General features: G+C 59.8%; 90 protein-coding genes and 2 tRNA genes. 59 read left to right on the forward strand and 33 right to left on the reverse strand.

Going from position 1 to position 96,842, the window contains the following annotated elements; genetic code table 11:
* Both GSF27_RS16275 and GSF27_RS17925 read left to right on the forward strand, forming a co-directional pair.
* A partial coding sequence (locus GSF27_RS16275; protein WP_202410513.1) for a VCBS domain-containing protein occupies nt 1–2,929 on the forward strand: 2,929 nt, incomplete at its 5' end.
* Nucleotides 2,930–3,037: 108 nt separating this feature from the next.
* A complete protein-coding gene (locus GSF27_RS17925; protein WP_160971116.1) occupies nt 3,038–5,794 on the forward strand; it encodes an HD domain-containing phosphohydrolase in 2,757 nt (918 codons plus the stop codon).
* Nucleotides 5,795–5,810: 16 nt separating this feature from the next.
* Here the strand turns inward: GSF27_RS17925 and GSF27_RS16285 are convergent, their stop codons facing one another.
* Nucleotides 5,811–6,764 carry a D-hexose-6-phosphate mutarotase gene (locus GSF27_RS16285; protein WP_160971118.1) on the reverse strand — a complete coding sequence of 318 codons (954 nt, stop codon included), beginning with the start codon at nt 6,762–6,764 and terminating at the stop codon, nt 5,811–5,813.
* Nucleotides 6,765–6,997: 233 nt separating this feature from the next.
* Between GSF27_RS16285 and GSF27_RS16290 the strand changes: the two genes are divergently transcribed.
* The 4 genes from GSF27_RS16290 to GSF27_RS16305 are packed head-to-tail and all read left to right on the forward strand — an operon-like array spanning nt 6,998 to nt 9,999.
* Entirely contained in the window at nt 6,998–7,552 is a 555-nt protein-coding gene (locus GSF27_RS16290) for a dimethylamine monooxygenase subunit DmmA family protein (protein ID WP_160971120.1), read from the forward strand.
* Nucleotides 7,552–8,508, forward strand: a complete 957-nt coding sequence (locus tag GSF27_RS16295; RefSeq protein ID WP_160971122.1) for a PDR/VanB family oxidoreductase — start codon at nt 7,552–7,554, stop codon at nt 8,506–8,508. The genes GSF27_RS16290 and GSF27_RS16295 overlap by 1 nt, the downstream gene beginning before the upstream one ends.
* Nucleotides 8,509–8,511: 3 nt before the next feature.
* The gene (locus GSF27_RS16300) at nt 8,512–9,531 is read left to right on the forward strand and encodes a DUF3445 domain-containing protein (protein WP_160971124.1); all 1,020 of its coding nucleotides are present in this window, start codon (nt 8,512–8,514) and stop codon (nt 9,529–9,531) included.
* A gap of 48 nt (nt 9,532–9,579) precedes the next feature.
* Complete coding sequence (locus GSF27_RS16305; RefSeq protein ID WP_304627214.1) at nt 9,580–9,999, forward strand: multidrug efflux SMR transporter; 420 nt, start codon at nt 9,580–9,582, stop codon at nt 9,997–9,999.
* Between the two features lie 235 nt (nt 10,000–10,234).
* Here the strand turns inward: GSF27_RS16305 and GSF27_RS16310 are convergent, their stop codons facing one another.
* From GSF27_RS16310 to GSF27_RS18125, 5 genes are all read right to left on the reverse strand, one after another.
* The gene (locus GSF27_RS16310; protein ID WP_202410514.1) at nt 10,235–10,585 is read right to left on the reverse strand and encodes a cupin domain-containing protein; all 351 of its coding nucleotides are present in this window, start codon (nt 10,583–10,585) and stop codon (nt 10,235–10,237) included.
* Between the two features lie 74 nt (nt 10,586–10,659).
* Complete coding sequence (locus tag GSF27_RS16315) at nt 10,660–12,024, reverse strand: NAD(P)/FAD-dependent oxidoreductase (RefSeq protein ID WP_160971126.1); 1,365 nt, start codon at nt 12,022–12,024, stop codon at nt 10,660–10,662.
* 280 nt (nt 12,025–12,304) lie between these two features.
* Entirely contained in the window at nt 12,305–13,081 is a 777-nt protein-coding gene (locus tag GSF27_RS16320; protein ID WP_160971128.1) for a PAS domain-containing protein, read from the reverse strand.
* An 11-nt stretch (nt 13,082–13,092) separates the two neighbouring features.
* Nucleotides 13,093–13,764 carry a response regulator gene (locus tag GSF27_RS16325; protein WP_160971130.1) on the reverse strand — a complete coding sequence of 224 codons (672 nt, stop codon included), beginning with the start codon at nt 13,762–13,764 and terminating at the stop codon, nt 13,093–13,095.
* Between the two features lie 28 nt (nt 13,765–13,792).
* Nucleotides 13,793–14,953, reverse strand: a complete 1,161-nt coding sequence (locus tag GSF27_RS18125) for an ATP-binding protein (RefSeq protein ID WP_160971132.1) — start codon at nt 14,951–14,953, stop codon at nt 13,793–13,795.
* Between the two features lie 392 nt (nt 14,954–15,345).
* Between GSF27_RS18125 and GSF27_RS16335 the strand changes: the two genes are divergently transcribed.
* From GSF27_RS16335 to GSF27_RS16350, 5 genes are all read left to right on the forward strand, one after another.
* Nucleotides 15,346–17,670 carry a DUF1989 domain-containing protein gene (locus tag GSF27_RS16335; protein WP_160971134.1) on the forward strand — a complete coding sequence of 775 codons (2,325 nt, stop codon included), beginning with the start codon at nt 15,346–15,348 and terminating at the stop codon, nt 17,668–17,670.
* Nucleotides 17,671–17,738: 68 nt separating this feature from the next.
* Entirely contained in the window at nt 17,739–18,098 is a 360-nt protein-coding gene (locus GSF27_RS16340) for a cupin domain-containing protein (protein WP_160971136.1), read from the forward strand.
* A gap of 251 nt (nt 18,099–18,349) precedes the next feature.
* Nucleotides 18,350–19,690: an ammonium transporter gene (locus GSF27_RS16345; protein ID WP_160971138.1), complete on the forward strand. Its 1,341-nt coding sequence runs from the start codon at nt 18,350–18,352 to the stop codon at nt 19,688–19,690.
* Between the two features lie 12 nt (nt 19,691–19,702).
* The gene (locus GSF27_RS17755) at nt 19,703–19,870 is read left to right on the forward strand and encodes a hypothetical protein (protein ID WP_202410515.1); all 168 of its coding nucleotides are present in this window, start codon (nt 19,703–19,705) and stop codon (nt 19,868–19,870) included.
* 300 nt (nt 19,871–20,170) lie between these two features.
* On the forward strand, nt 20,171–22,369 hold the full coding sequence (locus GSF27_RS16350) for a patatin-like phospholipase family protein (protein WP_160971139.1): 2,199 nt from the start codon (nt 20,171–20,173) through the stop codon (nt 22,367–22,369).
* A 30-nt stretch (nt 22,370–22,399) separates the two neighbouring features.
* Here the strand turns inward: GSF27_RS16350 and GSF27_RS16355 are convergent, their stop codons facing one another.
* Nucleotides 22,400–24,718, reverse strand: a complete 2,319-nt coding sequence (locus GSF27_RS16355) for an FdhF/YdeP family oxidoreductase (protein ID WP_160971140.1) — start codon at nt 24,716–24,718, stop codon at nt 22,400–22,402.
* Complete coding sequence (locus GSF27_RS16360; RefSeq protein ID WP_160971141.1) at nt 24,715–25,581, reverse strand: formate dehydrogenase accessory sulfurtransferase FdhD; 867 nt, start codon at nt 25,579–25,581, stop codon at nt 24,715–24,717. The genes GSF27_RS16355 and GSF27_RS16360 overlap by 4 nt, the downstream gene beginning before the upstream one ends.
* Before the next feature lie 294 nt (nt 25,582–25,875).
* On the opposite strand from GSF27_RS16360, the gene prfC reads away from it, so the two are divergent.
* From prfC to GSF27_RS16390, 6 genes are all read left to right on the forward strand, one after another.
* Nucleotides 25,876–27,459, forward strand: coding sequence for a peptide chain release factor 3 (prfC, locus tag GSF27_RS16365; RefSeq protein ID WP_160971142.1), 1,584 nt, complete (start codon nt 25,876–25,878; stop codon nt 27,457–27,459).
* A 3-nt stretch (nt 27,460–27,462) separates the two neighbouring features.
* Nucleotides 27,463–28,053 (forward strand): 1-acyl-sn-glycerol-3-phosphate acyltransferase, encoded by a 591-nt coding sequence (locus tag GSF27_RS16370; protein ID WP_370462622.1) that lies wholly within the window; start codon nt 27,463–27,465, stop codon nt 28,051–28,053.
* Between the two features lie 893 nt (nt 28,054–28,946).
* A complete protein-coding gene (locus tag GSF27_RS16375; protein WP_160971143.1) occupies nt 28,947–29,366 on the forward strand; it encodes a VOC family protein in 420 nt (139 codons plus the stop codon).
* Nucleotides 29,367–29,389: 23 nt separating this feature from the next.
* Complete coding sequence (locus GSF27_RS16380; RefSeq protein WP_370462623.1) at nt 29,390–30,151, forward strand: TSUP family transporter; 762 nt, start codon at nt 29,390–29,392, stop codon at nt 30,149–30,151.
* A gap of 13 nt (nt 30,152–30,164) precedes the next feature.
* A complete protein-coding gene (locus tag GSF27_RS16385; RefSeq protein WP_160971144.1) occupies nt 30,165–30,512 on the forward strand; it encodes a hypothetical protein in 348 nt (115 codons plus the stop codon).
* Nucleotides 30,513–30,622: 110 nt separating this feature from the next.
* Complete coding sequence (locus tag GSF27_RS16390; RefSeq protein ID WP_160971145.1) at nt 30,623–31,663, forward strand: AI-2E family transporter; 1,041 nt, start codon at nt 30,623–30,625, stop codon at nt 31,661–31,663.
* Between the two features lie 58 nt (nt 31,664–31,721).
* On the opposite strand, the gene GSF27_RS16395 is transcribed toward GSF27_RS16390, so the two are convergent.
* Entirely contained in the window at nt 31,722–32,039 is a 318-nt protein-coding gene (locus GSF27_RS16395; protein WP_160971146.1) for a hypothetical protein, read from the reverse strand.
* Between the two features lie 303 nt (nt 32,040–32,342).
* On the opposite strand from GSF27_RS16395, the gene GSF27_RS16400 reads away from it, so the two are divergent.
* Nucleotides 32,343–33,002, forward strand: coding sequence for a methyltransferase (locus GSF27_RS16400; protein ID WP_237457613.1), 660 nt, complete (start codon nt 32,343–32,345; stop codon nt 33,000–33,002).
* A 261-nt stretch (nt 33,003–33,263) separates the two neighbouring features.
* Here the strand turns inward: GSF27_RS16400 and nth are convergent, their stop codons facing one another.
* The 4 genes from nth to map all read right to left on the reverse strand — a co-directional run bounded on the left by nth (nt 33,264) and on the right by map (nt 38,790).
* The gene (nth, locus tag GSF27_RS16405) at nt 33,264–33,917 is read right to left on the reverse strand and encodes an endonuclease III (protein ID WP_160971209.1); all 654 of its coding nucleotides are present in this window, start codon (nt 33,915–33,917) and stop codon (nt 33,264–33,266) included.
* 37 nt (nt 33,918–33,954) lie between these two features.
* A complete protein-coding gene (gene dapC, locus GSF27_RS16410; protein WP_160971148.1) occupies nt 33,955–35,151 on the reverse strand; it encodes a succinyldiaminopimelate transaminase in 1,197 nt (398 codons plus the stop codon).
* Between the two features lie 80 nt (nt 35,152–35,231).
* On the reverse strand, nt 35,232–37,925 hold the full coding sequence (locus GSF27_RS16415; protein ID WP_160971149.1) for a [protein-PII] uridylyltransferase: 2,694 nt from the start codon (nt 37,923–37,925) through the stop codon (nt 35,232–35,234).
* 94 nt (nt 37,926–38,019) lie between these two features.
* Nucleotides 38,020–38,790 carry a type I methionyl aminopeptidase gene (gene map / locus GSF27_RS16420; RefSeq protein ID WP_160971150.1) on the reverse strand — a complete coding sequence of 257 codons (771 nt, stop codon included), beginning with the start codon at nt 38,788–38,790 and terminating at the stop codon, nt 38,020–38,022.
* A gap of 364 nt (nt 38,791–39,154) precedes the next feature.
* Between map and rpsB the strand changes: the two genes are divergently transcribed.
* The 16 genes from rpsB (at nt 39,155) to GSF27_RS16500 (ending at nt 55,466) form a co-directional block, all read left to right on the forward strand.
* Nucleotides 39,155–39,904: a 30S ribosomal protein S2 gene (rpsB, locus tag GSF27_RS16425; protein ID WP_160971151.1), complete on the forward strand. Its 750-nt coding sequence runs from the start codon at nt 39,155–39,157 to the stop codon at nt 39,902–39,904.
* 124 nt (nt 39,905–40,028) lie between these two features.
* Nucleotides 40,029–40,898 (forward strand): translation elongation factor Ts, encoded by an 870-nt coding sequence (gene tsf, locus GSF27_RS16430; protein WP_160971152.1) that lies wholly within the window; start codon nt 40,029–40,031, stop codon nt 40,896–40,898.
* A 138-nt stretch (nt 40,899–41,036) separates the two neighbouring features.
* On the forward strand, nt 41,037–41,777 hold the full coding sequence (gene pyrH / locus GSF27_RS16435) for a UMP kinase (RefSeq protein WP_160971153.1): 741 nt from the start codon (nt 41,037–41,039) through the stop codon (nt 41,775–41,777).
* 84 nt (nt 41,778–41,861) lie between these two features.
* Entirely contained in the window at nt 41,862–42,419 is a 558-nt protein-coding gene (frr, locus tag GSF27_RS16440) for a ribosome recycling factor (protein WP_160971154.1), read from the forward strand.
* Between the two features lie 138 nt (nt 42,420–42,557).
* Complete coding sequence (uppS, locus tag GSF27_RS16445; protein WP_160971155.1) at nt 42,558–43,283, forward strand: polyprenyl diphosphate synthase; 726 nt, start codon at nt 42,558–42,560, stop codon at nt 43,281–43,283.
* Nucleotides 43,280–44,140, forward strand: coding sequence for a phosphatidate cytidylyltransferase (locus tag GSF27_RS16450; protein WP_160971156.1), 861 nt, complete (start codon nt 43,280–43,282; stop codon nt 44,138–44,140). The genes uppS and GSF27_RS16450 overlap by 4 nt, the downstream gene beginning before the upstream one ends.
* 37 nt (nt 44,141–44,177) lie before the next feature.
* Nucleotides 44,178–45,350 (forward strand): 1-deoxy-D-xylulose-5-phosphate reductoisomerase, encoded by a 1,173-nt coding sequence (gene ispC, locus GSF27_RS16455; RefSeq protein WP_160971157.1) that lies wholly within the window; start codon nt 44,178–44,180, stop codon nt 45,348–45,350.
* Between the two features lie 82 nt (nt 45,351–45,432).
* Nucleotides 45,433–46,788 (forward strand): RIP metalloprotease RseP, encoded by a 1,356-nt coding sequence (gene rseP / locus GSF27_RS16460; protein WP_160971158.1) that lies wholly within the window; start codon nt 45,433–45,435, stop codon nt 46,786–46,788.
* A gap of 208 nt (nt 46,789–46,996) precedes the next feature.
* Nucleotides 46,997–49,588 (forward strand): outer membrane protein assembly factor BamA, encoded by a 2,592-nt coding sequence (bamA, locus tag GSF27_RS16465; RefSeq protein ID WP_160971159.1) that lies wholly within the window; start codon nt 46,997–46,999, stop codon nt 49,586–49,588.
* A 43-nt stretch (nt 49,589–49,631) separates the two neighbouring features.
* The gene (locus GSF27_RS16470) at nt 49,632–50,144 is read left to right on the forward strand and encodes an OmpH family outer membrane protein (RefSeq protein ID WP_160971160.1); all 513 of its coding nucleotides are present in this window, start codon (nt 49,632–49,634) and stop codon (nt 50,142–50,144) included.
* Nucleotides 50,145–50,233: 89 nt separating this feature from the next.
* Nucleotides 50,234–51,262 carry a UDP-3-O-(3-hydroxymyristoyl)glucosamine N-acyltransferase gene (gene lpxD, locus GSF27_RS16475; RefSeq protein WP_160971161.1) on the forward strand — a complete coding sequence of 343 codons (1,029 nt, stop codon included), beginning with the start codon at nt 50,234–50,236 and terminating at the stop codon, nt 51,260–51,262.
* Nucleotides 51,263–51,300: 38 nt separating this feature from the next.
* The gene (fabZ, locus tag GSF27_RS16480; protein WP_160971162.1) at nt 51,301–51,738 is read left to right on the forward strand and encodes a 3-hydroxyacyl-ACP dehydratase FabZ; all 438 of its coding nucleotides are present in this window, start codon (nt 51,301–51,303) and stop codon (nt 51,736–51,738) included.
* A gap of 11 nt (nt 51,739–51,749) precedes the next feature.
* Nucleotides 51,750–52,529, forward strand: a complete 780-nt coding sequence (lpxA, locus tag GSF27_RS16485; RefSeq protein ID WP_304627215.1) for an acyl-ACP--UDP-N-acetylglucosamine O-acyltransferase — start codon at nt 51,750–51,752, stop codon at nt 52,527–52,529.
* Between the two features lie 9 nt (nt 52,530–52,538).
* Nucleotides 52,539–53,738, forward strand: a complete 1,200-nt coding sequence (gene lpxB, locus GSF27_RS16490) for a lipid-A-disaccharide synthase (protein WP_160971163.1) — start codon at nt 52,539–52,541, stop codon at nt 53,736–53,738.
* A gap of 1 nt (nt 53,739) precedes the next feature.
* A complete protein-coding gene (rnhB, locus tag GSF27_RS16495) occupies nt 53,740–54,345 on the forward strand; it encodes a ribonuclease HII (RefSeq protein WP_160971164.1) in 606 nt (201 codons plus the stop codon).
* 110 nt (nt 54,346–54,455) lie between these two features.
* The gene (locus tag GSF27_RS16500; RefSeq protein ID WP_160971165.1) at nt 54,456–55,466 is read left to right on the forward strand and encodes an aspartate carbamoyltransferase; all 1,011 of its coding nucleotides are present in this window, start codon (nt 54,456–54,458) and stop codon (nt 55,464–55,466) included.
* Here GSF27_RS16500 and GSF27_RS16505 read toward each other — a convergent pair whose 3' ends face one another.
* The 3 genes from GSF27_RS16505 to GSF27_RS16515 all read right to left on the reverse strand — a co-directional run bounded on the left by GSF27_RS16505 (nt 55,467) and on the right by GSF27_RS16515 (nt 57,772).
* A complete protein-coding gene (locus GSF27_RS16505) occupies nt 55,467–55,913 on the reverse strand; it encodes an EF-hand domain-containing protein (RefSeq protein WP_160971166.1) in 447 nt (148 codons plus the stop codon).
* Between the two features lie 215 nt (nt 55,914–56,128).
* Nucleotides 56,129–57,154, reverse strand: coding sequence for a DUF3549 family protein (locus GSF27_RS16510; RefSeq protein ID WP_160971167.1), 1,026 nt, complete (start codon nt 57,152–57,154; stop codon nt 56,129–56,131).
* Nucleotides 57,155–57,280: 126 nt separating this feature from the next.
* Nucleotides 57,281–57,772 carry a YchJ family protein gene (locus GSF27_RS16515; protein WP_160971168.1) on the reverse strand — a complete coding sequence of 164 codons (492 nt, stop codon included), beginning with the start codon at nt 57,770–57,772 and terminating at the stop codon, nt 57,281–57,283.
* A 124-nt stretch (nt 57,773–57,896) separates the two neighbouring features.
* Here GSF27_RS16515 and GSF27_RS16520 point away from each other — a divergent pair, with 124 nt between their 5' ends.
* Nucleotides 57,897–59,090 (forward strand): 1-acyl-sn-glycerol-3-phosphate acyltransferase, encoded by a 1,194-nt coding sequence (locus GSF27_RS16520; RefSeq protein WP_370462624.1) that lies wholly within the window; start codon nt 57,897–57,899, stop codon nt 59,088–59,090.
* Between the two features lie 6 nt (nt 59,091–59,096).
* Here the strand turns inward: GSF27_RS16520 and GSF27_RS16525 are convergent, their stop codons facing one another.
* The 6 genes from GSF27_RS16525 to GSF27_RS16550 all read right to left on the reverse strand — a co-directional run bounded on the left by GSF27_RS16525 (nt 59,097) and on the right by GSF27_RS16550 (nt 66,041).
* A complete protein-coding gene (locus GSF27_RS16525) occupies nt 59,097–59,996 on the reverse strand; it encodes a diguanylate cyclase (protein ID WP_160971169.1) in 900 nt (299 codons plus the stop codon).
* A 119-nt stretch (nt 59,997–60,115) separates the two neighbouring features.
* Entirely contained in the window at nt 60,116–60,595 is a 480-nt protein-coding gene (locus tag GSF27_RS16530) for a DUF6231 family protein (protein WP_160971170.1), read from the reverse strand.
* A gap of 91 nt (nt 60,596–60,686) precedes the next feature.
* Nucleotides 60,687–61,169, reverse strand: coding sequence for a hypothetical protein (locus tag GSF27_RS16535; RefSeq protein ID WP_160971171.1), 483 nt, complete (start codon nt 61,167–61,169; stop codon nt 60,687–60,689).
* A gap of 41 nt (nt 61,170–61,210) precedes the next feature.
* Nucleotides 61,211–61,417 carry a hypothetical protein gene (locus GSF27_RS16540; protein WP_160971172.1) on the reverse strand — a complete coding sequence of 69 codons (207 nt, stop codon included), beginning with the start codon at nt 61,415–61,417 and terminating at the stop codon, nt 61,211–61,213.
* Nucleotides 61,418–61,681: 264 nt separating this feature from the next.
* Entirely contained in the window at nt 61,682–62,941 is a 1,260-nt protein-coding gene (locus GSF27_RS16545; RefSeq protein WP_160971173.1) for a ribonucleotide-diphosphate reductase subunit beta, read from the reverse strand.
* Nucleotides 62,942–63,143: 202 nt separating this feature from the next.
* Entirely contained in the window at nt 63,144–66,041 is a 2,898-nt protein-coding gene (locus GSF27_RS16550) for a ribonucleoside-diphosphate reductase subunit alpha (RefSeq protein ID WP_160971174.1), read from the reverse strand.
* Between the two features lie 751 nt (nt 66,042–66,792).
* Here GSF27_RS16550 and GSF27_RS16555 point away from each other — a divergent pair.
* On the forward strand, nt 66,793–66,978 hold the full coding sequence (locus GSF27_RS16555; protein WP_160971175.1) for a hypothetical protein: 186 nt from the start codon (nt 66,793–66,795) through the stop codon (nt 66,976–66,978).
* Between the two features lie 64 nt (nt 66,979–67,042).
* On the opposite strand, the gene GSF27_RS16560 is transcribed toward GSF27_RS16555, so the two are convergent.
* The 4 genes from GSF27_RS16560 to purM all read right to left on the reverse strand — a co-directional run bounded on the left by GSF27_RS16560 (nt 67,043) and on the right by purM (nt 70,150).
* The gene (locus GSF27_RS16560) at nt 67,043–67,531 is read right to left on the reverse strand and encodes a peptidylprolyl isomerase (protein WP_160971176.1); all 489 of its coding nucleotides are present in this window, start codon (nt 67,529–67,531) and stop codon (nt 67,043–67,045) included.
* A gap of 41 nt (nt 67,532–67,572) precedes the next feature.
* Nucleotides 67,573–68,325: a DUF3108 domain-containing protein gene (locus tag GSF27_RS16565; RefSeq protein ID WP_160971177.1), complete on the reverse strand. Its 753-nt coding sequence runs from the start codon at nt 68,323–68,325 to the stop codon at nt 67,573–67,575.
* Nucleotides 68,326–68,369: 44 nt separating this feature from the next.
* Nucleotides 68,370–69,014, reverse strand: a complete 645-nt coding sequence (gene purN, locus GSF27_RS16570; protein ID WP_160971178.1) for a phosphoribosylglycinamide formyltransferase — start codon at nt 69,012–69,014, stop codon at nt 68,370–68,372.
* 86 nt (nt 69,015–69,100) lie between these two features.
* Nucleotides 69,101–70,150 (reverse strand): phosphoribosylformylglycinamidine cyclo-ligase, encoded by a 1,050-nt coding sequence (gene purM / locus GSF27_RS16575; RefSeq protein WP_160971179.1) that lies wholly within the window; start codon nt 70,148–70,150, stop codon nt 69,101–69,103.
* 289 nt (nt 70,151–70,439) lie between these two features.
* Here purM and GSF27_RS16580 point away from each other — a divergent pair, with 289 nt between their 5' ends.
* Together GSF27_RS16580 and hda are read left to right on the forward strand one after the other, a co-directional pair.
* Nucleotides 70,440–71,567: a DUF2066 domain-containing protein gene (locus GSF27_RS16580; RefSeq protein ID WP_160971180.1), complete on the forward strand. Its 1,128-nt coding sequence runs from the start codon at nt 70,440–70,442 to the stop codon at nt 71,565–71,567.
* Nucleotides 71,568–71,657: 90 nt separating this feature from the next.
* Nucleotides 71,658–72,374 carry a DnaA regulatory inactivator Hda gene (gene hda / locus GSF27_RS16585; protein WP_160971181.1) on the forward strand — a complete coding sequence of 239 codons (717 nt, stop codon included), beginning with the start codon at nt 71,658–71,660 and terminating at the stop codon, nt 72,372–72,374.
* 36 nt (nt 72,375–72,410) lie between these two features.
* Here hda and sppA read toward each other — a convergent pair whose 3' ends face one another.
* The 4 genes from sppA to arsC are packed head-to-tail and all read right to left on the reverse strand — an operon-like array spanning nt 72,411 to nt 75,676.
* Entirely contained in the window at nt 72,411–74,264 is a 1,854-nt protein-coding gene (sppA, locus tag GSF27_RS16590) for a signal peptide peptidase SppA (RefSeq protein ID WP_160971182.1), read from the reverse strand.
* 43 nt (nt 74,265–74,307) lie between these two features.
* Nucleotides 74,308–74,673, reverse strand: coding sequence for a DUF2069 domain-containing protein (locus GSF27_RS16595; RefSeq protein WP_160971183.1), 366 nt, complete (start codon nt 74,671–74,673; stop codon nt 74,308–74,310).
* A gap of 54 nt (nt 74,674–74,727) precedes the next feature.
* Entirely contained in the window at nt 74,728–75,330 is a 603-nt protein-coding gene (gene wrbA, locus GSF27_RS16600; protein ID WP_160971184.1) for an NAD(P)H:quinone oxidoreductase, read from the reverse strand.
* 1 nt (nt 75,331) lies between these two features.
* Nucleotides 75,332–75,676, reverse strand: coding sequence for an arsenate reductase (glutaredoxin) (gene arsC / locus GSF27_RS16605; protein ID WP_160971185.1), 345 nt, complete (start codon nt 75,674–75,676; stop codon nt 75,332–75,334).
* A gap of 113 nt (nt 75,677–75,789) precedes the next feature.
* Between arsC and GSF27_RS16610 the strand changes: the two genes are divergently transcribed.
* The 3 genes from GSF27_RS16610 (at nt 75,790) to GSF27_RS16620 (ending at nt 80,145) form a co-directional block, all read left to right on the forward strand.
* On the forward strand, nt 75,790–77,202 hold the full coding sequence (locus tag GSF27_RS16610; protein ID WP_160971186.1) for a YihY family inner membrane protein: 1,413 nt from the start codon (nt 75,790–75,792) through the stop codon (nt 77,200–77,202).
* 105 nt (nt 77,203–77,307) lie between these two features.
* Complete coding sequence (locus GSF27_RS16615) at nt 77,308–77,907, forward strand: hypothetical protein (RefSeq protein ID WP_160971187.1); 600 nt, start codon at nt 77,308–77,310, stop codon at nt 77,905–77,907.
* 189 nt (nt 77,908–78,096) lie between these two features.
* Nucleotides 78,097–80,145 (forward strand): TonB-dependent receptor, encoded by a 2,049-nt coding sequence (locus GSF27_RS16620; protein ID WP_160971188.1) that lies wholly within the window; start codon nt 78,097–78,099, stop codon nt 80,143–80,145.
* A 51-nt stretch (nt 80,146–80,196) separates the two neighbouring features.
* Here GSF27_RS16620 and GSF27_RS16625 read toward each other — a convergent pair whose 3' ends face one another.
* Together GSF27_RS16625 and GSF27_RS16630 are read right to left on the reverse strand one after the other, a co-directional pair.
* Nucleotides 80,197–80,790 carry a lytic transglycosylase domain-containing protein gene (locus GSF27_RS16625; RefSeq protein ID WP_160971212.1) on the reverse strand — a complete coding sequence of 198 codons (594 nt, stop codon included), beginning with the start codon at nt 80,788–80,790 and terminating at the stop codon, nt 80,197–80,199.
* 25 nt (nt 80,791–80,815) lie between these two features.
* Nucleotides 80,816–82,549 (reverse strand): proline--tRNA ligase, encoded by a 1,734-nt coding sequence (locus GSF27_RS16630; protein ID WP_160971189.1) that lies wholly within the window; start codon nt 82,547–82,549, stop codon nt 80,816–80,818.
* An 84-nt stretch (nt 82,550–82,633) separates the two neighbouring features.
* Between GSF27_RS16630 and GSF27_RS16635 the strand changes: the two genes are divergently transcribed.
* Both GSF27_RS16635 and glsA read left to right on the forward strand, forming a co-directional pair.
* Nucleotides 82,634–83,083 carry an HIT domain-containing protein gene (locus GSF27_RS16635; protein WP_160971190.1) on the forward strand — a complete coding sequence of 150 codons (450 nt, stop codon included), beginning with the start codon at nt 82,634–82,636 and terminating at the stop codon, nt 83,081–83,083.
* A gap of 74 nt (nt 83,084–83,157) precedes the next feature.
* Nucleotides 83,158–84,189, forward strand: coding sequence for a glutaminase A (gene glsA, locus GSF27_RS16640; RefSeq protein WP_237457615.1), 1,032 nt, complete (start codon nt 83,158–83,160; stop codon nt 84,187–84,189).
* Nucleotides 84,190–84,298: 109 nt separating this feature from the next.
* On the opposite strand, the gene GSF27_RS16645 is transcribed toward glsA, so the two are convergent.
* On the reverse strand, nt 84,299–84,712 hold the full coding sequence (locus GSF27_RS16645) for an HU family DNA-binding protein (RefSeq protein ID WP_160971191.1): 414 nt from the start codon (nt 84,710–84,712) through the stop codon (nt 84,299–84,301).
* A 416-nt stretch (nt 84,713–85,128) separates the two neighbouring features.
* Between GSF27_RS16645 and GSF27_RS16650 the strand changes: the two genes are divergently transcribed.
* The 16 genes from GSF27_RS16650 (at nt 85,129) to GSF27_RS16725 (ending at nt 96,759) form a co-directional block, all read left to right on the forward strand.
* A complete protein-coding gene (locus GSF27_RS16650) occupies nt 85,129–85,389 on the forward strand; it encodes an FmdB family zinc ribbon protein (protein ID WP_160971192.1) in 261 nt (86 codons plus the stop codon).
* A gap of 66 nt (nt 85,390–85,455) precedes the next feature.
* Complete coding sequence (aspS, locus tag GSF27_RS16655; RefSeq protein WP_160971193.1) at nt 85,456–87,225, forward strand: aspartate--tRNA ligase; 1,770 nt, start codon at nt 85,456–85,458, stop codon at nt 87,223–87,225.
* 279 nt (nt 87,226–87,504) lie between these two features.
* On the forward strand, nt 87,505–88,023 hold the full coding sequence (ruvC, locus tag GSF27_RS16660) for a crossover junction endodeoxyribonuclease RuvC (RefSeq protein ID WP_160971194.1): 519 nt from the start codon (nt 87,505–87,507) through the stop codon (nt 88,021–88,023).
* A gap of 41 nt (nt 88,024–88,064) precedes the next feature.
* Nucleotides 88,065–88,694: a Holliday junction branch migration protein RuvA gene (gene ruvA / locus GSF27_RS16665; protein WP_160971195.1), complete on the forward strand. Its 630-nt coding sequence runs from the start codon at nt 88,065–88,067 to the stop codon at nt 88,692–88,694.
* A gap of 74 nt (nt 88,695–88,768) precedes the next feature.
* Nucleotides 88,769–89,746 (forward strand): Holliday junction branch migration DNA helicase RuvB, encoded by a 978-nt coding sequence (ruvB, locus tag GSF27_RS16670; protein ID WP_370462625.1) that lies wholly within the window; start codon nt 88,769–88,771, stop codon nt 89,744–89,746.
* A 129-nt stretch (nt 89,747–89,875) separates the two neighbouring features.
* Nucleotides 89,876–90,286: a tol-pal system-associated acyl-CoA thioesterase gene (gene ybgC, locus GSF27_RS16675; protein WP_202410516.1), complete on the forward strand. Its 411-nt coding sequence runs from the start codon at nt 89,876–89,878 to the stop codon at nt 90,284–90,286.
* Nucleotides 90,287–90,403: 117 nt separating this feature from the next.
* Nucleotides 90,404–91,096 (forward strand): protein TolQ, encoded by a 693-nt coding sequence (tolQ, locus tag GSF27_RS16680; protein WP_160971197.1) that lies wholly within the window; start codon nt 90,404–90,406, stop codon nt 91,094–91,096.
* A 12-nt stretch (nt 91,097–91,108) separates the two neighbouring features.
* Complete coding sequence (gene tolR / locus GSF27_RS16685) at nt 91,109–91,534, forward strand: protein TolR (RefSeq protein WP_160971198.1); 426 nt, start codon at nt 91,109–91,111, stop codon at nt 91,532–91,534.
* 4 nt (nt 91,535–91,538) lie between these two features.
* Nucleotides 91,539–92,339, forward strand: coding sequence for a cell envelope integrity protein TolA (gene tolA / locus GSF27_RS16690; RefSeq protein ID WP_160971199.1), 801 nt, complete (start codon nt 91,539–91,541; stop codon nt 92,337–92,339).
* 20 nt (nt 92,340–92,359) lie between these two features.
* Nucleotides 92,360–93,655, forward strand: coding sequence for a Tol-Pal system beta propeller repeat protein TolB (tolB, locus tag GSF27_RS16695; RefSeq protein ID WP_160971200.1), 1,296 nt, complete (start codon nt 92,360–92,362; stop codon nt 93,653–93,655).
* Nucleotides 93,656–93,715: 60 nt separating this feature from the next.
* Nucleotides 93,716–94,213 carry a peptidoglycan-associated lipoprotein Pal gene (gene pal / locus GSF27_RS16700; RefSeq protein ID WP_160971201.1) on the forward strand — a complete coding sequence of 166 codons (498 nt, stop codon included), beginning with the start codon at nt 93,716–93,718 and terminating at the stop codon, nt 94,211–94,213.
* Between the two features lie 38 nt (nt 94,214–94,251).
* On the forward strand, nt 94,252–95,007 hold the full coding sequence (gene ybgF, locus GSF27_RS16705) for a tol-pal system protein YbgF (RefSeq protein ID WP_160971202.1): 756 nt from the start codon (nt 94,252–94,254) through the stop codon (nt 95,005–95,007).
* Nucleotides 95,008–95,110: 103 nt separating this feature from the next.
* Complete coding sequence (gene queE, locus GSF27_RS16710; protein WP_160971203.1) at nt 95,111–95,761, forward strand: 7-carboxy-7-deazaguanine synthase QueE; 651 nt, start codon at nt 95,111–95,113, stop codon at nt 95,759–95,761.
* 36 nt (nt 95,762–95,797) lie between these two features.
* Nucleotides 95,798–96,472: a 7-cyano-7-deazaguanine synthase QueC gene (gene queC, locus GSF27_RS16715; RefSeq protein WP_160971204.1), complete on the forward strand. Its 675-nt coding sequence runs from the start codon at nt 95,798–95,800 to the stop codon at nt 96,470–96,472.
* Between the two features lie 92 nt (nt 96,473–96,564).
* Nucleotides 96,565–96,640, forward strand: a tRNA-Lys gene (locus GSF27_RS16720).
* A gap of 43 nt (nt 96,641–96,683) precedes the next feature.
* A tRNA-Lys gene (locus GSF27_RS16725) sits at nt 96,684–96,759 on the forward strand.
* The last annotated feature ends 83 nt before the right edge of the window (nt 96,760–96,842 follow it).

The following is a 96,842-nucleotide window of genomic DNA, read 5'->3' on the forward strand; positions in this document are numbered from 1 at the left end:
GGCCTGGCTGCATTTTGATGCGGCGACTGCGACCTTCAGTGGTACACCTGCCAATGGTGATGTGGGCACCACGCAAGTGACGGTAATTGCCACCGACAGGCATGGTGCCCAGGTCAGTACCACCTTCGATCTGACGGTTCATAACGTCAATGACGCGCCGACTTTAACCCGTGCGGTAACCGATCAGGTCATCGACGAGCACAGCGCCTTCAGCTGCACAGTGCCACCGGACACCTTCACCGATATCGATAGCGGCGACACACTGACACTATCGACCGGCACCTTGCCAGCCTGGCTGAGCTTTGATGCCTCTACCGGCACCTTTACCGGCACACCCGGTAATGGCGATCTCGGCACCACGCAAGTCACTGTGACGGCGACCGACAGTGCGGGTGCGCAAGTCAGTACCACCTTTGACCTGACGGTCAACAACGTCAACGATCCGCCGGTGCTGGCGCCGGTCAGTCACACCGCGGACGAAGGCAGTACCACCTTCTTTGGTAGCCTGACGGCAACCGATCCCGACGCCGGTGAGACGTTTACTTATAGCACGAATACTGGCGCGCCGGGGTTCAATCTAAATCGCGACGGAACCTATAGTTTTGATCCGTCCAACGGTACCTATAATCACCTGGCGGCGGGTCAGCAGCAGGATATCCTGATTCCGATCACGGTCATGGACAGCCATGGTGGTGTGGGTGTTGGTCAGGTGCAGATAAAGTTAATTGGAACGGACGATGCGCCGAAGGTTGCCGGACATACGCAGGTTTCATTGGCGGAAGATGCCCGGGCGTACACCAGTCAGTTGAGCTTTTTTGATCCGGATTCGCAAAACAGCGTTGAGTATACGACGACCGCGCATGTACCGGGATTTACCCTCAATGCGGATGGCAGCTGGGTTTTCGATCCTTCCGATGCGGCTTATCAATCGCTGGCGGAAGGTGAGCCTAAAACCTTGGTTATTCCGGTTACGGTAACCGATAGCACGGGGGTGGGTTCTACCAGCAGTAATGCGATTACCATCGAGCTGACGGGTACCAACGACGCACCCGTGGTAAGCCACGTCATTACGGCGCCGGCAGCGCATGAAGGCGCAGCCTTCAGCTTTGGCATGCCGGCGGATACGTTTGCCGATGTCGACAGCGGCGATACGCTGACCCTGTCCACCGGCACCTTGCCGGCCTGGCTGAGTTTTGATGCGGCGACCGGGACTTTCAGTGGTACACCGGACAATGGCGATGTGGGCACCACACAAGTAACTGTGACGGCCACCGACAGCCACGGGGCGCAAACGACTACCACCTTTGATCTGACAGTTAATAACGTCAATGACGCACCGACGCTGAACCCCATCAGCAGTGTTTCAGTACAAGAAGATGGTATTCGCGCCCTGGGAACCATTACCGCGCAGGATGCGGATGCCGGCGACCACCTGACCTACTCGATTGCCAATCCGGTGGATGGACTGGTTTTCAACGCCGACGGAAATTGGCAGTTTGATCCCTCTCACGCCACATACCAGTCGCTAACAGATGGTCAGGTACAGACACTTACGATTCCTGTCACCGTAACGGATGCTGCTGGTGCTACCGACACCCAAAATCTGGTGATTAGCATTACCGGGACCGATGACCGCCCCGTATTCAGTGGGGCGGTGGGCGGTTCGGTGACCGAAGACACCGCCATCAGCACCGGCGGCCATCTGGTGGTCAGTGACACCGATAGTGGTGAATCAGCGATTGTTCCGCAAACCAATGTCGCCACCCAGTACGGGACGTTCAGCATTGATGCGGATGGCAATTGGCAATACCAGGCTAACAATAATGACCCGGTGGTTCAGAACCTGAATGCCGGCGACTCGTTGAAAGATACCATTCGTGTTGTGACAGCGGGTGGTGATCACGTGGATATCTCAATCGTAATTGATGGCGCTGATGAGGCGGCTTCCAATCCGGTGGTGACCGCTCAGCACGTGGTGGGCAACAGCTTTGTTATTCAGTCGACAGATAGCTCCGGGGGCTTTGCGCTGGATCAGTTCAGTGGCGCTACCATGACCTACTCCGGTGGTACAGCGGCTATTGATCCTGCCACAGGTATGGTGCAGATCTCACCCACCATGACCGGCAACCCTCATGATGCCCACTATGGTGAATTTGAAATTTATCAGCACGGCGTACATGTGGCTGATGTGCATGTCACCAGCTGGAATCACGCGCACACGCCGTCGCAGATTGAAATTATTCCAATTGTGAGTCCGGCACCACCACCTCCACCGCCGCCCACAGCGCGAATGGTGGATGTCAGTTCGACAGATGCCTTTGTGTCGGCGGATCAGCCTGATATTGATGATGCAGGCGATTTCGTGGTCTTGCACGGTGTAGCGACAGACGATGATTCTGCGTCACAGTTGCACGCTCAACTCCAGGGGGACCTTGCTGCCAACGGGGAAGAGGCCACACCGGCGACTGATCACGATACAGCGACCGTAGACCTCACTGCCGGGGGAGATGACTCGCTGGTTGCAGATCAGGATACATCCATTAGCGGAAGTGCGCCGGATCATGATGCCCTGGCGGCGGCGCCCCCGGAGAACGTGGAGGGCTCGGGCAATGATTACCTCGATCTGTTCAAGGGTGCCGGGGCAGAAATGCACGACTCTGTGGCGGCTTCTACGGGTCCCGATGAAACCTTCGGTGACAGTCTGGTGGATGTGTTCACCAGCCACGGTGCTGTGATGGATGATCACTCGGCGGTGATTGGCGGGATGGACCCTGCGGCGCTGGCGGACTTTCTCGACCAACAGGACCAGGCCGCCAATCCGCAGGACGACTCCCACACCGCGGTCATATCACCGGACGATGTTGCTGCGGGGCTCGACCCCTTGCTGGATGACCCGACATTGACACCAGACCATACTCATCATCAGTAGAGAATAGCAGCGGAAGGGCATTACCACAGTCGCAGTGACGCTGCTGCTGTGGTTGGTGTCCCGTAAATACCAAAGGCTAATACAAAGGAAATCCATGGCATGAGGCCAGTGTCGTTACGCGTTCATCTTGTGGTGGCATTCACCGCGTTGGTGGTGGTGGTTGGGGGATTAATTGGTTGGGAGTCACAACTGCGCACACGGGCGATTCTGAAAGAGTCGACCCATACGCTGATTGATGCCATCAGTGTGCAGGTGCAAAGCAGGATGACGGCACGCCAGCAGCGCTCCGAGATCTCACTGGCGCTGCTGACACAGACGCCGGAAATGGGATCGCTGGACAGCGCCATGAAGTTGCAGTCACTGAAACTGCTGCGGGCTGTTCTGCAGCAGTTGCCATCGGCGGTATCCGTCTACAACGGGTACGAGAACGGTGATTACCTGTTGTTGCGGCGTCTTCATCGGGATCACGACAAATTTGCAGCGCCCGCTGCCGCGGTTTACACGCTGCAGGTCATAGAGCGGGACAAGGGCGAGGCCTGGTTCCTGCACATGGATGCCGACTTGCAACCGGTGCTGTGGGTGGATCGACCCCAGGCGCTGGATTTCGACCCCAGACTGCGTCCCTGGTATCGGGATGCCCTGCGCCAGCAGGGCGCCATCAGTACAGCACCCTATACGTTCTTCACCAGCGGTGAAACCGGCTTCTCCGTCGCGCAACAGTTTGCCGACCGCGGCGCAGTAGTGGGTGTGGATTTGCGCCTGAGTGACCTCAGTGCCATGTTGGGGAATTTGCGTCCACAGCCCGAAGCGCGGCTGGCATTGGTGGACAGGACAGGCCGTGTGCTGGTGTCGGATCAGCCGGATAGCCATCAGGCTGCCGCGCCCTTTGCGGTGTTGCTCAGTGGCGCCGTGCAGCCAGTGCGTGGTGCGGAAGTGATGGTGAACGATGAATCCTGGCAGGCCAGCATTACACCTCTGGCCAACAGCAGCGAAATTTACCTGGTTACGATGTTGCCGGAGGCCAGTGTCTTGCAGGATGCCTGGAAGATGCTGCAGGACCAGCTGCTGCTGACTGCCGCCTTGCTGGTGTTGGGCTTATTGCTGGGTATCTGGTTCTCTAGCAGGCTTTCCAACGCGCTGGTGCAACTGACTAATCATTTCAACGCTGTGCGACAATTTGATTTCTCGGAGAAATCTCCGGTTCCAAGCCGTATCACCGAGGTCTACCGACTCGGAAAAAGCTTTGAGCAGTTGCGCCAGACCATTGCCCGTTTCCTGGATGTGACGGCCCATGTCGCCAGTGCCGGCAAGCTGGAAGAGCTGCTGCCGGAACTGCTGGAAAGCACAATGGAGGCGTCGCGTGCCGAGGCGGGCATTCTTTATATGTTTGAAAGCGACGGTGCCCGCCTGCACCCGGCGGTGGCCCGTCAGGAGGGCGCGGCGCGGGGTCGTGAGGGGTTGCTGGTGCTGGGTACGGAAGCAGGCTCCGTACACCTTGCGGACGCGCTGCGACAGGGTACGCCCCTCAGTGGTCACCTCAGTACCAAAGCTCTCCAGCACAGCACCGGTATGCAGCTGGCGGGGGAACAGATCTGGCACCTGGGCGTACCGCTCATCAATCGCCAGGGCGATAAGCTGGGTTTGTTGCTGCTGTTGAGCAACAGACCCTTTGACGAAGCGCGCAGCCGATTTGTCGAGTATTTGTCGGGCTTTGCCAGTGTCACCCTGGAGACCCGCGAACTGATTGCCGCACAGAAAGCGCTGTTCGATTCCTTTGTCAAACTGATCGCCCATGCGATCGACACCAAAAGTCCCTACACCGGCGGCCACTGCATGCGGGTGCCACAGATCACCCGCCTGCTGGCGGAAGCTGCCTGCGCCGAAACCGAGGGGCCGTTTGCCGATTTCTCTCTGTCCGAAGATGAGTGGGAGGCGGTAGAGCTGGCGGCGTGGCTGCACGACTGCGGCAAGGTCACCACGCCGGAGTTTGTGGTGGACAAGGCCACGCGCCTGGAAACCCTGCACGACCGTATTCATGAAATACGCACCCGTTTCGAAGTGCTGAAGCGCGAGCGCGAAGTGACCTGCTGGCAGGCCATTGCTGATGGTGCCGACCGCCAACAGGCACTGGCGGGTCTGATGAGCGAGTGGCAACAACTGGATGACGACTTTGCCTTTGTGGCGGAGTGCAACAGCGGCGATACCTTCATGTCGGAGGAGCGCCTGCAGCGGCTGCAACAGATTGCTGATACCCGCTGGACCCGCACCCTCAGTGATCGCCTGGGGTTGGGGCCGGATGAGGCGCGGCGGCTGGTGGATGTGCCTGAAGCAGGACTGCCGGTGCAGGAGCCGCTGCTGCAGGACCGGCCCGATCACCGCATCGAACACCTGCAGCCCGTTGTCTATCCGCCGGAGCTGGGTATTACCCTGCAACCGCAGGCGCTGCTGTACGATCGCGGCGAGCTGAAGAACCTGTCGGTGACCCGTGGCACCCTCACCGAGGAAGAACGTTTCAAGATTAACGAGCACATCATCCAGACCCTGATCATGCTCTCCAGGTTGCCATTCCCAAAACACCTGCAGCAGGTGCCGGAGATGGCCGCCGGTCATCACGAGCGTATGGACGGGCGCGGTTATCCCCGCAGCCTGCACGGTGGTGACATGAGTGTGGTGGCGCGGATGCTGGCAGTGGCGGACATCTACGAGGCACTGACCGCCAGCGATCGCCCCTACAAGGGGGCGAAGCCGCCGGAGGTGGCATTGGCCATCATGCGCGATATGAGCGCCAGCGGGCACATTGATGCTGAATTGATGGCGCTGTTCGAGCGCGCAGGAATAGCCGGGCTGTATCAGGCTGACAGTTAATGCCTGAACCGCAGATTCACCGGGCTTTGATAGTTTCTGCGATAGTTTCTGCCGCCAGGGTGACACCCAGGGTATGGGCGCTGCCCGGCGACAGGGTGACGCAATCTTCCAGGGCGTTGGCGGTTTCCAGGCACATCATGCTCAGGTAGTCGTCATCGGCGAAGTCTGACAGGCGCTTGGCTTTTTCAGTCCAGGGGTTCCACACCACCGTGGTCTGGCTACCGGTGCTGGTGAGGGTGAGCTGGCGTTGCCACGTTGGGTCTTTGAGGGTGATGGTCTGCGGGCAGTCGAGATAGATACGATCGGTTTCACCGGCCACTTCAATACTGCCTTGCTGGGTTTCTGTGGACCACTCTTTAAGTGTGTCGATATAGGCACAGTCACCCAGTCCCTCGACAGCGATATCGCGCACATCACTCACTGCCAGGTAGGTGTGCAGGGCGGCAGAGAGGTTAATGTCACCGTCGCTGCGATTGATCATCACCAGCTGGCAGCTGAGGCTGCTACCCACCACCAGCTCCAGTTGCAGATCGCATGGCGGACACTGGTTTGCTGTCAGTGCGGTCTGTGGCAGGGACAGGCGCAGTCGTGTCTCTGCATCCGAAAGGCACTCTACTTCATCCAGTTGCCACATGGCCTTGCGCACAAAGCCGTGGGGACTGTCGCTGCTGAACTGGGCCTTCACCGCCTCCGGGTTGCGTTGCAGATCGCCGAACCAGGGCCAGCACACAGGGATGCCACCGCGCAGGGGCGTGCCGTCCAGATAGCGGTTCTCCTCACCCAGCCACAGCACCGGCCGCTCCCCGGCCGGTGTGTATTCAGCCACTTGCGCGCCCTGCAGGAAGACAGTGGCTTTTCCCCCCTTGTTATGCACGGCGATGGCCACCAGCTCTTTCTGCAACTCAATGGTAATACCGGGTAGTTGGCCGAAGCGGGCATAGAGTTGTTGCAGTTGGTCGGCCAGCGACATAAGCGGGGCTCCTGTTGGGTGGGGGCGGAAATTGGGGGGCGGTTTTCCGGCCACCTTACCCGAAGTTAAGGTGGCGGGGAACTGCCCGGGCCTGCAGCAAGCTGTTGCCGTGACACTTACCCCATAGTGGGTACCCCTTCCTGAGAATTGGTTAATTTGCTGATGGAAATATTATTTCCCTATAGGAAATTACTTATCGAAACCACATTCCCCGGACAACTGCAGGAGGTTACATGCACACCGAGGCAGAACAGGATGCGGAGCCCGTTCTCGGGTACGAGGTGAAAAGTCGGCCGGTCTACCCGCCGGTGCAGAAAAACAGCCGCGCCAAATACCACCTGTTTGTCTGTCAGGGCGATATGCCTGAAGCCATGGCCTCGGTGGTGGAGGCCTGTGAAGCGGTGGGACACCGGCTGATTGAGGCGTCGGATCCCGTGACTGCGGTGCAGCAGCTGCAGCAGGTGACCCCGGAGTTGCCCCTGGCCACCTGCGCCTACGTGGCAGGGGATGAGGCCTTTATCTGGACCGTTGCGGAAGCGCTGGGTGCGGCGGGCATGATCCCGGAGCAAATACAGCCTTTTGCACCGGCGGACCGATCCCGCCATGTGTTCTGTTGTCACTGCTACCACATCACCAGTGGCGTGACACACACGCCAGCGGCCTGTGCAGGCTGCCAGCGACTGCTGGCGGTCACCGATCATTTTTCCCGCAAGTTGGCTGCCTACCGAGGCATTCAGATTAACGCCGAAGACCCGGCGGACATTCCGGAACCGATGGAGCTGAAGTGATGAGTGTTGATCCGATTACCGTCAAGGTCACCCGCATCCACCAGGTGGCGCCTGCCATTCGCGAATTCACCCTCACACCGGTGACAACGGCGCTGTCGGCCTTCTCGCCCGGTTCCCATGTGGTGGTGTCGATGCAGGGGACGGATAAATGCTTCAAAAATGCCTATTCGTTGTTAAGCGATCCGCGGGATAGCGGTGCCTATCGCATTGCCGTGCTGTTGCAGAAGCAGTCCCGTGGCGGTTCACGCTTTATGCACGAGCAGGTGCGTGAAGGGGATGAGCTCACCATCACCCCGCCTGCCAATCTGTTCGCCCCCCTGTGGGAGGCCCGCAAGCATGTGTTGATTGCCGGCGGGGTGGGCATCACGCCGTTTCTCTCCTACCTGCCGGAGCTGCAGCGTCGCCATGCCGACTTCGAACTGCACCACCTGTTCAAGGGCGATTACAACGGCGCTTACTGCGCGGAGCTGGCGGAGCAATTGGGCGAGCGCTACTTCGACTACGACTCCACGGCCGGGCGCAAATGCGACCTGGCGCAGCTGGTCAACGGTCGCCCCCTCGGAACCCACTTCTATGTCTGCGGCCCGCTGTCCCTGATTGAGGCGGTGCAGGCTGAAGCCCTGGTGGCGGGTGTGCCTGACAGCCTGATTCATTATGAAGAGTTTTCGACGCCGCAACCGGGGGCACCGTTTGAGGTTGAGCTCAAGGCCAGTGGCCGCGTGGTACCGGTGGCCTCGGAAGAGAGCATGCTGGAAGCCCTGGAGGCCGCCGGTGTGGCGGTACCCAATCTCTGCCGCGGCGGTGTCTGTGGCCAGTGTGCCTGTGCGGTAGCGGACGGCGAGCCGGAGCACCGGGACAATTTTCTGTCAGCCAGTGAAAAGCGCTCGGGCAAGCTGGTGATGCCCTGTGTCTCGCGCGCCAAAGGCCCGCGGCTGGTTATCGATATTGAGGAGTAAACGATGCGAGTAGCACCGAAAGAGATTCAGACATTTCGCGACGACTTTACCTACAGCAACAGCCCCCAGGCGATTGAGCGTTTTCCCTTTCCATTTCCCACCGATGAGTACCGTTACTCGGTGAATATCGAGCCACACCTGCCCAAGGGTGGAGAGGGCTCGGCCTATGAAAAATTCCTCGATATCGACGAGCACTATCTGTCGGAGATGGTAGAGCGGGACCTGGTACTGAAAGCCATGCCCGATCGCTGCCTGTCCATGCCGCACATGGATCTGGCGTGTTGGGACATGATTGAGCGCTGCATGGTCTCACTGGCGGAGGACTATCCGGACTATTTCAGGCTGGAGCGTAACGGCGATCACTGGACCTGGGACAACCGCCTGCTCAACCAGAAGGACAGTTTTGTCTTCGGTGACAGCAGTAGCCTGCCGCTGCCTCCGCTGGAGTACATTGGCCGTCAGCTGCAGGGGGATTTTGCCATTCTCGACCAGCGCGACGGCGACCTGTTTATGGATGCCGGTATTGTCACCTGTCCGGCAGACTGGTCCATCGCCTTTGATCAGGGCATGAGTTTTGCCGAGTGGCATGGCCCGGTGCCCATGGCGCATCAGGAAGGCGTGTTTGAGCGAGCCCTGAAGTACCTGACTGCCATTCAGGTAGGCAAACCGGTGCGTCGCCTTAACTGGACCCTCACCATCAATGCCCGCATGGACACATCGCCCGAGACCTATCACGAGTGGGGCTGTGACCGCACCACGGTTACCCCGGAAAACATTGCCGGGAAAGTTTACCTGCGGGTGGAGTTGCAGGTTCTGGATCGCATGCCGCGCAGTAATGCGCTGATGTTCAGTATTCGCACCTACCTGATGAGCCTGGAGGATATCTGCACCAACCCGGAATGGGCGCGCCGCCTGCACCGGGTGATGAAGACCTTGCCGGAGCCTCTGATTGAGTACAAGGGCCTCAGTCGCTACCACGATATGCTGGTGCAACACCTGTCGCAGTTCGACCGGGCCAACTGATCATCCCCTTCACGCGGGCGTTTGTCTCCGGGGCAGCGCCCGTATTTTTTGTCTGTAGGAAATGCACTATCAACAAGTGTGCTTCCCGTCAGCACAGACGAACGTTTTTCGAACGCTGAATTATTTAATGCCATTGCAGACAGGAGCGAAATTGTGGGCTGGATCTATCTGTTGATCGCCGGGTTGCTGGAGTGTTGCTGGGCTGTTGGCCTTAAGTACAGCGATGGCTTCACCAAACTCTGGCCATCGGCAATTACCATTATTTTGATTGTCTTTAGCCTGACTCTGTTGTCGCTGGCCATGCGCACCATTCCGGTTGGAACAGCCTACGCCGTTTGGTCAGGTATCGGTGCGGCGATGCTGGCGGTGTATGGCATCGCGTTTATGGGGGAGCCTGTGAATGTGGTGCGGGTGGCTTGTATTCTGATGATTATTGCCAGTGTGGCGGGGCTTAAGTATTTTGCTTGAGTGGGCGGCTGAATCAAGCAAGTTGGTTTCCAAAGGTTTGGTGGTTGGGTAAAAGATCGCGCGGGGGACCGCGCTCCTACAGGGTGCAAACTGATTTTTGTAGGAGCCCAGTGGCCCAGACCATCCTCTCTTCCAGCTGTGCTGGAATTCACCTTATCCTCTGGGGGATCTCTTGCACCTCACTGCAGAGTGCAACCAAAACCCTGCATTGACCGCGAACCCGTCACACGTAATCTCAACTCAACTTAATAACGAAGTGCTTGTAAACGGTCTTCCTGATTTCCCACGTCCCCGTAAACCCATCTTCCAGCATTGCCGCATCCCCCGGGCCAAAGGTCTGTGGTTCACCACCATCCGGTGTGATCACCACCTCACCCTCTATAAGGTGAATAAACTCCCAGGTGTTGTAGGTGGCCCGGTAGGTACCTGGTGTAGCTTGCCAGCAACCGGTAATCAGGGAGCCGTCAGGGCTTTTGTATTCGATCCAGGTTTTCATGGTGGGGGCGCCGTCGATCACTTCCCAGCCTTCCAGGTCGGTTTCAATGGGAGCAGCAGTCTGGTCAATCAGTTTGGTCAAGGTATTCACAGTGGTATTCCTCTAAGGAGCAGCCCCGGCGAAGTGCCGGGGCTGTTGATGGATAAAATCGGTGTGTAACGGCTTCAGCCAGCGCGGGAGATTTCACTCTTGTCCGTCAGGTAGGCCTCCAGCGAATCGTCCAGCGCATCAATCCACGGTGTGTGGTGTGGTGGTGATGGCGTGCCGGTCATCAGTGAGGGGAAGGAGTAGTCACGGAAGGTCATGATGTTCTCCTTCTTGTGCTTCTTCCATTTGAGGAAGGTGGCGTTGACGGCGGGAATGTCGAAGCTGGGATAGTCGGTGGCGTCGATGAGGTGCTGGATGTAATCGCCCTGGTAGGTGTACATCTCCTCGGCGGTTTCCAGCTGCAGCTCGCGCTCGCGCCAGGCAAGACTGTCGGCGGTCATCTCCTCTTTGGAGGGCAACGGGATACGACCGAGGATGATGTCCCGGGTGTACCAGGCCTGGGCATCAAACATATTGAAGCTGTACCACTGGTCCTGCATGCCGATGTAGAACAGTTTGGGGTTGGGCTCAAACGCCACGCCCTTGTAGAGGTCCAGCGGCCACAGGCGGTTGTTGGTTTTCAGGCGCAGTTCGTCCGGCAGGAAGGGGAAGTGGTGCAGGTAGCCGGTGCAGAGAATGATGGCGTCCACCTTGCGGGAACTGCCGTCGGCGAAGTAGGCGGTGTCGGTGTCCACCCGCTCCAGGCAGGGTTTCTCTTCCCAGTTGGCCGGCCACTTGTAGCCCATGGGGGCGCTGCGGTAACAGCTGATGAGGCTGCGGGCGCCGTACTTGTAACATTGTGAGCCAATATCTTCGGCGGAGTAACTGGCGCCTACCACCAGTACATCCTTGTCCTTGAACTCCAGCGCATCGCGGAAGTCGTGGGCGTGGAGGATGCGACCACCGAAACGCTCAAAGCCTTCGAACTCCGGCACATTGGGTGTGGAGAAGTGGCCGGAGGCACAGACCACGTAATCGAAAGTTTCGCTGTAGATGGTGTCGGTGCAGTGATCCTGAACGGTAACGGTGAAGAGGCCGCTGGCCTCGTCAAAGCTCACGTTGCGCACAGCGGTATTAAAGCGGATGTAATCCCGCACACCGGCCTTTTCCACCCGGCCCTTGATGTAATCCCACAACACCTCTCTTGGCGGGTAGGAGGCGATGGGCTTGCCAAAGTGTTCGTCGAAGGTGTAGTCGGCGAACTCCAGACACTCTTTAGGTCCGTTGGACCAGAGGTAGCGGTACATGCTGCTGTGGACCGGCTCGCCATTCTCGTCCAGTCCGGTGCGCCAGGTGTAGTTCCACTGGCCGCCCCAATCCTGTTGTTTCTCAAAGCAGACCAGTTCGGGAATGTCAGCGCCCTTGGCCTCAGCCGACTGGAACGCTCGCAGTTGCGCCAGACCGCTGGGGCCGGCACCGATGATTGCAACGCGGGTTGTCATGGGTCTCTCCATTTCAGTTGTGCCGTGCAGGCGTGTGACGCAGCCTGTTGGCAATGCGGTTTGACTGTGATGAGACCTAAATTAAAACGCCCGGGCGATCAGAAAAATTCCCATGAAGGGGTAAACAGGAGGGGGTAATTGGGGGGTAGTGTTCAGGACGCTGCGCTACAGGACGCTTCGCTACCAGGAAAGGCAAAAACATAATGCTGTAGAACCTGGAACCTGTAGCAACGCGTCCTGTAGCGATAGCGTCCTGGAACCTGTAGCGAAGCGTCCTCGCCTAATTACACTGCAGGATAACGCCTTCTACCCCCAACACCATCCCGCTGGAGGAGTAGAGCCCGCGCCCTTTGTCCCGCACGCGAATCTCTTCGCCACAGGCTTTGGTGAGGCGGTAATGGAGGTCGAAGGTATCCTGGTTTTGCAGGGCAACCTGTACCTGCTCCCAGACATTGTCTGCGTCGTCCGGGTGGATCATGGAGCCCAATGAGATGTGCGACTGGTTGAGCAGGCTCTCGGCGCTGTGGCCGGTGAGCAGTTCACAGCCACTGCTGACGTACTCCATGGTCCAGCTGTGGTTATTGCGGGAGCGGTAGAGCATGGCGGGCAGGCGATCCACCAGGCTCTGCAGGCTGCGGTGGCTGGCGGTGCGGACCTGTTCGTTGCGCACTTGCGGAGTAATGTCGCAGAGGGTGGCGGAGAGCGGGTAGAAACTGTCGTCGCGCATGGATTGCAGGCGCATCTCGCACCAGCGGATTTCGCCGCTGGCGTGCAGCAGGCGGAACCAGATCAGCTGGCTGCCACCCTCTGCCAGCTGCTCCAGTACCTGTTGCCAGTTGCCCAGGTCTTCCGGGTGGAGAAAGTCGGTGAAACACTGCTCCAGCGAGGCCTCCACGGCAAAGCCGGTGGTTTTCTCCCAGCACTGATTGACGGCGAGAATGCGATGCCGGTCGTCGATGGCAATCACCACATCGTTGAGACTGTTCAGCAGTTGCCACAGTTGTGACTCGGTGGGCTGTGCCGGGGCCGGTTTCAGGGCCCGCTTGAGTATCTCCATTGCGGCTCCTCTCAGCTCAGTAACTCTTCCGACAGATTCTTGTGTGCCCAGGCGGCCAGCTCAAGACGTGAGTGCATGTTGAGCTTGCGCAGCAGGTTTTTCACATACACCTTAACGGTACCGTCACTGATACCCAGTTCGCGGGCGATCAGCTTGTTGTTCAGCCCGCGGGCAATCAGCGACAGTGTTTCGCGCTCACGCTCGGTCATGTCATCCAGCGCTGCGTGATGATGACTGGCTTGCTGTGTGTGGTTTTCCCGTATGTGGGTAGCCAGCGAAGTGATGGCATCCACATTGAGCGCGACCTTGCCTTCTGCCACCGCCAGCAGGTGATCGAGGATATCGTCCGGCGGTGTGTCCTTTTGCAGGTAACCGTTGGCCCCGAAGCGCAGCGCCTCCAGCAGTTTGTCCTGATCGGTACAGGCGGTAATGATGATGATCTTCAGCTGGTCGTCACATTCGCGGATCTGCTTCAGCAGCTCCAGCCCTGATTTCTCCGGCATCTGCAGATCCAGCAGGAGGATGTCCGGGTAGACGTCTTCCAGGTTATCCAGCAGGGCAAAGGCGTTGTCGTACTCCGCCACCACCCGCATCTCGTCGCTGTCATTAAGCAGTTCGACCACGCCGCGGCGAAACAGGGGGTGGTCATCGACGACCACCACCGAGAGGGGGTTGCTGTGCATTGTCTGTCGCTCCCGGCTATTCGCCGATTCAGTGATCCAGGTCCAGCTGCAGGCACACGCTGGTGCCTCCCGCTGGCCGTGGAGTGATGTTGAGTGTGCCGCCGATACGCTCGGCTCGTTCGCGCATAATCTGCAGGCCGAAGCTGTCGGGTCGTGCTGCCTGTGGGTCGATGCCGGTACCGTTGTCTTCAATGGTGGCCTGCAGCAGTTTGCCCTGCAGGCTCAGGGTGACCCGTGCGTGTGTGGCATGGGAGTGACGCACCACGTTACTGAGGCTCTCGCGGATAATGTAGAGCGCCTGCAGGGTTTGTTGCGGGCTCAGCAGATTGCGCTGCAGACGGTTGTCCAGTTCGAAGACGATGGCAGACTGTTGCTCAAATTCACGGATGGAATTGATCACCCCCTGGGACAGGCTTTCGCTCTGCTGTGTCAGGCGCGCGGTGGTAATCAGCTCCCGGGTCTGGCGGTAAGCACAATGGGTGCAGCTGGCCAGCTCTTCGGTGATGGCTTGCAGGGCCGCATACTCCTCCGCCTGACACTGCTTGTGCAGGCGCGCGCTCTTCAGTCGCAGGTAGCCCAGGATCTGTGCCAGCGAGTCGTGTAGTTCTGCCGCGTAGATTGCGCGTTCGGCTTGCAGCGCCTCCCGCACCTTCTCCTCCCGTTGAACCCAGGCCTCTATCCCTTGCTGCAGGCAGCGCTCCAGATCGCAGGTGCGCCAGTTGAGCTGTTCCAGCGCGGGGATCTCACCCTCAAAGGCAAACAACAGCCAGAAGCGCTGCTGCTCGCTGTGTGCCAGCTCCCTGGCGATCACCTGCCACTGATGAGCGCCGTCTGTAATGCGCAGGGGAGGGGATGAGGAGCCCCGGTTGGAGCTTAACTGACGGTGCAACGCGGCTATATAGGAAGAAGCGGGTTTGCTCTGCTGGCCGTGATGCAGGATGGATTCGCCGTGGTTGGGGTGGCTGAGCAGGATCTGGATGCTGCCAGGGTGGTGCGGCAGGCGGCTGTTGAGCACTGGCTGCAGCTGTTGCAGGACAGCCGGCAGCTCTTCGCTGATGCGCTCGGCAGTGGCCAGTTGCAGCGCCAGCCGACCGTAATCGACCTCCGCGACAGATTCCCGCGCTACGGACTTGCGTCTCCCCGGGCTCCAGTGCCAGCCGGGTAACCATTGTTTCAGCTTTGTGCCCACTTACCCCGTCCTTTTATCCGGTCTGCTTGTTTCCGGTCAGCGTTGTTCCGCAGTGAAGGTGTTCAGCAAAGTGTATGAGGTGCTGGTCGGCGGCCGCTGCACGGTGCGCTGACCAGCGCGTTCGATCATCGGAACAGAGCACTATCCATGCCATTTCCCCTGCCGGGTGAGCCTTATCCCCAACGGAGTACTCACAGTGGAGGATTGTCCCAATAATACTGATGGTAAATATTTATGCTCAGCAAGAATAGTTTTCCCGGCCGCCAATCCGGCTGACAGGTCCCCCGCCACTTGCAAGCGCGGGGCACTTAAATGAGACAGGCGGGCTAGGGTTGCACCAACAGAGAGCGGGCCCAGGGCTACAGGCGCCGCCAACGAAACGGATCAGGGCTATGCAGGAATTGAGCAGCACAGACCAGTCAGAGAGCGGCTACTTCAATCTGCAGGTGGCGGCCGGGGGTCGTCGTTACCGCCTGGGCGGGCAGCAGGCACTGCGGTTGTCGCTGGCAGCGGGAGACCAGCTGTTGCTGCAGGGCGGCGATGGTGAGCAGGTGTGTGAACTGCTGGCGCTGGACAGCGATGGCAGGACGGTACCGCACCTGCTGGGCGGGCGCAGGCCAGAGCCATCGGTGGGCCTGCGGGCGCAGCTGGCGGGCGAGGGCAGCGCCGCCCGGCGCCTGTATGCCCAGCTGCAGGAGTGGGGCGTGGTCGACGCACAGCTGGATGCGGTGGTGCGTATCGCAACGGCTGAGGCCGTCACGCTGCAAGCCCAGGGGGAGCTGATATTGATCATCGCCGCCGCTGGCGCCGATATGACAGTGGATCAGCAGTCACCAGTAACGGACGTAGAGCTGACGCTGACGCCGGCCAGTCCACAGCAGGAGTATTTGCCCGAGCCTCTGGCCCCGGTACAGAGTGAGCTGCGGGTGAAGCGTGCCACGGCCCGCACCTACGAGGTCAAGGCGGGGGAGTGGATCCAGATTATCGATGTGGCGGGCAAGCAGTGTTCGGATTTTCTCGCCTTTGACCGCCAGGCGCTGGAGCAGGGCCAGGAAGTCGGGCTGGATGCATTGGCAACCCGCACAGTGCTGGGCCACAGCAACCCGGCACCGGGGTTATGGTCGCGCTTTCTTGGCAGTGATATGGCGTCGTTGGTGGAAGTGGTGCAGGACACCGTTGGCCGGCACGACAGTTTCCTGCTGGCCTGTACACCCAAGTACTACGAGGACAGTGGCTATTTTGGTCACGTCAGCTGCAGTGACAATTTCAACCGGGTGCTGGCGCCGTACGATATCCGCCCACGTCCCGGTTGGCCGGCAATCAACTTCTTTTTTAACACTGAAATCTCGCCCTGCGGCGCCGTGTTGATGGATGAGCCCTGGTCGCGTCCCGGTGACTATGTCCTGCTGCGTGCCAACCGCGACCTGCTCTGCGCCTCCTCCGCCTGCCCGGATGATATTGACCCCGCCAATGGCTGGCAGCCCACCGACATTCATGTGCGCATCTACGACGCCGGGCAGCAGTTTCCCCGCGCCATCGCCCATCGCATTACCCCTGAGGAGCTACCCCGTATGACCGAGACCACGGGCTTTCACAGCCGCGTTGCGGCGCTCACCAAGAAACTGACGGAGTACCGGGGCTACTGGGTGGCAACCGAGTACGAAGGCTGGGGTGCTAAAGCCGAGTATCTGGCCTGTCGCGAGCGGGTGGCGATGATCGATCTGTCCCCCTTGCGCAAGTTTGAAGTGACCGGGCCCGATGCCGAAGCGTTTCTGCAGTATGTGCTGACACGCAATGTGCGACGCCTGGCGATTGGTGAAATTGCCTACTCCGCGCTCTGTTACGAGACCGGCGGCATGATGGACGACGGCACCATCTTCCGCATGGGCGAGCAGGCGTTTCGCTGGATCTGCGGCGACCCCTACAGCGGTATCTGGATGCGCAAGCAGGCCAAAGAGAAGGGCTACCGGGTCAGTATCCGCAACTCCACATCACAGCTGCACAACATCGCCGTGCAAGGGCCCGAGAGTCGCCGCCTGTTGAGTGAATTGATCTGGACGCCGGAATCGCAACCCACCATGGAGACGCTGGCCTGGTTCCACTTCCTGATTGGGCGGCTGGGCGGTTCCACCGGCATGCCGGTGATGGTGTCGCGTACCGGCTACACCGGTGAGCTGGGGTTTGAAGTCTGGTGCCACCCGGATAACGCCGAACAGTTGTGGGATGCGGTCTGGGATAGAGGGCAGGCCTTTGATATTGCCCCTATGGGTTTTGATGCGCTGGACATGCTGCGCATTGAGGCCGGCCTGATCTTCGCCGATCACGAATTCTGCCCACAGACCAATCCCTATGAAGCCGGCATCGGTTTCACCGTGCCCATGAAAACCAAAGAGGAAAACTTTATCGGCCGCGAGGCGATGGCGCGTCAGGCACCGGAGAGTCGTCAGCGGCTGATGGGCCTGATTCTGGAGGGAGGTGATGGGGCCGCCCACGGCGACCAGGTCTACGTGGATCGCTGTCCGGTTGGCGTGGTCACCAGTGCCACACCCTCGCCGCTGATGGGCAAACAGATCGCCCTCTGCCGATTGGCACCGGAGTATGCCGAACCCGGCACGCGCCTGCAGGTGGGCAAACTGGATGGTCACCAGAAGCGTCTTGATGCCGAAGTGGTGAGCCTGCCGTTTCACGATCCCGAACGCACCCGTGTGCGTTCATAAACAGAGCAAACGCAAATCGATAGCCATTTAGTCACTACTGCCTATTTGTCACTACTGGAGGACACACCATGGCGCAAGCAATGACCTACTACAAACAGGCCATCAAAACCGAACTGCCCAGCATGAACCGGCCGGGTATCAACGCCTTCCTTGGCGACATCGCTGTCTCTGAGGACCCGGACAAAACCATTGCAGCGGGCTTTTACCGCATGGAGAAATCCGATGAGCCGCTGGTGTACGAGTACCACTACCACGAGATGAAAATCATTGTGGAGGGGGAGATGCTCATCACCGACGAGACCGGCAACCAGGTGCACGCCACCGTGGGCGATGTTTTCTATTTTCCCAAGGGCAGCGTCATTACCTTTCAGTCGCCCAGCTATGGCATCGGATTTTTCTGCGGCCAGCGCAAAGAGGGTGAAGGCTGACGCCAGCGGATGTATCAAAGTGGCTCAGGATTTTCGCAAAGACCCACTTTGGTGCTTGGTTAAACGAATGAGGAAAAATGCGACCGCAGTAACCGGTTGAAATGTAAAGAAATTTAAATCTGGGTACGGCTATTGCATTTCCTATTAAGAATTTTTTATTACTGAAAGTGCTTTTTTACAGTGCGTGCAACCGCTGTGCTAAAGGCACTTGCAGTGATGAAGACGGGTTCTAATCAACATCGGGGATCACTATGGACGAAGTACAAACTGCAGAGAAACTCGCGGAGTTACAAACTCTGATCGAGATGTCCGGCACCATCAATATGGAAGTGTTTTATTGGTGGTGTACGGGGTTGATGGTCATCATTCACGCCGGCTTCCTGGCGTATGAAATGGGTGCTTCGCGCCTCAAGAACGCATTGGCGTCGGGTGTGAAAAACATCCTCGCTTTTGCTTTTATCATTCCCACTTTCTTCTTCTTCGGTTGGTGGATCTACCTCGCCATGTACAGCGGCTTTACGCCGGACTTTGAAGCCGCGGCAGCGGGTTTGCCCTGGTCTACCAATATGGGTCCCAACCTGGCGGATAACGCCAGCGGTATCTTCTGGGGGGCGTTTGTACTGTTCGCGGCAACCACAGCATCGATCTTTTCCGGTGCGGTGATTGAGCGTATTCGTATGAGCTCGTTCATCATCCTGGCGATTATCCTCGGCTCCGTGGTGTGGATTCTGGGTGCGGCCTGGGGTTGGCATCCGGACGGCTGGCTCACCACCGAGTGGGGCTTCCACGACTTCGGTGCGGCCGGTTGTGTGCACATGGTGGCGGGTTTCTTTGCCCTCGGTGTAACCATTAACCTGGGTGCCCGTATCGGTCGCTTTGCACCGGACGGCACGCCGCTGAACATCACCGGTCACAGTGTGCCCATGAGCATCATCGGCCTGATGCTGATCATCGTTGGTTTCTTCGGTTTCCTCGGTGGCTGCATCATCTACAACACCGGTGCCCAGTGGACCACCATCTTCGGTACCCCTGTGACCCTGTCTGCGGTGAGCTTCAACACCCTGATGGCCTTCTCCGGCGGTATTATCGGTGCTTACATCATCACCCGTCAGCCTTTCTGGATGATGTCCGGTGCCCTGGCCGGTATCTTCTCTGCCGCACCTGGCCTGGACGTTTACTACCCGCCACTGGCCTTCCTGATGGGTATCCTCGGTGGGGTGATTGCGCCTCTGGCTGACAAGCTGCTCACCAACAAGTTCAAGATCGACGACGCTGTAGGTGCCTTCTCGGTGCACGGTGTTGGTGGCCTGATCGGTGTGGTTGGCCTGGGTGTATTCGCCGGTCTGCCCAACGTGGTTGAAGGTGCCCCTGCGGTAAGCTTCATGGGTCAGCTGAAGAGCGCCATCGTGATGGCCCTGCTGGGCTTTATCCCTGGTTTCGGTCTCTCCTGGGTTATGGCGAAAGTGGGCTTCCTGCGCGTACCACCGAAAGCCGAAGAAGCGGGTCTCGACCTGGTTGAAGTGCCGCTGGCAGCCTACCCGGAGTCGGTGCCAGCCAAGTCCTCCATTCCAACTGCTGCAGCTACTGCCTAAGGAGACAACAGCATGAACGTAAGTCCAATTACCAGCTGGGAAGGCGTTGAAGCCTACTTCACTTTCGCTGACAGTCCGGTGGCCATGGTGCTGATCCTGTCACTGGCAGTAGCGGTCACCTTCGGTACTATCCTGCACTCGGTGAAACACGAAAACAGCACCTACATCGACTACAAGTAGTTTTCACCACACCCATTTCCATTTGTAAGTTCTCTTCGCGCCGGCAATTGCCGGCGCTTTTTTTTGCCGCGGGAATCGTATCGCCCGTCAGGAGCGGGTGTCAGGGTTACGGTGGATATCAGCGACAATTGTCATGGCGCTTGCGGGTGACCATACTAGGCGCACAGGAAACATTGAGACCGGAACATGACCACCAACGGATCTGGATTCACTAGCCCGCATCTGCTTCTGCCTGCCACACTGCCTTCAGCCCGGTTCTGCCTACGTTTATCGCTCGCCGTATTCCTGGCACTGGCCGTTATGGTTTGCCAGGCCGCCGCTGAACCGCAGCCAGCCTACAACCTCTGCCCGCCGAACCTGGAGCGCCCCTGCGTTGCGCTGGTACTGGGTGGTGGTGGTGCCCGCGGCAGTGCCCATATCGGCGTGATCCGGGCATTGGAGGAGCATGGAGTGCCGGTGGATATGGTGGTGGGCACCAGCATGGGAGCCTTTGTGGGTGGGCTCTATGCATCCGGAAAATCACCGCAGGAGTTGCAGGAGCTGTTTGAGGCGGCGGACTGGAATGCCGGTTACCGCGACGACCTCAGCCGCAGCCGCATTCCCAATCGCCGTAAACGCCAGCTGGACGATTTTCCCATTCACCTGGACCTGGGCTTTTCCGATGGCCAGATCAAGTTGCCCAAGGGGGTGTTGCAGGGGCAGGGGATGAAGGGGCTGCTGGATGACATGTTGGGCTACTACCCGGAGTTTGACTCCTTTGACCGCTTGCCAATTCCGTTTCGCGCCGTGGCTGCCGATGCCGAGAGCGGCGAGGAGGTGGTGCTGAGTCACGGCGACCTGGCCACAGCGATCCAGACCTCCATGTCCATCCCCGGGGTGGTGCGTCCCATTGAGGAGGAGGGGCGGGTGCTGGTGGATGGCGGCGTTGCCAACAACCTGCCGGTGAGTGTGGCCCGCTCCCTGGGGGCAGAGGTGGTGATCGCGGTAAACATCGGTTCGCCGGGTATGAACAAGGATGAGCTGCAGTCGGGTCTGGCGATCATGCGGCAGCTGGTGGGACTGTTGACCCGGCAGAATGTGGAGTACCAGAAATCCCTGCTGACGGAGCGAGATGTACTGGTGGAGCCGGAGCTGGAGGGCATTACCACCTTCAGTTTCGAAAAGTCCCCGCAAGGTATCGAAGCGGGTTATCAGGCCATGCAGGCGCAATTTGCCGCCGACCCGGCCCTGCAGGCACTGGCGCAGCCGGACTACGCTGCCGAGCATTCGCAGACCGCCGAGGTGCGGGATCTCTATATTGATCGTGTGGAACTGGACAACCAGACCCGCCTCGCAGATGAGTACTTATTGCGGCGTATGGGGCTGGAGTCGCAGGGCAGTTATTCGCTGGATGAAATCCAGAAGGGCAGTGAGCGGCTCTACGGCCAAGGCACCATTGCCCGCATCAACACTTCAGTGCGCAGTACCGATGAAGAGGAGGTGCTGGATGTCTACGTGGGCGAGAAGGACTGGGGCCCGGGCTATGTGGATTTCAAAATGTCGTTTGAAGACGACTTTCACTCCTTCAGCCGTTATCAACTGGGTGCCTCTTATCGCCTGACCAACCTGTCGCCCTATGGTGCCGAGTGGTATTCCACCGCGGAGTTTGGCACTGACAAGGTATTTACCAGTGAACTCTACTGGCCCATGGGCAACACGGATTTTTACTGGGACGCGGCCCTGTCGCTGGAACGGCGGGTGAGCAGCTATCGGGAGGAGGGCAAATCCTTTGGCGACTTTACGGTTACCCAGCATGCGGTGGTTGGCGGGGTCGGCTGGAACCTGGCGGACAGTGTCGACCTGTTGGCGGGTGTTACCTACGGAGAGGGTACGCTGGAGTTGCCGGGATTGTATACGCTGTTTGATCCGGACCTGGATGAGCTCGACTACGATCAGCGTGGTGGTGTGCTGCGTTTTAACTTCGATACCCTCGATCATGCCACCTTTCCCCGGGACGGCTGGAAGCTCAACGCGCAGTTGGCCCGTACCCGGGATACGCTGGATGGTGAGCAGGATTACACCACTGCGCTGGACAGTGAACTGAATGGTGTCGGTTCCTGGCGCCGTCACAGCGTGCGTACCCAGTTGCGTTACCAGAGCACCATCAACGACGATCCGCTCTCCCTGCTGGGCTCCTTCAGCCTGGGGGGCTTCCTCAACCTCTCCGGCCTTGAAAAGAATTCGGTGGTCGGGCAACACGTGCGCTTTGTCAGTTTGGTCTACACCTATGAGATGGTCGAGAACGATTTCGGGGCCATCACACTGCCGCTCTACCTGGGTTTCTCAGCCGAAGCCGGCAACGCCTGGGCCAACAAGGACGACGTCGATTACGGTGATCTGATTGTCAGTAACAGCCTGTTTGTGGGCTGGGACAGTCCGCTCGGCCCGGCTTATCTGGCCTATGGCCACAGCAATGAAGGGGATAACAGTTTCTACATTTTCCTCGGTCATGTCTTCTAGGGGCTGAAGCGCCCCGTTGTTATCCCGGCATCAGGCAATCCGTTGCGACTGATGCTGGCGCAACTCCACCGCAATACTTTTGGAGGTGGGGGTACGACTGTCACCGGGGTGGCTGGCCAGTGGTACCAGCGGGTTGGTCTCCGGATAGTAGGCGGCGATGTTGCCTGCCGGTATGTCGTAAGGCACCAGGGTAAAGCCGTAAATCTCCCGGGTTTGTCCGTCATCCCACAGCGAGCGGATATCCACCTTGTCTCCTGCGTCAAAGCCCAGCCGGCGGATATCTTCCGGATGGATAAACAGCACCTGCCGTTCGCCGCTGATGCCGCGGTAGCGATCCTCCAGTCCATAGATGGTGGTGTTGTACTGGTCGTGGGAACGCAGGGTTTGCAGGATCAGTGTGGTGGGTTGCATCTGGCTGGCGGCATTGACTGGCACCACATGGTCGGGCAGCGGATGCGAGTGCATCTCCAGTTTGCCGCTGCTGGTCAGCCAGTGGCGTTCACGGGCCTCGTTGCCCAGGTAGAAGCCGCCCGGGTGCTGCAGGCGCTGGTTAAAGTTTTCAAAGCCGGGAATGGTGGCGGCAATGAGATCGCGAATGCGATCGTAGTCTGCCACCAGTTCTGACCAGTCCAGTGGAAAACTCCCCAGGGTGGCCTTGGCAATACCGGCAATAATGGCCGGCTCCGAACGCATGGTGTCCGCCAGGGGCTGCAGCAGGCCTTCGGAAGCGTGCACCATACTGAAGGAGTCTTCCACCGTGACTTTTTGTGATCCGCTGGCCTGCAGGTCGATGTCAGTACGCCCCAGGCAGGGCAGGATCAGCGCCTCGCGGCCGGTGGCCAGGTGGGAGCGGTTGAGCTTGGTGCTGATGTGCACGGTGAGTTGACAGTTGGCCAGTGCCTGCTCGGTCAGCGGTGTATCGGGTGTGGCGGCGGCAAAGTTGCCACCGAGGCCGATAAACACCTTGCTGTGACCGTCACGCATGGCAGCGATGGCTTCTACGGTGCTGTGGCCGTGCCGGCGCGGTGATTCAAAGCCGAACTGTTGATCCTGTGCGGCAAGAAACGCTTCGCCGGGCCGTTCATTGATGCCCATGGTGCGATCGCCCTGCACATTGCTGTGACCGCGCACCGGACAGAGGCCGGCACCGGGGCGACCAATATGCCCGCCCAGCGCCATCCAGTTCACCAGCTCGTGAATGGTGGGTACGGAGTGGTAGTGCTGGGTAATCCCCATGGCCCAGGTGGCAATCACTTTGCCGGCACCGGCGAAAATACGCGCTGCTGCGGCCAGCTCATCACGGCTCAGTCCCGACTGCTCTTCAATCTGTTGCCAGCTGCTGTCGCGCACCTGCTGCAGCCAGGTCTCACTGCCGCTGGTGTGGGCATTGAGAAACTCCTCGTCCAGTGTTTCACCCGACTCCAGCAGCAGTTTGGACATGCCGCGGATGGCGGCCATGTCACCACCCAGTTTGGGAGTCAGGTAGAGTGAATTCATGGTGGTGGCGGAATTGGTAAGCATCTCTGCCGGATCCTGGGGGTGCTGGAATTTTTCCAGTCCCCGTTCGCGCAGGGTGTTGAATACCACCACTTTGGCGCCGCGCTTCATGGCACTGCGCAGGGTCTCCAGCATACGCGGATGGTTGGTGCCAGGGTTCTGGCCAAACACAAAGATGGCGTCGGCCTCGGCAAAATCTTCCAGCGTCACCGTACCCTTGCCGACACCGATACTGCCGGTGAGCGCCACGCCACTGGCTTCGTGGCACATGTTGGAGCAGTCGGGAAAGTTATTGGTGCCGAAGGCGCGGCCGAACAATTGGTAGAGAAACGCCGCTTCGTTGCTGGCGCGGCCGGAGGTGTAGAGCTCCAGTTGATCCGGGTGCTGCAGCTGTTTGAGGTGCTGTGCAATCAGTGCGTAGGCATCTTCCCAGCTGACAGGTTCGTAGCAGTCGCTGTTGCGGTTGTAGCGCATGGGCTCGGTCAGGCGACCCTGGTACTCGAGGAAATAGCCGGACTGCTGCTTCAGCCAGCTCACCGGGTGCTGGCTGAAAAAGTGGCGATCCACCACTTTGGAGGTGGCTTCCCAGTTCACCGCCTTGGCGCCGTTTTCGCAGAAACGGATACGGTGGGGTTTGGCCTCTTCACCCCAGGCGCAGCCGGGGCAGTCAAAGCCCTTGTCCTGGTTGGTGTGCAGCAGGGAGCGGATATTCTTGACCGCGTTGTGACTTTGCAACAGGTGGTGGGTAGTGCTTTTCAGGGCGCCCCAGCCGCCGGCGGGCCCTTTGCCTGTATGCAGCGGAATCCCGGTGGCGGCCTTGTCGCCGTCGGTTGGTTTGGATTTCTCTTTCATGGTGTTGTCTCTGAGTCCGGTCCTGCATGTACCTGCACACGTTGTTGGCGGGTGACCTGCAGCAAATTGAGTCGGTAGTGGCGGGCCAGCTGGATGGCCAGGGTGCTGGGGCTGCCCAGGTGAAGCAGGGTGGAGAGGCGGGCACGTACCGCTTTCTGCACCAGCTCCACGCTGCTGCGGCTGCTCATCAGTACGCTGTGGTTCTCCAGCGCCACGCCCTGCAGCAGCGCGTGGCCTATGACTTTATCCAGTGCGTTGTGGCGGCCGATATCCTGCAGGCAGCAGAGGCTTTCTCCGTCCGGCGCCCGCAGCAGTGCAGCGTGCAGCCCGTTACCGGAGGGCTGCTGGAGTTGCTCGCGGGCCAGCAGGGCCTGCAGCCCCTGCAGCTGTTCGGGCGCCGGCAGTGCCGAGGGCGCCAGCGGTGCCAGTGCGGGCATGGCGGTGGCCAGTGCTTCGTGACCACAGAGACCGCAGCCGCTGCTGCCCTGCCGCAATTGCCGGGTATTGCGATAGCGCTGCCACTGCCGTGGGCTGATCTCCAGCTCAAGGGTAATGGTGTCGATCTCCGGCGACGGGTTGGCCGACTGCGGGGCCTCTGGCAGCAGTGGGCGCCGCAGATGGCTGACAGTGAGATCCCTCAGGTCGTCGATGCTATCAATGATGCCCTCGCTGAAGGCAAAGCCGGTGGCAAAGGCCTCCATGGCGGTGGGGGTCACCATCATGACGGCATGGGCGATGCCGTTGACTGTGATGCTGGCCGGCAGCTCAATGGCAGCTCCCGCCATGATTGGCGCATGGGTGTCGCTGTGCCCGGCGGATGGAGAGGATTGCCTGGGCGGATTGGGAGGCGACTGCGGATTCATGACTTCAGTAATCCCGGTTGGAAAAGAGGCCAACCTATCATTGTGAAACTAAAATTCCTATAAGGAAAATTACGTAAAGGCTCGCCAGCGGTTAACCGTTCCCGGTGTTGGGTGCATTTTCGCCGCTACCGGCCTTATCGCCTCTAAGCATAGTTCTCCGGGGACTGGCTGCCCGGGCCTGTCGGCGTGCCGTGTCATGGCTGGGTGTTGTCTGTATAATGCGCGCCACATTGAACAGCCCCCCATCAGCGTGCCGGCAGACCGCCGGGCCCGGGGCGTTATGCGGATTCAGACATGGCCAACAGCTCCTTCCTCAATGACATCAACCGCCGTCGCACCTTTGCGATTATCTCCCACCCGGATGCCGGTAAAACCACCATCACCGAAAAGCTGTTGCTGTTCGGCAATGCCATCCAGCTGGCGGGTTCGGTAAAGGGCAAGCGCGGCCCCCACGCCAAGTCCGACTGGATGACCATGGAGCAGGAGCGGGGGATCTCGGTCACCTCCTCGGTGATGCAGTTTCCCTACAAGGAGCGCATGGTCAACCTGCTGGACACCCCCGGTCACGAGGACTTCTCGGAAGATACCTACCGCACCCTTACCGCCGTGGACTCGGTGCTGATGGTCATTGATGGGGCCAAGGGTGTGGAAGATCGCACCATCAAACTGATGGATGTCTGCCGCCTGCGGGACACGCCAATTCTGGCCTTCGTCAACAAGATGGACCGGGATATCCGTGACCCCATCGAAGTGATGGACGAGATTGAAGAGGTGCTGAAGATCTCTGCGGCCCCTATTAACTGGCCACTGGGCATGGGCAAGAGCTTCAAGGGTGTCTACAACCTCTACACCGACACCATCCACGTCTATCAGCAGGGCATGGGCCACACCATCAATGACGACCTGCAGATCAAGGGGTTGGACAGCGCTGAGGCCAGCGAACTGCTGGGGGCTTACGCCGATGATATCCGCGAGGAGATCGAGCTGGTGCGTGGCGCCACCCACGAGTTCGATCTGGAGGAGTACCTGGCCGGACGCATGACGCCGGTGTTCTTCGGTACCGCCATGGGCAACTTTGGTGTGCGTGAAATGCTGGATGGTTTCGTGGAGTGGGCACCTGGTCCTCAGCCGCGTCCCACCGACGCCCGCCAGGTGGAGTCCTCGGAAGAAAAATTCTCCGGTTTTGTCTTTAAAATCCAGGCCAATATGGATCCCAAGCACCGCGACCGTATCGCCTTTATGCGGGTCTGCTCGGGCAAATACACCCAGGGCATGAAGATGCGTCATGTGCGCATCGGCAAGGATGTGAAGATCGCCGACGCAGTGACCTTCCTGGCTGGCGATCGCAGCCATGTGGAAGAGGCGGTGGCCGGTGACATTATCGGCCTGCATAACCACGGTACCATCCAGATCGGCGATACCTTTACCGAGGGCGAGCCGCTGAAATTTACCGGTATTCCACACTTTGCGCCGGAGCTGTTCCGCAAGATCCGGCTCAAGGATCCGCTCAAGGCCAAACAGCTGCAGAAGGGTTTGCAGCAGCTGTCGGAGGAGGGTTCCACCCAGGTGTTTTTCCCGTTGGACAGCAATGACATCGTCGTTGGCGCCGTGGGTGTACTACAGTTTGAGGTGGTGGCTTACCGTCTCAAGGATGAGTACAAGGTGGAAGCCATCTACGAACCGGTCAGTGTCACTACCGCGCGCTGGGTTGAATGTGGCGATAGCAAGAAGCTGGAAGAGTTCCGCCGCAAATGCAGTGACAACCTGGCGCTGGATGGTGGCGGTCACCTGACCTACCTGGCACCCACCCGGGTGAATCTCTCGCTTACCCAGGAGCGTCACCCGGATGTTGCCTTCTTCTCTACCCGGGAACATTGATCCGTGACTGCCGAGGTGACCATTCCAGCACAGATGCCGCGCCGGGGTACCTCCGGCTGGCAGAAGTTTGGCCGCTGGTTGCTGCGCATGCTTGGCTGGCGGCTGGAAGGTGAGTTGCCGGATGCCCCGCGCATTATGGTGATCCTCGCCCCGCACACTTCCAACTGGGATTTTATTGTCGGGGTGGCGGCCATTTTGTCACTGGATATGCGTATCTCCTTCCTGATGAAAAAAGAGGCGTTCTTCTGGCCCTGCAAAAACCTGTTTATGGGTCTGGGCGCCATTCCGGTGGATCGCCAGCAGGCCACTGACGTGGTGGGGCAGGCGGTGGAGTGGCTGCACACCCACGATAAGGTGTGGCTGGGCATTACCCCGGAAGGCACCCGCAGTCGTGTGCAACGCTGGAAAACAGGCTTTCTGCGTATCGCCGAGCGAGCTGATGTGCCTGTGTTACTTGTGGGGATGGATGCTACCCGCAAAGTGATCATTCTCGACAAACTGGTGCGGGCCAACGGTGATCATGAACAGCAGGCGGAAGAGATTCGCCAGTATATGAACGACAAGTTCATTGGGATTTGTCCGCAGAATCAATAAGGCCATTTTGGATGGCTTGTCTGTTTATTTGCGTGAATTTGAACAGTGGGGTTCGCTTTCCTTGGAGGGCGCAGGGATTACTTGTTTTGTAGTGGATTTGAGCTTTTGGTTTCGCTCTCCTGAGCGAGTCACTTTTCTTTGTTTGGGTAAAGAAATACCGATACAGCGGGCACACGTGAGTAACCAAAAGAAAGCCCAGCCCCACCTCCGCGCCGGAAAGCAAAAAGACGCTTTCCGGTTCCCTGTGCTCCTCGCGCTTCCGGCTTAGCCTTGATGCGCCGTCCCTGGCGCAACAAGGCTAAGCCGGCCGTCCATGGCCGTCTTCCCCCTCCAGCACTGCGGTGCTCGGCGCTGCGCAGGGGCCCCTGAGTCCGTGCCAGATCGGCTTCCATTTCATCCCACTTTCCGTCATTCCCGCGCAGGCGGGAATCCATAACCAACTGAATACTTTGGACTCCCGCCTGCGCGGGAGTGACGGATTATTTTGTGGCAGTCAGCTTTATCTGGTGTCTGTTTAAACGCGGTCCGGAGTGCGGACTCGATCCCCGTGCGAGCTGCCGAACGGAGGGCAGGCTGTGGGGGAGAAACGCACATGGACGTGCGCTTCAGGCCTGTTGGGCCAGGAGGGCCCATCAGGCCGGCCCCCGCAGACAGCCCGGAGAGAGGGGAGTCAGCTGGTGCTTCTTACCAGCTGATCAGCGAACCGGGCGCCGCTTTCTTTTGATTACTTTTCTTTTCGGCGAAAAAAGAAAAGTGACTCGCTCAGGAGAGCGAAACCAAAAGTTCAAATCCACTCCCAAAAAAATTCAAACCCACCAGTCCCTAAAAATCCGCCCCCAAACCACCTATACTCGTGAAACCCCCAGCACACAGCCCGTCAGAGGAGGCGCCTTATGTGGCCCCGTATGACCCACCTGGCAATGCACGTCACCAATCTGGAAGCCTGCATCGCTTTCTATGAGCGCTACTGCGGTATGCGCGTCTGCCACCGCCGCCACGGCGGCGCCATTGTGTGGATGGCCGAGCCCGGCCGCGAAACCGATTTTGTGTTTGTGATGATGAGTGGTGGTCACCGTGTGCCCCTGCCGTCGGGGGACTATCGCCACCTGGGTTTTGCGGTTGAGAGCCGGGAACGGGTGGATGAGCTGGCGGATCAGGCCCGCGCCGATGGTTGCCTGTTATGGGAGCCCCGCGAGGAGCCGTACCCGGTTGGCTATTACTGCGGCATCATCGATCCCGAAGGGCAACAGGTAGAGTTCAGCTATGGGCAGCCACTGGGGCCGGGTGCCGAGGGCATGACTCTGGAAGGGTAATGATCATTAACGGAGCGCAATAAGTGGGGGTTGAACAGCTGTCTGACCTGACCCTGGTGGCACTGGTGCTGGTCGCCTTTATTGCCGGCTTTGTCAGTGCCATTGCCGGTTCCGGTGGGTTGATCGTGTTACCGGTGCTGTTAACCGCCGGCGTGCCGCCACTCAACGCGCTGGCCACCAACAAGTTCCAGAGCGTCTGCGGCACCCTCACTTCAACCATCAATTTTCTGCGCAAGGGACACCTGGACCTGGCGTCCGTGCGCGGTACGGTAATCTATGCCCTGGTGGGGGCGGCACTGGGCACGCTCACGGTACAGCAGATCAGTCCGGAGCTGTTGAAGCAGATCCTGCCCTTTATCCTGATCCTGCTGGCCATCTATATCGCACTGTCGCCGCGTATGTCTGACAGCGATCACGAGCCGCGCTGGAGCCGCAACCGCTTTGATTGCCTGGTCGGTGGCGGCGTCGGCTTTTACGGTGGCTTCCTGGGGCCGGCCATGGGCTCCTTTTATGCGGTGGCCTACTCGGCCCTGAGGGGCTACAACCTGCGCCGCGCTACGGCTCATACCAAGCCACTGGTGCTGACGGTGAATTTTACCTCGCTGACCCTGTTTATCCTGGCCGGTCACGTCTGGTGGAAGCTGGCCCTGATGATGGCGGCGGCGCAGGTGGTCGGCGCGCGGCTGGGATCGCAGCTGGTGATTGATCGCGGTGCGGCGCTGGTGCAGCCGGTACTGATCGGGGTGACCTTGCTGCTGGCGCTGAAGCTGTTGGTGTTTCCGTGATTGTGGTGCTTACATGACCCTGTTGATTTCTGTATTGGCTGCGGTGGTCGTCAGTGTGCTGGTGACCCTGTTACTGCTGAATGTGCGCACGCCTCACTATCGCGCACAGCGCCGCCAGGCCCGACAGTTGTTGCAGTGGATGTTGTTGGGGCAGGCCAGTGAGCACCAGTGGCGCATTTTCTGTGAAATCCCCATTCGCCACGATCCGCCACTGGAAGCCATCCGGCGCTGCTGTGCCGATATTGATGAGCGCTGTTTTGTGGGGGATAACCGTGATGGTCACCTGTTGAACAAAGATGGCATGGCCGCCCTGGAACAGCAGCTACAGGAGTTACAGGCGCTTGAGGAGGCGGAGCCGTGATTGTGGATTTTGCCCTTTACCCCCATCCGAGTCTCTGAAATCATAGCGACGACCCATCTCCACGGCATTCGCATCGTGGCCATTTTTTGCGTACACAAGGACTTCTTCGCATGACATCCCAACCTGCACCAGTGACCCGCTTCCTGTTGCCCGCTGCCGCCTTTGTGATTGTGGTTGCCGGTATGCGTACAGCAGAGGCTATGCTGGTGCCGTTTCTGCTGTCACTGTTTATCGCGGTGATCTGTTCACCGCCACTGGTGTGGCTGAAGAGCCGTGGTGTGCCGGGGATGCTGTCGCTGCTGATCGTACTGCTCGGTATTATTGCCGCTGGGGTGACTGTGGGGGCGGTGGTGGGTGCGTCCATCAATGACTTCCGCGGTGACCTGCCGGATTACCAGGCGCGGCTGCTGGTGTTACGGGATCAGTTACAGATTTGGTTGCAGCAGCGTGGTTATAGCCTGCCATCGTCACTGATGCAGGACGTGTTGAACCCGTCGGTGATTCTCGGTTTTGTCGGTACGACCCTGTCGTCACTGGGCAATGTAATGACCAACGCTTTCCTTATCCTGCTGACGGTCATTTTTATCCTGGCGGAAGAGGTGCGCTTCGGGGACAAGCTGATCAGCAATCACCCTCGCGGTGAGCAGATGGTGGCGGCGCTGAGCCGTTTCACTCACAGCGTTAATCAATACATGGCGATCAAGAGCCTGCTCAGCCTGCTGACCGGCGGCCTGGTCTATTTGTGGCTGCTGTGGCTGGGGGTGGACTACCCGGTGCTGTGGGGCATGCTGGCGTTCCTGCTCAACTTCGTCCCCAACCTGGGCTCGATCCTGGCGGCGATTCCGGCGGTGTTGCTGGCCCTGATTCAATTGGGGGTTGGCGACGCAGTACTGACCGGTGTTGGCTACCTGCTGGTGAATACCCTGGTGGGCAATGTACTGGAGCCGCGCATTATGGGACGAGGCCTTAACCTGTCGACGCTGGTGGTGTTCCTGTCATTGGTGTTCTGGGGCTGGGTGCTGGGGCCGGTGGGTATGTTGCTGTCGGTACCCCTGACCATGACGGTGAAGATTGCGCTGGAAAGCAGCGACGGTACACGCTGGCTGGGGCAGATGCTGGGTTCAGGGGTGGTGACCGAAAAAGCGGGGTAGGGCTGGGCTGTCAGTTGGTGCGTGAAGCGCGCTGCTGCCTGCAGCTACCAGGCACTGATCAGAAGTTGTAGAAGAAGCGTACCTGCATGAATTCCTGGCCGATATCGGTCTGGTAGCGCATGCGGGTCAGGTCAAGGTCCTCTTTACTCTCTTCGCCGCGCAGGCGATCCAGCCAGCCTTGCTCGAGGCTCAGATAATCCTCGTCTTCCCGCTCCACCAGTGCCAGGTTTTCACTGTGTGCCGCGTCGCCGTGGCTCAGCAGGTCCAACCAGCGTCCCTCTTCACTGGCTTCGCCCGCCTGCGCACCGCCCGCCAGGGAGGCAGTTAAAAGCAGTGCCCATACCAGAACAGGTTTTTGCAATGCTGAAGCGGTCATCGCCGAAGGGTCTCGTCAGGAGGTTTTGGATTGATTGCAGTTTCCCGGAATTTGTCAGCAAAAGATGTTAATTGTGCAGCTTTTTTAGACCGATAGGTGATAGCCCTCACAAAGTCTGCCGGTTTGGTAATAAGAGGGGTTGTTTCGTGTTGGATTACCTGAGCAGGCTGTTGCCGACGTTGGTTGATTGACCTGTTGGATGGTTATAATGAGCCTGTCTTTCAGCCTCACGACCATACAGCCTCACGACGCTGGCAGGAACAAGCACCAGCCAGAGAAATGCATTCACACGGGACCTTTCGCTTGATCAACACACGCCTGACCGCTGCCGTGCAGGATATTTTGCCCACTGCCCGTATCGAAACCCTCAGTCTCGATAACGGTACCGGTATTTCGCTGTTTCTGATGAATGAAGATTACCCCCAGGACAGGTTGCCGCAGGAGGCTGCGCTTAAGCTGATGGAGCAGCCTTATTACTGGGCCTTCTGCTGGGCGTCAGGCCTGGTGTTGTCCCGTTACCTGCTGGACAATCCGCAGCTGGTGGCTGGCAAGCGGGTGGTGGATTTTGGGTGTGGCAGCGGCGTGATGGCCATCGCCGCGGCGATGGCCGGTGCGGCGGAAGTCATCGCCTGCGATATTGACCCGCTGGCACTGCTGGCCACGGAGGAGAATGCGCGCCTCAATGAGGTGACGCTCACCCTCAGCGATGACTTCGACAATATCACCGGCCCGGTGGACCTGATCCTGGTGGCGGACGTACTCTACGACCGCGATAATCTGCCGTGGCTGGCGCGCTTTATAGAGCGGGCCGACGATGTACTGATTGCCGACTCGCGGGTGAAGAACTTTGATTTTCCGCCCTATGAGCAGATTGCCCGGCGCGAGGGCTGCACCATGCCGGACCTGGACGAGTCTGCGGAGTTTCGCGATGTGCGGTTGTATCGGGGGCAGGCGGTGCGTTGAAGTCGCTTTCACGCCCTTGTAACCGCAGGGCGTTCTGTGTGCGAGGTCATTAACTCTCCCGGCTTATCTGGCAGCGCTCCGGCTCCCTGGTCGAACGGGAGTTGAGTCCGCACCACAAACATTCCGTCACTCCCGCGCAGGCGGGAGTCCATATTCCGCAGATCGCATGGATTCCTGCCTGCGCGGGAATGACGTGGATTTGTGTACCTTACCGGAAGGAACGCCTCGGGGATTGCCGCCTGTGCAGGAGTTGACCGTATTCTAGGGCTTGTGCACTTTCTTGGGATGCTTGCGCGCCGGGTAACAGCGCCGGCACAGTTCGCACACCGTGCCATCGCAACCGCGGGCAGTACAGTATTCCCGCCCGTAGAAGATGATCTGCAGATGCAGCTTGTTCCAGTCCTCTTGCGGGAACAGTCGCTTCAGGTCCTTCTCGGTCTGCTGCACATTCTTGCCGTTGGTCAGGCCCCAGCGCTGGGCCAGGCGGTGGATATGGGTGTCCACCGGGAATGCAGGCACACCAAAGGCCTGCGCCATCACCACGCCGGCAGTCTTGTGGCCTACCCCGGGCAGCTGCTCCAGCGCTTCCATATCTGCCGGCACTTCGCCGTTGTATTTTTCCACCAGGATCTGTGACAGGCCGGCAATGGCTTTGGCTTTCTGTGGTGACAGGCCGCAGGGGCGAATCACCGCCTGAATCTCCTCCACCGAACGGTGCATCATGTCGAAGGGGTTGTCGGCCAGCTGCCAGAGTGCGGGAGTGACCTGGTTGACCCGTTCATCGGTGCACTGTGCCGACAGCAGTACCGCCACCAGCAGGGTGTAGGGATCCTTGTGATCCAGCGGTACCGGTGGCTCCGGGTAGAGTTCCTTGAGGCGTTCATGGATTACACGCACCCGCTCGTTTTTGGGCAGGTTTTTCACTTCAGTCACGGTTGACACTACCCCATGCTCAGCCGCGGCTGAGGAAATCCTTAATCCGCTCTGCGGCTTCCACACACTCTTCCAGGGTGGCTACCAGTGCCATGCGTACATGGTGCTCGCCCGGGTTAATGCCGTCCGCGTCGCGGGCGATAAAGCGGCCCGGCAGTACGGTGATGTGCTGTTCGGCGAACAGGCGCTGGGCGAAGTCGGTGTCACTCATGTCGGTCTTGGGCCAGAGATAGAAACTGGCATCGGGCTTGGTCACATCCAGTTGACCCTGCAGGATGGAGAGCACCGCATCGAACTTGGCGCGGTAGGCGTCACGGTTGGCCAATACGTGCCCTTCGTCCTGCCAGGCGGCAATGGAGGCCAGCTGGTTGGGGATCGCCATGGCGCAGCCGTGGTAGGTGCGGTAGAGCAGGAAGCGGCTCATGATCTCCGCATCGCCGGCCACAAAGCCGGAGCGCAGGCCCGGCAGGTTTGAGCGTTTGGAGAGGGAGTGGAATACCACACAGCGATGGAAGTCGTGACGGCCCAGCTCGGCACAGGCCTGCAGCAGTCCCACCGGCGGGTTGGCCTCATCGAAATAGAGCTCCGAGTAGCACTCGTCACTGGCGATTACAAAGTCGTGCTCGTCCGCCAGGGCAATCAGCTTTTTCAGTGTATCGGTATCGATCACGGCGCCGGTGGGGTTGCCGGGAGAGCAGAGGAACAACAGCTGGCAGCGCTGCCACACATCGGCGGGTACGGCATCAAAGTCCGGCAGGTAGCGGTTCTCCTGCAGGCAGTTGAGGAAGTACGGCTCGGCTCCGGCGAGAAAGGCTGCGCCTTCGTAAATCTGGTAGAAGGGGTTGGGGCTCACTACCAGCGGATTCGACGTGCGATCCACCACTGCCTGGGTAAAGGCAAACAGGGCTTCGCGGGTGCCATTTACCGGCAGCACATGGCGCTCGGCATCCACACTGCCGGCCTGCAGGCTGAAACGTTGCTCCAGCCACTGGCTGATGGCCTGGCGCAACTCCGGCAAGCCTTTGGAGTTGGGATAGTTGGCCAGCCGTGGCAGGTTAGCGGCCAGGCTGTCGAGCACAAACTGCGGCGGCAGGTGTTTGGGTTCGCCGATGGAGAGGGCGATGTGCGCCAGGTTGGCCGGTGGGGTGACGCCGGCCTTGAGGGCATTGAGCTTCTCAAACGGATAGGGTTGCAGGCGCTGCAGGTCTGGGTTCATGTTGCTCTCGTTAATTTCTCTGTCGGCTCGTTAAATTCTGTGTCAGCTCGTCAATTCGTTGCCGGTTCAGGTCGCAGGTGTCAGCCCTGCTGACTGTGTTCAACCTGCTGGTCCAGCTGGGTACAGATGGCATCCTGCAGCTGGCGGCAGATATTCGGGTCACTCAGCGGTTCGCCGTTAGTGTCGGTAATAAAGAAAATATCTTCCACCCGCTCTCCCAGGGTAGTGATCTTGGCATTGCTGATCTGGATGCCGAACTCCAGGAAGATACGTGCAACCAGTGCCAGCAGGCCCGGACGGTCAGGTGTGATCACCTCCAGGATGGTGGTGTTGGTTTTGATATCGTTGCTGATGCTGGTGCGGGTTTTGATGGGGAAGCTCTTCAGCTGTCGCGGTGTGCGACGGGAGATGATATCGCCCACGTTGTCCACCTGCTCCAGTGCTTTCTCCAGGGTGGTGTGGATCTTCTGGTGCAGGGCCGGGTTGTCGCCGATGGGCTGCTTGTTGGTGTCCAGCACATAGAAGGTATCAATGGTGTAGCCACCGCGCTCGGTGTTGTAGATGCGCGCATCCTGAATGGAGAGGTTCAGGTAGTCGATGGCGGTTGCCACCGCGGCGAAAACGTTGCTGCGGTCGCGGGTGCGGACAAAAATCTCTGTGGCGCCCTCATGCTTGAGGCTGGTGGTTTCGCGTACCAGGATCAGGTCGCTGGTGCTGTTGTGGCGGATGATGGCGCCACTCTGCCAGGCGATTTCCGCCGCGCTTTCCCGCAGGAAATAGTCGTCTTCGAGGTAGCTCCACAGCGCCTGGATCGAGTCGCGGGAGTAACCCTGGCCGGTCAATATGGCCATGGCGCTCTCCTGGGTATCGTTGATCAGGTCCTGGCGGTCGATAGGATTTTCCAGCCCGCGGCGCAGGGCGCGCAGGGTTTCGTTGTAGAGCTGGCGCATGAGGCTGGCACGCCAGGTGGTCCACAGCGTCGGGTTGGTGGCGTTGATGTCGGCCACAGTTAGGGCAAACAGGTAGTCCAGGTGCAGGCGGTCACCCACCTCCGCGGCAAACTTGTGAATCACATCGGGATCGGAGATGTCCTGCTTCTGGGAAACCGCGGACATGATCAGGTGCTTCTCCACCAGCCAGGCGACCAGGCGACACTCCCAGGTACTGAGTCCGTGCCGCTGGCAGAAGTCGAAGGCATCCGTGGCCCCAAGGGTGGAGTGATCGCCACCGCGACCCTTGGCGATGTCGTGGTAGAGGCCGGCCATGTACAGCAGCTCCGGCTTGGGCAGCTGGCGCATGCACTGCCAGGCCACCGGGAACTGGTCCTTGGCCTCCGGCTCGCGCAGCAGGCGCATATTCCTGATCACCGACAGGGTGTGGGCATCCACGGTATAGATGTGGAACAGGTCGTGCTGCATCTGGCCGATAATCTCACCGAACTCCGGCAGGTAGCGGCCCAGGATGTTGTAGCGCTTCATACGCTCCAGCTGGGTCACCAGGGAGTATTTGCAGCGCAGCAGATCCACAAACAGCTGGGTGTTGCGGGGATCGGTGCGGAAGTTATCGTCGATCAGGTCGCGGTGTTCGCGCAGCAGGCGGATGGTTTCGGGGCGCACGCCGATGATGCTGTCGTCGTTGCCCATAAGCACAAAGATCTCCAGCAGTGCCGAGGGATCTTCCACAAACACGTTATCGTGCGTGACTTCGATGTAGTGATCGCGCAGCTGGAAACGCTCGTTGATAGCGACGATATCTGCGCTGCTGTTGTGGTGCAGCAAGGCCAGGTCCAGGTAGCTGAGCAGCACATCGTTGAGCTCGCCCAGCGACAGCACGGTGCGGTAGTAGCGGTGCATAAATTGCTCCACTGCCAGCCCCTTGTCGCTGTCCCGGTAACCGAACTCCTTGGCCAGCTGGCGCTGGTAGTCAAACAGCAGTCGTTCCTCCGGGCGTCCCGCCAGCCGGTGCAGTCCATAGCGCACCTTCCACAGGAACTCTTCGCCGCCGCGCAGCAGTGCGAACTCCTCTTCGCTGAAAAACTCCTGGCCGACCAGCTGCTTGAGGGTGCGTACCCCGTAGTAGCGTTTGGCCACCCAGGCGATGGTCTGGATGTCCCGCAGGCCACCGGGGGCGTTTTTGACGTTGGGCTCGAGGTTGTACTCGGTGTTGTTGTACTTGCGGTGGCGCGCCTGCTGCTCTGCCAGCTTGGCTTTGAAGAACTGATCCGCCGGCCACATGTGCTCGGGCTGGGTCAGTCGTTGCAGTTCGCTGCCGATGACACTGCTGCCGACAATGGTGCGGCACTCCATCAGGTTGGTAGCCACGGTGATATCTTCGCGGGCGATCTGTACGCATTGGTCGATGGTGCGCACACTGTGGCCAATATCGAGACCGATGTCCCACAGCAGCAACAGTAGCTGCTGGGCGGCTTCCAGGTCCTGGGGGTTTTCCTCCCTCATCAGCAGCAGCAGGTCAATGTCGGAGCGGGGATGCAGCTCGCCGCGGCCATAGCCGCCAACCGCAATCAGTGCCACCTGGTCGCTCCAGCTGAACTGGTGCCAGGCATAGTGCAGCATACAGTCGATAAACAGCGCGCGGTCGTAGATCAGGTGGGCGATGTCTTCGCCTTCGTCAAAGCGGCCATCCAGGTGTCCGTTGGCGGCACTGATGGCGTCCTTGAAGACCGGGATGGTGCGGTTGCCTGCGCCTTCCAGCGCCAGTCGGAAACGCTCCTGATTAAAGAAGAACAGGGGCCTTTCAAAGTAGGGGATTTTCATGCTGCCTTGCTCTTAACAACCGCGGGTCTTGCGCTTTTGCCTGAAAGATCAGGCTGCATGCGGCAGCGGGGTCGCTGCCGCGCCGGGTAAATGGTCAGAATGTCTCGTCCGGGCGTCGGGTCAGCACTTCCACGCCGTCGGCGGTGACGACGAGAGTGTGTTCCCACTGGGCGGAGAGGCGCTTGTCGCGGGTTTCTACCGTCCAGCCATCCTTGAGGAGTTTGGTGCCAGCCTTGCCGGCATTGATCATGGGCTCGATGGTGAAGGTCATACCTTCTTTCAGCTCCATGCCCGTATTGGGTTTGCCGTAGTGCAGCACCTGGGGTTCTTCGTGGAAGACGTCGCCAATACCGTGGCCACAGTACTCACGCACCACGGAGTAGTAGTTGCTTTCGGCGTGCTGCTGGATGACATGGCCGATATCGCCGAGGCGACAACCGGGCTTGACCATCTCAATGCCTTTATAGAGGCATTCCTGGGTCACCTGGATCAGCCGCTCGGCGTGGGGGGCGACCTTGCCTACACAGAACATCTTGCTGGTGTCGCCGTACCAGCCATCGGCAATTACGGTGATGTCGAGATTGACGATGTCGCCGCTCTTGAGAATTTTCTTCTCCGAGGGGATGCCGTGGCACACCACCTGGTTGACCGAGGTACAGATGGATTTGGGGAAGCCCTTGTAGTTGAGAGGGGCGGGCACCACCTTCTGCACATTGACCATGTAGTCGTGGCAGATGCGATCCAGCTCGCCGGTGCTGATGCCCGGTTCCACGTAGGGGGCGATCATCTCCAGCACATCGGCGGCCAGGCGGCCGGCAACACGCATCTTCTCGATTTGCTCTGGTGTTTTGATACTGACTTTCATAGGAATCCGGTGTTCGGCCGTTGGCAGGACGGCGGGGTCGACACTTGCGGCAGGCCCGCGCTGCGCAAAACGCAAATCGGGGCCGGCGCAAAAAGGGGGTATTGTAAACCATGCCCGCGGTCAGCCATAGGGTGGTAGTAGGCGCCAGATACCGGCTTTTTGCTTTTCTCGGTTGGCTGGTTGTGGTATAAAGCGCGCCCGGAATCGAGTGTGGCAGGGTTTTGTCCCCGCCAGCGGGTTCCGGGAAACACACTTAATGAACGTCACACATATACCGGCACATCGTGTCTGGGTGCCTCCGGCGGCAAGCCGCAGGGGGTTGACCGGTGGGGTATATGGAGGCCTAACCCAAGGAAATCTGATTATGCCAAATGTAAGCATGCGCGATATGCTGCAGGCTGGTGTGCACTTCGGTCACCAGACCCGCTACTGGAACCCCAAGATGGGCAAATTCATCTTCGGCGCCCGCAACAAGATTCATATCATCAACCTGGAGCACACTGTTCCTGCCTTCAACGAAGCTCTGCAGGTTATCCAGCAGATGGCTTCCCAGAAGAAGAAGATCATGTTCGTAGGTACCAAGCGTGCCGCCGCCAAGATCATCAAGGAGCAAGCCGAGCGCGCTGGCCAGCCATACGTAAGCCACCGCTGGTTGGGTGGTATGCTGACCAACTACAAAACCATCCGTGCTTCCATCCGTCGCTACCGTGAGCTGGAAACCCAGCAGTCCGACGGTACTTTCGAGAAGCTGACCAAGAAAGAAGCCCTGATGCGCTCCCGCACCAAAGACAAGCTGGAGAACTCCATCGGTGGTATTAAAGACATGGGCGGCCTGCCGGATGCCATGTTCGTGATCGACGTTGAGCACGAGCGCATCGCCATCCAGGAAGCCAACAAGCTGGGTATCCCTGTAATCGGTATCGTTGATACCAACAGTGATCCTGCTGGCGTTGACTACGTCATTCCAGGTAACGACGACGCCATCCGCGCCGTTAAGCTGTACGTGACTGCGGTTGCCGATGCCTGTCTGGAAGGCGCTGCCAATGCACAGACTGCTGCCCCTAAAGCTGACGAGTTCGTTGAAGTTAACGAAGACGACGCTGCCGCTCAGTAAGCGCGGCCCGGGCTTACCGGCCCTCCGTTGTGCACCAGTGGCACGGGAGGGCTGACGAAAAGGGGCTTCAGGCCCCTTTTTCCGACCTAAATTTCGACTGCAAGAATTCTGAGAGGATAATGTCATGGCAGCTATTTCTGCTTCCCTGGTAAAAGAACTGCGCGAGCGTACCGGTCTCGGCATGATGGAGTGTAAAAAAGCCCTGGCTGAGGCCGATGGCAGCATCGATCTGGCGATCGAGAACCTGCGCAAGGCGTCCGGCCTGAAGGCTGAGAAGAAAGCCGGTCGTACTGCTGCTGAAGGTGTGGTTGCGGTCAAAGTGGCTGACGACAACAGCTACGCGGTAGTGGTTGAAGTGAACTCCGAAACCGACTTCGCTGCCCGCGACGCCGGCTTCCTGGCGTTTGCCGACAAAGTGGTTGCTGCCGCCTTTGCCGCCAAAAACGAAGACGTTGCCGCCCTGATGGCTGCCGGCCTGGAAGATGATCGTCAGGCTCTGGTACAGAAAATCGGTGAAAACATCGGCGTGCGCCGCGTTTCCGTGGTTGAAGGTGGTGTGATCGGTGCTTACGTTCACTCCAACAGCCGTATCGCTGTTCTGGCCAAGCTGGAAGGTGGCTCCGAGGAAGTGGCCAAGGACGTTGCCATGCACGTTGCTGCCGTTAACCCTCGCGTTGTAAATCCTGCAGATATGCCGGAAGAGGAAGTGGCCAAAGAGAAAGACATCATCAAGGCCCAGCCTGATATGGAAGGCAAGCCCGAGAACATCGTTGAGAAGATGATGGTTGGCCGTATCAACAAGTTCCTGAAGGAAAACAGCCTCACCGAGCAGGCTTTCGTTAAGGATCCTGAAGTGACTGTTGGTCAGCTGGTCAAGAAAGCCGGTGCTACCATTGCCTCTTTCGTACGTATGGAAGTGGGTGAGGGTATCGAGAAAGAAGAGGCTGACTTCGCTGCTGAAGTTGCTGCCCAGGTTGAAGCATCGCGTAAGTAAGCGCCTGTTCGACCTCAGCCCGGAGCCCCTGCAAAGGGGATGCCGGGCAGCTGATTTCTGAAAGGCGGGGGTCGCTACCCCCGCCTTTTTGCTGTTAAACTCTCGAAAATTTGTGGTTCGGACGGGAGACTGAATTCGATGGCCGCGGCATCTGCTCGTGACAAGAAATACAAGCGCATACTCCTCAAACTGAGTGGTGAGGAGCTGATGGGCGCCGAGGGGTTCGGGATAGACCCCAGGGTGCTGGACAAGATGGCGCTGGAAATTGGGCAGCTGGTGGGTATCGGCGTACAGGTGGGATTGGTGATTGGCGGCGGTAACCTGTTCCGCGGCGCCGCCCTCAGCGCCGCCGGGCTGGACCGGGTAACCGGCGACCACATGGGCATGCTGGCCACGGTGATGAACGCCCTGGCCATGCGCGACGCCCTGGAGCGCAGCAACATCTCCAGCCGGGTGATGTCCTCCATCCCCATGAGCGGCATTGTGGATCACTACGACCGCCGCAAGGCCATCCGCTACCTGGAGCAGGGTGAAGTGGTCATCTTCGCCGCCGGTACCGGTAACCCCTTCTTTACCACCGACTCCGCCGCCTGCCTGCGCGGGATTGAGGTAGAGGCCGATATCGTCCTCAAGGCTACCAAGGTAGACGGTGTCTACAGCGCCGATCCCATGAAAGACCCCACCGCCACCCGTTACGAGCGTCTCACCTACGACGAGGTGCTGGACAAGAAACTGGGGGTCATGGACCTCACCGCCATCTGCCTGTGCCGCGAGCAGGATATGCCACTGCGGGTATTCCGGATGGATAAGGCCGGGGCCCTGCTGAACATTATCAAGGGTGAGGATGAAGGCACCCTGATTGAAGAGGTTGTGCGCTGATCGCGTCCGCCTTACTGCCTGTTACAGGTGGCAGCGGCCGAGCAGGCGCCGCTGCTGATCAGAAAAGTCAGAGGAAAGATCCCGATGATCGAAGATTTCAAAAAAGACGCGCAGGAGCGCATGGCCAAGGCGATTGATGCCCTGGGCAACAACTTCAATAAAATCCGCACCGGTCGTGCCCATCCCAGCATTCTCGACACTGTCTCCGTCAACTACTACGGTTCCGACACCCCTCTGAGCCAGGTGGCTAACGTCACCGTGCTGGATGCCCGCACACTGGGTGTCAGTCCCTGGGAGAAGAACATGACCCCGGAGATCGAGAAGGCGATCATGAAGTCCGACCTGGGCCTGAACCCGGTCACTACCGGTGGCATTATGCGCATCCCCATGCCGCCCCTGACCGAAGAGACCCGCAAAGGCTACATCAAGCAGGCGCGCAGCGAAGCCGAAGGCGCCCGCGTGGCCATCCGCAACATTCGCCGCGATGTGCTGGGTGATATCAAGTCCCTGCTGAAAGACAAGGAGATCAGTGAGGACGAAGAGCGTCGCGCCCAGGACGATGTGCAGAAGATCACCGACAAGTATGTCGCCCAGGTGGATACTGCACTGGCGTCGAAAGAAAAGGATCTGATGGAAATCTGATTCCACAGGATACGTCAAAGCCCATGTTGGCCCGGCCGACATGGGCTTTTTTCTTCTTCTGCAGCGGGACTTTGGGACTGTTGCAGACGCCGGGGGCAGGAGGCTGCCCGGTGCAGAACCAGAATAACCGGAGTTGTAATGAGCGGTAACCCGTTACGCCACGTTGCCATCATCATGGACGGTAATAACCGTTGGGCCAAGCAGCGCGGCAAGCCCGGGCCACATGGCCACAAGGTGGGTGTGGAACGCATTCGCGACGTCATGCAGGCGTGCCAGAAGCACGGCATCGAGGTACTGACGCTGTTTGCCTTCAGTTCCGAGAACTGGCGTCGCCCGCCCCGGGAGGTGGAGGCGTTGATGTCCCTGTTCCTGACCTACCTGAAGCGTGAGGTGAAGAAGCTCAATGAACAGGGGGTGCGCCTGCGCCTGATCGGACGCCGTGATCGCTTCAGCGCCGGTATCCAGAAGGCCATTGCCGAGGCTGAAGCTGTGGCTTCCGAAGGCAGCTCGACCCTGGTGATTGCAGCGGATTATGGCGGGCAGTGGGATATTGCCAATGCGGCCCAGCGCCTGGCAGTCAAGGTGGCGGAGGGCAGCCTGTCGCCGGAAGAGGTGACGGAGGAGTCCCTGGCGGCGGAGGTCTCCCTGGCCGACCTGCCACCACTGGACCTGGTGATTCGCACCGGCGGGGAACAGCGGATCAGCAATTTCCTGCTGTGGCAGGCCGCTTACAGTGAACTCTATTTTTGCGACTGCTACTGGCCCGACTTCGGGGAAGCGGAGCTGGATGCTGCAGTGGAGGATTTTCACTCGCGTCAGCGGCGTTTCGGTAAAACCTCAGAGCAGATCGAACAGGGTGAATGAGTGATCAGAACCCTCAGGAGAATAATAACGTGCTGAAACAGCGGGTAATTACGGCGCTGGTGCTGGCTGCCGTTCTGTTGGCGGCCCTGTTCGGGCTGGCCCCCGGGGTATTTGTCCTGGGGCTCGGTCTGGTGGTGTTGCTGGCCGCCTGGGAGTGGTCGGATCTGGCCTCAATCCGTGGCGTTGCCGCCCGGCTCTCCTTTGTGGGGCTGGTGGCAGCCAGCCTGTTGCTGGTGGCCGCGCTAACCGGTCTGCCGGGCGCGCCGGACAAGGCCATGATTCGCAACCTGTTGCTGGGGGCCTGTACCTGGTGGGCACTGGCTCTCCTGTGGGTACAGGGTTATCCCTCCAGCGCGGTGCTGTGGGGCAACCCCTGGGTGAAGTCGCTGATGGGGTTGCTGGTATTGGTTCCCACCTGGCTGGGTCTGGCGCTGGTGCGAGGACAGGCCAATGGGGAATGGTTAATCGTGCTGCTGGTGCTGGTGGTAGTCTGCGCGGACGTGGGCGCCTATTTCAGTGGCCGGGCCTTCGGCAAGCGTAAGTTGGCCACAGAGGTGAGCCCGGGCAAGACCTGGGAGGGCTTCTGGGGTGGTGTGGCTTGTTGCGCCCTGCTCGGCCTGGTGGTTGGCTATGGTGTGGGCGGCGGTGCCATGATGTTGGCGCTGGTGGTACCTGCCGGCCTGGCCTCCGTGCTGGGGGACCTGCTTGAGAGCATGGTCAAGCGCCAGCGTGGCGTAAAAGACAGCGGCACTCTGCTGCCCGGGCACGGTGGCGTGCTGGATCGTGTCGACAGTATTACCGCGGCGGCACCGGTGTTTGCCCTGGCACTGCTTTTGTCCGGCTGGCAGGGCGCCTGAGTCGCTCTGTGTTGAGGTTTTGCGGGAAGATGAATCTATGCAGCAGTTGCTGACGGTACTTGGTTCCACCGGTTCTATCGGTGTCAGTACGCTGGACGTGGTGGCTCGCCACCCGCAGCGCTTTGGCGTCTATGCCTTGACCGCCAATACCCAGGTGGACCTTTTGTTACAGCAGTGTCTGGTTGCGGAGCCCGTGTTTGCGGTGATGCGCGATGAGGCCTGCGCAGAGCAGCTGCAACAGCGGTTGCACGAGGCGGGCAGTGCGACCCGAGTGCTGGCCGGAGAAGAGGGGTTAGAGCAGGTGGCCGCCGCGCCGCAGGCGCCGGTAGTGATGGCCGCGATTGTCGGCTCGGCCGGTCTGGCGCCGACCCTGGCGGCGGTGCGGGCGGGCAAAAAGGTACTGCTGGCCAATAAGGAGTCGCTGGTAATGGCTGGCGGCCTGTTTATGCAGGCGGTGGCGGAGAGCGGGGCAACCCTGCTGCCTATCGACAGCGAGCACAATGCCATCTTTCAATGCATGCCGGAGAGCTACAGTAGCCTGGAGGCTGCCGGTATTCGCCGGATTCTGCTCACCGGCTCCGGCGGTCCCTTCCGTCAGACGCCGCTGTCCGAGCTGGCGTCAGTGACACCGGACCAGGCCTGTGCCCACCCCAACTGGAGCATGGGGCGCAAGATTTCGGTGGATTCCGCCACCATGATGAACAAAGGGCTGGAGTTTATCGAAGCCTGCTGGCTGTTCGGCGCCCGTCCCGACCAGATTGAAATCGTGGTGCATCCCCAGAGCGTTATTCACTCCATGGTGGAGTACGCGGATGGCTCGGTGCTGGCGCAGATGGGCAATCCCGACATGCGCACGCCTATCGCCCACGCCCTGGCGTGGCCACAGAGGATTGAGTCCGGTGTGCCGAGCCTGGATTTTCACGCCCTGGCGCGTCTCGATTTCGAGCCCCCCTCCTTTGAACGCTTCCCGGGCCTGCGCCTCTCCGTGGAGGCTGCGGCCGCCGGTGGGATTATGGCGGCGGTGCTGAATGCGGCCAATGAGGTGGCGGTAGAGGCTTTCCTGGCCGGTCGTATCGGCTTTACCCGTATACCGGCCATTATCGAGGAGGTGTTGTCGGCGACCGTCAACACTGAACCTCGCGACCTGGAGTGGGTCAAACAGGTGGATCTGGATGCCAGACAGAGGGCTGCCAGCCTGCTGGACCGGTAATCCGCAGGGGGTTGCGGGATAGATCAGCGGCGTCCCGGGTATTCAGGGGCGCAGAGCAAGAAGCGAACAAGGGGTAGAGAGTTTGGACAGTCTGATTACCGTTGTGTGGTTTCTGGTGGCCCTCGGGGTGCTGGTGACCTTCCATGAGTTCGGGCACTACTACGTCGCGCGCCGTTGTGGCGTCAAGGTGCTGCGTTTTTCCGTGGGTTTCGGTAAGCCGCTCTACACCTGGACCGGCAAGACCGGTACCCAATACACCCTCGCCTGGATACCGCTGGGCGGCTACGTCAAGATGCTGGACGAGCGTGAGGGTGAGGTGCCCGAGGCACTGCTGGCGCAGGCATTTAACCGTAAAAATGTGTGGCAGCGAATCGCCATTGTCGCTGCCGGGCCGGTGGCCAATTTTATCCTGGCGGTACTGCTCTTCTGGGGAATGTTAATGCCGGGCACCACTGATGTGGCGCCGGTGATCGGCAAGGTGACACCGGAGTCTGTGGCGGCACAGGCCGGGCTCGAGTCAGGCCAGGAAGTGCTGGCCGTGGACGGCGAGCCGGTGCATACCTGGCAGGATCTCAACCGGGTGCTGATGCATCGACTGGGGGAGACCGGTCCCATCACTTTTGTAGTCAAATACGCCAACTCGTCGCTGCAATACGAGTCCCAGGCGGAGTTGCGGGACTGGCTGAAGGGTGAAGAGGACCCGGATCCGGTCAAGGGACTGGGTATTACCCTGTGGACACCGGAGGTGCGCGCCGAGCTGTCGCAGGTGATGGAGGGCAGTCCGGCCGCCGAGGCGGGTCTCAAGGCTGGCGATCTGTTGCTGGCGGCTGATGATGTACTGCTCGAGGATTGGTATGCGCTGGTGGATTACGTGCGTGCAAGGCCCAATGTGGCCATTGACCTGCGTTACCAGCGCGATGGCGATGAGGCCGTGGCCACGGTTACCCCGCGGGAGGTAATTACGGATAGTGGTGAAGCCATCGGTCAGGTCGGGGTGATGCCGGTGGCGCCGGGTTGGCCGGAGGAGATGATCCGTCGCCAGGAGTATGGCGTCACCGGGGCCTTTGTCCGCGCAGTGGACAAAACCTGGGAAACGTCGGCGTTTGTGCTGCTTTCGGTGAAGAAATTGATCGTCGGGGAAATCTCGACGAAAAACTTGAGCGGGCCCATCACCATTGCTAAAGTGGCGGGCGCTTCCGCCAAAGCCGGACTGGCCTACTACGTGGGTTTTCTGGCGCTGTTGAGCGTCAGCCTGGGGGTTTTCAACCTGTTGCCCATTCCGGTGCTGGACGGTGGACACCTGCTTTACTACCTCATCGAAGCCGTCAAGGGCAGTCCGGTGTCGGAAAAGGTGCAGGTAGCCGGCTACCAGGTTGGCCTGGTGCTGGTGATGGGCCTGATGTTGCTGGCCCTCTATAACGATGTGATGCGTCTTTAACGAGGGCTCCGGACGGACAGGATCGCTGCCCGGCACCAGGGTGCTTCCTCTGAGGATCTCCCCGCTGTAAAGGCTCCCATCCGGGAATATCGATACCTGGCGGTCCGGCCATTGCCGGCTCGCCGTAGGCTGTACTGTCGACAGTACAGACGCCCGTTGCCGAAGTGCGGCCGGCGGTAACTGAAAAATAAGAGTTTGATACCAATCTATGACGCGTTTACGTCTTCTGCTCCTGAGTTTGCTGGTCTTTCCTTTGGTGGTCTGGGCCGAAAGTTTTCGCATCAGTGATATTCGCCTGGAAGGGCTGCAGCGGGTCTCCGCAGGGACCGTGTTTGCGGCGCTGCCGGTACAGATTGGTGAAACTATGGATACCGTGGCGATTCGCAACGCCACCCGCTCCCTGTTTGGCACCGGCTATTTCGCCGACATCCAGATTGGCCGCGACGGTGATGTGCTGGTTATCCACCTGAAAGAGCGCCCGGCGATCAGCGAGATCGAAATCGAGGGCAACAAGGCGATCAAGACCGAAGACCTGTTGCAAGGCATGCAGGATAACGGTCTGGCGGAAGGGCAAATCTTCAAGCAAGCGACCCTGGAGGGCTTGACCCAGGGGCTGGAGCGTCAGTACGTGGGCCAGGGCCGCTACAGCGCCAGTGTCGAGACCGAGGTGATCGATCTGCCCCAGAACCAGGTGAAGCTGCTGGTGAAGGTGGACGAGGGCGAGGTCGCCGCCATCAAACACATCAATATTGTGGGCAACACGGTGTTCAGCGATGAAGAGCTGGGCGACCTGTTCGAACTCAAAACCACCGGCTGGCTCTCCTGGCTCAACAGCAACGACCGCTACTCGCGGGAGAAACTCACTGGCGATCTGGAGCGCCTGGAGTCCTGGTACCTGGACCGCGGCTATCTCACTTTCAATATTGACTCTACCCAGGTCTCCCTGAGCCCGGATAAAGAGACCGTCTATATCACCATCAATATCACCGAGGGTGATGTCTACACCGTCAGCTCGGTGGAACTGGCGGGCGATCCGGTGGTGCCCGAGGAGGAACTGAAAAACCTGTTCCTGCTGAAAGAGGGCCAGACCTTCTCCCAGGTGCTGATGACTACCACCTCCGACTACATGACCCGTCGCCTCGGTAACGAGGGCTATACCTTTGCTGACGTGCAGGGGATTCCCGAGCGCAACGACGATGACAAGACGGTCAAGGTGACTTTCTTTATGGACCCCGGCAAGCGCGCCTACGTGCGCCGCATTGAGTACCGTGGGAATACCAAAACCAGCGACGAGGTGCTGCGCCGCGAAATGCGCCAGATGGAGGGCGGTTCAGCCTCCACCGCCCGCATCGAGACCTCCAAGGTGCGGCTTGAGCGACTGGGCTTCTTCAAGGAAGTGAATGTAGACACCAAAGAGGTGCCGGGTACTTCCGACCAGGTGGATGTGGAGTACACCGTCGAGGAGCAGCCGTCAGGCAGTATCGGTGCCAGTGTCGGCTTCGCCCAGGGTACCGGTCTGGTGCTGGGGGCCAATATCCAGCAGAGCAACTGGTTCGGTACGGGTAAAGCGGTGGGCTTTAACGTCAGTACCTCGTCTTACCAGACGGTTTACAGCTTCAACTACACCGACCCCTACTTTACCCCGGATGGCGTCAGCCGCGGTTTCAACGTCTTCTACCGCGCGCGGGATTTTGAAGAGGTGAACGTTGCCAGCTATACCACCGACTCCTATGGCGGATCGGTGAACTTTGGCTACCCCATCTCCGAAATCGAGCGCCTTGGGTTCAGCTTTGGCTATACCAACATCAGTATCGAGACCGGGGCAGTGGCGGCACAGGAGATTATCAGTTCGCCAAGGCCGTTCGATGAGAGCGCCTACCTGGATCGCTATATTACCGAGGCTCAGGCCGATGCCATTATTACGGAGATCAATGGTGGCACGCCTTATGACCCGGCGATTGTAAGCCCCAGCTACACCAGCTTTGATCCGAACAACACCAACGTGCTGGTGGAAAGCCCGGACGGCTGGGTGGATGCCAACGGCAATGAGTTTGATATTTTTACCTTTAACATCAGTTGGTCCCAGTCCACCCTCAACCGCGGCCGCCTGGCCACTCGCGGTGCCTCCCAGGGGCTGTCGCTGGAGCTGTCGCTGCCGGGTACCGACCTTGAATATTACAAGCTGACCTATACCGGGCAGTACTTCCAGCCGCTCACCGAGAGCCTGACCCTGCGCCTGCGCACCAAGCTGGGTTATGCCGACAGCTACGGCAATACCACCGAACTGCCGTTCTTTGAGAACTTCTACGCCGGTGGTTTCGGCTCCGTACGGGGCTTCAAGCGCAATACCCTGGGCCCCCAGGCGACGCCAGCCGTGCTCTACGACACCGTGCTGTTTGACCGTGATGGCGACGGCGACCTGGATTCGCGGGTATATGTCATCGGCCCGGATGGCAAGCTGAAAACTGTGGATTACAACGACGACGAAGATCCGTTCGGCGGTAATATACTGATCGAGGGCAGCATGGAGATTCTGTTCCCGCTGCCATTCGTGAAAGATCAGCGCTCCCTGCAGTCGGCCTTTTTTGTTGACGCAGGTAACGTCTTTGATACCGACTGTGGAGCGGGTCAGCGAAACTGCTATGATGTCGACCTGTCCCAACTCAGCGTCTCTGCAGGGCTTGGCCTGACCTGGATTACCGGCTTTGGGCCGCTGACCTTCAGTATCGCAAAAGCAATTCGCGAAAATGAGTACGACGACCGGGAGTTCTTCCAGTTCTCTCTGGGAACCGCCTTCTGATCGCGTACAGAGACGACTATAACGAGAATATCGGGAGATTAATGTGAAGATTTTTAAGCACGTATCACTGGCACTGGCTGCACTGTTGTTTTCCACCGCGACCCTGGCGGCCAGCAAAGTCGTGGTGTGCGACATGCAGGGTGCCATTATGCAGACCGACCGCGCCAAAAAGGCGGCGGCGGCGCTGGAAGCCCGTGCTGACTACGCTACCATGAAGTCGCAGGAAGAGCGCCTGCGTGCTGAACTGACCAATATGAACAAGCTGTTTGACACCAAGGGCATGACCTGGAGCCCCGAGAAGAAAGCCGAGCAGTTCAAAAAGGCTGAGTACGCCAAGGCTGAGCTTAAACTGGTATCGGAAAAGCTGGCTGCCGAGCAGCGTGAGGTGATTGCCGCGGTTATGAAGGAATTGGGCCCCAAGGCCCAGGAAGGCCTGAAAGAGCTTATCGCCGCTGAAGGTATCGGTATGGTACTGGACGGTCGCGGGGTAATATGGGCCAGCGAACCCTACAACATCACCGCCGAGCTCACAGCAAAACTGAACAAAATGAAGTAATCTGCCAGGATTACGGAGACCGCTGCCGGGCTTCAGCCCCGCCAGCGGCGTTTTTATTGTGGCTCCCGGCAATTTGCGGCGGACAGTGCATGACAGAATCACAGGTTTGGACTTTGGCCTCGCTGGCGCAGCACCTGGGTGCGCAGCTGGTGGGGGATGAGACTTGCCGCATTGTGGCCCTTAATACCCTGCAGGATGCGGGTGAGGGCGATCTGTCATTCCTGGCCAATCCGGCCTACCAGCGTTATCTGACCGACACCCGGGCCAGTGCCGTTATCCTGAGGCCGGATTTCGCACACCTGTTCGACGGCAACAAGTTGTTGTTGGACAACCCCTATATGGCCTATGCAAGGCTGACGGCCCTGTTCAACACCGATACCGGCTATGCGCCCGGCATTCACCCGTCGGCGGTCGTCCATGCCGATGCTGAAGTGGCTGCTGATGCCCATATCGGCGCCAATGTGACGTTGGCGTCGGGGGTTCGCATCGGTGCCGGAGCGGTGATAGGCCCTGGCTGTGTGGTTGGTGCCGATACCGTTATCGGCGCCCGTACCCGGCTGCATGCCAATGTCACTGTGTATCACGGCGTCGCCATTGGCGAGGCGGTGACGCTCCACAGTGGCTGCGTCATCGGTGCCGACGGTTTCGGCTTCGCTCCGGGGCGTGACGGCTGGGTCAAGATTCACCAGCTGGGTGGTGTAGTGATCGGTAATCGTGTGGAAATAGGGGCCTGTACCACTGTGGACCGGGGGGCGCTCGACGATACGGTCATTGGCGACGGCGTGATTATCGACAATCTTGTGCAGATCGCCCACAACGTCAAAATCGGCGAGAATACGGCCATCGCCGGTTGCACCGGCATCGCCGGCAGCACCACCATTGGCAAGCGCTGTACTATAGCCGGCGCTGCCTGTATCGCCGGCCACATCACCATTGCTGACGGGGTGCACATCAGCGCCACCACGCTGGTGACCAAGTCAATTGAAGAGGCCGGATCCTATTCGTCCGGCACCGGTATGGCGCCCACCCGCAGCTGGCGCAGGAATGCAGTGAGATTCGGTCAACTGGATCAGATGGCGGGCCGGCTGGCGGCGCTGGAAAAAAAGCTGTCCGACTAGAAACAATCAGATAGACATAGCCTAAGCAGGAATTACCAATGATGGATGTGAAAGAGATCCGAGAATATTTGCCCCACCGCTACCCGTTTCTGCTGGTTGACCGGGTGGTGGAACTGATTGAGGGGGATGTGATCCGGGCCTACAAAAATGTCTCAATCAACGAAGATGTTTTTAACGGGCACTTTCCGCAGGCGCCAATTTTCCCGGGTGTCATGATTGTTGAGGCGATGGCGCAGGCGGCGGGTGTGCTCGGTTTCAAAACCCTGAACAAGCGACCCAGCGATGGCTCCATCTACCTGTTTGCCGGCGCCGACAATGTGCGTTTCAAGCGCCAGGTGGTTCCCGGCGACCGTCTCGACCTGGAAGCGCGGGTGATCTCCGAGAAGCGCGGCATCTGGAAGTTCGAGTGCCGTGCCACGGTGGATGGCGCGCTGGCGGCTTCGGCCACCATTCTCTGTGCTGACCGCCAAGTGTAAGGGTAGCTGACTTGTCTAACTTGATTGACCCGAGAGCGATTATCGATCCGACGGCGCGCCTGGCGGAAGGTGTCAGTGTGGGACCGTGGACGGTTATTGGTGCCGATGTGGAAATTGGCCCCGGCAGCCGGATTGAGTCTCACGTGGTAATTAAGGGACCGACGCGTATCGGTGCCAACAACCATATTTACCAGTTTTCCTCTGTGGGTGAAGACACCCCGGATCTGAAGTACAAGGGTGAGCCCACCCGCCTGGTGATGGGTGACAACAACATCATCCGTGAAGGGGTGACGATTCACCGTGGTACCGTGCAGGATCGCGGTGAAACCACCATCGGTGACAACAACCTGTTGATGGCCTATGTCCATATCGGTCACGACAGTGTGATCGGTAACAACTGTATCCTGGTCAATAACGCCTCGCTGGCGGGCCACGTGCATGTGGGCGACTGGGCGATTCTCAGCGGCTACACCCTGGTGCACCAGTTCTGCCACATCGGTGCACACTGCTTTACCGGCATGGCCAGTGCCATTGGCAAGGACGTGCCGGCCTATGTCATGGTGGCAGGTAATCCGGTGGCGGCCAAAAGCATCAACAGCGAAGGGCTGCGTCGTCGCGGTTTCAGCAAAGAGGATATCGCTACCCTCAACAAGGCGTTCAAGCTGGTCTATCGCCGCGGCTTGACCACCGAGGAAGCGGTGCGCGAATTGCGGTTGCTGGCGGAATCCTGTGAGCCGGTGAACCTGCTGATTGACTCCCTGCAGCAATCCACTCGCGGAATTGTGCGTTAAGGCCTGAACATGCGCATTGGTATTGTGGTGGGGGAGGCCTCGGGGGATATCCTCGGGGCCGGTTTGATGGCGGCATTGCAGCGCCGTTATCCCACGGCCCGTTTTGAGGGTATTGGTGGCGAGCGTATGATTGCCGCCGGTTTTCACAGCTTTTTTGAGCAGGAGCGGCTGGCGGTCATGGGGCTGGTGGAGCCCCTCAAGCGCCTGCCGGAGCTGCTGCGTATCCGCAAGCAGATCGTTCGTCACTTCACCGACAATCCTCCGGATGTCTTTATCGGCATCGATTCCCCCGACTTCAACCTCACCATCGAAGAGAAATTGCGCGCGGCGGGAATCTTTACTGTCCACTACGTCAGCCCGTCGGTATGGGCCTGGCGCCAGAAGCGTATCGTCAAGATCGCCCGCGCTGTGGATCTGATGCTCACCCTGCTGCCCTTCGAGGCAGACTTCTATCGCCAGCATAAGGTGCCGGTCTGCTTTGTGGGCCATCCATTGGCTGACGATATCCCCTTGCAGAGCGATCAGGCCGCTGCTCGTCGCGAGCTGCAGCTGGACTCCGCCGGCACCGTGGTGGCGTTGATGCCGGGCAGCCGTGGTGGCGAAGTGAAAATGATTGGCCCGCTGTTGTGGGAGGCCGCCAGGCGCCTGCAGGGCCGGGCTGCCAATGTCCATTTTCTGGTGCCGGCGGCCAGTGCCGCCCGGCGTCGGCAGATAGAGGAGCAGTTGCAGCAGTTGCCACCACTGCCTCTGACCGTGGTGGATGGGCAGTCCCATCAGGTGATGACAGCGGCGGACGTGGTGGCCATGGCTTCGGGTACCACAACCCTGGAGGCGATGCTGCTGAAGCGTCCCATGGTGGTGGTGTATCGCTTCGCCTGGCTCTCCTACGCCATCCTCTCGCGGCTGGTCAAAACCCGCTTTTTCTCCCTGCCCAATTTACTCGCCGGCAAGCCGCTGGTGCCGGAGCTGTTACAGGACGAGGCGACACCGGAGCGTATTGCTGACGAGTTGCTGGTGTTCCTGCAGCAGCCGCATCGCAGCGAGTTTATCCGTGAGGAGTTTACCCGCCTGCACCAGAGTATCCGCTGCGATGCCAGCGAAAGGGCCGCCGAGGCGATTGCCCAGGGCCTGGAACAAAGAGGCCTGGAACAGAGAACACAGGAACAGACATCCCGGGAGCAGACATCCCGGGAACAGGGAGGAGCCTGATATGGAGCCGTTTGTCAGCAGCTATGGTGGCACCCTGGGGGCCGGGGTGGACGAGGTGGGTCGCGGGCCGCTGGCGGGTGATGTGGTGGCGGCCGCGGTGATTCTCGATCCTGCCAGGCCCATTGTGGGGCTGAATGATTCCAAAAAGCTGACGGAGAAAAAGCGCGAGCTGCTCTTTGACGAGATCTGCAGTCATGCTCTCAGCTACTCCATTGCCAGGGCCTCGGTAGCGGAAATCGACAGTATCAATATTCTGCAGGCCAGCCTGTTGGCCATGACCCGGGCCGTTGAAGGCTTGCAGTTGGCACCGGAGCATGTGTGGGTGGATGGCAACAAGATTCCCCGCTGGTCTTACAGTGCCGAGGCGGTGGTGAAGGGAGACAGTCGCGTACCCGCCATCAGTGCCGCCTCCATTCTGGCCAAGGTCACCCGTGACCGGGAGATGGAGGCCTTCGAGAAGGTCTACCCCGGCTATGGCTTCGCCGGTCACAAGGGCTACCCCACCAAACTGCATATGGATGCCATTGCCCGCCTGGGCGTGACGCCGATCCATCGCACCTCCTTCGGACCGGTACGGGCGGCTATCGAGCAGATGGAGCTCTTCTGAGCCTCCGTCGCTGACGGGGTTTATCCCGCCGTCACAAAATTGCGATGGTGCTCTGTCAGGGGCAGAGCTACAATAGCGCCGGTTTTAACTGGCTGGGCAACGGAGCGTGTATGGAGTTCACAGGCGCACATATCTTGTCGATTACGCAGTTTGAGCGTGCCGATATTGAGCGGATATTCCGCGTCGCCGATAACATGGAGCCCTACGCGCAACGCAAGCGCGTGACCCGGGTGCTGGAAGGCGCCATCCTCGGTAACATGTTCTTTGAACCCAGTACCCGAACCCGCGTCAGCTTTGGTGCGGCATTCAATTTGCTCGGCGGTGAAGTGCGCGAAACCACCGGCTTCAAAAGCTCGGCCATCTCCAAAGGTGAATCCCTCTACGACACGGCTCGTGTGCTCTCCGGCTACAGCGATGTGATCTGCATGCGTCACCCGGAAGCGGGCTCAGTGGCAGAGTTTGCCGCTGCCAGTCGGGTGCCGGTGATCAATGGTGGTGACGGACCCAACGAACACCCCAGTCAAGCGCTGCTGGATCTCTATACCATTCGCAAGGAGCTGGCGGATCGGGGTCGCACAGTGGATGGCCTGCGCATCGCCATGATCGGTGATCTGAAATATGGCCGCACCGTGCACTCCCTCTGCAAGCTGCTGTGCCTGTTTGATCGTGTACAGGTGACATTGGTGGCGCCGCAAGAGCTGGCAATGCCCGGGTATGTGGTGGAGCAGATGCGTGAGGCGGGGGTGGAAGTGACCATTTCCGACGATCTGCTGCACGGCATCGGCCATGTGGACATCGCTTACTCCACCCGCATCCAGGAAGAGCGTTTTGCGTCGAAAGATGAGGCCAACCTCTACCGTGGCCGCTTTCGTCTCAACCAGGCGATCTACACCCAGTACTGCGAACCCAATACCGTGATCATGCATCCGCTGCCGCGGGACTCACGGGCGGACGCCAACGAGCTGGATAACGATCTCAACCACAATCCCAACCTGGCGATCTTCCGTCAGGCAGACAATGGTGTGCTGGTACGTATGGCGCTGTTTGCGCTGATTCTGGATGTGGCGGACCAGGTGGATGCCCACGCCCGCGACGTCAACTGGTACCGCGGCGGTCGCTGATTACTGCAGTTCCTTGCGCACACAGAACCACAACAGACAGTAGGTATCGTTGCTGGCGCTGTGGTGCTGTTGCTCCACTTCCTCGCTGCTCAGGCGGCCGTCACCGTCGTTGTCAAAGCGGTTGAACAGGCCCATATATGAGGCGTATTCGGCTTCGCTGACGTTGCCGTCCTGATCGGTATCAAGCTTGTTGAAGCGCGCCTGCAGTAGGCCCAGTCGCTTGTTCTGGTCGGCGCTCTGGTATTCGTCAAAGGCCACCGTGCCATCACCGTTGTGGTCGAGCAGGGTAAACAGTCGACTCTTCTTCTCGGCAATCTCTTCGGCGCTGATCTCGGCGTCGCCATCCAGATCGTATTTGGCCAGCAGCCAGCTTTCGGGCTCGCTGTAGGCGCTTTGGCCAAAGCCGCCAAGGGTCATTGATAGCAGGGTAATAGAGAGGTATTTCATGTCGGCAGCCGATCCGGGGTGGAGGGTCTCAGTCCGGGGGGCAATCCCGTTGACTGGCTGCCATCATAGCCTTGCCCTGTGGCGCCGAACTGCGCCTGCAATCACACTTCGGGCGCTCACTCAGACGGATTTATTAGAGCATTCTGATAATTGATAACCCCGGTTTATATAGGGGAAAGGACGCAGCCCGGGGCGTGCCTCTGCCAGCCACTGGCTCAGTGGCGCACAGGGTTGTCGGCCGGGGCCAGCAGGCGGGCTACGGCCTGTTGCAGTTCCGGCTCCAGCTGCGGGTCGCGCAGTACCGGCAACAGGTGGGGCCTGAGCCGGGGGTCGTACAGCAGCTCGTTCAGCAGTTGCTGGAGGAGGGGCGTGGGGTGTTGCTGCAGCGACTGCAGGAATGCCCGGAACAGTGTGGGTTGGGTCAGGTCCCAGGGGCAGCGACTGGCGATGGCCGCCAGCACTTCCATGCCGGGTTGCCCGGACAGCAACTGTTGCAGGGCCGTTTGGCGCAGCTCAATGGCGTCGCTGTGGGAGAGCGCCCGTACCAGTGCTGCAACCAGTGAGTCGCTGTCACCGGTCGGGGCCTCTGTCTGCAGTCGTTGGCACAATGCGGTGGCCAGAGCCTTGTCCGGGGTGGTGTTTTCCAGGCATTCACACAGTTGTTGCAGGGGTTGCGCCGGCATGGTGGCAATCGCCTGTTGCAATAAATGACTGTGTTCGGCGCAGCGCATCGCGACGTCGGCCAGCCCCTGCAGTGGAAGCTGCTGCCACTGGCCCAGATCGCCGGCGAGATAGTCGAGAGCGGCTCCATAGTGCTCGCCAGGTGCCAGAGCGAGGTCCAGGGAGGCGCGGGCGTGCATACTGGCCTGACGCTCCGGGGCCGGCTGGAACAGGCAGGGGTTATTCTCCAGAACCGCCGCCAGCTGTCGCGCCTGCTCGGCCTCACTCTCCTGTGGGGCCAGGGCGATCAGCAACTGTTTGACCAGGCGATCCCGCGGCTGCGGGTCCAGGAAACCCTGTTCATCCAGCGGCAGGCGGATAAACCACAGCAACGGCAGCGCCGGGCTGTCGCTGTCGCGCAGCAGCAGGGCCAGCCACGCCTGGCGCAGGTAGGGCGCCGGGTAGGGGATGAGTTGCTGTTCGACACGCAGGAAAGTCTCGGTGTCGAGCGGCTGGATACGACGCCCCACATCGTAGATGCGGTAGTCGAGACCCATCTGGGTAAACAGGCTGCTGATCATGTGGCGCTTCTCTTTGTCTGCGGGGCGGTGGTCAGTCCGGGGGCGGCATTGTAACGGGTTTGGCGGTGGATGGCAGGGCTTCGCCGGCGTCGCTCCCCCTGTCAGGGCGGCCCGGGTGTCGGGAGCTCAGTCCTGGCAGCACTGCTTGAATTTGCGACCGCTGCCGCAGACGCAGGGGCTGTTGCGGCCCGGCAGGGGTGGATTGCGCAGCGCTTCGCCCTCAACATAGCGCCAGCCGCGCTGGTCATGAAGGAAGTGGGAGTGCTCGTGCAGCACCTGCAGTCTGGTGCTCTCCCGGGGATCGCGGAACCAGGCGGAGAAACTGACCCAGCCCTCACTGTCCCCCGCCTCTCCCAGTTCACTGTTGTGTACTTGCAGCCCTACCCATTGGGTGTCCCGGCAGCTGCGGGCCAGGGTGTCGGCAGACGCCGGAGCGGATACCGCATCCCAGGTGGCCATCAGGTAGTCGTAGCGTTGCAGCCGGTAGGCGCAGAAGCGGGAGCGCATCAGGGCGGTGGCGGTCGACGGCGGTTTGGTGCCGTTGAGGGCAGGAAGGCAGCAGGTCTGGTAGCTGTTGCCACTGCAGCAGGGGCAGGGTTGCTCGGTGCCAGAATTCATGGCAGTGGTAATCCTCGGCCAAATTGGGTATTTTTGCAGGCCATTTTAATAAGGCCGGGCGGCGAATGACAGTCAGGCTGTCTTTGACTCTCCTGCCAACTCTCACCCGTTCTGCAATTCTTTTGTGCGTTCCGATTTCATGACCGACTTTGACGATATCCGCCCCTACAATGACAGCGAGGTGGCACCGGCCATTGCCCGTGTGCTGGCCACACCGGAGCTGATCCGCGCGGTTGCGCGTCTGCGCTTCCCGCACCTGTCAGGCGTCTTGCCCTGGCTTATGCGGCCGCTGGTGCATACTTATCTGCAGCATCAGTTGCGCGGTGTGAATACCGTCGATCAGCTGCAGGAGATTATTGGTCACTATCTGGAGAACATGCTCAATCGTCGCGTCAGTGAGCTGACGGTATCCGGGCTTGATAAGCTGCAGAAGGATAAGGCTTACCTGTTTATCAGCAACCATCGCGATATCGCTATGGACCCGGCGTTCGTCAATTGGGCGATGTTCCACTATGGCTTCGATACCGTGCGCATTGCCATCGGCGACAACCTGCTCACCAAGCCCTATGTTTCAGACCTGATTCGCCTGAACAAGAGCTTTATCGTCAAACGCAACATCTCCAGTCCGCGGGAGAAACTGAAAGCATCAAAGCATCTGTCCGCCTATATCCACCACTCCATTGCCGAAGACAAGAGCAACGTCTGGATTGCCCAGCGTGAGGGGCGGGCCAAGGACGGACGGGATGTCACCAACAGTGCCATCGTCAGCATGATCGCCCTGAGTAAACCCAAGCCACAGGACTTCGGTGAATACATCGGCGAACTGAATATTGTGCCGGTCTCCATCTCCTACGAGTGGGATCCCTGTGATGCAGCCAAGGCGCGGGAGCTGCATGCGGTGCAAACCCATGGCCGCTACGAGAAAGCCGAACATGAAGACGTGGCCAGTATTGCCGCCGGTATTGCCGGTGAGAAGGGCCACGTGCACCTGGCCTTTGGTGATGTGCTGGGCAGCGAATACGAAAGTACTGAACAGGTGGCACGGGAGATTGACCGCCAGGTCTGGAATAACTATGTGCTGCATCCCAGCAACCATCTCGCCTATGAGCGACTTTACAGCAAGCCTTCCGGATTGCCGGTTACGGCAAAGGGGTGTGAGTTTGTGGCGGCGGATTACCCGGAAGAGCAGCGTGAACTGGATCGGCGCCTGGCGGGTTTACTGCCGGAGCAGCAGCAGATACTGCTCTCCATCTACGCCAATTCGGTGGTGAGTCACCTGAAGTTGGCCGCCTCCGCAGAGGATGCCGCGCAGGAATAAGTCCGGCTAACTGCAGAACTGGTTGCGGCCGCCGGCCTTGGCCTGGTACAGCAGGCGGTCGGCGCGACGCAACATGTCATCAATGGCAATATCGTCACCGCTCATGGCGGTGACGCCGAGGCTGACGGTAAAACGGATGGGCTGGCCGTCAAACAGCAGCTCGCTGCTCTCCACCTGCAGGCGCAGCCTTTCCGCCAGCTGACGTGCCCCTTCAAGGTCCGTCTCCGGGCAGCAGATCACGAACTCCTCTCCGCCAAAGCGGCCAATCAGGTCGCCCTGGCGTCCCACGGCCCTGCACAGACGGGTCAGTTGTTTCAGAGCAGCATCTCCCCCGGCATGGCCATAGCTGTCGTTGATGGACTTGAAATTATCTGCATCCAGAACAATGACTGACATCTGGCGCTGGTGACGGCGGGCCTTGGCAAACTCGGCACTGCCCAGCTCCAGGAAGTAGCGCCGGTTGAAGACGCCGGTAAGAGGGTCGGTAGAGGCGAGACGGGCCAGCTTGTCGTTCAGCTCCTGCAGCTGCTTCTGGGCCTCCCGCAGCCTCAGTGCGGTGCGAATGCGGGCCGCCAGTACGCGGTAGTTGAAGGGTTTGGTGACGTACTCGTTGGCGCCGATATCCAGTGCCCGCACCACCGCATCGTCATTGTCGTTGGCCGATATCATGATCACCGGAATGTCGCTGAGGAGGGTTTCAGTCTTCAGTTGCGTCAGGGTTTCGGTGCCGCTCATGCCGGGCATCATCAGATCGAGCAAGATCAGGTCGGGGCGGTGTTTACGGGCGAGGGTCAGGCAGTCTTCACCCCCGGTGGCACTGATGACCGTATGGCCATCGTCCTCAAGGTTGAATCTCAGGAGCTGCAGGTTGTCTTCGATATCGTCGACGATGAGGATTATGGCCATGGGATCAGAGCGTCATTGGTTTCCGGGGTGTCCGGGTCAGCCTCCGGCGCGGCCGGCAGGGCGCAGAGCGCAGTTAGCACCAGTATAGAGGCCTGGCGTGGAAATCTCTATTTATGGCTTCACCATCGATATTTGCCCCAGTTCTCAGGATTGGCCCAGTAGCGGGGGGTATTCCAGCTGCGCTGGCGGTTGTAGCTGCTGAGGTTGTAGCCGTAACAGCTGAGTCCCGGGCCGTCGAAGTGCTGCAGGCGACTGAAGCCCAGTGCCAGCAGTTCGCTTCTGGGGGCCTGCTGCGTTTCCTGAACCAGCAACCAGATGGCACTGCTGAAGAGGTTGCGGATCACGCCCAGCTGGTGGCTCTCCAGCAGTCGGGCTGCCGTGTCGCTGTCCGGGACCAGGGCGACCGCCAGCTCAAAGCGCTGGCCGCCTGCCTGCGGTCCGGGATCCTCCCCCGGGGCAACACAGGTCAGGGCGCATCCCTGCTCGTCACACCAGCGTTGCAGGGCCGGGGGGCAATCCGCGGCCACCAGCAACAAGTGTCGGGGCGCTTGCTGGGTCAGGTGTTGCAGCAGGGCTTGTTCGGGAGTCTGTTCTTGCATGGGCACAGGCTAGCAGAGCCGTGCTGTGATTGCCCAGTGATGATTGCCCCGTTGATGTTAAACCCGGTGATGTTAAACCCGGTGATGATGGTCAGTGCTCGAAAGGAATCTGTGCTTCCAGCAACGCGTTGACAAACAGCCAGGCATCATAGGGGTCGAACAGCTCTTCGTTGGGGAAGAGCGGGGCATCACAATCCGCGCAGTAAAACAGAGCGGGATCGAAGTGCAGGGGGTTCAGTTGTTGCTGCAGAAACTGCAGAGCGTCAGCCACCGCCTGCGACCAGTCATCACCCTGCAGTGCACCCAGGGGGCAGTTGGAAACCAGCTGGTCGATCATGCGGCTGGTGGGCATGGCCAGCTGTGGTTGTTGCAGGTGCAGTTGGTCGCGCAGGTGACGGAAGATGCGTGTTAGTTGCCGGTAACGGTGGTGGGCGGAGTAGGTGGTGATCTGGGGGGCAGCAGGAGTGGTGCCGGGCGTGTTATCGCCAGGTCTTCTGTCTCCGGGCTTTTTATCTCCGGGCTTTCTGTCACCAGGGCTGCCGCTGCCGGCAAGGGGGTGTGCGTGACGGGCCAAGGGTCTCTCCTCCGGGGAGTGGAACGCTGTGGTGGCGCGGCTCAGTGCAGCGAGCTGTCCATCCAGTTCTGGTTCTGGCTGTGAGGCGCCTCATCCACCGGCTCTACGGCGTCACGAAGGCTCTCTTCCAGGCCATCCAGCCCGCGCTTGATGCGCTTGACCACTTGGGACATGACTTCCAGTGCCTGATCCAGCTGGTCTACGGCAATCTGCATCTCTTCAAAGGAGAGGTCCGGTCGGTCGGTCATGGTAGGGCTCCCTGTGTCTGTTATTGGTATTGTTGTGGCCAGTACCAGCGGCGACGCAGGGCGTCGGCAACCGGCTGACGGTACAGTAAGGGATCAACAACAATGGCGAGTCACGGGACTACCATTTGATCCCGGTATTGCCAGGATCCTTCAATGGTTCTGCGGTGTGGCCTGTCGTGGCGGATAGGCAACACCGACGATGGGCGCCAGGCGCCCATCCACCAGCCGGCTATTGCCGGCTGGCTTGTCTGGTGTGGGCAGGATTTAATCCCAGCTCAGTGCACCACCTGTCTGATACTCGATTACACGGGTCTCGAAGAAGTTCTTCTCTTTACGCAGATCCATGATTTCACTCATCCAGGGGAACGGGTTTTTCGCCCCCGGGAATTGCTCTTTCAGACCCAGCTGCGCCAGGCGACGGTTGGCGATGAATTGCAGGTACTCCTCCATCATGGCCGCGTTCATGCCCAGCACACCACGTGGCATGGAGTCACGGGCGTAGGCGATTTCCAGTTCGGTGCCTTCCAGGATCATCTGGGTCACTTCCTGCTGGAACTCGGCGCTCCACAGGTGCGGGTTCTCCAGTTTGATCTGGTTGATAACGTCGATACCGAAGTTCAGGTGCATGGACTCGTCGCGCAGGATGTACTGGAACTGCTCGGCCACACCGGTCATCTTGTTGCGGCGACCCATGGAGAGGATCTGGGTAAAGCCGCAGTAGAAGAAGATACCTTCGGTGACGCAGTAGAAGCCCACCAGGTTGCGCAGCAACTCCTGATCCGCTTCCGGGGTACCGGTGGTAAAGGTGGGGTTGGAGATCCCCTGGGTGTGGGCGATGCTCCAGGCCGCCTTCTTGGCCACGGAGGGCACTTCGCGGTACATGTTGAACACTTCACCTTCGTCCATGCCCAGCGACTCGACACAGTACTGGTAGGCGTGGGTGTGGATGGCCTCTTCAAACGCCTGGCGCAGCAGGTACTGGCGCGCTTCCGGGTTGGTGATGTGGCGGTAGATGGCCAGCACCAGGTTGTTGGCTACCAGGCTGTCGGCGGTGGAGAAGTAACCCAGTGAGCGCATGACGATGCGGCGCTCGTCTTCGGTCAGGCCGTTGGGGTTTTTCCAGCAGGCGATGTCCGCGTTCATGTTCACTTCCTGCGGCATCCAGTGGTTGGCACAACCGTCCAGATACTTCTGCCAGGCCCAGTCGTACTTGAACGGTACCAGCTGGTTGAGGTCGGCGCGGCAGTTAATCATGCGCTTGGCGTCCACCTCGACGCGGGCAGCGCCCATCTCCAGCTCTTCCAGGCCGGGGGCGGGATCGAGATCGGCAACTGCCTGACGGGCAGCCTCCACAGCATCACTGGCTGCGGCAGCGGGTTTGCGGCGCTCTGCAGGCTCGGCTTCCACAGCAGGGGCGCTGTAGTCCGGCGCCGCTTCGGCGACAGCCGCTTGTGGTTCGGCCGCAGGCGGTGGCGCGACCGGCTTGGCCGCGGTGTTCTCTTCGTAATCGTCCCAGCTCAGCATGTTTCGGTTCCTGATTTCCTGTTTTTATCTGTGAGTACTTGTCTCATGGAGCGGCGATGACCTTTCGGTTATCCGTCCTCTCCTCCTGCAGTGATTCCTGCAGGTCGCCTCAGCCCCCCGGAGGGGGGAAGGTACCGGCCGCCAACGGGCAGGTGTGCGTCCGGTACCTTCCAAAGGGTTGGCCCGCCAACGGGCCGTTCCCTTACTGGCAGGCTTCGCAGTCCGGGTCGTCCAGAGAGCAGGCCTTGGGTACCGGTGCCGCTTCCGGAGCTGCCACGGTCGCCGGGGCGTCAGACTTGGCCGATACCGCATTCAGCGAGCTGTTCTCGATGGTGGACTTCTCGGTACTGGTGGCCGCCAGTGCACGCAGGTAGTAGGTGGTCTTGAGGCCACTGAACCACGCCATGCGGTAGGTGATGTCCAGTTTCTTGCCGTTGGCGCCGGCGATGTAGAGGTTCAGGCTCTGGGCCTGGTCGATCCACTTCTGGCGACGGCTGGCGGCTTCCACAATCCAGCGCGGCTCCACCTCAAAGGCGGTGGCGTAGCGATCTTTCAGTTCGGCAGGAATGCGGTCGATCTTCTGCACCGAGCCCTCGTAGTACTTGAGGTCGTTGACCATCACCGAATCCCACAGGCCGGCGTCTTTCAGCTCGTGCACCAGGTAGGGGTTAACCACGGTGAATTCGCCGGACAGGTTCGATTTCACGTACAGGTTCTGGTACGTGGGCTCGATGGACTGCGATACCCCGGTGATGTTGGCAATGGTCGCCGTCGGCGCAATGGCCATCACGTTGGAGTTGCGCATACCCTGGGTCTTGACCTTGCTGCGCAGGCTCTCCCAGTCCAGGGTCTGGCTGCGGTCCACCTTGATGTAGTCGCTGCCGCGGTGCTGCTCCAGCAGGTCAACGGAGTCGATGGGCATGACGCCTTTGCTCCACAGGGAGCCCTCGAAGGAGGAGTAGCGACCACGCTCGGCCGCCAGTTCACTGGAGGCATCGATGGCGAAGTAGCTGATCGCTTCCATGGAGCGGTCGGCGAACTCAACGGCATCTCCCGAGCTGTAGGCGTAGCCCATTTTGTAGAGCGCGTCCTGGAAGCCCATCAGGCCCAGGCCGACAGGGCGGTGGCGCATGTTGGAGGTGCGCGCCGCTTCCACGGAGTAGTAGTTGATGTCGATAACGTTATCGAGCATGCGCACAGCGGTGCGGACGGTTTTTTCCAGCTTGGCGTGATCCAGCTGGCCGTTCTCCACGTGCTGGGCCAGGTTCACCGAACCCAGGTTACAGACGGCGATCTCGTCGTTGGCCTTGGTGTTGAGGGTGATCTCGGTACACAGGTTGGAGGAGTGCACCACACCGGCGTGTTGCTGCGGGCTGCGCAGGTTACAGGCGTCCTTGAAGGTGATCCAGGGGTGGCCGGTTTCAAACAGCATGCCCAGCATCTTGCGCCACAGGTCCAGCGCCTTGACGCGCTTGAACAGTTTCATTTCACCGGTACGGGTCTTCTGCTCGTACTCCTCGTACTTCTGCTGGAACGCCAGACCATAAAGGTCGTGCAGTTCCGGCACGTCGTTGGGGGAGAACAGGGTCCACTCCTTGTCATCGAAGACGCGCTTCATGAACAGGTCCGGTACCCAGTTGGCGGTGTTCATGTCGTGGGTGCGACGGCGGTCGTCACCGGTGTTCTTGCGCAGGTCGAGGAATTCCTCGATGTCCAGGTGCCAGGTTTCCAGGTAGGCACATACGGCGCCTTTGCGCTTGCCGCCCTGGTTTACTGCCACAGCGGTGTCGTTGGCCACTTTCAGGAAGGGTACAACGCCCTGGGACTTGCCGTTGGTGCCCTTGATGTAGGCACCCAGCGAGCGCACCGGGGTCCAGTCATTGCCCAGACCGCCGGCCCACTTGGAGAGCATGGCATTGTCCTGCACCGCGCCGTAAATACCGTGCAGGTCATCGGGTACCGTGGTCAGGTAACAGGAGGAGAGCTGCGGGCGCAGGGTACCGGCATTGAACAGGGTAGGGGTGGAACTCATGTAATCGAAGGAGCTCAGCAGGCGATAGAACTCGATCGCGCGCTCTTCACGGTTGGCCTCTTCGTGGGCCAGGCCCATGGCCACGCGCATGAAAAATACCTGTGGCAGCTCGAAGCGCACGCCTTCTTCAGAGTGAATAAAGTAGCGGTCGTACAGGGTCTGCAGGCCCAGGTAGGTGAACTTCAGGTCGCGCTCGGCGTCCAGAGCGGCACCCAGTTTCTCCAGATCGTAGTCCAGCAGGTTGGGGGCCAGCAGCTGCAGCTCCACACCTTTGTGGATGTAGGCAGGCAGGGCCTGGGCGTAGAGGTTGTGCATCTCGGCCTGGGTGGCAGACTCGGCCACGCCCATAAAGCTCAGGGCTTCGGCGCGCAACTTGTCCAGCAGCAGGCGGGCGGTGGCGAAGGAGTAGTTGGGCTCTTTCTCCACCAGGGTGCGGGCGGTGATCACCAGCGAGGTGTTGACGTCGTCGAGGGTGACGCCGTCGTAAAGATTGCGCATGGCTTCATCGAGGATCGCCTTGGGCAGCACATCGGAGAGACCGGCACAGGCTTCTTCCACGATGGTGCGCACGCGGGCGATGTCCAGCGGCTGGGTGTGGCCATCGGGCATGACGACGTTGACACTGGCGTACTCGGCGTCAACCTGGACCTCCTGCACGCTCTGCTTGCGCAGCTGGGCACGGCTTTCACGGTAGAGGACGTAGTCGCGGGCGATCTTGTGTTCACCGGAGCGCATCAGGGTCAGCTCGACCTGGTCCTGGATGTCCTCAATGTGCACGGTGCCGCCGGACGGCATGCGACGCTTGAAGGTGGCGCTGATCTGCTCGGTCAGAGACTCCACAGTTTCGTGGACGCGGCTGGAGGCCGCGGCAGTGCCGCCCTCTACCGCCAGGAACGCCTTGGTCATGGCAACGGCGATCTTGCCCGGGTCGTAGGGCACGACCGTGCCGTTGCGCTTGATGACGCGCAGCTGGCCGGGGGTGGTCGCTGTTACTGTGGTGCTGGAAGTCTTGGCCTGGGGCGCCTGGGAGGAGGCCGGGGTGGCTGACACTTCAGTATCTGTGTGCATGTACGTCTCCGCGTATTGTGCCGGGTTTTTGGTGTGTTAGGAGTTGTGACTGTTCTTTTCTACTGGCGCGGAGCGTCCAGGATGGGTGGGGTGGGTGACACTCCACAAAAGGCAGTAGTTTTCGGACTGCCTTTCCATCTGCTCGATCCGATACCTGTATGGCTGCCGGGGCATGGGGCGACTGCTTGACTGCCGGGTGGCGATTGAATCCGCTGGGGCCACCCTGACAAAACCCCCTGGCTTGCTGCTGGCGCACTGTGTAATGGTGCCTGCCCGGCGCTGAAACCCTATATATAGGGGTAATCACAAGCTTGGATACAAGATAATGCGGTGCAGGGTCGATTGCAAGGCGATAAGGTTGTCGATTTCTTGTGGATAAAGTGTGAGTAAGCTCTTCGGTAAGTGACTGCTAATCTGCCACCGCAGTGTTGCAGGGGGGCAGAGCCCGGACCGGTCGGTTTCAATTAAACTATAACTTTTTAGCATATAGATAAATTTTTATAAGCCCTTATATTTAGTGCCGGATTGCGGTGCGGCCACAATATGTTGTGTTTCATTTCGGTGCTGGCACTGAACTCCACCGGGACCATGCCTGCCTCCCTTTGGCGCGTAAAGAGGCCTTTGCCCGGTGCGCGGGCGCGGCGGGCAGCCGTAAGGTGAACGATGGCGGAGCGGAGGAGCTGTCTGTGGATGACGGGAATCGCTACTATAGCCATCCCGGGTGTGTCCGGTGTCTGGAGGAGTGTGGGTAATGGGGGACGTGGTGCAGTTCAGGAGGCCGACAGCGGCCGAGAAGCACAAGGGCAAAACCCTGTGTCGCAGCGGCTTTCATAAGTGGCAGGTGGTGAAGGAGAAGCAGTTTGACGTGCGTCAGGGCAAGCTGGTGACGGTCTATCGCTGCGCCCGCTGCGGGCAGCAGAAGGTGGAGGCGCACTGAGCGGCGGGCTGGCCAGGGCGGCCAGCCCACTTGCCGGTTGCTACCGGCTCAGTGCGTGCGGGTCTCAGTGGTTGTGACCACAGCCGCCGGGGCTGTGCACATGACCGTGCTGCAGCTCTTCGTCGGTGGCGTCGCGGATTTCCAGTACTTCCACATCAAAATGCAGTTCCTGGCCTGCCAGGGGGTGGTTGCCATCAATGGTGACTGTGTCGCCCTCGACTTCAATCACTTCCACCACCTGCATGCCGTTGGCAGTCTCGGCGTGAAAGGCCATGCCGACTTCAATCTCGTCGATACCGGTGAACATGGTACGTGGCAGCTCCTGAATGAGGCCGGGATCCAGCTCGCCGTAACCCTGCTCGGGGGTGACCACGGTCTGCACCTTGTCGCCGACCTGCTTGCCTTCCAGTTCCTGTTCCAGGCCCGGAACCAGGTTTTTGTGGCCCTGCAGGTAGGCCAGCGGCTCTTCGCCGACGGAGCTGTCGAGCACTTCGCCCTCAACGTTTTTCAGGGTGTAGTGGATGGTGACTACTTTGTCTTTAGAGATGGTCATAAGCGCTCTCATTACTGGTAAAACTGGGTGTCAGCCGCTCCTCAGAGTCCGTTTACCGATACTCCGTCGAGTTTGGCTGAGGTGAGGTTGATTTCGTAGTACTTGCCGTCGTCTTCGGTCTGCTGGATGCGTACGATCAGGTAGTCCCAATCGCGGGCCAGCCAGATCAGGGTAACACGATCGTTATCCTTGCGCAGGCGTTTGACCCGCACGGTGTTGAGTCGGCCTACCGGGGTGTCGATGACCTCTTCGCCCTCGACGGCAAAGCGATAGGTCTTGAGGCGACCGCCATCCGCTACCTGATACTCCATCAGCTCCTTGCCATTGATCAGGTCGGCGCGCAGCTGCAGCTGGTAGCTGAGTTTGTCCTGCACGTCCGTGGGGACGTCCATCGACCAGGGTTTGTTCTGTACGTTGTTGGTGACCTTGCCCTGGTCGTGATCAAAGGTGAGCAGGGCGGTGCGGTCGCGTCCCAGGCCGGTGCGGTTGTAGCTGTAGGTCTGGGGACGCAGCTGGAAGTGCTCGTCGTCCCACTGCGCCAGGCTGCGCTCGTCGATGTCCGCCAGCCAGTGGCGGGCGGCAAAGCGGAACTCCATCTGCCGGTCTTTGCCCATGGTCAGGGAGCGACTGGCGTCCACGCTGAGGGAGCCATAGCGGGCCTTGTAGTCGGCGGAAAAAGGCTTGGGGGTGGCGGCAGTGGCGACACTGGTAACCACTGTCAGCAACAGGGCCAGCCACAGGGGGCGGCGCGGACGCATGTGTTGTGGCTGGCAAAAGAAAGGCACGCGGGGCATCAATTATTCTCTCCCTTGGATTGCAGAGCGTATAACGGTGCCGGTCAGCGCGCGTCGACGACCTGTCCGCTGGGTGGCAGCGGCTCGCCGTCCAGCAGGCAGTGGTTATCCTGCATCTGCAGGCGGCCACTGGTAAACCAGGCCACCGCTTGCGGATAGATAATGTGCTCCTGCACCTGCACCCGCTGCGCCAGGCTGGCGGCATCGTCGCCGGCAATTACCGGCACTATGGCCTGTATGACATTGGGGCCGTCATCCAGTTCAGGTGTGACGAAGTGAATAGTGGCGCCATGCTCCCGGTCGCCGGCATCCAGCGCCCGCTGATGGGTGTGCAGCCCCGGGTATTTGGGCAGCAGGGAGGGGTGGATATTGAGCATGCGGCCCAGGTAGTGGCGGGTGAAATCCGCGGTCAGGATGCGCATAAAGCCCGCCAGCACCACCAGTGCCGGGTCGTGGTCGTCAATCAGGGTCATCAGCGCCGCGTCGAAGGCTTCACGGCTGTCGAAGCCGGTGTGGTCTAGCACCAGCGCCGGGATGCCCGCCTGCTCGGCACGCTGCAGTCCTTTGACGCCGGGGCGATTGCTGATAACCGCGCTGATGCGGCACCCCAGGCGGTCCTGCAGCTGGGCGTCGATCAGGGCCTGCAGGTTCGTGCCGCTGCCGGAGATAAGTACAACAATATTTTTCATGGGCTGCTGTTCGGATGTGTTCAGGTGTGGCGGCGCGGTGGCCGGCCGGGGGCGGCAGGGTGGGAGGCCACCCTGCCTGACAGGTGTCAGAGGTTGACAAGCTCCACCCGCGGTTCGTCACTGCCGGCCTTGGCCACATGGCCCACCACAAAGGCGCTTTCGCCGGCGTCGGCGAGAATCGCCAGGGCGTCGTCTTTTTCGCTGGCCGGGACAGCGATGATCATGCCTACGCCGCAGTTGAAGGTGCGGTACATCTCGTAGGCGTCGACATTGCCCTGCTGCTGCAGCCAGCGGAATACCGGTGGCATCTCCCAGCTGCTGACATCCACCACGGCCTTGCAGTCGTCCGGCAGTACGCGCGGGATGTTCTCCTGCAGGCCACCACCGGTGATGTGGGACATGGCGTTGACGCTGGACTCTTCGATCAGGCGCAGCATGGACTTGACGTAGATGCGGGTGGGTTCCAGCAGTGCCTTGCCCAGCTCCTGCTCACCTACCTTGTCGGTCAGGCTGGCACCGCTGACTTCCAGGATCTTGCGGATCAGGGAGTAGCCATTGGAGTGGGGGCCGCTGGAGGCGAGGCCGATCAATACGTCGCCGGCCTGTACCTTGCTGCCGTCAATCAGCTGGGATTTCTCGACGATGCCGACGCAGAAGCCGGCCAGGTCGTAGTCCTCGCCTTCGTACATGCCGGGCATCTCGGCGGTTTCGCCACCTACCAGGGCGCAGCCGGCCTGCTCACAGCCGGCGCCAATGCCACTGACCACGTCCGCGGCCACTTCCACATTGAGCTTGCCGGTGGCGTAGTAATCGAGGAAAAACAGGGGCTCGGCACCGGCCACCACCAGGTCGTTCACACACATGGCCACCAGGTCGATACCGATGGTGTCGTGCATGCCCAGGTCCATGGCCAGGCGCAGCTTGGTGCCGACGCCGTCGGTGCCGGATACCAGCACCGGTTCACGGTAGCCGGTAGGCAGTTCAAACAGGGCCCCGAAACCACCCAGTCCGCCCATGACACCGGGGCGATGGGTACGCTTGGCCACAGCCTTGATGCGATCGACCAGCGCATTGCCGGCATCGATATCCACGCCGGCATCTTTATAACTCAGGGAAGGGGACTGTTTGTCGCTCATGTTTTGCTCTTTTTGGTTACAGGGTTGTCAGGGCTGCACGGGAAAGGCGGCTATTCTAGCAGCTAAGCAGCGGGCTGGCAGCTTCTGTCGCAGCGTTAATCCCCTGAATGTTTATCAAACTGAGTACTGGCTACTGGAGCTGTCACAGGGGCGTGGGCATAATGGCGGCCTCATCGCCGCGCCGGGAATTCGGGCCGCTGTGCAAATGCAGGGGTCGGAGGGGTGTGGCTGCTACACGGTTGGCCGGGTTGTCGAGGCCGGGTCAAACGAAACGCTAAAGGGTGATTGGGTGAAATACTGGGTTGTGTGTGTCTGGCTGCTGTTGGCCAGTGTGGTGCCGGCGGCCAGCGCGGAAGAGGTAAAGGGCCTTTATCAGCAGGATGAACTGGTCGCGAATCAGTCCGACAGCCTGCGTCGCAAGGCGGCCTCCGAGGCGTTGTCCAAAGTCATTGTGCGGGTCTCCGGCCGCGCCAGTGTATTGGGCGATCCGGCGGTGGCCGCCGCCACTGCTGATCCGCTCTCCTACCTGGAGGCCTATCGCTACGAATCCACCGGCGAGCTGATCGTGGAGGGGGACGAAGAGTTGCCGGCCACCCGTCTGGTGATGAGCTTTTCCGGGGTCGGTATTGAGCGGCTGTTACGCCGCAATAATCTGCCGGTGTGGCCCGCCAACCGTCCAGCGGTGTTGTTGTGGCTGGTGAGTGATGACCTCAAGGCGGGACGCCAGCTGGTTGAGCTGCAGGGTGATTCTGACAGCGGTCGTGACGTCCGGCGGGCTGCGGCAGAGCGGGGCCTGCCACTGGTGTTGCCGCTGCTGGACCTGCAGGACAAGCAGGCACTCAAGCCGCAACAGGCCTGGAGTATGGATCAGAAGGCCGTGACGGCGGCTTCCGCCCGCTACAGCTCCGACGCGGTGCTGGTGGGGCGCTTCAGTCATACCGCCAGTGGTCGTTGGCTGTCGGACTGGAGTCTACTGCACAAGGGCGAGAAAAGTGTGTTTGACGCCGACGGCAGCAGTCAGGAGCAGGTGATCCGTGCCGGCCTGGCGGCTGCAGCGGAGAAGCTGGCGTCGCTCTACGCCGTGGTCAGCAACGGTGCGGCCGGCGGTGAGCTGCTACTGGAGGTTGATGCAGTCAACGGCTTTGCCGCCTGGCAGCAGGTGGTGGACTACCTGCAGGGGCTGGAGGCGGTACAGCAGCTGACCCTGGAGCGCTATCAAAACGGTATGCTCACGGTGCAGCTGAAGTTGGCGGGTGATCCCTCGCAGCTGACGGCTGTGCTGGACCTGGATCGCCGGCTGTTGCCCGTCTCGCTCCCCAAGCCAGAGCCACAGCTCCAGCCTGTCGACCCGGCAGCCGCGACGGTACCCGCGGGCGAGCCGGCACTGCCGCGGCTGCGTTATCGCTGGTCGCGTTAAGCCTCTGCTGTAAATATCAGCAGCGCATCTGTTAAACTGCACGGCCCGCGTCAGGCGGGCCGATCGGTAACCCGAGCAGCTGTGTGTTTCATGAGCCAGACCCTTCCCCAACAGCTTTCCCTGCAGGTGCATCTGGAAGACGATGCCACCTTTGCCAATTTTTACGCCCCGGCAAATCACGCCAATGCGCAGATAGTGACGGCGTTGCAGCAATCACTGTCGCCCATGGGCGAGCGTTTCCTGTTTTTGTCGGCACCGGTTGGCAGTGGCGTCACTCACCTGTTGCAGGCTACCTGTAATCACGCTGAGTTGCAGGGGCGCAGCGTGCAGTACCTGCCGTTGGATGAATTCGCCAACCTGCCTCCGGAGCCTCTGCTGGAGCGTCTGGAGGCGGTACAGCTGGTGTGCCTGGACAATGTGCAGGCCGTTATGGGGTTGCCGCAGTGGGAGCGGGCGCTGTTCCGCTTCTACAACATGATGCGCGATCTGGGCCATGTGCTGGTGATGGGGGCTGACCGCGGGCCGCGGGAGTTGCCGGTGCAGCTGCCGGACCTGCAATCGCGTCTCTGCTGGGGGCTGGCATTTCAGGTGCGGCCACTGGATGACGAGGGCAAGCGCCTGGCGCTGCAGGCCCGCGCCCGTGCCCGGGGGCTGGAGCTGAGTGAAGAGGTAGCGCAATTTATCATGCACCGTGCGCCGCGTAACATGCAGGAGCTGTTCAGTGTGTTGCAGCGGCTCGATCAGGTGTCGCTGGCGGAACAGCGCCGCCTGACCATTCCCTTTATCAAGCAGACGCTGGGTTACTGACCGCTGGTTCGCGGTCAGGGGCTTTTAGTTTGTATTTCAGGGGCTGACGCACTCCAGGCAGCGGGCGTAGACCGCGCGCGGATCTGCCATCTGCATCACGTCAGCCAGTGGTGCCAGCTCGCGCTCGACCCGCTGCAGCAAACTCATCACCCCGCTGTTGTGCCAGCCGGACAGCAATTGCATACCGGCCACCTCGCCTGCCAGCTGCTGCAGCAACTGTTCGGTTGGTGACAGCGGCATGTGCACTTCCACCACCTGATACTTCTCCAGTCCGGCTTTGTCGGCCGCGGCCTTGATCACCTGTTGCAGGTCACCGAGCTGGTCCACCAGTCCCAGGTCGAGGGCGGCGCGACCGGTCCAGACGCGACCCTGGCCAACAGCATTTACCCGGGCCGTGGTGGTTTGGCGCGCGTCGGCGACGATGGTGAGGAAGCGGTCGTAGATGTGATTGACGCTCTGTTGCAGCACCTCGGCGGCCAGGCTGTTGAGCGGCCGATCGATGCGCAGGGCGCCGGAGAGTTCGGTGGTGCCGACGCCGTCAGTGCCGATGCCCACTTTTTGCAGGGTGTTTTCCACGGTGGGGAAGGCGCTGAAGACGCCGATGGAGCCGGTAATGGTGGTGGGTGTGGCCCACACTTCGTCAGCGGCCATGGACATCCAGTAGCCACCGGAAGCGGCGACGCTGCCCATGGAGATAAACACCGGGATGCCCTCCTTGCGGGTCAGTTCCAGCTCCTTGCGGATAATCTCCGAGGCAAAGGCACTGCCGCCGGGGCTGTCCACACGCACTACCAGGGCAGAATAGTCGCCGGACTCGCGCACATTTTCCAGTAGTTGGCTGATGGTGCTGCTGCCAACGCTGCCGGCGGGTTGTTCGCCGTCCAGTATCATGCCGCTCGCCACCAGCAAGCCAATCTGCGGGCTCTGGTCCAGTGGTTGCTCGTGTTCCAGCAGCGCCAGGTAATGTTCATAGTCCAGCACCTGGTAGTCACTTTCGTCATCGTTGCTGCCGAAGGTTTGCTGCAATACTGCCAATTGCTGGTGGTGGTCTGCCAGTTCGTCCACCAGCCCCAGGGCCTGGGCGGTGGCAGCGGCATCGCCGCGCTGTTCTTTCAGGTGTTTGTCCAGTTGGTTGATATAGTCGTTGATGCGCCCGCCGGGGAGTTTGCGCTGACTCTCAACCTGATCGGTGTAGGTGGACCAGAGCTCACCCAGCCACTGGGCGTTGTGCTCCCGCGAGGCATCGGACATGTCATCACGCAGGTAGGGCTCCACGGCATCCTTGTACTCACCGACACGGAACACGTGCATGTTCACTTCCAGCTTCTCCAGCGCCGCCCTGAAATAGTTGCGATAGCTGCTGTAGCCGGTGAGGATCACCGCGCCCATGGGGTGCAGCAGAATCTGGTCGGCGTAGCTGGCCAGGTAATACTGCTCCTGGGTAAAGGTATCGCCGATGGCGTAGACAGGTTTGCCGCTGGTTTTGAAATTCTCCAGCGCCCGTCCCACTTCCTGCAATTTGCTGAGGCCACCGCCGAGCATGTAGCTGAGGTCCAGTACCAGCCCGGTCACACGCTGGTCGTCGCGGGCCTTGTTAATCGCTTCCACCAGGTCCCGCACACGGGTCTCCGCCTGCTGGCGGCTGCTGCGTTCCAGGATCTGGGTCAACGGGTCGACGTAGCTGTACTGGTCGACGAGGAAGCCGGTCGGCGCCAGGCGCAGAGCTGTTTGTTCTGGAACGGTGAGGCGTTCCCCGGGCCATAGTGCTGCCACGATTACAGCTATGATGACGAGAAACAGCAGGTTGGCCAGGCTGACCCTGATCCAGGTGATGGCGCGCCAGAACCAGCTGATGGTGCGGCGCAGGGGGCCGGGTCGGGTGTTGCTCATGGGAAGTTCCTTGCTTCGACAATCCTTGGGGAATTACAGCGGTTTAGGACGACTGGCGCAACCAGGCTTTCTGCCAGCGGCTGCTCATCATGGCACTGATAAACAGGGCCACGCTGAGCAGGGTCTGCAGGTAGTCGTTCCAGGCGCCCGTCGGTGCCATGGCGTTGGTGACACCCATGGTGAAGTGCACCAGCAGCACAAAACAGAGCCAGTCGTAGGCGCGGGGTTTGTGGGACAGCATACCGGGCACGAAGACCAGCAGGCTGAAACAGGGTACCAGCAACAGCGTCCAGAAGAATTTGGGGGCGAGTATGCTGGTGACGGTATACAGCAGTACCAGTGCCAGCAGCAGTGCCAGGCTCAGGTGTTGGGCCAGTCGCAGCTGACGGGGTGGGGCGGGGTTGTTCATGTTTTGCTATCCGTTACGGGGTGTGCTGGCCACCGGTGTGTGGCAGCGACCTGTTCAGCCGGCGTGGGTGAGTGTAGCAGCGAGCCGCGCAACACGTTTGCCCAGCGCCTGGCAGAGGCGTTTCTCTTCATCGCTCAGCGGCATGCCATCGGCACCGGCATGGTGTGAGGCGCCGTAGGGTGTGCCGCCGCTGCGGGTGGTCACCAGGTCGGACTCGCTGTAAGGCAGCCCGGCCAGCACCATGCCGTGATGCAGCAGTGGCATCATCATGGTCAGCAGTGTCGCCTCCTGGCCACCATGCAGGCTGCTGGTGGAGGTGAAGGCTGCCGCAGGCTTGTCGATCAGGGCGCCGTTAAGCCACAGGCTGGAGGTCTGGTCGAGAAAATACTTCAGTGGTGCCGCCATGTTGCCAAAGCGGGTGGGGCTGCCGAGGAGTAGGCCGCTGCAGTGCTGCAGCTCCTCCAGTGTGCAGTAGATGGCGCCTTCTTGCGGGATATCGGGCTGCGTCTGCTCGCTCACCGGCGATACCGGTGGCACGGTGCGCAACCGCGCCTCCATGCCGCCGGCCTGTTCGACGCCGCGGGCGATCTCCATGGCCATGGCAGCGGTGGCGCCGTGGCGGGAGTAATAGAGGATCAGCACATAGGGCGCACTCATTTCAGATCAGCTCCAGCACGTTTTCCGGAGGCCGGCCCAGTACCGCCTTGCCACCCTTGACCACAATGGGGCGCTCTATCAGTTTCGGGTGTGACACCATGGCCTCGATCAGCTGCTGCTCGCTGAGGGAGGGGTCCTTGAGATTGAGTTCCTTGTAGTCGTCTTCGCCCTTGCGCAGCAGGTCGCGGGCGCCGATGCCCAATTTACCCAGCAGTTCCCTGAGCGTGTCGGCGTCAGGCGGGGTTTCCAGATACTGCACCACCTCCGGGGCAATACCGTTCTCCTCCAGCAGCGCGAGGGTCTGGCGTGATTTGGAGCAGCGGGGATTGTGATAAATCGTGACCATGAGGCGGGTTTCCTTTATTTTCATCTGCCATAATCAGGTTATTGTAATCATTCATTGCCCGCAGCTCCACGCGTAAGCCGCCTGAGTGAGCGGGCTGGACCAGGAACACAGGCATGGAATCTTCGCACCACACTCAGCGGACCGTCAGCTGGCGCATCTTGTGGTCATTTGTCACCAGCCTGGTTGGCGCCTATAACGATAAGGGCTGTCGCCAGCAGGCAGCCGCGCTGACCTATATGACGCTGTTTGCCATCGTGCCCACCATGACCGTGGTGTTCACCATGTTCTCGCTGTTTCCTGCCTTCGATGGACTCTCTGATCAGCTGCAATCCTTTGTCTTTCGTCACCTGTTGCCGGACTCCGGACTGGAGATACGCACCTACGTGCAGCAGTTTACGGATCAGGCGCGGCAACTGACCGGTCCCGGTCTGGTCATGCTGGCGGCCACGGCCTACCTGATGATCAAGAATATTGAGCACACCTTTAACAGCATCTGGGGAGTCAGCGAGGCGCGCAAAGGGCTGTCAAACTTCCTCCTGTACTGGGCGATTCTCAGTCTTGGACCGCTGATGCTGGGTATCGGGCTGGCGATGAGTACCTATCTGCTGTCGCTGCGCTTTTTCAGTGATGACGGCGTGCTGCAGGGCTTTATGCCGGTGCTGCTGGGGTATACCCCCTGGTTGCTCACCAGCGGTGCTTTTACGCTGTTGTTTGCGGCCGTGCCCAACTGTCGCGTACCGGTGCGTAATGCCCTGCTGGGCGGTGTGTTGACGGCGATCTGTTTTGAATTGTTCAAGGATCTTTTTGGCTGGATTGTTTCCAAGTCGGCTTTTACCGCCGTCTACGGTGCCTTCGCCATCGTGCCGCTGTTTCTGTTGTGGATTTACGTCCTGTGGATGATTGTGCTGGCCGGTGCGGTGTTTGTGCGCACACTGTCGGTCTTCAGTGGCCCGGCGAAAGGGGCGACCTATACCGAATTGATCGCCGCGCTGCTGGTGCTATGGCGTTTTCGCCAGTGTCAGCGTACCGGTGTCGGCGCACGGGATCATCAGTTGCTGTCGGTGGGTATTCCTGCGCCACAGTGGCAGCGCCTGCGCCGCGCGCTGTTGCGTCACCACATCATCAGTGTGACCCGCGAGGAGACCTATGTGTTGAGTCGTGACCTGAGTACCTTCACCCTGCGTGACCTGGCGGATATGGTGGGGGTGCAGTCGCAGATGCCCGGTGTCAGCGATTACCTGCAGACCTTCAGCTGGTTCCCGGTGGTGGCGGCGCGGCTGCTCTCCATTGACCAGCACACCGAAGCGGAGCTGGACATTACCCTGGAAGAGGTGTTCTGCAGTGTGGCCGAGGTTTATGACGATGAAGACCGGGGCCTGGAGGAGCTGGAGGCAGAGTTACGGGCGTACAGCGAGCCGGACGATGATACGCCCGAGCCCCTGATCGAGGAGGTGTTGCCCGCGGTGGAAGCGGAGGATCCGGAGTCTGCTGAAGAGCAGGAGCCGCGACGCCCACGGGCTATCTAGGCCCTCAATTAGTGTCAACAGGCCCTTGCACAGCTGTTTCCGGAAAAACATAAAGCAGGAGAAGCCTATGTGCCGGCTGGGAATTGCAACGGGGTGGCGTCTGCCATGACCGATCCGATATCCGAGCGTGAACTCAATGCCCTGCAGCGGCGTCTGCAATCGCTTTGCGGTCGCACAGAGCAGGCTGCTGCCGACGAGTTGGCAGCGTTTACCGGCACGTCGGTAATCAGGGGGGAGAGTCGCCTGCGCAGTCTGCCGGCGGCAGACCTGGGACAGGCACTGGCGGCACTGGGCAACGAACGCCTGTTTTCCGGCGTAGTGCAGGCCTATCAGCTGGAGATTTCGCCGCTGTTTGCCATGACGGTGGTGACAGAAGAGTCCATTGCGGATCTGTCGCAGCTGGTGTCCATGCCCTGCAGTTCCGGTGGCGAGACCGCCGAACTGCTGTTCCGGCTCAGCGAAGTCCTCACCGAATCCAGCCTGCCGCTGCTGGCCCGTGGCCTGGATGTGGCTCATCACTGTTTCTGGGGTGATGCCGGGCTGCTGGCGCTGCATGCGCCGCTGGAGCGTTACCAGCTGCACGGGATCGGTCGGGAGGAGTTGCTGCTGACGGTGGAGTGCAATTACCAGCTGGAGGCCCACCCCTTTAACTGCGACCTGCTGCTGGTATTACCATCGGCGGTGCAGCAGTTGCTGGTGCGTTGATCCCGGCAGGGTCGGTCGCCGCTTCTTCACGCCCTTCTGTGCTGTTGTGATATTGGTGTCATTATTGTGACTCCAATTGTGTCTGTTCATTCTCCTGTGCTATGTTGCCGCCTCCCCGGGCGTTCAGGTCCGGGTTTTGCCCCTGTGGTGAGAACGCTGCCGGGGGACGATTTTGCTTGGGGGCGAGGTATGAAGGGTTCGGTTCTGCCGGGGGCGGCACTGTTGGTACTGTGTCAGGGGGTGTTGGCCGCGGAGGTTCAGCAGGCGTCTGCCTGGCAGGAGGAGATGCTGGTCAGCGGCCGTCGCCAGGACCAGAGCCTGAATACGGTAATCGGCGGAATCAGTCGTATCGACCAGTCGGTATTGCAGCAGGTGGGGCATGTGCATCCACAGGAAGTGGCGGTGCGCATACCCGGTGTCTGGTTCAGTCGCGGCAACGGCCAGGAGATGTTGATGGCGATTCGCTCGCCGGTAAACACCGGGCCCGGATCCTGTGGCGAGATATTGCTGGCGGAGAATGGGGTGCCGGTGCGTCCGGCAGGACTCTGTAACGTTAACGGCATGTTCGAGGTGAATACCGGGCAGGCGGGCGCGCTGGAAGTCTCCCGCGGTCCCGGTACGGTTTTTTATGGCTCCAACGCGGTGCTTGGGGTGGTCAATGTGTTGTCGCCCTCTCTGACGGAGCAGCGCCTGAGTCTGGAAGCTGGCAGTTTTGATTATTATCGCCTGAAAGTGGCTGCCGGTGTCGCGCAGGGTGATCACCAGTGGCAGCTGACGGGACAGGGCACCAACAGTAGTGATGTTAAGGATAACGCCGGGCTGGATCAGCAAAAGCTGAACCTGCAGCACCGATACAGCAGCGAACGCTGGAGTGCCCATACCCTGTTGTCAGCGACCAACCTTAATCAGGAAACCGCCGGTTACATCACCGGTGAAGACGCCTACGAAGACTACGGCTGGAAAGACAATACCAACCCGGAGGCCTATCGGGACGCTTCAGCGTTGCGGCTGTCGACACGCTTTGCCGGCAGCGCCGGGGATCGCAACTGGTCTCTTACTCCCTACCTCCGCTACAGCGACATGGTCTTCCTGCAGCACTACTTGCCGGGGCAACCGGTGGAAGAGAATGGCCAGCGCAGCGCCGGTCTGCAGGCCGCTACTGACTTTGCTCTTACGGAGCGCAGCCGCCTGTGGCTGGGCGCCGAGGTGGAGTGGGCAGATATGTGGGTGCAGGAGCGTCAGGACGCGGTCTTTATCAATGCCATCAATCCACGCTACCAGGGTGATCATTACGATTTCGACGTGGCCAGTGAGCAGCTGGGAGTGTTCGCCAACACCGAGACGCGCCTCACCGATGTGTGGACTGTGGAGGCGGGCCTGCGCTATGAGTACCTGCGCTACGACTATGACAACCGGCTCCCCGATGGCGCGGTGCGGGACGATGGCTCACTCTGTGGCAGCAACCCCTGCCGCTATCTGCGGGTGGCTGACCGGGTTGATGAATTCGATAACCTCAGCGGCCAGCTGGGATTGCGCGCCAACTGGAATGCGCAGTGGATGAGTTATGTGAGACTCGCTCACGCCTACCGCGCGCCGCAAATCAACGAACGCTATCGTCTGCTGGCCGGACAGTCAGTGAACGAGTTTGATGAGAAGGAAATTGACAGCCTGGAGGCAGGGCTGCGTTATCAGGCGGAGGGCTTGTCAGTGCAGCTCTCCGCCTACCGGATGAAAAAACAGGATGAGGTGCTGAAGGCCTCCAATAACGTCACCATCGGAGATGCCGAAACCCGCCACACCGGTGTGGAGCTGGAGCTGGCACAGCAGCTGGGCGATGCCTGGTACTGGCAGGCGGCGGCAGCCTGGGCGGAGCATGAGGTGGTTGACGCCAGCCTGCTGGCGGGTACAGATGTGGATGGCAACCGGCTGGATACGGCTCCCGAATGGCAGGGCAGTGCACGGTTGGGTTATCGGCAGGATGGATGGCAGGCGGAGCTGGAGGCGGTGTATCTGGGCAGCTATTACCTGGATGCGGAAAACCGGCACCGCTATCCGGGCCATACCCTGTGGAATGCGTTTGTGCAGTGGTCGCTGGCGGAGCCGTTGCAGGCTCGCCTGCGGCTGGTGAATCTCGCCGATGAGCGCTACGCAGAGCGCGGGGATTATGCGTTTGGCAGTTACCGTTACTTCACCGGTCAGCCTCGCAGCGCCTATATAGAGCTGACTTACAGCTGGTAAGACTGTTCGGGTCCGGCGTAAGCCTGGCAGCGAGTTGGTGGAGGTGGCGAATCAGCGCCAGTGTTTTTCCCAGGCAGTCATTACCCGTTCCGGATACCAGTATTTACCGTAGCTGCCGTTGTAGCGGGCGAGGGCGTCGATGAGGCGGCCTTCCGTTCTTTCCAGGTAGTGTTTGAGGATGGCGCAGCCATAGCGCAGGTTGGTGTCGACGTCGGTGAGGTTGTCTTCGGGGTGGCCGATCTCGTCTTTCCAGAACGGCATCACCTGCATCATGCCCTGGGCGCCGACACTGGAGACGGCAAAGCGGTTAAAGTGGCTCTCCACCTCAATCAGCGCCAGTACAATCTCCGGTTGCAGGTCTGCCTGCAGGGCGGCGCGATGAATGCGGCGCAGCAGGTCCATGCGCTCTTCGTGATCCTTGATAAAGCGTGACAACGGTTCCTGTTTCGACACCAGCCACACTTCGGCATCGTAGCGATCAACGAAGCTGTCGCTGGATTCGATGGCGTGTTTGAGGGCAGCGCGCAGTTCCGGATCGATATCGTCCGGTGTGGTGTTGCCCCAGGCCAGCATTGGCAATTGCAGGCTCCCCAGCAACAACAGCGAACCGATTAAGCGGGTGACTGTTGTGCGGGGTGTCTTCATCATGGTCTGCGGTTGCCGGTCGCTGTCAGCGGGTTTTGCGCACGTTTTGGGCGATAAAATCGCTCAGGCCGGCCAGCGCAATCTCCTGCTTCTCGTCCGCGCGGCGCGCTTTGTATTCCACGGTACCCGCCTCGAGGCCACGATCGCCGACAACGATGCGATGGGGGATGCCCACCAGGTCGGTATCTGCCAGCATCACGCCGAGACGCGCTTTCTCTTCATCCATAAACAGAACGTCGTAGCCGCTGGCGGTGAGTTCGGCGTAGAGCCTCTCGCACTCGGCACGCACCGCTTCCGACTTGTTCATGTTGATGGGGATCAGGGCGACCTGGAACGGCGCGATAGCCTCAGGCCAGATAATGCCGTTGTCATCGTAGTTCTGCTCAATCGCCGCAGCCACCACGCGGCTGACTCCGATACCGTAGCAGCCCATGGTCATGATCTGCTCTTTACCGTTTTCGTCCAGTACGCTGGCGCCCATGGCCTTGCTGTACTTTTCGCCCAGCTGGAAGATGTGGCCCACTTCGATGCCGCGCTTGATCTCCAGGGTGCCCTGGCCACAGGGGCTGGGGTCGCCCACCACCACGTTGCGCAGGTCTTCGATACGAGCGAGTGGCAGGTCGCGCTCCCAGTTGACACCGGTGAGGTGGTAGCCGTCTTTGTTGGCGCCACAGGTAAAGTCGGCCACCACGGCGGCGCTGCGGTCTACCAGGACGGGAATTTCAAGGCCCGCAGGCCCGATGGAGCCGATGCCGCAGCCCAGTGCCGCCTTGATGCGATCTTCCGGGGCAAAGGTCAGTGGTGAGGCAACGCCGGCCAGCTTTTCTGCCTTCAAATCGTTCAGTTCATGATCGCCGCGCAGTACCAGCGCCACCAGGCCCTGGTTGCCGTCTTCGTCGGCTTCACCCAGCACAATCAGGGTTTTCAGGATTTGTGCGGCAGGCTGCTGCAGGAAGCTGGCCACCTCTTCAATGGTGTGCTGCTTCGGAGTTGCCACTTCCGCTTTTTCAGCGCCGGGCGCCGGACGCTCGATGGCGGGGGCTACGGCTTCGGCCAGTTCCACGTTGGCGGCGTAATCGCTGGCGCTGCTGAAAGCGATATCGTCTTCACCGCTGGAGGCCAGTACGTGGAATTCGTGGGAGCTGGAGCCGCCGATGGAGCCGGTATCCGCCAGCACCGGACGGAAGTCCAGGCCTATGCGATTGAAGATATTGCAGTAGGCGGTGTGCATACGGTCGTAGGTCTGCTGCAGACAGCTCTGCTCCAGGTGGAAGGAGTAGGCATCCTTCATGGTGAATTCCCGGGCGCGCATGATGCCGAAACGGGGGCGTACCTCATCGCGGAACTTGGTCTGGATCTGGTAGAAGTTGGCGGGCAGCTGTTTGTAGCTGCGCAGCTCGTTGCGGATCAGGTCGGTGATCACCTCTTCGTGGGTGGGGCCGAGACAGAAACCGTTATCGTGGCGATCGGTGATGCGCAGCAGTTCGGGGCCGTACTGCTCCCAGCGGCCGGATTCCTGCCACAGCTCCGCAGGCTGTACCACAGGCATCAGCACTTCCTGGGCGTCGGCGGCATCCATCTCCTCGCGAATGATCGCTTCCACCTTGCGCAGCACCCGCAATCCCAGCGGCAGCCAGGTGTAAAGACCTGAGGCCAGCTGGCGGATAAGGCCGGCACGCAGCATCAGCTGGTGGCTGACGGCAACGGCGTCGGAGGGGTTCTGTTTGAGGGTGGGAATGAGGATACGGCTGGCGCGCATGGGGACTGGAATCTCTGCTAGGTGAATTTTATCAGGGGAGGTATTCTAAAGCTGTTGTGAAATTGGGGAAAGGAGGAGACCTCAATGTCTGAACTTGATGTGCAGCAGAGTTTCGAGTTGCACCCGCAGCTGGCGGAAGATTGTGTGGTGCTGGGGCAGTTTCCGCTGTCACTGGTGCTGTTGAACAAAGATGCCAACTACCCCTGGTGTATCCTGGTTCCGAGCCGTCGTGGCTTGCGCGAACTGCATCACATGTCGCGGGACGATCGCCTGCAGTTGAGCGATGAGTCCTGTCATCTGGCCGAAGTCATGGCCGATCTCTATGTGCCGGACAAGATCAATGTGGCCGCCCTTGGCAACATGGTGCCGCAGCTCCATGTGCATCATATCGCCCGTTTCCGGCGTGATCTGGCCTGGCCAAGCCCGGTTTGGGGCATGGCGGAAGCAAAGGACTACACTGAAGAAGCGCTGGCAGAGCGTGTCGAGCAGCTGAAGAATGCCCTCGCCGGGGAGGACTTTACGCCTGCAGACTGAGCCGCAAGCTTCCCGGCACCGGGCGCTACGTTGGAGCTGGTGACGAAATTTCACAAACGTTAAAGGAGAACGGCATGAAGGCCCCTATGGATAGATGGTATGTGGGTTTGGTTCGCAGTCTGGTGTTGGTGCTGGGTTTGCTGGTCGCTGGTCAGGTGGCAGCGGTGGAGCTCAGCAAGAAGAATATCGAAGCGGCACTGGATGCGGCTTACAAGAAGTACAAGGGGCTGCAGGAAGGGGCCAACGCCGACTACATCCCGGCGCTGGCCAAGGTGGATTCCAATATCTACGGCATTGCGCTGGTGACCACTGACGGCAAGGTTTACAGCGTCGGTGATATCAAGTCCGAAGTCTCTATTCAGTCCATTTCCAAGGTGTTTACCGCCGCTCTGGTGATGGATGAGTCTGGCCCCCGGTCCCTGGAAGAGAATATGGGGGTGGATGCTACCGGGCAGGTGTTCAATTCCATTGTGGCAATTGAGCAATATAAAGGCGCGGAGATGAACCCGCTGGTGAATGCCGGTGCGATTACGGCCACCAGTATGGTGAAGGGGGAGATGTACGGCGATGTGTGGGGCAAGATAGAAAGCACCTACAACAACTTTGCCGGTCGCAAGCTGCCCTTGTTGCAGGATGTGTATGAGTCCGAAGCGGCCACTAATCAGCGCAATCAGGCCATCGCCCACCTGATGTTTGCCTACGGGCATATCAAGAATGACCCGCTGCGGGCCACCGATATCTATACCCGTGGCTGCTCGGTGGGTGTCAATGCGAAGGATCTGGCAATGATGGCGGCGACGCTGGCCAATGCCGGTACAAACCCGGTCACCGGCAAGCAGGCCATGAAGTCGGAGAACGTGCCGGAGCTGCTGGCGGTGATGGCTACCGCCGGTCTTTACGACGATTCCGGTAAATGGCTGTACAAAACCGGCCTGCCGGCCAAGAGCGGTGTCGGTGGTGGCATTATTGCGGTGTCGCCGGGCAAGTTTGGTATTGCCGTGATTTCTCCACCGCTGGACGCCGCCGGTAACAGCGTGCGGGCACAGAAAGCCATTGCTGATATCTCTGAAGCCCTGGGGGGGAACCCTTACGAACCGGCTAAATAACCGGCCACCCAGTTTTCAGGTTCAGCAGTCAGATACAAAAAAGCCGCGCAAATGCGCGGCTTTTTTATGGTGAGGCGGGAGTGTACGGCCGCTCCGGCGCCCCTGCCAATCAGCTGCTGGCCATGTCCTTCAGCTTCTTCAGCGGGCGAATTTTCACCTGCACGCTGGCTGGCTTGGCAGCAACGTCCATGGTTTCACCTGGCTTGAAGGGGTTGGGAACGTTCTTGCGAGCCTTGCGGGCTGGCTTTTTCACAGCGCTGATTTTCAGCAGGCCTGGCAGTACGAATTCACCCACACCGCGCTTTTTAACGTGACCTTCGATGATATCGGTCAGCTCGTCCAGCACGCTCTGAACCTGCTTGCGGCTCAGTTGGGTGTTGTCGGCGATTTGGTTGAGCATCTGGGTCTTGGTGTAGCGCTCGGCTACGGCTTTTACGGCTTTGGCCTTGGCGGCTGGTGCAGCTTTGGCTGGAGCCTTCTTGGGGGCAGCTTTCTTCTTGGCAGGTGCTTTCTTAGCGGCCATGATCGCGTTTCCTTTTTTATGGTGAATGGTGTTTGCTCCCCTGATTGGGCCCGGGGATCTTTCCTTAGTGATCTTGTAGTCAAAAATGCCTGTTTTTATAGGCTCTAACGCCCTTGAAGAACGTTAGGGCCTATGTATATAGGATTCCCAGGATGGTCGCAACAAAAATGCGGCAGTAAAGCGTGGTTTTTTGAGTGGAATCCTGCCGTGTTCATTTTTTGGGGGGCAGCACAGAGGGGTGGGGGGGCGAAAGGGCGCGAGAGGCTTGTTTGGCGCGGATCTGCCGGACACGCAAATGGGCGGGGATATGGCTTTAATCGAAGCCGCCGGGTGGAGTATAATCGCCGGTTTTTGACAGGCCTCCCGACGTGGGCGGGGGATGGTTATTGGCAATTCATGTGTGGTTGGGTGGATCGATGCCGATTTACGAGTACGAATGTGGTGCTTGTCACCATCAGATGGAAGCCCTGCAGAAGATGAGCGATCCAGCGCTCAAAGACTGTCCGGCCTGTGGCCGGGATAGCCTGCAGAAGAAGATTTCAGCCGCAGGATTCCGTCTCTCGGGCGGTGGCTGGTACGAGACCGATTTCAAGTCCGGCAACAAAAAGAACCTGGCAGGCGATAGTGGCGGCAGCTCCTCTTCGCCAGCCCCGGCAGCGAAGTCCGGCAGCGATTGAGCACCGGGGTTACACTGTAGGTCAGTTACGCAAGACTCATATTTAAAGAACAGGATACCGACGCTTATGCGTACCCAGTACTGTGGCGCTCTCAATGCCTCATTTATTGATCAGGAAGTAACCCTCTGCGGATGGGTAGACCGTCGCCGTGACCATGGTGGTGTGATTTTTATCGATCTGCGTGATCGGGACGGCATTGTGCAGGTGGTGTTCGATCCTGATGCCGCTGATCACTTCACCACTGCCGACAAGGTGCGCAGTGAGTATGTGCTGCAGGTGAAGGGCCGGGTGCGTGCGCGCTCCGAGGCGACGGTGAACCCGAACATGGCTACTGGCGAAGTAGAGGTGTACGGCCTGGAAGTAACCATCCTCAATAACGCCGAAACTCCTCCGTTCCCATTGCACGACAACAGTGTGGGTGAGGATGTACGTCTGCGTTACCGCTATGTGGACCTGCGTCGCCAGGAGATGCAGAACCGCCTGCGTTTCCGTTCCAAAGTGACCACGGCGATCCGCAACTACCTGGATGGTGAGGGCTTCCTCGATATCGAAACCCCGATCCTGACCCGTGCCACCCCGGAGGGTGCCCGTGACTATCTGGTGCCTTCCCGCACCCACGAGGGCAAGTTCTTTGCCCTGCCGCAGTCACCCCAGCTGTTCAAGCAGCTGCTGATGGTGTCCGGTTTCGATCGCTACTACCAGATTGCCAAGTGTTTCCGCGATGAAGACCTGCGTGCTGATCGCCAGCCGGAATTCACCCAGATCGATATCGAAACCTCCTTTATGAGTGACGAGCAGATCATGTCGGTGACCGAAGGCATGATTCGCGAGCTGTTCCAGTCCCTCAAGGGCGTGGACCTGGGTGAGTTCCCGCGCATGCCGTTCGCCGAGGCGATGGAGAAGTACGGTTCCGACAAGCCGGACCTGCGTATCCCGCTGGAACTGGTGGAGATCAAGGACCTGCTCAAGGATATCGACTTCAAGGTGTTTGCCGGCCCGGCCAACGATCCCAAGTGTCGTGTGACCGCCATGAAAGTGCCTGGCGGCGTCAACATCTCCCGCAAGCAGATCGACGACTACACCAGGTTTGTCAGCATTTACGGCGCCAAGGGTCTGGCCTGGATCAAGGTCAATGACCTGGCGGCCGGTATCGAAGGCCTGCAGTCCCCCATCATCAAGTTCCTCGGCGATGAAGTGACTATGAATATCATGCAGCGCCTGGGTGCTGCCGACGGCGATATCATCTTCTTCGGCGCTGACAAGTCCAAGGTGGTGAGTGAGGCCCTGGGTGCCCTGCGCTGCAAACTGGGTGCGGACCTGGAGCTCTACACCTGTGAGTGGGCGCCCCTGTGGGTGGTGGACTTCCCCATGTTCGAAGAGAACGACGACGGCAGCCTCACCGCGCTGCACCACCCGTTCACTTCACCTAACTGCTCGCCAGAAGAACTGGAAGCTAACCCGTCTGCAGCCCTCTCCGTGGCCTACGATATGGTGCTGAACGGTACCGAGCTGGGTGGTGGTTCTGTGCGTATCCACAGCAGCGCGATGCAGCAGGCGGTATTCCGTGTACTGGGTATCAGCGCTGAAGAGCAGCGCGAGAAGTTCGGCTTCCTGCTGGATGCCCTGCAGTATGGTGCGCCTCCCCACGGTGGCCTGGCGTTTGGCCTGGATCGCCTGATCATGCTGATGACCGGTGCCAGCTCCATTCGCGATGTGATCGCCTTCCCCAAAACCCAGACCGCGGCCTGTGTGATGACCGACGCCCCGGGTGCGGTGGACAATGATCAGTTGCGCGAGCTGAGCATTCGCGTCAAGAAGAAAGAGGGCAACAGCTGATTGCAGCTGCCAGTCCTGCAGCGGCGGTGTCACGAGAGTGCACCGCCGTTTTTGTTTCAGGGCGGGGAGAAAATCATCGGGCATATAAAGCTGCCAGGCACGTGGCAATCCCTGCCCGCTATTCACCTGACTAACGGCTACACACCTGGAGGAGCCTGTGGCGGGTCACGGTAAGCGGGCCGGCATCCGGCGCCGCCAGCTACTTTGGTCTTGACCTGCCCCGGCTTTGTCGCCACACTAACTACTGGATAGAAAAACAGTGTTGGGGTGGCAGAATCCATGGCGCTTATTCTTGGCGTAGACCCGGGATCGGTGAAAACCGGCTTCGGGATCATTAATCAGCTGGGCTCCCGCCACGAATACGTCACCAGTGGTGTTATCCGCATGCCGGCCATCAGTCTGCCGGAGCGCCTCAAGATCATCTTTGACTCCCTGACCCAGATTATTGAAGAGTACTCGCCGCAGGAGATGGCCATCGAACAGGTGTTCATGGCCAAGAGCGCGGGCTCGGCACTCAAGTTGGGGCAGGCGCGGGGTGCCGCTATTGTGGCTGCAGTGAACCAGATGCTGCCGGTCTCCGAGTATGAGGCGCGCAAGGTCAAGCAGTCGGTGGTAGGCAATGGCGGGGCGGACAAGCATCAGGTGCAGCACATGGTGAAGACACTGCTGAAGTTGCCGGCGCTGCCGCAGGAGGATGCTGCGGACGCCCTGGCGGTAGCCCTGTGTCATGCCAATACCCAGCAGCATATGATCCGTGTCGCCACTGCCCGTACTTTCCGGCGCGGGCGCATGGTCTGATGCCTTCCCGTAAAACACACAAATAACAGGATCAAACCTGCATGATTGGTCGTATCAGAGGCGTGCTGGCAGAGAAGCAGGCGCCGGAAATCCTGGTGGATGTTAATGGCGTCGGTTATGAGCTGCTGGTCCCCATGACCACCCTCTACCAGTTGCCGGGGATTGGCGCAGAAGTGAGTCTGCACACCCACTTTGCTGTCAGCGAAACTGCGCAAACTCTCTACGGATTTTACGCCGCCAAAGAGCGCACCCTGTTTCGTACTCTCATCAAGGTGTCCGGGGTAGGGCCCAAAATGGCCCTGGCAATCCTCTCCGGCATGGAGGCGGACCAGCTGGTGCAGTGCGTGATGCAGGATAATGTCAGTGCGTTGGTGAAGGTGCCTGGCGTAGGCCGCAAGACCGCCGAGCGCCTGATTGTTGAGCTGCGGGACAAGCTCAGCCAGTGGGAGTTGACCGCATCGCCGCTGGCGGCGCTGGAAGCCGCCAGTGCACCCCAGTCTAATAAAAGCAGCAGCTCCGATATGGTGGCGGAGGCGGAAAGCGCGCTGGTGGCCCTGGGCTACAAGCCCACTGAAGCGAGCAAGCTGGTCACCGGTGTGCTCAAGGACAAAACCGTTGAGCGCAGCGAAGATTTGATTCGTCTTGCACTGCGCAGCCTGGCGCCGGCCTGAGGTGAGAGCAGCCCATGATTGAGAAGGATGTGTTTCAGCAGGATGAGCGTCTTATCGGCGCCCAGGCCAGGCCCATGGAAGAGGTGCAGGATCGCGCTGTGCGCCCAAAGTCCCTCGCGGATTATGTGGGGCAGCCGGCGGTGCGGGAACAGATGGAGATTTTTATCTCTGCCGCCAAGGGGCGCAGCGAAGCTCTGGATCACACGCTGGTGTTCGGCCCACCCGGCCTGGGCAAGACCACCCTGGCCAATATCATTGCCAACGAGATGGGTGTGGACCTGAAGACCACCTCGGGCCCGGTGCTGGAACGCGCCGGGGACCTGGCGGCGCTGATGACCAACCTGGAGCCCGGCGATGTACTGTTTATTGACGAGATTCATCGCCTCAGCCCCAATGTGGAAGAGGTGCTCTATCCGGCCATGGAAGATTTCCAGCTGGATATCATGATTGGTGAAGGGCCGGCGGCCCGCTCCATCAAACTGGACCTGCCACCGTTTACGCTGGTGGGGGCGACCACCCGTGCCGGCCTGCTCACGTCACCGCTGCGGGATCGCTTCGGTATTGTGCAGCGGCTGGAGTTCTACTCGGTGCCGGACCTGACCCGCATTGTTGCCCGCTCGGCGCGACTGATGGGGATAGAGATGGCGGAAGAGGGAGCCTTTGAAGTGGCGCGGCGTTCCCGCGGCACCCCCCGTATCGCCAACCGCCTGTTGCGCAGGGTGCGGGATTACGCCCAGGTGAAAGGCGATGGCCTGGTGACCAAAGAGATGGCGGACCTGGCGCTCAACATGCTCAATGTGGATGAGCGCGGATTTGATCATATGGATCGCCGCCTCTTACTTGCCATGATCGAAAAGTTTGCCGGTGGTCCGGTGGGGGTGGAGAGCCTGGCGGCGGCCATCAGTGAGGAGCGGGATACCATTGAGGATGTGCTGGAGCCGTTTCTCATCCAGCAGGGCTATATGGCGCGCACGCCCCGGGGGCGGGTGGTGACGGCACTGGCCTATGAGCATTTTGCCTTGCCGCTGCCCAAACACCTGTTGCCGGAGTGATATTCGCTCTGCTGTGAGCCAGTAGCAAAAAATAGTTGGCATTTTGGCCATTGGCTTATTTACGACAGCTGGGTGCTATCGATAGACTGTTGCCTGTTTCTGGTAGCAAATTCCGGCCCAGCCCCGTTTATGTCGCACTTTTCCATCACTGTCCGGGTCTATATCGAAGATACAGACGCAGGCGGCATTGTCTATTACGTCAATTACCTCAAGTATCTCGAGCGCGCTCGCACCGAACTTCTGCGCAGTGTGGGTTTTGACAAGCCTGCCATCCTGGATGAGGGGTGCCTGCTGGTTGTGCACTCGGCGGAGATTAAATACCAAAAGCCGGCGCTGCTGGATAATGAGCTGACTGTAACCGCCAGGGTTTCCAAACTGGCCCGCAGTTATGTCATTTTTGAGCAGTCTGTCATGCGCGGTGAGGAACCCATCTGCCAGGCCAGTATCAAAGTGGCCTGTGTGGACCAGCAGAGTATGAAACCCTGTGCGTTGCCCGAACGGGTAGCCAGTGTGGTGCGGCGGGAATTGCTGCCGGCCTGATGGCCGTGTGGGCAGTAACAGGTACGCCACGCAAAAACGCAATGTACAGGCGCATTACCGGCGCCAGCTAAAAACAACAGAATCGCACAACGATATTGTCGCAGAAGGAAATCCCGGATGGCCGAGTCACAATCCTTATCCATATTCAGCCTGATTGCCAACGCCAGCCTGCTGGTGCAACTGGTGATGCTGTGCCTGTTTATGGCCTCGGTGGTTTCCTGGGTAATGATCGTCAAGCACGGTCGCTACCAGGGGCGAGCCAAGCGCCTGTTTGCCCGTTTTGACAGTGAGTTCTGGTCTTCCGGTACCGAACTGAGCCAGCGCTACCGCGATGGCAATGCCAGTGCCCAGGCCGGTGTGGTGGAAGGGGCAGAGCATGTTTTTCGTGCAGGCTTCAAAGAGTTCAGCCGTTTGCGCCAGCAGAGCCTGGATCCTGATACGGTTATGGAGGGCACCCAACGCGCCATGCGGGTAGCGCTGGCGAGGGAAGAGGAGAAGCTCGACGCCCATCTCTCGTTCCTGGCGACGGTGGCATCTGTCAGCCCCTACGTTGGCCTGTTCGGTACCGTGTGGGGGATCATGAACTCCTTCCGCGGCCTCGCCAATGTGCATCAGGCCACCCTGGCGACGGTTGCTCCCGGTATTTCGGAGGCACTGGTGGCGACAGCCATGGGACTGTTCGCGGCCATTCCGGCGGTACTCGCTTACAACCGATTCTCGTCTGTATCCGAAAGGCTGGTAAACCACTACACCACCTTTGCCGAGGAGTTTACGGCTTACCTGCATCGCCAGTTGCACCACAAAGGTTGATAAAGGCGCGCTATGTACCGGCCCAAGATCAAGAAAAAGCCCCTGGCGGAAATCAACGTTGTACCTTACATCGATGTGATGCTGGTGCTGCTGGTGGTGTTTATGGTGACGGCACCGCTGTTGATGCAGGGGGTGCAGGTGGAGCTGCCGGAGGCACCGTCAGCGCCGCTGGATGATCAGCAGGACGAACCGCTGATTATTTCCGTGGACGCCAAAGGCGCCTACTACATCAACGTTGGCCAGGAGCAGAAGAAGGCCCGCCCAATGGCCGAGATCCAGGATATGGTGGCGAAGATTTTGCGCAACAAGCCGGCGACCAAAGTGCTGGTGTGGGGCGATACCGCCGTGCCCTATGGGCAGGTGGTGGCGATGATGACCGCGCTGCAGGGGGCTGGTGCCCCGTCCGTAGGCCTGGTCACCGAGCCGCCGGAGCTGTAGATCGGTGCGGGATTTCTGGACCGGGCTGGGAAGCTATCGGCTGCCGATTGTTGTCAGTGTGCTGGCGCACCTGCTGTTGGTGGTGTTCGTGGCCTGGGGTTGGGAAGCAGCCGAGCCGCCACGGTCGCAGGTGAAACCGCGCTATGTGGAAGCGACGCTGGTTACCATAGAGCCGAAATCGAAAAAGCCGCAGGCCCAGCCGAAACCCAATAAGGTGGTGGATGTGGCGGCCAGGCGTCGCGAACAGGAACGGCTGCAAAAGGCAGCGGCGGAGAAAAAGCGGCTGGCAAAAGAGAAGGCCGAGCGCGAGCGACTGCGAAAACTGGCGGAAGAGAAGAAGCGCAAAGAGGCCGAAAAACAGAAGCAGCAGGCCGAGAAGGATCGCCTGGAGCGCGAACGCAAGGAGCGGGAGCGAGTGGCTCGCGAGCAACAGTTGCAGCGCGAGGCGGCCATTGCCCAGGCCTTGGCAGACGAAGAAGAGTTGATTCAGGCACAGCAGGCCGAGGCTACCGCCCAGAGTTACGTGGCGCTGATCGCACAACAGATTGAGCAGAACTGGAGTCGTCCGCCGTCGGCCCGCCGGGGTATGAAGTGTGAGCTGCGTCTGCAACTGGTACCCACCGGTGAAGTGGTCAATGTGACCGTGGTGCGCAGCAGTGGCAACGACGCCTTTGATCGCTCTGCCGAACTGGCCGTGAAGCGGGTGGGACGGTTTCGGGGGTTGAACGACATCCCCAGTTACATTTTTGATCAGTACTTTCGCCAGCTGACGCTGGTATTTGACCCACAGGATCTGCGTCTGTAACGCAGGCAGCGAGGAAGCGAATGATATTTTATCGGGCAGTGAGACAGTGGCTGGCAGTGGCCTTGATGGTTGTTGCCGCACAGGCTCAGGCTGAGCTCACCATTGAGATCACCCAGGGTGTGGATAACCCCACTGCCATTGCTGTGGTGCCCACCGGCTGGACCGGCGGTGCGTTGCCGGAAGATGTTGCTGCAATCGCGGCGGCAGACCTGCGCCGTTCCGGCCAGTTCCGTCCCATTGCCCGCGAAGACATGCTGCAGTGGCCACGGTTTGGTGATCAGGTGTTCTATCGCGACTGGCGGGTGTTGGGCTCTGACTATGTGGTGCTGAGCCGGCTCAATCCTGTGCCCGGTGGCGGCTACTCCCTCGACTTTGAGCTCTACGACGTGCTGTCGCAGCGCAAGGTGCTGCAACGCAACGTACAGGCGGGCCCGCAGGGGCTCAGGGATCTGGCGCATGCCATGGCTGATGCCATCTACGAGGCTATCACCGGTATCCGCGGCGCCTTCTCCACCAAAATGCTATACGTCGAGGCGTTTGGTAACAAACGCTATCGCTTGATGCTGGCCGATGTGGATGGCGCACGGGAAAAAGAGTTGCTGAAATCCAGCCAGCCAATTGTGTCACCCAGCTGGTCACCGGACGGCAAGCAGGTAGTGTACGTATCTTTTGAAACCACCCGCCCGGCCATTTTCCGCCAGGTGTTGGCCACGGGCGAGCGACAGCAGTTGACCAACTTCCGCGGCCTGAATGGTGCGCCGGTATTTTCTCCGGACGGTCGCAAGGTGGCCATGGTGTTGTCGAAAGATGGCAATCCCGAAATCTATACTTTGGATTTGGCGACAAGAGTATTTACGCGCCACACCAATCACTTTGCCATTGATACAGAGCCGGCGTGGTCAAATGACGGAAAAAGCCTCATTTTCACCTCAGATCGCGGCGGTAAGCCACAAATTTACCAAGTAACGCTTGCCAGCGGTCGTGTGGAACGTCTAACCTTTGACGGCGATTACAACGCAAGGGCACGCTTTACTCCGGACGGTAAATCGCTGGTGATGGTGCATCGTTACAACGGTGTGTTCCACATCGCAACACAGGATCTGGAGTCAGGTATGATTCGCGTACTGACCCAGACGGATCTGGATGAATCGCCCAGTATCGCGCCCAACGGAGCCATGTTGCTCTACGCTACCAAAGATCGCAGCAAAGGAATCCTGGCTGCAGTATCCCTGGATGCGGGAGTTAAATTCCGGTTGCCGTCGAAACAGGGAGATGTCCGTGAGCCGGCCTGGTCCCCTTACTTCACAAAACGGTAGGGAACCGGCAGGGTCATTAAAGGTAACACAAGCAAGTTCACATCAACTTAGGAGTCAACAATGCTCTCTTCTGCACTCAAACAAAGCCTTACTCTGGCAGTTATCATGGCGGCACTGGTAGGTTGTTCCAGTACTTCAACAACTACTGATTCAGCTGATGCTGACAGCGCGGTAAGCTCCGCTGCGGACAGCTCTGCTGTGGATACTACTGACACCATGGCAGACGAAGCAGTAGAAGCGCTGGATACCGTTTTCTACTTTGACTTCGACAAGTCCATGCTGAAGCCGGAAGCCCGTGCGGCCCTGACTGCTCACGCTGAAAACCTGAAAGCTGCTCCAAAGGCGGTACGTCTGGAAGGTCACGCTGACGAGCGCGGCACCCGTGAGTACAACATGGCTCTGGGTGAGCGTCGTGCCAAAGCGGTTCGTGACTACCTGGTTCTGCAAGGTGTAGACGCTTCCATGATCGAAACCGTCAGCTACGGTGAAGAGTACCCAGCAGTTGTGGGCGCTACCGAAGCTGCCTACGAGATGAACCGTCGCGTAGAGATGAAATAATCCGCTCCATGGGTTATTTGAAACACACCGCAGCCGTAATGGCTGCGGCTTGCGTTCTGGTTGTCGCTCCGGCCTGCGCCCAGGTGGAAGTGGTGGAATCCACTAACCGACTCCTGGGTCCCCAGGCCGGCGCTGCCCGGTCAACGCCGACTTCTCCTCCGCCTGCGCCCTCCATTGGCGTAGCGCCGGCCGACCTTTTCTATCAGATACAGACCCTGCAGCAGGAAGTGCTGGAATTACGGGGAATGGTTGAAGAGCAGGCCCACGAAATCCAGCGATTGAAACAGCAGCGCCTGGATGATTACGTCAATCTCGACAAGCGACTCTCTGAATTGTCCAGCGGTGGTGCAGTTGCGCCGGCGGTGAGAGGGAGCGGCGGTGAGCGTGCAGTACCGGCGACCCACACCACAGCCCAGGCTCCCGATGAAATTCAGCGTTATCGCACGGCCATTGATCTGGTCCTGCAGAAAAAGGACTACGATGCGGCGGTAACCTCGTTCAACCAGTACCTGCGCGATTTTCCCCAGGGGCGCTATGCGGCCAACAGTCAGTACTGGCTGGGTGAGATAGCCCTGCTGCAGGAAGATTACGAGCAGGCGCGCCAGTGGTTTACCCGCATGCTGGACGAGCACCCGGCCCACGCCAAGGTTCCCGATGCTACCTATAAGCTGGGGACGGTCTATCACCGCCTGGGTGACAGCAAAAAGGCGCGGGAGCTGCTGCAGAAAGCAGCGGCAGGGGATTCCAACGCAGCTCGCCTGGCCCGCAGTTACCTGGATAACAATCTGCGCTGAGGCGACAGGTCGGCTCCCGTGAAGTCCTTTCTTTCCGGGGGTTCGCCAAATCTGTTCAATTTGGTTAGAATCTCGCCCCTTTTTACGTGGCCCGGATTCCCCAATGTCTGCCCAGACCCTTCGCATTACCGAAATCTTTCTCTCTTTACAGGGAGAGGCGCGCACTGTTGGATTGCCGACGGTGTTTGTGCGCCTGACGGGCTGTCCGCTGCGCTGCCACTACTGCGATTCGGAATACGCCTTCTTTGGTGGTGAAAAACTGGCGCTGGATGACATTGTCGAGCAGGTTACCGGTTTTGGCGCCGCCCACGTCTGCGTTACCGGTGGTGAGCCCCTGGCCCAGCCTGCCTGCCTGCCACTGCTGGAGCGGCTCTGTGATTTGGGCTTGCAGGTGTCGCTGGAAACCAGCGGTGCATTGAGTATTGCGGCGGTGGATGAGCGGGTCAGTCGCGTGGTTGACCTCAAGACCCCCGGATCCGGCGAGGTGGCGCGCAACCTCTATGACAACATTGCCCTGCTGACGCCCACAGACCAGGTGAAGTTTGTCATCTGCAGTCGCGAAGACTATGAGTGGGCGCGCCTGCAGCTAGATCAGTGGCAGCTGTGTGAACGTGCCGGTGAAGTCCTGTTTTCACCCAGCTATGGTCAGGTGGATCCCAAGGCGTTGGCGGAGTGGATTCTGGCGGATCGGCTCACCGTGCGCTTTCAGCTGCAGCTGCACAAGTTGTTGTGGAACGACGCCCCGGGCCATTGAGCCTGATCTCCTGCTGATGACCAACGAGGTAAATCCATGAACAAACCCAAGGCGGTAGTGCTGTTTTCCGGTGGCCTGGACTCCACCACGGTATTGGCTATGGCACAACAGCAGGGGTTTGAGTGCTACACCCTCAGCTTTGACTACGGTCAGCGCCACCGCATAGAGCTGCAAACCGCGGAGCGCGCCTCCCGTTTGATGGGGGCGGCCGAACACAAGGTGGTACAGCTCGATCTCGGTACCATTGGCGGATCAGCATTGACCGACATGAGCATCGATGTGCCGGAAGAGGCCACCGAGGGTATCCCCATTACCTATGTGCCGGCCCGTAACACCGTCTTTCTCTCTATTGCCCTGGGGTGGGCTGAGGTACTGGATGCCAGTGATATCTTCGTTGGCGTCAACGCGGTGGACTACTCCGGTTATCCCGATTGCCGTCCCGCGTATATTGCCGCCTTTGAAACCCTTGCCAACCTGGCCACACGTGCCGGGGTAGAGGGGCAGCATTTGAGTGTCCATGCCCCCCTGATCCACCTCACCAAGGCGGATATTGTGCGCAAGGGCGCGGAGCTGGGCGTGGACTATAGTGCAACCGTCTCCTGTTATCAGGCGGATGCGGATGGGAAAGCCTGTGGTCGTTGCGACAGCTGTAGATTGCGACGTCAGGGCTTTGTCGACGCCAATTTACCGGACCCGACCCGCTATCAGTGATAAGTGCTTGTTTATTACCAATAAAAAGCCGGAAATTCACGAAAAAATCGCTTGTCTTTTAAGGCGAAATCATTACTATATGCGCCTCCTTTGGGTCGTTAGCTCAGTCGGTAGAGCAGTTGGCTTTTAACCAATTGGTCACTGGTTCGAATCCAGTACGACCCACCATATTTCAGCAGCCCGGCCCAGGCCGGGGGCAAAAATCTCTACCGGGTCGTTAGCTCAGTTGGTAGAGCAGTTGGCTTTTAACCAATTGGTCACTGGTTCGAATCCAGTACGACCCACCATATAAACGCAAAAAGGCCACCCATCGGGTGGCCTTTTTGCGTTTATATGGTGGGCTCACCTGGGGCGAACCACCGTTCGAAAA

The sequence above is a fragment of the Pseudomaricurvus sp. HS19 genome (assembly GCF_009857815.1).
Classification (GTDB): domain Bacteria; phylum Pseudomonadota; class Gammaproteobacteria; order Pseudomonadales; family Cellvibrionaceae; genus Pseudomaricurvus.

Excerpts from the sequence above, each read along its gene's own strand:
- GSF27_RS16285 (WP_160971118.1), bottom strand. The coding sequence starts at position 6,764 with ATGTCGCTGGCCGACCAACTGCAACAACTCTATGCCCGCTTCGGCCAA.
- GSF27_RS16290 (WP_160971120.1), top strand. The coding sequence starts at position 6,998 with ATGCACACCGAGGCAGAACAGGATGCGGAGCCCGTTCTCGGGTACGAG.
- GSF27_RS16295 (WP_160971122.1), top strand. The coding sequence starts at position 7,552 with ATGAGTGTTGATCCGATTACCGTCAAGGTCACCCGCATCCACCAGGTG.
- GSF27_RS16300 (WP_160971124.1), top strand. The coding sequence starts at position 8,512 with ATGCGAGTAGCACCGAAAGAGATTCAGACATTTCGCGACGACTTTACC.
- GSF27_RS16315 (WP_160971126.1), bottom strand. The coding sequence starts at position 12,024 with ATGACAACCCGCGTTGCAATCATCGGTGCCGGCCCCAGCGGTCTGGCG.
- GSF27_RS16320 (WP_160971128.1), bottom strand. The coding sequence starts at position 13,081 with ATGGAGATACTCAAGCGGGCCCTGAAACCGGCCCCGGCACAGCCCACC.
- GSF27_RS16325 (WP_160971130.1), bottom strand. The coding sequence starts at position 13,764 with ATGCACAGCAACCCCCTCTCGGTGGTGGTCGTCGATGACCACCCCCTG.
- GSF27_RS16335 (WP_160971134.1), top strand. The coding sequence starts at position 15,346 with ATGCAGGAATTGAGCAGCACAGACCAGTCAGAGAGCGGCTACTTCAAT.
- GSF27_RS16340 (WP_160971136.1), top strand. The coding sequence starts at position 17,739 with ATGGCGCAAGCAATGACCTACTACAAACAGGCCATCAAAACCGAACTG.
- GSF27_RS16345 (WP_160971138.1), top strand. The coding sequence starts at position 18,350 with ATGGACGAAGTACAAACTGCAGAGAAACTCGCGGAGTTACAAACTCTG.
- GSF27_RS17755 (WP_202410515.1), top strand. The coding sequence starts at position 19,703 with ATGAACGTAAGTCCAATTACCAGCTGGGAAGGCGTTGAAGCCTACTTC.
- GSF27_RS16350 (WP_160971139.1), top strand. The coding sequence starts at position 20,171 with ATGGTTTGCCAGGCCGCCGCTGAACCGCAGCCAGCCTACAACCTCTGC.
- GSF27_RS16355 (WP_160971140.1), bottom strand. The coding sequence starts at position 24,718 with ATGAAAGAGAAATCCAAACCAACCGACGGCGACAAGGCCGCCACCGGG.
- GSF27_RS16360 (WP_160971141.1), bottom strand. The coding sequence starts at position 25,581 with ATGAATCCGCAGTCGCCTCCCAATCCGCCCAGGCAATCCTCTCCATCC.
- prfC (WP_160971142.1), top strand. The coding sequence starts at position 25,876 with ATGGCCAACAGCTCCTTCCTCAATGACATCAACCGCCGTCGCACCTTT.
- GSF27_RS16375 (WP_160971143.1), top strand. The coding sequence starts at position 28,947 with ATGTGGCCCCGTATGACCCACCTGGCAATGCACGTCACCAATCTGGAA.
- GSF27_RS16385 (WP_160971144.1), top strand. The coding sequence starts at position 30,165 with ATGACCCTGTTGATTTCTGTATTGGCTGCGGTGGTCGTCAGTGTGCTG.
- GSF27_RS16390 (WP_160971145.1), top strand. The coding sequence starts at position 30,623 with ATGACATCCCAACCTGCACCAGTGACCCGCTTCCTGTTGCCCGCTGCC.
- GSF27_RS16395 (WP_160971146.1), bottom strand. The coding sequence starts at position 32,039 with ATGACCGCTTCAGCATTGCAAAAACCTGTTCTGGTATGGGCACTGCTT.
- dapC (WP_160971148.1), bottom strand. The coding sequence starts at position 35,151 with ATGAACCCAGACCTGCAGCGCCTGCAACCCTATCCGTTTGAGAAGCTC.
- GSF27_RS16415 (WP_160971149.1), bottom strand. The coding sequence starts at position 37,925 with ATGAAAATCCCCTACTTTGAAAGGCCCCTGTTCTTCTTTAATCAGGAG.
- map (WP_160971150.1), bottom strand. The coding sequence starts at position 38,790 with ATGAAAGTCAGTATCAAAACACCAGAGCAAATCGAGAAGATGCGTGTT.
- rpsB (WP_160971151.1), top strand. The coding sequence starts at position 39,155 with ATGCCAAATGTAAGCATGCGCGATATGCTGCAGGCTGGTGTGCACTTC.
- tsf (WP_160971152.1), top strand. The coding sequence starts at position 40,029 with ATGGCAGCTATTTCTGCTTCCCTGGTAAAAGAACTGCGCGAGCGTACC.
- pyrH (WP_160971153.1), top strand. The coding sequence starts at position 41,037 with ATGGCCGCGGCATCTGCTCGTGACAAGAAATACAAGCGCATACTCCTC.
- frr (WP_160971154.1), top strand. The coding sequence starts at position 41,862 with ATGATCGAAGATTTCAAAAAAGACGCGCAGGAGCGCATGGCCAAGGCG.
- uppS (WP_160971155.1), top strand. The coding sequence starts at position 42,558 with ATGAGCGGTAACCCGTTACGCCACGTTGCCATCATCATGGACGGTAAT.
- GSF27_RS16450 (WP_160971156.1), top strand. The coding sequence starts at position 43,280 with ATGAGTGATCAGAACCCTCAGGAGAATAATAACGTGCTGAAACAGCGG.
- ispC (WP_160971157.1), top strand. The coding sequence starts at position 44,178 with ATGCAGCAGTTGCTGACGGTACTTGGTTCCACCGGTTCTATCGGTGTC.
- bamA (WP_160971159.1), top strand. The coding sequence starts at position 46,997 with ATGACGCGTTTACGTCTTCTGCTCCTGAGTTTGCTGGTCTTTCCTTTG.
- lpxD (WP_160971161.1), top strand. The coding sequence starts at position 50,234 with ATGACAGAATCACAGGTTTGGACTTTGGCCTCGCTGGCGCAGCACCTG.
- fabZ (WP_160971162.1), top strand. The coding sequence starts at position 51,301 with ATGATGGATGTGAAAGAGATCCGAGAATATTTGCCCCACCGCTACCCG.
- lpxB (WP_160971163.1), top strand. The coding sequence starts at position 52,539 with ATGCGCATTGGTATTGTGGTGGGGGAGGCCTCGGGGGATATCCTCGGG.
- rnhB (WP_160971164.1), top strand. The coding sequence starts at position 53,740 with ATGGAGCCGTTTGTCAGCAGCTATGGTGGCACCCTGGGGGCCGGGGTG.
- GSF27_RS16500 (WP_160971165.1), top strand. The coding sequence starts at position 54,456 with ATGGAGTTCACAGGCGCACATATCTTGTCGATTACGCAGTTTGAGCGT.
- GSF27_RS16505 (WP_160971166.1), bottom strand. The coding sequence starts at position 55,913 with ATGAAATACCTCTCTATTACCCTGCTATCAATGACCCTTGGCGGCTTT.
- GSF27_RS16510 (WP_160971167.1), bottom strand. The coding sequence starts at position 57,154 with ATGATCAGCAGCCTGTTTACCCAGATGGGTCTCGACTACCGCATCTAC.
- GSF27_RS16515 (WP_160971168.1), bottom strand. The coding sequence starts at position 57,772 with ATGAATTCTGGCACCGAGCAACCCTGCCCCTGCTGCAGTGGCAACAGC.
- GSF27_RS16525 (WP_160971169.1), bottom strand. The coding sequence starts at position 59,996 with ATGGCCATAATCCTCATCGTCGACGATATCGAAGACAACCTGCAGCTC.
- GSF27_RS16530 (WP_160971170.1), bottom strand. The coding sequence starts at position 60,595 with ATGCAAGAACAGACTCCCGAACAAGCCCTGCTGCAACACCTGACCCAG.
- GSF27_RS16540 (WP_160971172.1), bottom strand. The coding sequence starts at position 61,417 with ATGACCGACCGACCGGACCTCTCCTTTGAAGAGATGCAGATTGCCGTA.
- GSF27_RS16545 (WP_160971173.1), bottom strand. The coding sequence starts at position 62,941 with ATGCTGAGCTGGGACGATTACGAAGAGAACACCGCGGCCAAGCCGGTC.
- GSF27_RS16550 (WP_160971174.1), bottom strand. The coding sequence starts at position 66,041 with ATGCACACAGATACTGAAGTGTCAGCCACCCCGGCCTCCTCCCAGGCG.
- GSF27_RS16555 (WP_160971175.1), top strand. The coding sequence starts at position 66,793 with ATGGGGGACGTGGTGCAGTTCAGGAGGCCGACAGCGGCCGAGAAGCAC.
- GSF27_RS16560 (WP_160971176.1), bottom strand. The coding sequence starts at position 67,531 with ATGACCATCTCTAAAGACAAAGTAGTCACCATCCACTACACCCTGAAA.
- GSF27_RS16565 (WP_160971177.1), bottom strand. The coding sequence starts at position 68,325 with ATGCCCCGCGTGCCTTTCTTTTGCCAGCCACAACACATGCGTCCGCGC.
- purN (WP_160971178.1), bottom strand. The coding sequence starts at position 69,014 with ATGAAAAATATTGTTGTACTTATCTCCGGCAGCGGCACGAACCTGCAG.
- purM (WP_160971179.1), bottom strand. The coding sequence starts at position 70,150 with ATGAGCGACAAACAGTCCCCTTCCCTGAGTTATAAAGATGCCGGCGTG.
- hda (WP_160971181.1), top strand. The coding sequence starts at position 71,658 with ATGAGCCAGACCCTTCCCCAACAGCTTTCCCTGCAGGTGCATCTGGAA.
- sppA (WP_160971182.1), bottom strand. The coding sequence starts at position 74,264 with ATGAGCAACACCCGACCCGGCCCCCTGCGCCGCACCATCAGCTGGTTC.
- GSF27_RS16595 (WP_160971183.1), bottom strand. The coding sequence starts at position 74,673 with ATGAACAACCCCGCCCCACCCCGTCAGCTGCGACTGGCCCAACACCTG.
- wrbA (WP_160971184.1), bottom strand. The coding sequence starts at position 75,330 with ATGAGTGCGCCCTATGTGCTGATCCTCTATTACTCCCGCCACGGCGCC.
- arsC (WP_160971185.1), bottom strand. The coding sequence starts at position 75,676 with ATGGTCACGATTTATCACAATCCCCGCTGCTCCAAATCACGCCAGACC.
- GSF27_RS16610 (WP_160971186.1), top strand. The coding sequence starts at position 75,790 with ATGGAATCTTCGCACCACACTCAGCGGACCGTCAGCTGGCGCATCTTG.
- GSF27_RS16615 (WP_160971187.1), top strand. The coding sequence starts at position 77,308 with ATGACCGATCCGATATCCGAGCGTGAACTCAATGCCCTGCAGCGGCGT.
- GSF27_RS16620 (WP_160971188.1), top strand. The coding sequence starts at position 78,097 with ATGAAGGGTTCGGTTCTGCCGGGGGCGGCACTGTTGGTACTGTGTCAG.
- GSF27_RS16625 (WP_160971212.1), bottom strand. The coding sequence starts at position 80,790 with ATGAAGACACCCCGCACAACAGTCACCCGCTTAATCGGTTCGCTGTTG.
- GSF27_RS16630 (WP_160971189.1), bottom strand. The coding sequence starts at position 82,549 with ATGCGCGCCAGCCGTATCCTCATTCCCACCCTCAAACAGAACCCCTCC.
- GSF27_RS16635 (WP_160971190.1), top strand. The coding sequence starts at position 82,634 with ATGTCTGAACTTGATGTGCAGCAGAGTTTCGAGTTGCACCCGCAGCTG.
- glsA (WP_237457615.1), top strand. The coding sequence starts at position 83,158 with ATGAAGGCCCCTATGGATAGATGGTATGTGGGTTTGGTTCGCAGTCTG.
- GSF27_RS16645 (WP_160971191.1), bottom strand. The coding sequence starts at position 84,712 with ATGGCCGCTAAGAAAGCACCTGCCAAGAAGAAAGCTGCCCCCAAGAAG.
- GSF27_RS16650 (WP_160971192.1), top strand. The coding sequence starts at position 85,129 with ATGCCGATTTACGAGTACGAATGTGGTGCTTGTCACCATCAGATGGAA.
- aspS (WP_160971193.1), top strand. The coding sequence starts at position 85,456 with ATGCGTACCCAGTACTGTGGCGCTCTCAATGCCTCATTTATTGATCAG.
- ruvC (WP_160971194.1), top strand. The coding sequence starts at position 87,505 with ATGGCGCTTATTCTTGGCGTAGACCCGGGATCGGTGAAAACCGGCTTC.
- ruvA (WP_160971195.1), top strand. The coding sequence starts at position 88,065 with ATGATTGGTCGTATCAGAGGCGTGCTGGCAGAGAAGCAGGCGCCGGAA.
- ruvB (WP_370462625.1), top strand. The coding sequence starts at position 88,769 with ATGGAAGAGGTGCAGGATCGCGCTGTGCGCCCAAAGTCCCTCGCGGAT.
- ybgC (WP_202410516.1), top strand. The coding sequence starts at position 89,876 with ATGTCGCACTTTTCCATCACTGTCCGGGTCTATATCGAAGATACAGAC.
- tolQ (WP_160971197.1), top strand. The coding sequence starts at position 90,404 with ATGGCCGAGTCACAATCCTTATCCATATTCAGCCTGATTGCCAACGCC.
- tolR (WP_160971198.1), top strand. The coding sequence starts at position 91,109 with ATGTACCGGCCCAAGATCAAGAAAAAGCCCCTGGCGGAAATCAACGTT.
- tolB (WP_160971200.1), top strand. The coding sequence starts at position 92,360 with ATGATATTTTATCGGGCAGTGAGACAGTGGCTGGCAGTGGCCTTGATG.
- pal (WP_160971201.1), top strand. The coding sequence starts at position 93,716 with ATGCTCTCTTCTGCACTCAAACAAAGCCTTACTCTGGCAGTTATCATG.
- ybgF (WP_160971202.1), top strand. The coding sequence starts at position 94,252 with ATGGCTGCGGCTTGCGTTCTGGTTGTCGCTCCGGCCTGCGCCCAGGTG.
- queE (WP_160971203.1), top strand. The coding sequence starts at position 95,111 with ATGTCTGCCCAGACCCTTCGCATTACCGAAATCTTTCTCTCTTTACAG.
- queC (WP_160971204.1), top strand. The coding sequence starts at position 95,798 with ATGAACAAACCCAAGGCGGTAGTGCTGTTTTCCGGTGGCCTGGACTCC.